Here is a 113258-nt window from a genome sequence, read left to right as displayed (position 1 = left end):
TCCGCCTCCTGGGGCCACCCGCCGTGCCCGAAGACCGCGGGACAGTAGGGCAGCAGGGTGGGGCTGGTGTACCCCTCCATCATGTGGACCTGACTGAAGGTCCAGTTGCCGGGCGCGGACTCCCAGCTGTGCAGGGGACTGTTGAGGTCACCGTCGGACGTGGCGGTGAAGGTGATCGTCTTCACCCGTCCGTCGGCGTATCCGTAGAGAGTGGCCAGGTCGTCGCGGCCGTCCCCGTTGTAGTCGCCGGTGACGATCTTCATGCGCGAACGATCGTACGAGCCGGCCGGGAGGGTCAGCATGTCCCGCCGGGCGCCGAACTTTCCGTCCGTGCCGAGACGGAAGCCGATCACCGCGTCGTGTCCGTCCGCGTAGTCGTACCAGGCGGCCAGTTCGTCACGGCCGTCACCGTCGAAGTCGCCCGCGTGCAGACTCGCCTGCCGGAACGTCCAGCCCGTGGACTCCCAGCCGTGCACCGGCTCGGCGAACCCGCCGTTGGTCCCCCCGGCCCAGTACATCAGCTTCACCTTGCCGTCGCGGTACCCGTACAGCGCCGCGAGGTCGTCACGTCCGTCCCCGTTGAAGTCGCCGGTGGCGAACTTCATGCGGTTGACGTACCAGCCGTCCCCAGGGGCCCGCTGGAAGGAGGAGAGGTGCGCGCCGAAACCGCCGTCCGGGCGGGCGAGCATCGTGAAGAGCTTGTCGCTGCCGTCTCCGTAGGCGTACCAGACGGCGACGTCGTCACGGCCGTCCCCGTTGAAGTCGCCGGCCTGGGCGGTCATGGCGTCGAAACTCCAGTTGCCCGGCGCCGCGGTCCAGGAATGGAGGGGAGTCGCGAACGTGCCGTCTCCGCGGCCCAGCCAGGTCAGCAGGGTGACCCGGCCGTCCTCGTAACCGTAGAAGGCCGCGAGGTCGCCCACACCGTCCCCGTTGAAGTCGCCGGTGAGGCGCTTCATGTTCTCGACCCAGTAGTGGCCCACGGGGGCCTCCCAGCCCACCCCGGGCGCGGCGAAAGCGCCGTTCGAGCCCGCGATGAAGGTGCGTACGGCGTCGTGCCCGTCCGCGTAGTCGTACCAGGCGGCCAGATCACTGCGGCCGTCGCCGTTGTAGTCGTGACGGGCACCGGTGCCGGCCGACCGGACACCGGTGACCGGTGCGGCCGCCTTCATGGTCGGCGCCTCCGCCAGGCCGTCGAACGCCGTGACCGACCCCGCCGGTCGCCCAGGCGCGGCGCTCGCGCTACCGGCGCCCGTGGACAGGCCGAGCAGAGCCAAGCACAGCACGGCCGAGCCCACTGCTATGGAAGGTCTTCTCATGCAGCTCTTCACATCCCTTGCCGTCGAACGAGAAAAATGCACCCCTCCACGGGGGTGCACGGGGAACGAGCCTCGCCCGGCCGGATCGTTCGTCCCGCCACGGGCATGGCAAAGACGACGACCGACACCTGCGGGGCCGTCGCGGATCAGATCATTCAAGATCCTTCTACGAGGCTGTCCGGGATCGTCGGGCGCCGGGCCAGCAGCGCCTTCACCTCGGCCCACTCCAGGTCCATCGGGCCATGGGACTCGCGCGCGGTGGCCGTGTCCTTGTAGCCGCTGGAGGTGACGACGCAGACGACGGGCCCCTCCGGCTCCCGTGGGCCGTGCGCGCGCAGGCTCGCCAGACCGGCCGCCGAGGAGATCTCGCACCACAGCCCCCGCGCGGCCAACTCCGCCCGTGCCGCGCCCATCTGGGCGTCCGTGACCGTACGGGCCGTTCCCCCGCTCGCGCGCAGGGCCACGACCCCGCGGTAGCCGCTGATCTCGCAGTCGATGGCGTACGCGGCGGTCGGCCCGACCGGCACGCGCGCGGTGTCCGCGCCGGTGCGCATCGCCTCGGTGAGCGCCCCCGCGGCGGCCGGCTCGGCCGCGTAGACGCGCGGGACGGATCCGGTCACGCCGAGCCGGGCGAGCTCCTGGAAGCCCTTGGTCACGCCGAAGAGCAACTCGCCGTATCCGGTGGGCAGATGGACGGCGGCCGGGGCTCGTCCCAGCTCCAGCGCGATCTCGTACGCGATCGTCTTGTAGCCCTCGGGGCCGAAGGGATGCCCGGTGTGCGCGCTGTCGGTGACGCTGCTCACCGACTGGTAGCCGAGCTCGTCCACGATCCGGCGCATGAGCGGGCGCACCGCGGGGCCCGGGACGGTGAGGACGGTCGCGCCGTAGGCACGCAGGTGGGAGGCGACGGCCGGCGGGGCGGAGGCCGAGGTGAACACCGCGCACGGCAGGCCCGCGCGGGCCGCGTAGGCGGCGGCTGCGGCGCCGTGGTTGCCGGAGGAGGACACGACGATCCCGCGCGCCCCGGACGCCACGGCGGCGCTGACCGCGACCCGGTTCAGCCGGTCCTTGTGGCTCCAGGTGGGGTTGCGCGACTCGTCCTTGATCCAGACGTCCTCGCCGAGCGGGACGAGCGGCGTGTTCCCCTCGCCGAGCCCGGGGGCGGCGAGCGGCGGCAGCAGCGGCGCCCAGCGCTCCAGGCCGTGTGCGGCGGGGCGGGCGAAGAGGTCGTCCGGGACGCGGTCGTACGCGTAGTCGATGTCCAGCGGGTAGGCGACCGCGTCCGTGGAGGTCGCCGGGCACCCGGCGGTCAGCGGCGGCCAGAGCGGGTGGCGCACGGAAGGATCGCGCAGGGCGCGCTGGGCGGTGGCGAGGGAGGTCACTGAGTCCTTTCGTACGGTACGGGCGGGAGTACGGGCCTCAGCCCAACCTCCGTTGCAGCGCGGCGAGGGCTCCGGCGCGCCGGCCGGGCACCTGGCGCCGCAGCTCGACGAGCGCCGGGCCGAGGGCGCGGGCCCTGGCCGGGTCCTTGATCTGTTCCCACTGGTGGTGGGCGCGGTCCACGGCGCCCTCGACGTCCGGCTCGTCCGGGCCCTGCCGGAGGCCGAGCCGGGACTGCGCGGCGGCGATCCACAGCTCGCAGCTGCGCGCCGGCTCCCCGGCGAGCCGCGCCAGGTCGGCCCGCACCTCCACCCAGTGCACCGCCTCCCCCGACCTCGGGCCGTGCCGGCGCAGTGCCTCGCTCTCCCACGCGGCGGCCATCGCGGCGGCCTCCCCGTGCCGCCCGGCCATGGCGGCCGACAGGATCGCGGGATGCGGATCGTCACCGCCGCCGGGCGCCGGCGGGACGGCCGGCTGCGACCGGGGCTGGGGCTGGGGTGACGGTGCCGGTGCGGCGACGGGCCGGGGCGGGACCGCCGGCACGGCGACGGCCTGCCGCACGGCGGACGGGGCGGGAGCCACCGGCACGGGTGCCGGGGCGGACGCCGGGGCCGAAACCGGAGCGGGAGCCTGGCCCGGCGCCGGAACCGAGCTCGCCGCGGAGACCGGGGCCGAGGACGGAACGGGTGCCGGGGCGGACGCCGGGGCCGAAACCGGAGCGGGAGCCTGGCCCGGCGCCGGAACCGAGCTCGCCGCGGAGACCGGGGCCGAGGACGGAACGGGTGCCGGGGCGGAAGCCGGGGCCGAAACCGGAGTGGACAGCGGGACCGAGACATCCGCAGCGCCCCGGGCCGAAGCCGGATCAGCGGCCGGGCCGGCAGGAGGAGCGACCACGGCGCGCCGCTCGGCCAGGGACCGGCCGCCCGTTCCTCCCAGCCGCCTGGTGGGCGGCGACGCGACGACGGCCTCCTCCGGCGGCACCGCGGCGGGATTCCCGGTCGGGCCCGCGGCGAGCGGCGGCCCGGCCGGTGCCGCCGCGCCCGTGGCCCGATACGGCTCGCCCGACACGGGCGCCAGCAGCACCGCCTCCGCCCCGCCCGCCGCCATCGCGGCCTCCGCGGCCTCCGCGTGGAGGGCCGGGAGCGGGGGCCGGGCGCCGGTGCGCCAGACCGTCGCGCAGTGGCGCAGGTACTCCGGGGTCGAGGGGGCGCCCCGCTTCGGGAAGGGGGTCAGATGGGCGAACAGCGCGACGGACGGGCCGAGTCCGAGCGCGTTCGGGTCGGCGGCGAGCAGCTGGAGGAGTTCGGGCTCGGCCGCCAGGTCGGCGACGACGGTCGTGGTGCCGGGGCGGCGCGGGGCGAGCTCGGCGGCCAGCCAGTGCCAGGGAAGTCCCGTGTAGCGCAGGGTCGTCGGAGTGCTGCGGGCGAGCGCCAGGTGCGGGAGCCGTTGGCGGCGGTCGAGTTGGAGCTGGCCCGCGAGGCAGAGGGTGAGCGGGCCGGGGGCCGCGGCGGCGGCGCGCAGGCGGGTCAGGACGGTCTGCGGATCGAGCGGGTCCGCCAGTTCGACGACCGTCGCCATGTCCGTACCCGTGAGGACTCCGGCCGGCACCGCCGCGAGCGCGGGCAGCACGGAGGCCGCGTCCATCGCCCGGCCTCGTCCGGCCGGCGCGGCCGCCAGCAGGAGGGCCGTACCCACCGTGTTCACCTCGTCGCTCACCACAGCAGCACCGTAACCCGAGTCGGTGTGGCCGAAATGCCCACGGGTACCGGTCGGTCACCTTGTGGGCCTTTGGCATATGTCAGAAGCACCACCGTATCGAGTGTTGCCAAATCCCTTACGAGGTGTCCCGGCCTGTGCGAAAGTCTTAGCCGGGCTTTCAACTTCTCGAACTGGCCGTGCCGTGTGGTCCCAGTCGCCTGTATCGGAGTACGACATGCCGTCCCATCTGTTCGCGGACCGTCCCGCACAGCCGCCCGAGCCGGGCACGGTGGACGCGCTGATCTCGCAGACGCGGCGTCTGCGGGGGGACGTGGACGCGGTGCGCCGGGACTCGGCCGTGGACGAGGACGACCCGCGCAACCGGTGGCAGCGCGCCCTGTGCGACCTGGCCGTCAACCAACTGGACGACCTCGACGAGCACTTGGGCCAGCTGAAGGCGGGCCTGCCGGCCGAGCAGCCGGAGGACTCGTCCGCCGCCTACGCGGCGCCGGCCCCCCGCGCCACCGGCTCGCTCCTCTCCCGGGTCGGCAGCGCCGAGTGGGACCTGCTCACCGACGAGGTGCACTGGTCCGAGGAGCTGTTCCAGATCTTCGGGCGCCCCCAGGAGAGCGGCCCGCTGTCGCTCGACGAGCTGCCCTCGCTGGTCTTCGCCGAGGACCAGCCGCTGCTCCAGGCGATGGTGACGGACTGCCTGATCGACGGGAAGCCCATCGACGGCGAGTTCCGGGTCGTCCGCAGCGACGGCCGGGTCCGCACGGTCCACATGACGGGCGAGCCCGTCCTCGACTCCGACGGGTGCACGGCCTCGATGTGGGCCGTCCTGCGGGACGTCAGCGAGCTGCGGCGCAGCGAGCGCGCGGTCCGCGAGAGCCGCGACAGCCTCCAGCGGCACCGGCAGATCGAGCACACCGAGCGCCGGGTCGCCGTCGAGCTCCAGGAGGCCGTGCTGCCGCCCTGGCGCGGTTCGCTCCGCTTCGCCCACGACGGGCCCGCCCCGCTCGACGTTGCCGGGCACTACCTGCCGGCCGCGTCCACCGGACTCATCGGCGGCGACTGGTACGACGCCCTCGCGCTCCCGGACGGCGACGCGCTGCTGACGGTCGGCGACCTGACCGGGCACGGCGTCGCCGCGACCTCCTCGATGGCCATGCTCCTCGGCGCGCTGCGCGGCATGGCGGTGGCCGGGATCCGGCCCGGTGCCCTGATGGGGCACCTGAACCAGCTCCTGGAGACCTCCGTCCAGCCCGCCCTCGGCAGCGCGATGTGCTGCCGCTACGACCCCGCGTCCCAGGTCCTCACCTGGGCCCAGGCCGGGCACCCCGCCCCGCTGCTGTTCCGCGGCGGGGCGGTGCGCACCCTGGCCCGGCCCGAGGGCGTGCTCCTCGGCGCGACGACCGGCGCGGCGTACGAGGAGGCCGAGACCCGGCTGCTCCCCGGCGACCTGCTGCTGCTGCACACCGACGGGCTGACCCGCACGGCCGGCGCCCTGGACGACGACGGCGGCACGCGGCGACTGCTCGCCCTCGCCCCCCGGCTGGCCGGGGCGCGCGACGCGCAGGACTGCGTCCGGGCGGTGGTGGAGGAGTTCGGCGAGGGGCCGCGCGAGGACGACGCCTGCGTGATGGTGGTCCGGGTCGGCGAGTAGCCGGAGCCGGCCGGCGGGGCCGTACGGCGGACCGTGCCGCCCCCGCCCCGGACGCACGCGCCCGTTCCCGCCCCTGAGGGCGCGCGCGGGCGTCAGGAGCAGGCCGTCGAGGTCCGGCGTGCTCCCTCCCCGTACTCCCGGAGTTCCCGGGCCGCCCCGCCTTCCCGGATCGTCCGGGCGTCCCGGCCGTCCCTGACGGTCCGGCCTTCCGTGATCGTCCGGGCGTCCCCGTGCTTCCGGGGCTCCCCCTCGGTCCGGCGCCTCACGCCTCCCCGGTCCGGGGGCGGTTCGACGGCGCCTTCGGCAGCGCGGTCTCGATCTCCTCGCGCAGGTCCTCGATCTTCGTGTACCCCGCGTACTGGCCGGTCAGCCGGTACATCTCGCGCAGCCGGTCCCAGGTGCGGTGCGAGGAGGTCTCCCCCATCGACACCAGGGCGAGACGGGCGTAGCGGTCCGCCTGCTCCGGGTCGTCGGCGATGAAGCAGGCCGAGGCGAGCGAGATGTGGTCGAAGAGCTTCGACCGGTCGTGGCCGTTGCGGCGCAGTTCGAGTGCCATCTTCGCGTGGCGCTGCGCCGGGACCGCGGCGGCCGGGTCGTGCTCGGCCAGGGTGCGGTAGGCGAGCGCCTGCATGCCGTGCAGATCGGCCTCGTCGAAGTTCTGCATCCAGCTCGGCTTCTCCTCGCCCCGGTCGGAGACGAAGAGGTCCTCGGCCTCGCCGAGGGTGCGGCGCATGGCCTGGCCGCGGCCCATCGACGCCTGCGCCCAGGCCTCGATGGTGTGGAACATGGCCTGCGTCCGGGGCAGCACCCGCTCCCCCGAACCCGACTTGGCCAGCTTCATCAGATCGAGGGCGTCGTCGGGACGGCCCAGGTGGACCATCTGCCGGGCGGCGCGGGAGAGCGCCTCGCCGGCCCGCGGCCGGTCGCCGCCCTCGCGGGCCGCGTGCGCGGCGATCACGAAGTACTTCTGGGCGGTGGGCTCCAGGCCCACGTCGTGGGACATCCAGCCGGCCAGGACGGCCAGGTTGGCGGCGACGCCCCACAGGCGCCGGTGGAGGTGGTCGGGGTGGCGGTAGGCGAGCATGCCGCCCACCTCGTTGAGCTGGCCCACCACCGCCTTGCGCTGGAGGCCGCCGCCCCGGGAGGCGTCCCAGGCGCGGAAGACCTCCACGGACCGCTCCAGCGCGTCGATCTCCTCCGACCCGATGGGGGCGGCCTCGTAGCGGTCGAACCCGGCGGGGTCGGCATGGAGCGGATCGATGGCGCGGGGGGTGGCGCCGGGTCGTGCGGGGTCGGTGTGGAGCCAGTCCTGCATGGCGTTGCTGAGTACGGAGCCGGCGGCGAGCGCGGCACCCGCGCCCACCAGGCCGCGTCGGTTGAGCATGAGGTCCATTCCCGTGAATTCGGTGAGGACCGCTGCCGTACGCTCGGGCGCCCAGGGCAGCCCGTCAGGGTTGTCGTCGTTCCTGACGTCCCGCCTCTTCCCGGCGCGCCCGTGTCGTACGAACCCGAGGTCCTCGATGGTCACGACACGGCCGAGTCGCTCGGTGAACAGCGCTGCCAGCACCCGGGGCACGGGATCGCGCGGGGTCTCCCCCATGTCGATCCAGCGCCGCACCCGCGAGGTGTCGGTCGACAGCTGGGGGTGGCCCATGGCCGCCGCCTGCCGGTTCACGAGTCTCGCGAGTTCGCCCTTGGACCAGCCGGCGAGGCCGAAGAGGTCCGCCAGGCGGGTGTTGGTCTGTCCGGTCACGTCTAAGCCCCCAGGTTCTCGGCTGAGTTGACAGTAACCCCCTGTCATAGGGCTGGCGACTATTCGCCAGGGTTCGCCAGGGTGCGCCCGATGTTCCGCCACCCGCGCCCGGGTGTCAGGTAGGAACGCGCCACCCCACCCCCTCGACCGGCCCACATTTTCCCCAGGGTGCGGACCGTTCGGGCGGGCGGGGCGACGCACGCAACTCGTCGGCGCACGAAGGGATCTGTCTCCTCCATGTACACAGCATCGTCCTCCGTGACCGCCCCGCCCCGGCCGCTCCACCGCACCGTCCCGGCCGGTTCCGGACCGTACCTCGCCCCCGTTCCGCAGGGAGCGGCGCGGCCGAGGCGCTGGGCGGGCAGCACCGTCCAGCAGCCCAGCGGGAGAATCGACCTGTCCGGCCCCCAGGGCGCGCAGCTCCGCATGGCGATCGCGTCCGTGCACCGGATCTGCCCCGAGTTCAACCCGGTCCAGGTGCTGCGCCGCAGCGGCCGTTCCGTGCTGATCGTCGGGACCACCGGGCGCGCCACGGCGGTCGCGAAGTGTTTACTGGACCACTCCCCCGCGTGGGTCGAGCGGTTCCGGCACGAGATAGCGGCCTACCGCACCTTCGTCCGGCACCGTCCCCCGGTGCGCGCGCCGCGGCTGATCGCCGCGGACCCGGAGAACTGCACGCTGGTGATCGAGCGGATGCCCGGACGGGCGGCGGCGCTGACCCGCCACCCCGCCGAGGCTCCGCCCCGCGCGGACGTACGGGCCGCGCTCGGAGCGGTCGCCCGGCTCAACGCCTGGCGTCCGCCGGCCGGGACCTTCGAGGCCCCGCTCGACTACGGGGCGCGGATCGCCCGCTTCCACGAACTGGGCCTCTTCACCGACCGTGACCGCGACGACCTGCAGAAGCTGTTGCACGGACTGGCCCAGGCGGGCGGCCGCCAGGGCATGGGGCAGTTCTGCCACGGCGACGCCCTGCTCTCCAACATCCTGCTCTCCCCCGCCGGACCGGTCTTCGTGGACTGGGAGCACGCGGGCTGGTACCTGCCCGGGTACGACCTGGCGACGCTGTGGGCGGTCCTCGGGGACGCCCCGCTGGCGCGGCGTCAGATCAGCCAGCTGGCGCAGCAGGCGGGCACGGCCTCCCGGGACGCCTTCCTGGTGAACCTGATGATCGTGCTGACCCGTGAGATCCGTACGTACGAGACGGCGGTGCAGCGCACGATCCGGGAGGCGCCGCCGGCCGGCTCGGTCCCGGTGCCCGCCGGGGCGGTCTCGCCGGGTGAGGAACAGCGGCTGCTGCTGCGGCGGCTGCACGACGACTGCGCCATGGCACGGCGGGCCGTGCGCGCGGCGGTCGGGACGCGCTGAGGGGTTCCGACGCGGGACGGGGGTGGCGCGCCGTGCGCCCGGTGCCGACACACCGGGCGGGCGGCGCGCTCCGGCGTCCGGGCGGTGGCGGAGGGCCGCTCATTGGTCCACTCCACTGACGCGCCGCAGGCGGGCGGGCCGCCCGCGCGAAACTCCGCCCCGCCGCCGCTCCAGCCGCTCTGACGTGGGAAATCGCCGTGGCTCACGGGTGATTGACGGATGCTCCGGAAGCCGCTACCCCTGTACGGGTTCGGTACCGCACGGCCCCTGTTCTCCCCCTCGTCGCTGGAGGCTGCCTTGCTCCGTTCCGCGTTCCTCAGACGTGCCGCTCCGGCCGTCCTGCTCCTTCCCCTGCTGTCCGCCGCGCCGTCCGCGACCGCCGAGGAGCCCGCGGCGGGTTCCCTGCAGCGCCAGTTCGCCGCGGCGGCCGAGCGGTACGGCGTGCCGCAGAGCGTGCTGCTCGGCGTGTCGTACCTCCAGTCGCGCTGGGACGCCCACGGCGGCGCGCCGAGCGTGACCGGCGGCTACGGCCCGATGCACCTGACGGACGCGGCGACCGCGCTGGCCGAGGCGCCGCACCACTCGGACGGCGCGGAGGACGCGCGCGGCGACGACGCGCGGGCACCCCGGGTCGGACCCGGGGCGCCGCCCCCGGCGGCGGCGGAGCTGCCGCCGAGGCTGCGGACCCTGGAGCGGGCGGCGGAGCTGTCCGGACGGTCCGCGGACGAGCTGCGGACCGTCACGGCGGCGAACATCGAGGGCGGTGCGGCCCTGCTGGCCGCGGCGCAGCGCGGGGCGGGCCTGCCGACGAGCGCCGATCCGGCCGACTGGTACGGGGCGGTGGCGCGCTACTCTGGCGCCGACGACTCGGCGACGGCGGCGACGTACGCGGACGACGTGTTCGAGGTGATCCGCACCGGCGAGTCGCGGACGACGGACAGCGGCCAGGTGGTGACCCTGGCGGCCGAGCCGTCGGTCGCACCGGCCACCGGTCAGGTCGCCGCGCTCGGGCTGCGCGCGCCCGCGCGGGGCCCGGTGGAGTGCCCGCGTTCGGTGGCGTGCGAGTGGATCCCGGCGCCGTACGCGGAGTTCGGGGACGGCGACTACGGCAACCACGACCTGGGGGACCGGCCGTCCTCGCAGTCGATCGACTACATCGTGATCCACGACACCGAGGCGAGCTGGGACACCACGCTGAAGCTGGTGCAGGACCCGACGTACGTCTCGTGGCAGTACTCGCTGCGTTCCTCGGACGGGCACGTGGCGCAGCACCTGGCGCTGAAGGACGTGGGCTGGCACGCGGGCAACTGGTTCGTGAACGCCAAGTCGGTGGGGCTGGAGCACGAGGGCTTCCTCACCTCGCCGGACTCCTGGTACACGGAGGCGATGTACCGCAGCTCCGCGCGGCTGGTGCGGTACCTGGCGAAGCGGTACGGCATCCCGCTGGACCGGCAGCACGTCCTGGGCCACGACACCGTGCCGGGCACGGTGACCTCGTCGATCCGCGGGATGCACACCGACCCCGGCCCCTACTGGGACTGGGCGCACTACTTCCGGCTGCTCGGCCGGCCGATCACGCCGAGCGCGGGCGCGGACGCGGGGGTGGTGACGATCCGTCCGGAGTACGCGGCGAACCAGCCGGTGTACACGGGGTGCGTGACGGCCGGGGTGGCGTGTGCGCCCCACGGGAGCGGGGCCGTGCGCCTGTACACCGCGCCGAGCGCCGACGCGCCGCTGGTGAAGGACATCGGTCTGCGGCCGGGTGGGCAGGACTCGACCGACGGGGTCAACGACACGGGTGCGCGGGCGTCGACGGGCCAGAGCTTCGCCGTCGCCGAGCGCCAGGGCGAGTGGACGGCGATCTGGTACCTGGGGCAGAAGGCGTGGTTCCACGATCCGAAGGAGCGGCGGACGGCGGTGAACGCGCGGGGCGTGGTGCTGACGCCGAAGGAGGGGCTGGCCTCGGTGCCGGTGTACGGGCGGGCCTATCCGGAGGCCTCGGCGTATCCGGCGGGCGTGCCGGTGCAGGCGGTGTCCCCGCTGCCGTACAGGCTGCTCGCCGGGCAGCGGTACGTGGTGGGCGGCCGCACCCCGGGCGAGTACTTCTTCGCTCCGACGTTCGATCCCACGGGGCACACGGTCGTGCGCGGCCAGGAGGAGTACTACGAGATCCAGTTCGGGCATCGGGTGGCCTTCGTGAAGGCCGCTGACGTGCGGATTTCCCGGGCCTGACGGCTCCGGGAGCGGCGCACCGCGGGGGTGCCGGCCGGGCGGCGGCCCGACCGGCACCCATTGCCGTTCATATGACTATTCCGGTGTTCGCGTGAACGCGGGGGCCGAGAGGGAATGCTCGGCCGGACGACAGCCCCCGCTCATCGAAAGGCCTCCCTGGCATGGCTCAGCCCTTCGTTCTGCCGGATTTCTATGTCCCGTATCCGGCGCGGCTCAATCCCCATCTGGAGGCGGCCCGCACCCACACGCGGGACTGGGCCCGGCGGATGGGGATGCTGGAGGGCTCCGGGGTCTGGGAGGAGGCGGACCTCCAGTCCCACGACTACGCGCTGCTGTGCTCCTACACCCATCCGGACTGCGACGAGGACGCGCTCTCCCTCGTCACCGACTGGTACACGTGGGTCTTCTTCTTCGACGACCACTTCCTGGAGCTCTTCAAGCGCTCCCCCGACCGGGCGGGCGCCAAGGCCTACCTCGACCGGCTCCCGTGGTTCATGCCGGCGGACCCCGCCACGGGCATGCCCTCGCCCTCCAACCCGGTCGAGGCCGGGCTCGCCGACCTGTGGCGGCGGACCGTCCCGGCGATGTCGGAGGCCTGGCGGGTGCGGTTCGCCGAGGCGACCGAGCACCTGCTGTACGAGTCCCTGTGGGAGCTCGACAACATCGACGAGGGGCGGATCGCCAACCCCGTCGAGTACATCGAGATGCGCCGCAAGGTGGGCGGCGCGCCCTGGTCGGCGGGGCTCGTCGAGTACGCGGCGGGCGCCGAGGTCCCGGCGCAGGTGGCGTACTCCCGGCCGCTGCGGGTGCTGCGGGACGCCTTCTCCGACGCGGTGCACCTGCGCAACGACCTCTTCTCGTACCAGCGCGAGGTGGAGGACGAGGGCGAGAACAGCAACGGCGTGCTCGTCCTGGAGAAGTTCCTCGGCTGCACGACGCAGGAGGCCGCGGACGCGGTCAACGACCTCCTGACCTCGCGGCTGCACCAGTTCGAGAACACGGCGCTCACCGAAGTGCCCGCGCTCTGCCTGGAGCAGGGGCTCGGCCCCGAGGAGGCCGCGGCCATCGGCGCGTACACCAAGGGGCTGCAGGACTGGCAGTCCGGCGGGCACGAGTGGCACCTGCGCTCCAGCCGGTACATGAACGAGGGCCTGGTGAGCGGCGGGCCGCCGGTGGCGGGCGGCGGGACCGGCGGCTCCGTCAGGGACGTCCGCACCCTGTTCGGCCGCCCGGCGGCGAGCCGGCTGCGCGCGCTCACCCATGCGCCGTACCAGCCGGTCGGGCCCTCGCTGCTGCCCGAGTTCGACCTGCCGTACCCGGTGACCGTCAACCCGCACCACCAGGAGGCCAAGCGGCGTTCGGAGGAGTGGGCGGAGCGGGTGGGGCTGCTGGACGGCCTGTGGGACCGGCCGATGATGGAGGGCTTCGACTTCGCGCTGTGCGCGGCCGGGCTCGACCCCGACGCCACGCCGGAGGAGCTGGAGACCAGCACCCGGTGGCTGACCTGGGGCACCTACGCCGACGACTACTACCCCCTCGTCTTCGGCCGCTCGCGCGACCTCGTCGCCGCCAAGGAGCAGACCGACCGCCTCAAGTCCCTGATGCCGCTGGAGGATCCGGGCGTCCGCGCGCTGCCGGTGTTCAACGCGCTGGAACGTTCGCTCGCCGGGCTGTGGGCCGACACCGCCGCCCCGATGGATCCGTCCGCGCGGGCCGAGCTGCGCGGCGCCCTCGACGCGATGCTGGACAGCTGGCTGTGGGAGCTGCACAACACGGTCCAGCACCGGGTGCCCGACCCGGTCGACTACATCGAGATGCGCCGGACCACCTTCGGCTCGGAGCTGACGATGCTGCTGGCCCGGCTGGGACACCGCCGGGCGCTGCCGCCGGAGGTCTTCCGGACCGGCACCGTGCGTGCGCTGGAGAACGCGGTCGCCGACTACGGGGCGCTCGTCAACGACCTCTTCTCCTACCAGAAGGAGATCGAGGTCGAGGGCGAGGTGCACAACCTGCTGCTGGTGGTGCAGAAGTTCTTCGACTGCGACTACCCGGCCGCGGTCACGATCGTCGACGACCTGATGCGCGGGCGGCTGCGCCAGTACGAGCACCTCAAGGAGCGCGAAGTACCGCTGCTCTACGCGGACTTCGGGCTCGACGCCGAGGGCCGGGCGGCCTTCGAGGCGTATCTGCGCGAGCTGGAGGACTGGCTGGGCCGGCGTGCTCCACTGGCACCGGAACGTACGGCGGTACGGAGCGGAGGACGTCCGCTCCGGCAGCGGGACCCCGCCGCTCCGCGGGCCGCGGGGGCTGGGCACCTCGGCCGCCCGGCTCTCCGCCGCCTTCGGCTCGCCGGTGGGCTGAGGCGGAGACGACGGGACCGCCCCCGGTGGTCCGGGGGCGGTCCCGTTCAGGTCACGGCCGCAGGCCGCGCAGCTGGTCGAGTTCGCGGCGGTCGCGCTTGGTGGGGCGGCCGGCCCCGCGGTCGCGGACGGCCGCGACGGCCACCTCCTCGCGCGGCGGCGGGGGCGGACTGTTGTCCACGTACGCCTCGGCGGCCGCCGGCGGGCCGACGCGCTTGGTGAGCAGCTGCTTCACCTCGACGATCCGCTGCCGGCCGCCGTGCACGAGCCGCACCTCGTCGCCCGGCTTCACCGGCTGGGCGGGCTTGGCCCGCTCCCCGTTGACCTTGACGTGTCCGGCCCGGCAGGCCGCGGCGGCCTGGGAGCGGGTCTTGGTGAGCCGGACCGCCCAGATCCAGCTGTCGACGCGTGCGCTCATCGGCCCCCGGCCTCTCCGTCAGCCCTGCTGGAACAGCTCGGCGGGCAGCGGCTTGAGCAGCGCGTACAGGTCGTCGGTGATGGGCCGGTCCCAACTGGCGATGGTCACCAGGACGTTGTCGCTGCGGTCGAACTGCACGCAGGAGATCCGGCTCTCGGAGAGCTTCAGACGGCGCACGATCAGCAGGTTGTCCCCCTGCATGACGGGGACGTCCTCGACGTCGAGGACGTCGACCGGCTCCTCGTTCTCCAGGGCGGCGAGCAGCTGGGCCACCTCGAAGGGGATCTGCCCGTCGGCGAGCTCGCGCGCCGGGGAGCCCTCCGGGAGGTTACCGATGATCATCGCGGGTCCGCGGCCGCCGAACAGGTCGTAGCGCAGGAACACGCCCTGGCAGGTGCCGTCGGGGGCCGGGAGCAGACCGGCGCCGAGATTGCCGGGCCAGTCCCCCGGGTCCATGGCGAGGACGTCGAAGTCCGGGCCAGCGGGTGTGGCGGCGCTGCGGCGGCGGAGGAAGGACATACCGCCATGGTACGTGTCCCGGCGCGCGGTGCGGCGCGCCGGGGCGGCCTCACGGTCTGCCACTGGTCAGGGCCTGGGCGAGGCCCGCGGGGTCGGTGCCGAGCTTGCGGTAGACGGCCGAGAGCAGCCGGGTGACGGTGGCCTGGTCCACGCCCAGGACGGCGGCCGGGTCCTCGCCGCGGGCGGTCAGCTCGGCGGCGGCGCGCTCGCGGACGGTCAGCGTGTCGGTGCCCGTGGGATGGAGCGTACGGGGGCGCAGCCCGGCGGCGGCGAGCTCGGCCCTGGCGTCGTCGACGAGGCCGTCGGCGCGGCGCAGCGCGGCCCCCAGGGCGACCAGGGAGCGGGCCAGCTCGTACGCGGCGGGCGAGCGCTCCAGCCAGTCGACGGACTCCTCCAGGAGCTTGACCCGGTCGGTGTCGGCGGAGACCTCGGCGGTGACGCGGAGCGCCTGGCCGATCGCGGAGGGCGCGCCGTACTGGCGGGCCCGGGCGACGGCCGCGAGGGCGGTCTCGCGGGCCCGCGCGGGGGTCTCGCAGGCCTCGGCGAGGGCGAGGTGCAGCTGCCAGGGGCACCAGGCCGGGTTGCGCATCCCGCGCGGGTCGAGGCGGCGGCCGACGGCTTCGAGCTCGGCGGCGGCCTCTTCGGTGCGGCCGGTGGCGAGGAGCAGTTCGGCGTGGACGGTCTGGGAGTCGGGGAAGGTGACGGCGGCGGGGAAGGGCTCCCCGAAGTCGTGGGCGCGGGCGACCCGCTCGGCCTCCTCGGTGCGGCCCCGGGCGAGCAGCACCTCGATCATCACGCCCACGGCGTACCACTCGGCCGGGGTGCGGGGGCCGACGCGCTCGGCGAGCCGCAGTCCGGCGCGGACGAAGTCCTCCGCCTCGACGAGCCGGCCGCGGCGGTAGCGGATGTAGCCGAGGAGCGTGTACGCGAAGGAAAGGTGGGCGCCGCGCCAGCCCTGGCGTTCGAACTCGGCGGTGCCGGCGGCGAACAGCTCCTCGGCACGGCCCGGGCGGTCGGCGTAGAGGAAGGTGAGGGCGACGAGGACCGGCACCTCGAAGCCGCGGCTCTCGTCCGCCCAGCTGAGGCCGCCCTCCAGGGCCCGCTCGGCGTGGCCGACGGCCGTGCCGGAGGGTTCGGCGCGCAGGGTGGCGTCCCAGGCGCGCAGGCCGATGACGTACCGCTCGGTGAGATCGCGCCCGGTGAGCCGGTCGGCGAGCCGGGCGAGGCGGCGGGAGCGGGCGGGCGAGTCCGGTTCGTCGGCGCGGAAGGCGTCCCACATGAACTTCTCGGACTGCATCCGCAGCCGGCTGCGGGCGTCGGTGGTGAGCCGGGACTCGCGGCCGAGGAGCTCGGAGGCCTCGACGAGCCGGTCGCTGTGGGCGAGGACCTGGGAGAGCCGGTAGACGATGCCGTGCCGCAGCGCCGAGTCGGCGACCGGCTCCTCCAGGGCGGCGCGCAGGTGGTTGACGGTGGTGGCGGGCTCGGTGAGCAGGGAGGCGCAGCCCAGTTCGAAGAGGACGGCGGCGCGCTCGTCGTGGTCCGGGGGTTCGCGCAGGGCCCGGGCGAGGTAGCGGCGTGCGGTGTCGGGGGCGCCGGCCCGCAGCGTCTCCTGGGCGGCGGCGCGCAGGTGCTGCACGACCCAGGGGTCGCTCTCGGGATGGGTCTCGACGAGGTGGCGGGCTGCCGCCGTCGAGCCGAGTCCCGCGTCGACGACGCACCAGGCGGCCTGGCCGTGCAGGGCGACGCGGGTGGCCGCGGGGATGGCGTCGTAGACGGCGGTGGCGATCAGGGGGTGGACGAACTCCAGGGTGTCGGGCGCGGGTTCGTCCTCGGCCACGGACTGGATGCGCGGGGCCCGCGGAGCCTGCGGACCCTCGGGGGCCGACGAGGCGGCCGCGGCGGCCGGGGCGAGTACGCGGGCCTGGCGGAGGCGTTCGGCGCAGCGGGCGACCTCCTCGCCGCCCAGGCCCGCCACGGCGCCCGCGAGTTGCGGGGAGATCTCGGTGCCGAGGACCGCACAGGCCCAGGCGAGGCGGACGGTGGAGGTGCCGAAGCTCTCGATCTGGGCGATGAGGCCGCTGCCCTTGACGGCCGCGGCGAGGTCCCGCAGGGCGTGGGCGCGGTCCGCGGTGGGCTCCAGGCCCCGGTCGCGGACCCTCGCGGCGAGCTCGACCGCCTCGAAGGGGTTGCCGTTGGTGACGGCCCAGCACTCCTGGCAGAAGGCGTCGTCGGCGTGGTCGCCGACCTGGGCGCGGACCAGGCTCGCGATGGCCTCGGAGGTCAGCGGCTCCAGGCCGAGGGGGCGCTGGCCGGAGCGGCGGCCGGTGAACTCGGCTCCCGACTCGGGGAGTTCGTCGGGTCGGTAGGCGACGACCAGCAGCATGGGGAGGTCTTCGGCGCGGGGCGCGAAGGCGGAGAGCCAGCCGAGGGACTCGGGGTCGGCCCAGTGGGCGTCGTCGAGGACGACGACGAGCGGGGCGCGGCGGATCGCGAGGTGGGTGAGGACCCAGTCGAGGCCGTCGCGCAGGCCCTGCGGGTCCGGCGGGGAGCCCTCGGCGGCGGTGCACAGGCCGAGGGCGGGGCCGACGATGTCGTACCAGCCGCCCAGACGCTCGGCCAGCTCCGTGCGGGAGGCGGCGGCGAGCTGTGGCTGGAGGAGCTGGCGGGCCACGTGGAAGGCGACCCGCTGTTCCTGGTCGCCGCCGCGGGCGGAGAGGACGGTGCAGCCCTTGGCGGCGGCGCGGCGGCGGACCTCGGCCAGGAGGGTGGTCTTGCCCAGGCCCGCGGGGGCCGCGTAGGCCAGGACGCCGCCTCGGCGGGGGTGCGTGGGCGGGGTGGGGCTGCCGGGCTGGGTGGTGTTGCCCGGGTGGGTGGGGTCGGGGGTCGACAGCGGGGTCCGGGGGCTCCGCGGGGGTGGAGGTGTCCGGACTGCGACCTTCACTTCGCTTCGCGCGTTACGGGCGCCCCCACGTCCGGACACCTCCACCCCCGCTCCGCCCCCGGACCCCTCCCCGCCGTCGCCGGCCGCAGGCCGTACGAGGCGCAGGGTTGCGCCCGTGGTGAGATCGCCCTGCCCGGTCAGCAGGTTCAGGGCCTCCTCTGCCGCCGCCAGTTCGGCCTCGCGCTCGAACATGCCGAAGCCGCGGGCCCCGGTCCTGCCGGTGTGTCCTGCCATCGTCCACCCCCACGCCGGGGGCGCATACCCGGCGCACGAGGGATGCGGCCTGGGCTGTGGCCCCGCGAAAGCCCCAGCGTACGCCCGGATGCACCCTCGGGGAAAAAGATTGTGCGGATCATGTGAACGCGCCGGACGCCCGCGCCGACAGGGCGTTCAGGGTGGCCAATGCCTGTTCCGCCCGGGCGTGTTCCACGAACAGGTGATCGTGGTGGAAGCCCGCCACCACGTTGCAGCTCAGACCGGCCCCGGCCAGCTCGCGCGCCACCGCCGCCGTCAGGCCGACCGCGTCCAGCGCCGAGTGGACGCGCAGGGTGATCCAGCCCGCCACGTAGTCGTACGCCAGCGAGGCCGCGTCGGCGTCCTCCTGGCGTACGACCATCGTCAGCCCCTCCCGTTCGGCGACGGTCGCGACCGGGGAGATGCCCTCGGGGACGGGGCCGTCGACGGTGGTGAAGACGTAGCGGCCGGGGTGGAGCTCCGGTCGCATCCCGGCGACGAGCCGGGTCAGGTCGCGCTCTGCACTCATGATCACCAGCCTAGGGCGGGGAGCGGAGTGCCTCGCGCCGGGCGCTCAGGTCGTGGGCGGCTCCGAGCCCACCAGCCACATCGCGAAGAACTGGGCGCCTCCTCCGTACGCGTGTCCCATGGCCGTGCGCGCCCCGTCGACCTGGTGTTCTCCGGCCTGGCCGCGGACCTGGAGGGCGGCCTCGGCGAAGCGGATCATGCCGGACGCGCCGATGGGGTTGGTGGAGAGGACTCCGCCGGACGGGTTCACCGGGAGGTCGCCGTCCAGTTCGGTGACGCCGGCCTCGGTGAGCTTCCAGCCCTCGCCCTCTTCGGCGAAGCCCAGGTTCTCCAGCCACATCGGCTCGTACCAGGAGAAGGGGACGTACATCTCGACCGCGTCGATCTGGCGGCGCGGGTCGGTGACGCCCGCCTGCCGGTAGACGTCGGCCGCGCAGTCCCGGCCGGCCTGCGGGGAGACGAAGTCCTTGCCCGCGAAGAGGGTCGGCTCGCTGCGCATGGCGCCGCCGTGCATCCAGGCCGGCGGGCGGGGCGAACGGGCCGCGCCCGCCCGGTCGGTGAGGACCATGGCGCAGGCGCCGTCGGAGGAGGGGCAGGTCTCCGAGTAGCGGATCGGGTCCCACAGCATGGGGGACGCCTGGACCTTCTCCAGGGTGATGTCGTGCTCGTGGAGGTGCGCGTACGGGTTCTTGAGCGCGTTGCGGCGGTCCTTGTACGCGACGAGGGAGCCGATCGCGTCGGGGGCGCCGGTGCGGCGCATGTAGGCGCGCACGTGCGGGGCGAAGAAGCCGCCCGCCCCGGCGAGCAGCGGCTGCTGGAAGGGGACGGGGAGGGAGAGGCCCCACATGGCGTTCGACTCGGACTGCTTCTCGAAGGCCAGGGTCAGGACGGTGCCGTGGACGCGGGCGGCCACCAGGTTGGCGGCGACGAGCGCGGTGGAGCCTCCTACCGAACCCGCGGTGTGCACGCGGATCATCGGCTTGCCGACGGCGCCGAGGGCGTCGGCGAGGTACAGCTCCGGCATCATCACGCCCTCGAAGAAGTCCGGGGCCTTGCCGATGACGACCGCGTCGATGTCGGCCCAGGTCAGCTCGGCGTCCTCCAGGGCGCGCAGGGCCGCCTCGCGGACCAGTCCGGCCATGGAGACGTCCTGGCGGGCGGCGACGTGCTTGGTCTGGCCGATGCCGACGATCGCGACGGGCTCTTTACTCATGCGAGTCCCCTTCCAGGACGGCGACCAGGTTCTGCTGGAGGCAGGGCCCGGAGGTGGCGTGGGCCAGGGCGCGGTCGGAGGTGCCGCGGTGGATGCGGGCGGCGGCCTCGCCGATCCGGATGAGCCCCGCGGCCATCACCGGGTTGGCGGCGAGCGCCCCGCCGGAGGGGTTGACCCGGACGTCGTCGCCGAGGCCGAGGGCCTTGCGCAGGACGACCTCCTGGGAGGTGAAGGGCGCGTGGAGCTCGGCGGTGTCGACGGGCCGCTCGAAGGCTCCCGCGCGTTCGGCGGCGAGCCGGGTGGAGGGCGAGTCCGTGAGGTCGCGCACCCCGAGGGAGTGGGCCTCGATGCGGTGGTCCATGCCGGTGATCCAGGCGGGCCGGGCACAGAGTTCGCGGGCCCGGTCGCCGGCGGCGAGGATCACGGCGGCGGCGCCGTCGCCGATGGGCGGGCAGTCGCCGGTGCGCAGCGGTGCGACGACGTGCTCGCCCTGGGGGCGGGCGCCGGGCAGCTGGGCGTGCGGGTTGGCGGCGGCGTCCTGGCGGCTGCGGGCGGCGATCCGGGCGAGCGCCGGCTCGTCGGTGTCGCCCGCGTCGATCAGGGCGCGTGCCTGGAGCGCGGCGAGGGCGACGGAGTCGGGCCACAGGGGCGCCACGTAGTAGGGGTCGAGCTGGCGGGTCAGGACGTCGCGGACGGAGCCGGGCGAGGACTTGCCGTAGGAGTAGACGAGTGCCGTGTCGGCCTCGCCGGTGAGCAGCTTCACCCAGGCCTCGTACAGGGCCCAGGCGCCGTCCATCTCGACGTGCGACTCGGAGATCGGGGGCCAGGCGCCGACGCCGTCCAGGGCCATGGTGAAGGAGAAGGCGCGGCCGGCGAGGTAGTCGGAGGAGCCGGAGCAGGTGAAGCCGATGTCGGAGGTCTTCAGTCCGGTCTGCCGCAGCACCTCGTGGAGGACCGGCATCACCATCTCGACCTCGGAGAGTTCGTCGGTGCGCCGGGTGTGGTCGGTCTGGGCGAAGGCGACGATCGCCACTTCTCGGCTCACAGCAGCTCCTTGTACGTGTCGTAGTCGGCGTCCGGCTCCCCGGTGGGGCGGTAGTGGTCGGGGTAGCGGCCGCCCTCGCTCCACACGGGTTCGACCCGCAGGCCCATCCGGACCTGGTCGTAGGGGATGCCGCCGATCCGGCCGTGCAGGGCGAGCCCGGCGCCGTCGAGCGCGATGTGGGCGTAGACGTAGGGGACCTCGATGTCGAGGTTCTTCGCCTTGATGTTGACGATGCAGTACGTGGTGACCGTGCCGCGCGGGCCGACCTCGACCCGGTCGGTGGTGGCGACGCCGCAGGTGGGGCAGGCGCCGCGGGGCGGGACGTACACCTTGGCGCAGGAGGGGCAGCGTTCGCCGACGGTGCGGCGTTCGGAGAGCCCCTGGAGGTAGCGGGTCTGGGCGCGGCCGGGGCTGTAGGTGTAGTCCAGGCGGGCGTGGGCGACGATGCCGGTGACGGGGTCGGCGAAGCCGCCGTCGTGGGGCGCGGCGGCTTCGGGGGCGTCCGTGGCCTCGTACGGTTCGAAGCAGGCGATGTCGGTGATCGCGCCGCCGCGTTCGGCGGCCCAGCGGATCCGGACCCGCATGCCGGTGCGCACGGCGTCCGGGCCGGGCGCGTCGAGGGCGTGCAGGAGGGCCGTGTCGGCGCCGTCGGGCCGGACGAGCACCCAGGCGAAGGGGGTCGCGAGGGGCTGTCCGGGGCGGGGCTCGGGGTTCCAGGCCCAGGTGGTGACGGTGCCGGTGGTGGGGAGTTCGACGAGTTCGCTCAGTTCGGCGGCGGTCTCGGGGTCGTACTCGACGGGCGGGACGAGGACCCGGCCCGCCTCGGTGCGCACGCCGAGCAGGGTGCGCTCGCGCAGCCCGGTGAGGAAGGCGGACTGGACGGGTCCGAGGGAGCGGGTGAAGGGGAACTCGACGACCAGGGGGGGCCGAGAGCGTCTCGGGGGCGGATGTCATGGGGCGGCTCCTTGGTGGGTGGGGGCGCGGGGTGGCTGCGGGACCGTGCTGCGGCGTCACTCCCGCCGGTACACCGGTGCGCGCTTCTCCGCGAAGGCCTTCGCCCCCTCCTTGGCGTCCGCGGTGGCGAAGATCGGCCAGCCGCGCTTCAGTTCGGCCGCGAGGCCCTCCTCCTCGGTCATCTCCGCGGTCTCGTAGACGGAGGCCTTGACCGCCTCGACGGCCAGCGGCCCGCAGGCGTTGATCCGCTCGGCGGTCTCCAGGGCCGCGTCGAGGGCCGTGCCGTCGGGGACGACGCGGCCCACCAGGCCGATCCGCTGGGCCTCGTCGGCCGTGTAGGGGCGGCCGGTGAGGAGCATCTCCAGGGCGTGGGTGCGCGGGATCTGGCGGGGCAGCCGGACGGTGGAGCCGCCGATCGGGAAGAGGCCGCGGCGGACCTCGAAGAGGCCGAAGGTCGCGGAGGCGCCGGCGACCCGGATGTCGGTGCCCTGCAGGATCTCGGTGCCGCCCGCGACGCAGGGTCCCTCGACGGCGGCGATCACGGGTTTGCGGGGGCGATGGTGGCGCAGCATCGCCTTCCAGTGCAGGTCGGGGTCCGCGGTCATGCGGTCCCGGTAGGCCTCGCCCGCCATGCCCTTGCCGGCCAGCGCCTTGAGGTCCATGCCGGCGCAGAAGCTGCCGCCGGCCCCGGTGAGGACGACGGAGCGGATCGTGTCGTCGGCGTCGGCCTCCAGCCAGCCGTCGTAGAGGCCGACCAGCATCGGCAGCGAGAGCGCGTTCCTGGCCTCGGGCCGATTGAGGGTGAGTACGAGCGTGGCGCCTTCGCGCCGCACGGTGAGGTGCTCGGTGCTGCCGCCCATGGGCGTCTCCCGTCTCCAGTTCTGGAACAGGTTGCAGGAGTGACGGGTCCAGTTCAATAGTTTTCTGACACTCAGTCAGATTCTTCTGCGCGACCCCTTCCCCCCTCCGCCCTTCGGTGCTCTGATGACCGACCAGTGACCGACGGGTCAGTCCGGGCCAGGATCAGGAGGAACGGTGGAGTACAACCTTGCCGACCTGTTCGAATCGGTCGTCGACGTGGTCCCGGACCGCGAGGCGCTGGTCTACGTCGACCACCCCGGCACCGGTGCCGAGCGCCGGCTGACCTACGCCGGGCTCGACGCCGCGGCCAACCGCATCGCCCACCACCTGATCGACGCGGGACTGCGCCCCGGCGAACAGCTCGGCATCCACCTGTACAACGGCATCGAGTACCTGCAGACCGTGCTCGCCTGCCTCAAGGCCCGGATCGTGCCGGTGAACGTCAACTACCGGTACGTGGAGGAGGAGCTGGTCTACCTCTACCGGGACGCCGACCTGGCCGCGCTCGTCTTCGACGCGGAGTTCACCGAGCGGGTGGCGGCCGCGCAGCCGCAGACGGAGAAGCTGCGGCACCTCGTGCGGGTGGGGACCCCGCCCGAGGGCGCGCCGGCGCTCGACTGCGTGGAGTTCGCGGAGGCGGAGGCGGCCGCCTCGCCGGAGCGCGGCTTCGGACCGCGCTCGGCCGACGACCTGTTCATCATCTACACCGGCGGCACCACCGGCATGCCCAAGGGCGTGATGTGGCGCCAGGAGGACCTGTTCTTCGCGGGGCTCTTCGGCGGCGACCCCTCGGGGGAGCCCGTCAAGCGCCCCGAGGAACTGGCCGAGCGGGTCGCCGCGGGCGGCGCCGGGATCACCTTCTTCCCGACTCCCCCGCTGATGCACGGCACCTCGACGCTCACCTCGTTCGTCGCCTTCAACTACGGGCAGCGGGTGGTGGTGCACCGCAAGTACGTGCCCGAGGAGGTGCTGCGGACCATCGAGAAGGAGAAGGTCTCCAGCGTCTCCCTGGTCGGCGACGCCATGCTGCGCCCGCTGATCGACGCCCTCAACGGACCGCTCAAGGGCACCGACCTGTCGGCGCTGTTCAGCCTCTCCTCCTCGGGCGCCATCATGTCCGACACGGTCCGCGCCCAGTTCCAGGCGCTCGCGCCGAACGTGCTGCTGCTCAACAACTTCGGCTCCTCGGAGTCCGGTTCCAATGGCCGGGCCACCGACGACTCGGGCCCCGAGAAGGGCTTCCGGCTGCACGTCAACGAGCGCACCCAGGTGGTCGACCCGGCCACCCACGAGCTGGTCGGCGTCGGCGAGATCGGCCGGCTCGCCCAGCGCGGCCACGTGCCGCTCGGCTATTACAACGACCCCGCCAAGACCGCCGAGACCTTCTTCCGGAGGGGCGAGGAGCGCTGGGTGCTCCTCGGCGACATGGCCACCGTCGACGAGGAGGGCATCGTCACCGTCCTCGGCCGCGGGTCGCAGTGCATCAACACCGGCGGCGAGAAGGTGTACCCGGAGGAGGTCGAGCAGGCGCTCAAGTCCCATCCGGACGTGTACGACGCGCTGGTCGCCGGAGTGCCCGACGCCCGGTGGGGCAACCACGTGGCCGCCGTGGTCCAGCTGCGCGCCGGGGCGGACCCGCTGGACCTGGCGGCAGTCCAGGCCCACTGCCGCACCCGCCTGGCCGGCTACAAGGTGCCGCGCCAGCTGGTGCTCGCCGACCGGATCCAGCGCTCGCCCAGCGGCAAGGCGGACTACCGCTGGGCACGGTCCGTGGCGGTGTCCGCGGACGCGGAGGCCGGCGCCTGAGCCGTGTCCGCGGACACGGAGGGCGGCGCCTGACGCCGGGCGGTCAGACGCCGAACTCCCTCAGGACGGCGAGGAACTCGCGGGGCCGGGCCTGGTGCACCAGGTGCCCGGCCCCGATCGTGACCAGCCGGGCGTCCGGGACCCGCTCCGCCATTCGAGGAAGGCCGCGACCGGGCGGAGGAAGGCGCCCGGGTCGTCGTGCCCGCCGGCGAGGACGAGGACCGGGGCGGTCACCGCGCGCAGGGCCTCCGGGTGGCCTCGGGGGTGAAGGCGCCGGGCCGAGGTGGACCGCGTCGCGCATGGGCCCGCCGGGCAGGACGACCAGGGGGGCGCCCTCGCCGTGCGTCCGGTAGGCGAGTTCGGTTCCGTCGTACGTCGTGAACGTGCGGGTGTGCCGGGCCATGCCGCCGATCATGACCACGCGGGTCCGGGCGCGGCAGCCGGGTTCGCCGACAGCGCGATACGGTGGGATGTCCGCCCCCACCAGCGAAGGAAGCCGTTTCACCGTGTCCCAGACCCGTCAGGCCGAGCTGCGCGGCGACTGCGCGAACTGCTTCGGGCTGTGCTGTGTGGCCCTGCCCTTCGCCAAGTCGGCCGACTTCGCTGTGAACAAGTCCTCGGGCGACCCGTGCCGCAACCTCCAGGAGGACTTCCGCTGCGGCATCCACACCCGGCTGCGCGACAGCGGCTTCCCCGGCTGCACGGTGTACGACTGCTTCGGCGCGGGGCAGCGGGTCTCCCAGGTGACCTTCGGCGGCGTCTCCTGGCGCGAGGCCCCGGACACCGCACGGCAGATGTACGAGGTCTTCCCGGTGATGCGCCAGCTGCACGAGCTGCTGCGCTACCTGACCGAGGCACGCGCCCTGGCCGCGACCCGCGGGCTCCACGCCGAGCTCGACCGGGCGCTCGCCCGGGTGACCGCGCTCACCGAGGGCACCCCCGCCGAGCTGGAGCGCCTGGACGTGGCCCCGGTGCGGGCCGAGGTGAACCCGCTCCTCCTGCGGAGCAGCTCCCTGGTGCGGGCTGCCGTCGGCGGCAAGCCGAAGAGCCGTCGCGGCGCCGACCTGATCGGCGCCCGGCTGCGCGGGGCGAAGCTGCGCGGCGCGGACCTGCGCGGGGCGCTGCTCATCGCCGCCGACCTGTCGGGGGCGGACCTGTCGCTGGCGGACCTCATCGGCGCCGACCTGCGGGGCGCCGACCTGTCGGGGGCGGACCTGACCGGCGCGCTCTTCCTCACCCAGCCGCAGCTGAACGCGGCCCGCGGCGACACCGCCACCCGTCTGCCCGAGGGCTTCGAGCGCCCGGCGCACTGGACGCGCTGACGGCCCCGGGGCCGCTCAGAGCTCGTACACGTACGGGGTCATCGTGGTCAGCTCGGCGAAGCCCAGGCGCTTGAGGATGGGCCGGCTGGTGGGCGCCGCGTCGACCTGGACGTAGCGGTAGCCGCGGGCGATCGCCGTGCGGGCGCGGTGGAAGACGAGGGCGCGGTAGAGGCCCTTGCCGCGCCACTCGGCGACGGTGCCGCCGCCGTACAGGCCCGCGAAGTCGCAGTCCTCGGGCAGGTCGAGGCGGCCGGAGCTGACGGGGACGCCGTCGGCGAGGGCGACGACCGCGGCCACGGAGTCGGGGGCGGCGGCGAGCTGGTCGAGCATCCGGCTGACGTAGCGCGAGCTGTCGGTGCCGAAGGCCTTCTCGTGGACCTCGGCCATCATCCGCACCCCGGCCTCGTCGGTGACGGAGTGCAGCTCCACGCCGTCCGGGAGGTCCACGGAGGCGGGCAGGGAGGCGGCCTCGGCGACCATCAGGGTCTCGGACTCCTCGGCGGTGAATCCGGCGGCGAGGAGCCGGTCGGCGAGGTCGGCCGGGCCGTCGTGGCCGTACACCGTCCATTCGAAGGAGTGGCCGGCGGCGCGGAAGTGGCCGATCTGGGCGGCGATCGCCGCGTCGGCGTCCTTCGGGCCGAGGCCGGACCACAGCACGCCGTTCCAGGCGTACTCCGGTCCGGCGTGGCGGACGACGAGGCCCTCGCGTTCGACGCGGCAGCCGGGGCCGTCGGGGCGGGCGCCGATGCGGCGCTGGCGGTCGTAGAGGGTGCGCAGTGCGGTGATGTCCATGGCCGCCACCTCAGCATCCGCCGGGGTCCGCACGCCACCGGATTACCAGGTCACGGGCAGGGTCACCGGTCCCCGGTTGACCGATCCGGCGCGCCAGGCGATCCGTTCGGGCGGGACGGCGAGGGCGAGGGAGGGGAACCGGGCGAGCAGGGTGCCGAGCATCACCTCGGCCTCCACGCGGGCCAGTTGGGCGCCCGCGCAGTAGTGCGCGCCGTGGCCGAAGGCGAGGTGCGGGGCCTCGTCCCGGTCGAGGTCGAGGCGGTCGGGGTCGGTGTACACGGCGGGGTCGCGGTTGGCGGCCGGGTAGAAGACGTGGACCGCCTCCCCCTCGGCGATGGTGACCCCGCCGACCTCGATGTCGGCGGTGGCGACCCGGGGCATGCCGACGCCGTGGCGCTGCGGGATGTAGCGGAGGAGTTCGTCGACGGCCCGGGCGAGACGGCCGGGAGCGCCGGGGTCGGCGCGGAGCTTCGCCGTCTGCCGGGGGTGCGTGAGGAGCACGTACACCATGGTGGAGACGATGTTCCGGACGGCGTCCAGCCCGTTGAGGGTGAGCATGACGGCCAGCGACACCAGTTCCGGGGTGCTGATCCCGCCGGCCCCGCGGGCGGCGGCGAGTTCGCTGACCACGTCGTCGCCGGGGTGCGCGGCCCGGTGCCGGGCGAGGTCGGCGAAGTAGCCGGCGATCTCCTTCTTGACCGCCTCGCCCTCGGCTGCGGTGGTGTCGTGGCGGAGGAGCCCGGCCCGCCAGGTCTGGACGCGGTCGAGGTCGGCGGCCGGGACGCCGAGGAGTTCGGCGATGACGGTGGCGGACAGCGGTCCGACGAAGCTCTCGGCGAGGTCGGCGGGCGGTCCGGTCTCCAGGGTGCGCAGGGCGAGGGTCTCGGCCATGTGCTCGGTGTGCTCGCGCAGGGCGGTCATCCGGCGGCGGCCGAAGGCGGGGGCGATCAGCCGGCGCAGCCGGGTGTGGTCGGGCGGGTCGGCCCGGCCGACGCCGCCGGGCGGGGCGAGGGTGTGCGGGGTCATGCTGGTGATCGGCCGGCCGACGGTCCGGGCGCGGCTCAACCGCGGGTCGGCGGCGACCAGTCTGACGTCCTCGTAGCGGGTGACGAGCCAGGCGTGCCCCTCGCCGTACGGGAGGCGCACCCGGGCGACCGGCTCCTCGCGCAGGAGCCGGTGCGGGAGCGGGTCGAAGGCCGTGCCGGGCAGCGGGGACGGGACCCAGTCGTGGACCGGCCCGGTAGGGCCCTCGGGTGGGTTCATGGCGCGGGGACCGCCTCCTGCGGCCGTCCGGCGTCGTGCCGGAGCGGGGTGATCTGGTCGATGTCGTAGCGGACCCGGAGCCGCTCGACGGCTTCGTGGTCGACCGGGCCGCCGGAGCCGAGGATCTCCATGAGCTGCTCGAAGTAGCGCTCGTGGTCGGGCGGGGGCGAGGCCTGGAACAGCATGCGCGCGGGCTCGCCGGTGGGGTTGGCGAAGGCGTGCGGGCAGCCGGGCGGCACCAGGATCAGGGTGCCGGCGGTGGCCCGGACGGCGCGCTGTCCGGAGGCGGACTCCCACTCCCGCCAGCTGTCGCGGGTGCGCACGAGCGGCTCGAAGGCGAGGACGTCGAGCTCTCCCTCCAGGAGGTAGAAGAGCTCCTCGCTGTGGCCGTGGGCGTGGGCGCCGACGTCGAAGCCGGGCGGGACGAGGACCTCGAAGGTGGAGGCGGTGGGGGTGTGTTCGCCGGTCACCTTGAAGGTGACGTGCTGGGCGGCTGTGGTCAGGGTCCGGCCGTGGCCGGGCGGCACGATGAGGCCGCCGGCCCGTCCGATGGCGGTCGCGGTCATGGGGCGGCGGTTCCTCTCACCAGGTCACGGGCAGGGTCTCGGGGCCGCGGATCAGGGCGCCGCGCTGCCAGCGGATCCGGTCCTCGGGGACGGCGAGCCGCAGGTCGGGGAAGCGGGTCCACAGGGAGTCGAGGAGGATCTCGGACTCGATGCGGGCGAGCGCGGAGCCCGGGCAGTAGTGCGGGCCGTGACCGAAGGCGACGTGCGGGTTGTAGCCGCGGTCGAAGTCCAGCTTCTCCGGGTCGGGGAAGACCGAGGGGTCGCGGTTGGCGGTGAGGTACGAGACGTAGACGGGGTCGCCCTCGGCGATGCGGACGCCGCCGACCTCGACGTCCTCCAGGGCGATCCGGGAGAGGCCGACCGCGTTGCGGTGCGGGATGTAGCGCAGGAGTTCGTCGACGGCCCGCGGGAGCAGGGCGGGTTCGGCGCGCAGCCGGGCCAGGTGCTCGGGGTGGGTGAGCAGGGCGTAGACCATGTTGGCGCTGTTGTTGCGGACGGCGTGGGCGCCGCCGATCTGGATGAGGACGGCGAGGCCGACGGCCTCGTGCTCCTCCAGGGTGCCCTCGTCGACGGCGTCGGCGAGGACGGCGGCGAGGGTCTCCTTGCCGGTGCCGTGGCTGCGGCCGACGAGTTCGGTGAAGTAGCGGGCCATGTCGGCCTTGGCGCGCTCGCTGGCCTCGCGGCCCGCGCCGGCGGAGATGATGGCGTCGGACCAGGTGGCCATCAGGGGCTGGTCGCCGTCGGGGACGCCCATGAGTTCGCTGACCATGGCGAGCGGGAAGGGCCGGTTGACCAGCTCCATCAGGTCGGCGGGCGGGCCGTGCCGTTCGAGGCGGTCGAGCAGGCCGTCCATGACGTCCTGGGCGTGTTCGCGCAGGGAGCGCAGGGCCCGGGCGCTGAAGGCGCGGGCGACGACCCGGCGCATGCGGGTGTGGTCCGGCGGGTCGGCGAAGCCGACGGCGCCCTCCATGGGGATGAAGTGGGGGGCGAGGCGGGTGATGGAGCGTCCGTAGACGGCCTGACGGCTGAACCGGGGGTCCACGGAGACGAACTTGACGTCCTCGTAGCGGGTGACGAGCCAGGCGTGGCCCTCGCCGTGCGGCAGGCGCACCCGGGTGACGGGGTCCTCGTGGAGGACCTTGGCGAGGAGCGGGTCGAACTCCAGGCCGGTGAGGTCGGGGACGGCCCAGAAGTGCACGTGGGGCGTGCCGCTGCTCTCGGCGGTCCCGGTGCTCCCGGCGTTCTCGGGGTTCGGGGAGGTCGTGGTCGTGGTCATCGGGCCACCGCCGCTGTCGAGGTGAGTGAGGAGTGCAGGGGGGTCTGAGGGCTGAGGGGGGTGCGAGGGGCGTCGTCGGTCCAGCTGCCAAGGGAGATCTCGGCCGTGATGCCGGGGCCGAAGCCGGCGATGAGCCCGCGGGCGCCGGGGGCGGTCCCGCCCTCGTCGAAGAGGCGGCGCAGGGCGTCGAGGACGACGGCGCTGGCGATGTTGCCGTGCTCGGTGAGGGTGGCCCGGCTGAAGCGGAACATGTCGGGGACGACGTCCAGGTGTTTGCAGAGGTCGTCGAGGATGCGGGGGCCGCCGGCGTGGATGATGTAGAAGTCCTGGCGGCCGGCGTCCCGGCCGTGCCGGTCGGCGAGGCCGACGAGGGCGGGCGCGAGCTGCTCCATGGTGCCGGGCACGCGCTTGTCGAGCATGAAGTGGAAGCCGGTCTCGCGGACCTGGTAGGCGATCCAGTCCTCGGTGCCGGGGACCAGGTGGCAGCCATTGTGCTCCAGGAGGACGCCGGTGCCGCCGGAGCCGCGGACCACGGCGGCGGCGACGGCGTCGCCGAAGAGGCCGTTGGAGAGCAGGTTGCCGACGGTGAGGTCGGTGGGCTGGTAGCACAGCGAGCAGAACTCGCAGGCGACGATCAGCGCGTTGGCGCCGGGGTAGGCCGCGCAGAAGTCGTGCGCCCGGTTGATCGCGGCGCCGCCCGCCGCGCAGCCGAGCTGGGCGATGGGCAGCTGGCGGGTGTCGCTGCGGAAGCCCAGCTCGTTGATCATCCAGGCCGTGAGCGAGGGCATCATGAACCCGGTGCACGAGACGTACACGATGAGGTCGATGTCGCGGGCCTGGAGCCCCGCGTTGCCGAGGGCCTCGGCCACGACGGCGGGGACGCGCGCCTTGGCCTCGGTCTCGTACGTCGTGTTGCGCGCCTCGAAGCCGGGGTGGGCGAGGGTGCGCTCGATGGGCTGCACGAGCTGCCGTGTGGCGACGCCGGTGTTCTCGATCAGGCGCAGCACGAGCGGCAGCTGCTCGTGTCCCGCGTGCAGGGTGCGGGCCAGGTCGAGGGTGTCCTCCAGGGTGATCGTGTGCTCGGGCACGGCCACGGCGGGACGGCACAGGACAGGCATGGTGGTCCATTTCGTCCGGGGGTGGGGAGGGGGAGCCGGACGGGATCATCTTCCGGTCCGCTCGGCCCGGCGCAGCACCGTTCCTGCGCTCACGCGGACAATCACACCCGAATGTGTGATCTTCGCCAGACCTCCGTGACCTGCGGGAAGACGCCCCCGACGAGGCCCCGCGGGCGAGGCTGCGGGGCGGCCCGGGGGCGCGCCGCGACCGGCCGGACACCTGCGCGAAGAAAACCCGCCCCGACCCCTTGCCAAGCCCCGGGGGCCGCCGGATTTACTGAACCCGGAAGATCGACCGAATGATCGGTCGTCCGTTTTACGACGGACGGCGGCCGGTACGCGAGGCGAGGGAGTGGCGCACATGGGCGAGCTGGGCGAGCTGCTGGACGCGGGCGAGCGACTCGGACGCGACGAGCTGGAGGCGCTCCAGCTGGAACGGCTGCGCGCGACCCTGCGGCACGCCTACGAGAACGTGGCGTTCTACCGGCATGCATTCGACGGGGCCGGGGTGCGGCCCGAGGACTGCCGGAGCCTCGCCGACCTGGCCCGCTTCCCGTTCACCGCCAAGACCGACCTGCGCGAGCACTACCCCTTCGGCATGTTCGCCGTCGGCCAGTCGGAGATCCGCCGCATCCACGCCTCCAGCGGGACGACCGGCCGGCCCACCGTGGTCGGCTACACCGAGCGGGACCTGGACACCTGGGCGGACGTCGTCGCCCGCTCCCTCCGCGCGGCCGGCGCCCGCCCGGGCCACAAGGTCCACGTGGCCTACGGATACGGGCTGTTCACCGGCGGTCTCGGCGCCCACTACGGGGCCGAGCGGCTCGGCTGCACGGTGATCCCCGCCTCCGGCGGCATGACGGCCCGCCAGGTCCAGCTCATCCAGGACTTCCGGCCCGAGGTCATCATGGTGACGCCCTCGTACATGCTCACCCTGCTCGACGAGTTCGAGCGCCAGGGGATCGACCCGCGCACCACCTCGCTGAAGGTCGGCGTCTTCGGCGCGGAGCCCTGGACCGAGGAGATGCGCCGGGAGATCGAGGAGCGCTTCGACCTCGACGCCGTCGACATCTACGGGCTCTCCGAGGTGATGGGCCCGGGCGTGGCGCAGGAGTGCGTGGAGACCAAGGACGGCCTGCACATCTGGGAGGACCACTTCTACCCGGAGATCGTCGACCCGATCACCGGCGAGGTGCTGCCGGACGGGGAGGAGGGCGAGCTGGTCTTCACCTCCCTGACCAAGGAGGCCATGCCGGTGATCCGCTACCGCACCCGGGACCTCACCCGGCTGCTGCCGGGCACCGCGCGGGTCTTCCGGCGGATGGAGAAGGTCACCGGCCGCAGCGACGACATGGTGATCCTGCGCGGGGTGAACCTCTTCCCCACCCAGATCGAGGAGATCGTCCTGCGCACCCCGGCCGTCGCCCCCCACTTCCAGCTCCGGCTCACCCGCGAGGGCCGGCTGGACGCGCTGACCGTACGGGCCGAGGCGCGGCCCGGCGCGAGCCCCGGGCAGCGCCGGGAGGCGGCCCTCTCGATCGCCGCGGCGGTGAAGGACGGGATCGGGGTCTCGGTGGGCGTCGAGGTCGTCGACCCGGAGACGCTGGAGCGCTCGGTGGGGAAGATCAAGCGGATCGTGGACCTCCGGGACGGCGCGTAGCCTGGAGGGAGGAGGTGGTTGCGATGCTGGCGGACTCCCCCATAGCCGCGATCATTCCGGTCAACGACATGGCCCGCGCGAAGCGCTACTACACCGAGACCCTGGGCCTGACGCTCGTCAAGGAATCGCCCCAGGACGTGATGTTCGAGACCGGTGGATCCATGATCGGTCTGTACGAGACCCCCTACGGCGGCCAGGCGCAGCACACGCTGGCCAGCTGGAAGGTCGCCGACCTCGATGCCGAGATGAAGGAGCTGCGCTCCAAGGGCGTGGCCTTCGAGGACTACGACCTGCCCGGCCTCAAGACGGTCGACGGCGTGGTCGAGTCGGACGACATGAGGGGGGCCTGGTTCAAGGACAGCGAGGGCAACATCCTCTGCGTGCTGGAGGAGCGCCAGGGCTGAACCCGCCCCCTCGTCGTCCCGTCGTCACGCGGCCCCGAAGCGGTCGCGCAGCTCTCGCTTGAGGATCTTCCCGCTGGCGTTGCGGGGCAGCTCGTCCACGAACAGGACCCTCTTGGGGGCCTTGAAGTGGGCGAGCTTCTCCCGCGCGTGCGCGAGGAGTTCGGCCTCGGTGACCTGGCCGCGCGGGACGACGACGGCGGTGACGGCCTCGATCCAGCGCTCGTCCGGGAGACCGACGACGGCGGCCTCGGCCACCGCCGGATGGGTGTAGAGGGCGTCCTCGACCTGCCGGGAGGCGACGAGGACGCCCCCGGAGTTGATGACGTCCTTCACCCGGTCGACGACGGTGAGGTAGCCCTCCTCGTCCCGCACGGCCAGGTCGCCCGAGTGGAACCAGCCGCCGCGGAAGGCGGCCGCGGTCTCCTCCGGCTTGTCCCAGTAGCCGGAGCACAACTGCGGTGAGCGGTAGACGACTTCACCGGGGGTGCCGGGGGGCACGTCCGCGCCGTCCTCGTCGACGACCCGGGCCTCGACGTGCCGGACCGGGCGGCCGCAGGACTCCATCCGCCCCTCGTGCTCGTCGGGACCGAGGACGGTGGCGAGCGGGCCGATCTCGGACTGGCCGAAGCAGTTGTAGAAGCGCAGGCCGGGCAGGCGTGCGCGCAGCCGCTCCAGGACCGGTACGGGCATGATCGAGGCGCCGTAGTAGGCCTTGCCCAGGGCGGCGAGGTCGCGGGTGGCGAAATCGGGGTGGTTGGCGAGCCCGATCCAGACGGTCGGCGGGGCGAACAGGCTGTCGCAGCGGCCGGACGCGACCAGGTCGAAGAGGACCGCCGGCTCGGGCCCGTCGACGATGGTGTTCTCGGCGCCCACGGCCAGGTAGGGCAGCAGGAACACGTGCATCTGCGCCGAGTGGTAGAGCGGCAGCGAGTGCACCGGCCGGTCGTCCTCGCCCAGGTCGAGCGCGTCGATGGCGCTCGCGTACGCGTGGACCAGGGCCCGGTGGGTCATCATCGCGCCCTTGGGCAGGGCGGTGGTGCCCGAGGTGTAGAGCAGCTGCACCAGGTCGCCGGGGTCGCGGTCGGCGTCGTACGGCCGCGGGGCGGCGAGCGCCGCGAGGAGCGAGTCCGGGGCGTCCCGGAGGGGCCGTACGGGGAAGTCCTCCGGGACCCGGCCGGCGAGCGCCGGGTCGGCGAGCACCAGCGAACTGCCCGACTGGTGCAGGACGTAGTCCAGGTCCTCGCCGGTGAGGTGGTGGTTGACCGGCACGTGGACCAGCCCGGCCCGGGCGCAGGCGAGGAACGCGATCAGATAGGCGTCCGAGTTGTGGGCGTAGGTCGCGACCCGGTCGCCCGCCGCGAGCCCGGCGCCTTCGGGGTCCCGCAGGACGGCGGCGGCCGTCGAGACGGCGGCGTCCAGTTCGGCGTAGCTCCACGTCCGGTCCGCGTAGCGCACGGCGGTGCGGTCCGGGACGCGCTGGGCGGTCCGGCGCAGCACGCCGTCGACGGTACGGGTGAGCAGGCCGCGCTCCGGGCCTCGTTCCAGTCCTCGGTCCATGGACGCCGATCTTGGGCGGGGCGGAGCGGCGGGTCAAGTACCCCGGATACCGAACGGGATGTTGACAAAGCAAGCGCTCAGCTGAGTGCATGGCCCAACCCGTATGCACAGCACGCCCGTTGGGAGGAACCTTGCACGTCCGCACCTTGCTCCCCGCCCGGTTCAGACGGCTGGCGCTGGTCGGCGCGGCTCTGGCCACCGTCACCGCCTCACTGCCCGCCGCGGCCGTCGCCGACGCCGGCGACCGGGGCCACCGTCCCTCCGACCGGGGCCTGTCGGCCGTCATCCGGTACACCGAGTACGGCATCCCGCACATCGTGGCCAAGGACTACGCGAACCTCGGCTTCGGCACCGGCTGGGCGCAGGCCGCGGACCAGGTCTGCGTCCTGGCCGACGGCTTCGTGACCGTGGACGGCGAGCGCTCCCGCCACTTCGGCGCCGACGGCGCCCCGGACGGGTCCCTGTCCTCGGCGACGAGGAACCTCTCCAGCGACCTGTTCTTCCGCGGGGTGAAGGACGCCGGCACGGTCGAGGCGCTGCTCGCCGCGCCCGCGCCCGCCGGTCCCAGCCGGCAGTCCAGGGAGCTGATGCGCGGCTGGGCGGCCGGGTACAACGCGTGGCTGCGGAAGAACCGGATCACCGACCCGGCCTGCGCCGGAGCGGCGTGGGTCCGGCCGGTCACGGAGCTCGACGTGGCGCGGCGCGGCTGGGCGGTCTCCGTCCTCGGCGGCCAGGGCCGCGGCGCGGACGGCATCACCGCCGCCCGGCCGCCCGCCGTCGCCCCCGGGGCGGCGGGCGCCTCCCGGCCCGCCGCCTCCGAGGGCCCGGATCCGGACCGTACGGCCGAGGCGGCGCGGGCCCTGTTCGCGGCCGAGAACGCCACCATGGGCTCCAACGCCGTCGCGTTCCGGGGTTCGGCCACGGCGGGCGGGCGCGGGCTGCTGCTCGGCAATCCGCACTACCCGTGGCAGGGCGGCCGGCGCTTCTGGCAGTCCCAGCAGACCATCCCGGGCGAGCTGAACGTCTCCGGCGCCTCCCTGCTCGGCACGGTCCCGGTCAGCATCGGCTTCAACGACAGGGTGGCCTGGAGCCACACCGTCGCCACGGGCGTGCCGCTCAGCCTGCACCAGCTCGCCCTCGACCCGGCCGACCCCACCGCGTACCTGGTGGACGGCAGGCCGGAGCGGATGACGCCGCGCACGGTCACGGTCGCGGTCAAGGACGGCGCCCCGGTCACCCGTACCCAGTGGTGGACGCGGTACGGGCCGGTCGTCTCCGGGCTCGGACCGCAGCTGCCGCTGCCCTGGACCACGACGACGACCTTCGCCCTGAACGACCCGAACGCCGCCAACCTGCGGGCCTCCGACACCGCGCTCGGCTTCGCCCGCTCCCGCTCCACGCAGGGTCTGGTCGACGCGCTGCGGCGCACCCAGGGCCTGCCGTGGGTGAACACGATCGCCGCCGACTCCTCCGGCCACACCCTGTTCACCCAGTCGCAGGTGCTGCCGAGGATCACCGACGAGCTGGCCCAGCGCTGCTCCACCCCGCTCGGCCGCGCCACCTACCCGGCCTCCGGCGTGGCCGTGCTGGACGGTTCGCGCGGCGACTGCGCGCTCGGCTCGGACCCGGACGCGGTGCAGCCGGGGGTCTTCGGGCCCGCGCGGATGCCGGTGCTGCGGGACGCCCCGTACGTGGAGAACTCCAACGACAGCGCCTGGCTGGCCAACGCGGAGCGTCCGGTCACCGGCTACGAGCGGATCTTCGGCACGATCGGCACCCCGCGCTCGCTGCGCACCCGCGGCGCCGTGGAGGACGTGGCGGCGATGGCCGGGCGCGGCGGTCTGACCGTGGCCGATCTGCAGCGCCAGCAGTTCGCGAACCGCGCGCCCGCCGGCGATCTGGCGGCGGCCGACACGGCCCGGGCCTGCGCGGCGGTCCTCGCCGACGACCCGGAGGCCTGCCGGGTGATCGGCGCCTGGGACCGCACGATGGAGACCGGCAGCCGGGGCGCGCTGCTCTTCGACCGGTTCTGGCGGCGCTTCACCGCCGGGACGCCGCTCGCCGAGCAGTGGCAGGTGCCGTTCTCGGCGGCCGACCCGGTGCGCACGCCGCACACCCTGAACACGGACGCCCCCGGCTTCGGCAAGGCCCTCAGGGACGCGGTGGCGGAGCTGCGCGGGGCGGGGATCGCCCTGGACGCGCCGCTCGGGCGGCACCAGTTCGTGGTGCGGAACGGGGCGCGCGTCCCGGTGGGCGGCGGCACCGAGGCGCTGGGCGTCTGGAACAAGACGGAGCCGGTGTGGAACCCGGCGGGCGGCGGCTACACGGAGGTCGCGCACGGCACCAGCCACGTCCAGGCGGTGGGCTGGGACGGCGGGCGGTGCCCGGTGGCCCGCACGCTGCTGACCTACTCCCAGTCCTCGAACCCGCTCTCGCCGCACTACGCCGACCAGACGGCGCTGTACTCCGGCGAGCGCTGGGTGACCTCCCGGTTCTGCGAGAAGGACATCCTGCGCTCGCCGGAGCTGCGGATCGTGGTCGTCAGGGGCTGAACGACAGGAACACGAAGGCGGCGAAGATCGAGAGGTGGACGCCGCCCTGGAGGAGCGTGGCCCGTCCGGGCACCACGGTCAGGGCGCTCACCACGGCGGTGAGCACGAGCAGCACCATGTGGAGGGGGCCCAGACCGAGGACGAGGGGGCCGGAGAGCCAGATGGAGGCCAGCGCGATGGACGGGATGGTCAGGCCGATGCTGGCGATGGCGGAGCCGTAGGCCAGGTTCATGCTGGTCTGCATCCGGTCCCGGCGGGCCGCGCGCACGGCGGCGAGGGTCTCGGGGAGCAGCACCATGAGGGCGATGACGACACCCACGACGGCCTTCGGCAGGCCGGCGGACTCGACGCCGTCCTCGATGGTGGGCGAGACCAGCTTGGCCAGGCCGACGACGGCGACGAGGGCGACCATGAGCAGCCCGAGGCTGATCCACATCTGTCGGGAGGTGGGCGGGTCGGCGTGGTCGTCCTCGGACTCCTTGCCGTCCGCGCCGGGGCGCGGCACCGGCAGGAAGTAGTCGCGGTGCCGGACCGTCTGCACGGCGACGAAGACGCCGTACAGGCAGAGGGAGGCGACGGCGGCGAAGGCCAGCTGGGCGCTGGAGAACTCGGGGCCGGGGTGGCTCGTGGTGAAGGTGGGCAGGACCAGCGTCATGGCCGCCAGGGTGCAGACGGTGGCGAGTGCGCCGCCGGAGCCCTCCGCGTTGAAGACGGCGACGCGGTTGCGCAGCGCGCCGACCAGCAGCGACAGGCCGACGATGCCGTTGCAGGTGATCATGACGGCGGCGAAGACCGTGTCCCGGGCGTACGTGGAGGTCTTGTCGCCGCCGCCGGCCATCAGGGTGACGATCAGTCCGACCTCGATGACGGTGACGGCGACCGCGAGGACGAGCGAGCCGTAGGGCTCGCCGATCCGGTGGGCGATCACCTCCGCGTGGTGCACGGCGGCGAGCACCGCGGCGATGAGGCAGGCCGCGATGGCGATCACCGCGAGGCCGGCCAGGTCGCGCCCCCAGCCGAGGCCGAGGCCGACCCCGGCGACGATCGGCCCCCAGGTGGTCCATTGTCGTGTCAGTGGTGTCGCGCTCGAACTCATGCCCTGAATCCTGCCATAAGGGGAGGATCGTCCTCCGTGGCGCCGCGTGCTCGCGCAGCTGACAGGAGGTCAGGACCCGTCACAGCGCCCGGTCGTGGCCTTCCCAGTACGGATCGCGGAGCCGGCGCTTGTACAGCTTGCCGTTGGGATCGCGGGGCATGACCGTGATGAAGTCCACGGACTTGGGACGTTTATATCCGGCGAGACGGGTTTCGCAGTGGGCCAGGATCGCGGCGGCGAGCTCGGGCCCCGGCTCGTGGCCCTCGGCCGCCTCGACGACCGCCTTGACCTCCTCGCCCCAGTCGGCGTGCGGGATGCCGAAGGCGGCGGCGTCGGCGACGGCGGGGTGGGCCAGGAGCGCGGCCTCGATCTCGGCGGGGTAGATGTTCACGCCGCCCGAGATGATCATGTCGATCTTGCGGTCGCGGAGGAAGAGGTAGCCGTCCTCGTCGAGGACGCCGAGGTCGCCGACGGTGAAGAAGTCCCCGATGCGGCTCGACTTCGTCTTGGCCTCGTCCCCGTGGTAACGGAAGGCGCCGGTGCTCATCTTCATGTACACGGTGCCGAGCTGTCCGGGCGGCAGCCGCTCGCCGTCGTCGTCGAAGACGGCGAGCTCGCTGATGGGCCAGGCGCGGCCGACGGTGCCGGGCTTCTTCAGCCAGTCCTCGGCGGTGGCGAAGGCGCCGCCGCCCTCACTGGCGGCGTAGTACTCCTCGACGCAGTGGCCCCACCATTCGATCATCGCGCGCTTGACGTGGTCGGGACAGGGCGCGGCGCCGTGGATCGCGTGCCGCATGGAGGAGACGTCGTAGCGGTCCCTGGTGGCCGCGGGCAGGGCGAGGAGCCGGTGGAACTGGGTGGGCACCATGTGGGTGTGGGTGCAGCGGTGGGTGTCGATGAGCCGCAGCATCTCCTCGGGGGTCCACTTGTCCATGAGGACGAGGGGGTGCCCGATGTGCAGGGCGGCGCCCGCGAACTGGAGCACGGCCGTGTGGTAGAGCGGCGAGCAGACCAGGTGGACGTTCCCGTCGAAGGGCCGGATGCCGAAGATCCCGAGGAAGCCGCCGAGGTAGGTCTCCTCGGGCAGCTTGCCGGGCAGCGGGCGGCGGATACCGCGGGGCCGTCCGGTGGTGCCCGAGGTGTAGTTCATCACCCAGCCGAGGGTGCGGTCGGCGGGCGCCGACTCGGGCTGTCCGTCGAGGAGTTCGGCGTACGGGCGGAAGCCGGGGAGCGCGCCGACGGCGTACCGGTGGCTCGCGGGCAGCCCCGCCTCGTCGGCGGCCTGGGCGGCGGCCTCGGCGAAGCGCTCGTGGGCGACGAGGACCTTGGCGCCGGAGTCCGAGACGATCCAGGCGATCTCGGGGCCGACCAGGTGGTGGTTGACCGGGACGAGGTAGAAGCCCGCCTGGGCGGCGGCGAGGTAGGCGGTGAGGAAGGCGACCCCGTTGGGCAGCACGACGGCGAAGGCGTCGCCGCGCTCCATCCCGGCGGCGCGCAGGCCGTGGACGAGCCGGTTGGCGTCGGCGTGCAGGCGTCCCGCGGTCCACTCCTCGCCGTCGGGCGCGATCAGGACCGTACGTCCGGGGTCGGCGGCGGCCTGGGACCAGAATCCGTTCGGCGGCGCGGCGTCCGTCACTGCGTGCTCCTTCCGGCGATGCGGTTGATCCGGTCGATGGCCTTCTCGAAGCCGCTGGTCAGCTCGTCGAAGACCTGCTGGACGCTGCGCTCGGAGTTCATCCGGCCGACGATCTGGCCGACCGGCGTGCCGAGCAGCGGCGCCACCTCGTACTTCTGGATCCGGGAGACGGCCTCGGCGACCAGGAGGCCCTGGAGCGGCATGGGCAGCGTGCCGGGTCCTGCGGGGTCGTCCCAGGCGTCGGTCCATTCGGTACGGAGCTGACGCGCGGGCTTGCCGGTGAGGGCGCGGGAGCGGACGGTGTCGCCGGAGCCCGCGGCGAGCAGCTTGGCGGTGAGGGCGCGGGAGTGCATCTCGGCCTCGGTGGTGGTGAGCCAGAGGGAGCCGAGCCAGACGCCCTGGGCGCCGAGGGCGAGCCCGGCGGCGATCTGCTCGCCGCTGCCGATGCCGCCGGCGGCGAGCACCGGGAGCGGGGCGACGGCCTCGACGACCTCGGGGGTGAGCACCATGGAGGCGATCTCGCCGGTGTGGCCGCCGGCCTCGTAGCCCTGGGCGACGACGACGTCGATCCCGGCGTCGGCGTGGTGGCGGGCGTGCCGGGCGCTGCCGGCCAGGGCGGCGACCAGGACGCCGTGCGCGTGGGCGCGCTCGACGACGTCGGCGGGCGGTGAGCCGAGGGCGTTGGCCAGCAGTTTGATGGGGTAGTCGAAGGCGACGTCGAGCTGGCTGCGGGCGACCTGTTCCATCCAGCCGGTGATCCGCCAGCCGGAGGCCTCGCCCGCGGCGAGTTCGGGGACGCCGTGCTTGGCGAGGGTGTCGCGGACGAACGCGCGGTGCCCCTCGGGGATCATGGCCTCCACGTCGGCCTCGCTGACCCCGTCGACCTTCTTCGCGGGCATGACGACGTCGAGGCCGTAGGGCAGCCCGTCGGTGTGCTCCTGCATCCAGTCGAGGTCGCGGGCGAGGTCGTCGGGGGCGGTGTAGCGGACCGCGCCGAGGACGCCGAATCCGCCGGCTCTGGTGATGGCGGCGGCCACCGCGGGGAAGGGCGTGAAGCCGAAGATGGCGTGCTCGATCCCCAGTGTGCGACTCAGCTCCGTCTTCATGGGCGGCAGGATGCCGCAGCGGTCCTGCCGAGGGAAGAGATTTTCTGATGCAGTGTCAGATTTCTTGGCGTGTGCCGTGCTTCCCGGGCCCGCCCCCGTTCCGGTAGAAATTTTCAGAGCCCGCCGGAGCGGCCGGAGTTTTCTTTCAGAGGGTGGTGGGAGAGGGTGGGCGGGACGGAAGAGTCGAGGAGCGGGAGCCGGGGCCCGAGCCGCCGCGCGTTCGGCGGTCGCGTCCTGGCCCTGGGAGGTGCGCTGATGATCGGTACGGTGCCGGGGGCCTCGGCCGCGCCCGAACCGGGGCCCGGTGCCGCGGGCCCCGCGGCCCACGCGCCCGGCGGGGCCCGTCGCACCACCCTGCGCCACGGCTCCGCCGCCCGCGCCGGGCTCCTCCCCGAGCACCTGGACCGCCTGGTCGCCGACGCCGAATCCTTCCTCCTCCCCCCGCCCGGCGCCCGGCACCCGTGGTACGCGGGGGCCGTGCTGCTCGCCGGGCGCGGCGGGACGGTCGCGCTGCACCGGCCGATCGGCATGGCCGTGCGTTACGCGGCCTACGACGAGAAGACCGACAGCGGCGTCGAGCTGCCGGCCGACCGCCAGATCCCGATGACCGGGGACACCGTCTTCGACCTGGCCTCGGTGTCCAAGCTCTTCACCTCGATCCTGGCGGTGCAGCAGATCGAGCGCGGCGCGCTGGAGCTCTCGGAGCGGGTCACGGCGTACCTCCCCGAGTTCGGGGGCGGCGGCAAGGGGGACATCACGGTCCGCCAGCTGCTGACCCACACCTCGGGCTTCCGCGCGTGGATCCCGCTCTACGAGGAGCCGACGCGCGAGGGGCGGCTGCGCCGGCTCTGGAACGAGGTGCCGGCGCACCCCCCGGGCACGGCGTACCTCTACTCCGACCTCAACCTGATCACGCTCCAGCTGATCCTGGAGGGGATCACCGGCCGCCCCCTGGACGAGCTGCTCCGGACCGAGATCACCGCTCCGCTCGGGATGCGCCGCACGCGTTTCAATCCGCCGCCCTCCTGGCGCCCCTCGATCGCCGCCACCGAGGACGCCCGCGCGCCGTGGTCGGGGCTCGACCGCGGGATGGTGTGGGGCGAGGTCCACGACGAGAACGCGTACGGCATGGGCGGCGTGGCCGGTCACGCCGGGGTGTTCTCGACCGCCTGGGACCTCGCGGTCCTCGCCCGCACCCTGCTCAACGGCGGCGCCTACGGTGACGCCCGCATCCTCTCCCCCGCGTCGGTGGAGCTGATGTTCACCGACTTCAACACCGCCTTCCCCGGCGACGAGCACGGCCTGGGCTTCGAGCTCTACCAGCACTGGTACATGGGCGCCCTGGCCACCCCGCGCACCGCGGGCCACACCGGCTTCACCGGCACCAGCGTGGTCCTGGACCCCACCACGGACGCCTTCCTCGTCGTCCTCGGCAACTCCGTGCACCCGGTCCGCTCCTGGCGCTCGGGTTCCGCCCCGCGCGTCGCCGCCGCCGACCACCTGGCCCGCGCCGTGCCGGTCCGCCCGGCGCACGGGCGCACCGCGTGGTTCTCCGGCATGGCGAACGACACGACGGCCACCCTCACGCTGCCCGCCGTCCCGCACACCGCCCGCCTCAGCTGCGCGCTCTGGTGGGACACGGAACCCGGCACCGACGCCGCCCACCTGGAGTCCTCCCCGGACGGCGGCACGACCTGGCACCCGCTCCCCTTCACCACCGCCGGCGACACCCCGGGCCCCCATCCCACCGGCACGGTGACCGGCTGGTCCGGACGCACCTGGCACACCGTCACGGCGGACCTGCCCGAGGCGGGCCCGTCCGGCACCCGCCTCCGCTGGCGCTGCACGACCGACCGCCGCTACGTCGGCCGCGGCGTGTACGTGGACGCGCTGCGCGTGCTGGACCCCACGGGCCGCCCGGTGTTCGACGAGGCCCGGCCCGCCGACGGGGCCCGGATCGAGGCCTCGGGGTGGGTACGGGCGGAGGACTAGGCGCCACGCCCTCCCGATCAGGACCGCACCGGTGAAGGCCGTCGACGCCGCCGGGGACGTCTCCGGGGCGGGCAACGCCGTCACCGCCTCCACCGGCGACGGCATCGACGGCGACCACGCCGACGGGGCCGGAGCGACGCTTCTGGACCAGCGGGGCCCGGAGTTCCTACGGACGCCTCGCCGCCTCCTGCAGGGCGGCGAGGACCGGCAGGATCAACGGGTGGTCCTCCGCGCCGCGGCGGACCGCGGCGAAGACACGGCGGGTGGGGGCGACGCCGTCGACCGGGCGGACGACGACACCCGTGAGGTCGGTGCCCCGCAGGGCCGAACGGGGGACCAGGGCCACGCCCGCGCCCGCCGCGGCGAGGGCCACGACCGCGCGGAAGTCGTCGGAGACGTGCGCGAAGGCCGGCGCGAAGCCCGCGTATTCGCAGGCCAGGACGGTGACGTCGTGGCAGGGGTTGCCGGCGGACTGACCGATCCAGGGGTCCTTGGCCAGGTCGTCGAGGGAGATCCGGTCGCGGTCCGCGAACGGGTGGCCGGGCGGGAGCACGACGTCGAACGGCTCCGCGTAGAGCGGCACGCGGGTGAGGCGGGCGTCGTCCTCGCCGGGCGCGCCGCGGTACTCGACGGCCACCGCGACGTCCACCTGCCGGTCCAGGACCATCAGCAGGCTCTCGTCGCCCTCCGCGTCCTGCACCCGGACCCGGATGCCGGGCGAGGTGCGGGCGAGGGAGCCGATGGCGGGGGCCACGACCAGGCCGATGCCGGTGGCGAACGCGGCCACCGTGACCGTACCGGCCTCGCCCGAGCCGTACGCGGCGAGCTCGGCCTCGGCCCGCTCCAGCTGGGCCAGGACGGCGTTGGCGTGGCTCAGCAGGATCTCGCCGGCCGGGGTGAGCCGGGCGCCCCGGGCGTTGCGGTCGACCAGCCGGTGGCCGGTCTCCTGCTCCAGGGCGGCCAGCTGCTGGGAGACCGCGGAGGGGGTGAGGTAGAGCGCGGCGGCAGCCGCCGTGACGGTACGGTGGTCGGCCACCGCCCGGAGGATGTGCAGCCGCCGCGCTTCGATCATGCCCCTAGTTTCGCAGGGCGTCCCGGGCCTCGACGAACGCGTCCACCGCGCGGTGCACGTCGTCCGTGGAGTGGGCCGCCGAGAGCTGCACGCGGATGCGGGCGGCGCCCTGCGGGACGACCGGGTACGAGAAGCCGATCACGTACACGCCGCGCTCCAGGAGGAGCTCGGCCATCCGGCCCGCCTCGGCGGCGTCGCCGATCATGACGGGGGCGATGGCGTGGTCGCCGGGGAGGATGTCGAAGCCCGCCTCGGTCATGCGGGAGCGGAACAGCGCCGTGTTGGCGTTGAGGCGCTCGCGCAGGTCGCCGGCGGACTCCAGCAGGTCGAGGACCTTGAGGGAGGCGGCGGCGATGACCGGGGCGAGGGTGTTGGAGAACAGGTACGGGCGCGAGCGCTGGCGCAGCAGGGCGACGATCTCGGCACGGGCCGCGACGTAGCCGCCGGAGGCGCCGCCGAGGGCCTTGCCGAGGGTGCCGGTGATGATGTCGACGCGGTCCATCACGCCGTGCAGCTCGGGGGTGCCGCGGCCGCCGGGGCCGACGAAGCCGACGGCGTGCGAGTCGTCGACCATGACCATGGCGTCGTAGCGCTCGGCCAGGTCGCAGATCTCGTCGAGCGGGGCCACGTAGCCGTCCATGGAGAACACGCCGTCGGTGACGATCAGCTTGCGCCGGGCGCCGCCCTCGTCGGCCGCCTTGAGCTGCTGCTCCAGGTCGGCCATGTCGCGGTTGGCGTAGCGGAAGCGGCGGGCCTTGGAGAGGCGGATGCCGTCGATGATCGAGGCGTGGTTGAGGGCGTCGGAGATGACGGCGTCCTCGGGGCCGAGGATCGTCTCGAAGACGCCGCCGTTGGCGTCGAAGCAGGAGGAGTAGAGGATCGTGTCCTCCTGGCCGAGGAAGGAGGACAGGCGCGCCTCCAGCTCCTTGTGGACCTCCTGGGTGCCGCAGATGAAGCGGACGGAGGCCATGCCGTAGCCCCAGCGGTCGAGCGCCTCGTGGGCGGCGGCGACCACCTCGGGGTGGTCGGCGAGGCCCAGGTAGTTGTTGGCGCAGAAGTTCAGCACCTCGCCGGGGCGGCCGCCGGAGGTGACCTCGACGGTCGCGGACTGGGGCGTGCCGATGACCCGCTCGGGCTTGTGGAGGCCGGCCTGCTTGATCTCTTCGAGGGTGGTGCGCAGGTCGTCGCGTACGGAATCGAACATGGGGAGTGCAGCTCCTGAAGGTCTTCGTACGGGGTCAGGCGGTTCAGACGGTCCAGTCGAGGATGATCTTGCCGCCCTTGCCGGAGGCGGCGTCGTCGAAGGCGGCCTCGAAGTCGCTGTAGGCGTAGCGGCCGGTGATCACGGGGGCGAGGTCGAGACCGCCCTCCAGGAGCACGGACATGGCGTACCAGGTCTCGAACATCTCGCGGCCGTAGATCCCCTTGATGGTGATCATGGACGTGACGATCTTCGCCCAGTCGACGGCGAAGTCCTCGCTGGGCAGGCCGAGCATGGCGATCTTTCCGCCGTTGGTCATGTTGGCGACCATGTCGCGCATCGCGCGCGGGTTGCCGGACATCTCCAGACCGACGTCGAAGCCCTCCTTCAGGCCGAGGGTGCGCTGGCCGTCGGCGATGGTCTGCTCGGCGACGTTCAGGGCGAGCGAGACGCCGGCCTTGCGGGCCAGGGCGAGGCGCTCCTCGCTGACGTCGGTGATCATCACGTGGCGCGCGCCGGCGTGCTTGGCGACCGCGGCGGCCATGATGCCGATCGGGCCCGCGCCGGTGACCAGGACGTCCTCGCCGACGAGCGGGAAGGACAGCGCGGTGTGCACGGCGTTGCCGAAGGGGTCGAAGATCGCGGCGACGTCGAGGTCCACCTCGACGCGGTGCACCCACACGTTGGACGCGGGCAGCGCGACGTACTCGGCGAAGGCGCCGTCGCGGCCGACGCCGAGGCCGACGGTGGCGCGGCAGAGGTGGCGGCGGCCGGCCAGACAGTTGCGGCACTTGCCGCAGACCAGGTGGCCCTCGCCGCTGACCAGGTCGCCGACGGCGATGTCGACGACGTCGCGGCCGGTCTCGACGACCTCGCCGACGAACTCGTGCCCGAGGGTCAGCGGCGTGGCGATCGTCTTCTGCGCCCAGCCGTCCCAGGAACGGATGTGCAGGTCGGTCCCGCAGATTCCGGTCCGCTTGACCTTGATCAGCACGTCACCGGGACCGATCTCGGGCTCGGGAACGTCCATGAGCCAGAGTCCCGGCTCTGCCTTGTGCTTGACCAGCGCCTTCAAAGTAACGGCTCCCGACGTACGCGTCCTGTGATGTGCAGGTTCCGGACGCGGCGAAGCGCCCAAGATCCCTGGAAGAGAATCTTCCGTACCTGGGGCCCATGGTCCATCGAGGATTTCTTAAGCGCACTCGCAGATCAGCTTCACGCCGCCGGTGGGGGCGGCCCCCGCGTCACCCCGTGGCACCCGCGCGTCAGCCTCCCGCCCCTTCCAGCACCGCCATCGCCGCGTTGTGGCCCGGCACCCCGCTCACCCCGCCACCGCGGACCGCGCCCGCGCCGCAGAGCAGCACGTTGGCGTACGGCGTCTCCACGCCCCAGCGGCCGGCGCCCTCCGCCGCGTACGGGAAGGAGAGGTCGCGGTGGAAGATGTGCCCGCCCGGCAGCCGCAGCTCGCGCTCCAGGTCGAGCGGGCTCTTCGCCTCGACGCAGGGGCGGCCGTCGGCGTCGCGGGCCAGGCAGTCGGCGATCGGCTCGTCGAGACAGGCGTCGAGCTGGTCGAGGGTGGCCTTCAGGAGCGCCTCGCGGGCGCCCTCGGGGTCCGCCGCGAACAGCCGGGCGGGGGCGTGGAGTCCGAACAGGGTGAGGGTCTGGTAGCCGCGTGCGGCGGCCTCCGGACCGAGGATGCTCGGGTCCGTCAGGGTGTGGCAGTAGATCTCCGACGGCGGGGCGGACGGCAGCCGGCCGGACGCGGCCTCGGCGTGGGCGGTCGCCAACTGCCGGTAGCCCTCGGCGATGTGGAAGGTGCCGGAGAAGGCCTCGCGCGGGTCGACGGAGCGGTCACGGAGCCGCGGCAGCCGGGTGAGCACCATGTTCACCTTGAGCTGGGCGCCCTCGGCGGGTGGCGCGGGCGGGTCGCCGAGGAGGCCGGCGAGCGCCTGCGGGGAGGCGTTCACGAGGACCCTCCCGGCCGCGACGACGCCTTCGCCGTCGGCGGCGCGGTAGCCGACCTCGGCGCGGATGCCGTCGGTGTCGATCCGGGTGGCCTCGTGGCCGGTGAGGATCGTCGCCCCGGCCGAACGGGCCGCGTCGGCCAGGGCGTCGGTGAGGGCGCCCATGCCGCCGACGGGCACGTCCCAGTCGCCGGTGCCGCCGCCGATGACGTGGTAGAGGAAGCAGCGGTTCTGCAGCAGCGAGGGGTCGTGGGCGTCCGCGAAGGTGCCGATCAGGGCGTCGGTGAGGACCACCCCGCGCACGAGGTCGTCGGCGAACTCCCGCTCCACCGCGACGCCGATGGGCTGCTCGAAGAGCATGTCCCAGGTCGCGTCGTCGTCGACCCGGGCGCGCAGCCCGGCCCGGTCGGGCAGCGGCTCGGTGAGCGTGGGGAAGATCCGGCGCGCGGCCCGCTCGGTGCGGCCGTAGAAGGCGCGCCAGGCCTCGTACTCCCGGTCCGAGCCGGTGAGCGCCGCGAAGGAGGCCCGGGTGCGCTCCCGGTCGCCGCCGACGAGCAGGCCGGAGTCGCCGTACGGGGTGTACGAGGAGACGGACCGCTTGCGGACGGCGAAGCGCAGCCCGAGCTCGCGGACGATCTTCTCCGGGAGGAGCGAGACGAGGTACGAATAGCGGGACAGCCGGACGTCGACGCCGGCGAAGGGCCGGGTGGACACGGCGGCCCCGCCGGTGGAGCCGAGCCGTTCGAGGACGAGGACGCTGCGTCCCGCGCGGGCGAGGTAGGCGGCGGCGACGAGGCCGTTGTGCCCACCGCCGACGATGACGGCGTCGTAGGAGCGCTGTGCGGTCATGCCCCTTGCTAGCACCTCGCGGGCGCCGCGAACAGGGGGCGGCGGCCGTGGCCACGACCTGGGTCGTGGCCGGCACCCGGCTCAGGTTCCGGGGAGGATGCGGCGCGTCTCGTAGGCCCACATCGCGATCTCGACCCGGTTGCGGGCGCCGAGTTTGGCCATGAGGCTGGCCAGGTGCGTCTTCACGGTGCTGAGGCTGATGTGCAGTGCGTCGGCGATCTCGGTGTTGGTCAGCCCGCGGGCGACGGCGAGGAGCACCTGCTCCTCGCGGGCGGTGACCGGAGCGACCGGCTGGGCCACGGGCCGTCCGGCGGGCAGGTCCGCGAACGCCCGGAGCAGGCGGACGGTGACGCTGGGGGCGATGAGCGCCTCACCGTCGGAGGCCGACCGTACGGCCTGCGCCAGGAGGTCCGGTCCCGTGTCCTTGAGGAGGAATCCGCGGGCGCCGGCACGCAGGGAGCCGTAGACGTACTCGTCGAGGTCGAACGTGGTGATGACGACCACGGCCAGCGGATCGGCGACGCCCGGCCCGGCGAGCAGCCGGGTGGCCTCGAGCCCGTCGAGTACGGGCATGCGGATGTCGAACAGGCATACGTCGGGGCGTAGTGCGCGGGCCAGTCGTACCGCTTCCCGCCCGTCGGCGGCCTCGCCGACCACCTCGATGCCGGGCTGGGCGTTCAGCATGATCCGCAACCCGGTGCGGATGATCGTCTGGTCGTCAGCGACGAGGACGCGAATGGGCACTCCCGCTCCTCGCTCTCGGCAGTTCCGCTTCGACATGCCAGCCCCGGTCGGTGCCCGGGCCGGCTCGTAGCGTGCCGCCGAGCAGGGTCGCGCGCTCGCGCAGTCCGGTGAGTCCGTAGCCGTCGCGTCCCCGGCCGGTGCGCCGGCCGTCGTCGCGCACGCTCACCCGTACCGTGTGCCGTTCCGCGGCGACCCGGACGACGAGCTCGGTCGCGTCGAGCGCATGGCGCAGCGCGTTGGTCACCGACTCCTGCACGATCCGGTAGACGGCCGCGTCCACGGCCGGTGGCAGCGCGTCCAGTTCGCCGTCGAGCCCCAGGTCGACCCTGAGGCGACCACCCGGGGTGCGCACCAGGCGCTCCAGATCCGCGACTCCGGCGGGGGGCGCGAGCTCGGCTCCGACCTCGCGGTCGCGCAGCGCGGCGACCATGGCGCGCATCTCCTCCAGCGTGCGCGCCCCTTCCTCCTCGACGCCCTCCAGCGCCTCGACGGCGGCGGACGGGTCGGCGCCCGCGAGCACCCGGCCCGCCTGGGCGATGATCACCATGGCCGACACGTGGTGGGCCACCGTGTCGTGCAGCTCCCGGGCGAGCTGCTCGCGCTCGCGGGAGCGCACCTGCTCCAACTGCCGTTCGCGAGCGGTCACCCAGAACCTCACGGCAGCGCCGACCACGCCGGGCAGCAGCAGGAAGGCGATGCCCACGAGGTTCTCCACGGCCGGGGTCGCGTCCGTGACGGAACACAGCGTTCCGGCCGCGAGGACCACCGCGCCGCCCAGCACGATCTCGCGCCCCGATCCCCACCGGGGCAGCGCGTACACCAGCACGAGCACGACCGCGTCGGCGTACAGGCCGACGGGCTCGCGCGGCGGGGCGACGAGCGAGGCCAGCGGAGGCAGGACCACCGAGCCGAAGGCCAGCGTCACCACCGCCAGGGGGCGGGTCCGGCGCCACAGGGGCAGCAGGCACAGCCACAGGGCGAGCACCACCGCCACCGGCCGCCACACGACGTCCTCGCGCAGGGTGGCCTCCAGCGCCACACCGGCGAGGCCCGCGGCGAGCAGCACCCAGTCCCGCCCCACCCGGGCGGGCGCGTCGGGCGGCCGGGGTTCGGTCCACAGGGTTCGCAGGTCGTCTCGGAGCACGGTTCTCAGCCTAGGGGCCGCGGCGTGCCGCGCATCGGCCGAAAGGACGGGTCGTCACTCCGCCCCGGGGCCGACGGATCCGCGGCCCCGGGGCCGATGCCGCGGAGCGCCGTGGCGGCGAGCCTCGGCATCGGCGGCCGTACAAGGACGGCCGACGAGGTGGTTGGAGGACCCGATGCTCTCGAAAGCCCTGTTGCGCCTGGGCACAAGCGCCGCCCGTCATCCCTGGCGGGTGATCGCGGCTTGGCTGGTCGCCGCCACGCTCGTCGTGCTCGCCGCCGTCGCCTTCGGCGGGCGGACCACGGACTCGATGACCGCTCCGGGACTGGACTCGCGCCGGGCCGCGGAACTGATCGAGCGGGCGGGCACCGGCCAGGAGGGGATGACCGCCCACGTGGTCGTCACCCCCCTCGACGACCGCGCGACGTTCTTCGCGGACGACGCCGCGCGCACCGCTCTCGCGCGGCTGCGGGCCGAGGTGACCGGGCTGCCGCACGTGCTCGGCACGAGCGACCCGGCGGGGGCGCTCGACGCGGGCGGGGGCTCCGCCGTGCGCGGCGGCCTCGTCTCGGCCGACGGACGGATCGCGGTCGTCCGGGTGCAGTACCCCGACCAGAGCCGGCTGTCGGCCGAGGACCTCGACGCCCTCGTCGAACTCGGCGACCGGCTGCGCGCCGAGCTGCCGTTGCGCATCGAGATGGGCGGGAACCTCTTCTACGCCTTCTCCGATCCCGACGGCGGCGCGAGCGAGCTGATCGGCCTCCTCGCCGCGGCCGCGATCCTGTTCCTGGCGTTCGGTTCGCTCGTCGCCGCCGCGCTGCCGATCGGCATGGCGGTCTTCGGGCTGACCGTCGGCGTCGCCACGATGACGGTCCTGGCGGGGGTGACGGAGGTCCCCGCCTTCGCACCGGTCCTGGGCAGCATGGTCGGGCTCGGCGTGGGCATCGACTACGCCCTGTTCGTGCTCGCCAGGCACCGGGAGCACCTCGCGTACGGGCTCGATCCGCAGACGGCGGCCGGACGCGCGGTGGCGACGGCGGGGCGGCCGGTGGTCTTCGCCGGCGGCACCGTCGTCGTGTCGATCCTCGGCCTGGCGGTCGCGAACGTGCCGTTCATGACCGTGGGCGGGGTCGCCGTCTCGATCGTCGTCCTGATGATGGTGCTCGCGTCGGTGACGCTGCTGCCGGCCTTCCTCGGCGCCGCGGGCCCGCGCCTGGCGCGGGCCGGCCGGCTCGGCCGGGCGTGGCGGAGCCGGGGGCCGGGCCGGCTCGCAGGGCGGCGGGGCCCTGCGACGGACGCCGCCCACGCCACCGGGTGGCGTCGCTGGATCGGGCACGTCGGCCGGCACCCGGTGGCGTACGCGGTCGGCGCGGCGGGGCTGTTGCTCACCGCGACGCTGCCCGTGCTCGGCCTGCGCGTCGGCCTGCCCGACGACGGCTCACTGCCCCCCGGCCGCACCGAGCGCCGCGCCTACGACCTCGTCGCCGAGGGGTTCGGCCCGGGCGCCAACGGTCCCCTCGTCATCGCCGCGGACCCCGCCGGTGATCGGGGAGCGGTGGACCGGCTCGCGGCGGCGGTCGGGGCGGATCCGGGCGTCGCGTCCGTCGCGCCGACGCACGTCGACCGGGCCACCGGCATCGCGACCCTGGTGGTCTTCCCGACCACCAGCCCCCAGGACGAGGCCACGACCGACACCATCGCCCGGCTGCGCACCGACGTGCTGCCCACGGCGATCGGGCACGGCCCGGCCAGGGCCCACGTCGGCGGCGCCGCCGCGAGCCTGTCCGATGTGGGCCGGCGCACCAGCCAACGTCTGCCGGTGCTCGTCGCCACCGTGCTGGCGATGTCGTTCCTGCTGCTGATGCTGGTCTTCCGCTCGGTCCTCGTACCGCTCAAGGCGGTGCTGCTAAACCTGCTGAGCATCGGCGCGGCCTACGGCATCATGGTCGCGGTCTTCCAGTGGGGCTGGGGAGGCGCGCTCATCGGACTGGAAGCGACGGTTCCGATCGTCTCGTTCATCCCGATGTTCCTCTTCGCCATCCTGTTCGGCCTGTCGATGGACTACGAGGTGTTCCTCCTCTCCCGCGTCCGCGAGGAGTACCTGCGCACCGGCGACAACGGCACGGCGATCGTCGAGGGCCTCTCGCGCACCGCCCGGATCATCACCTCGGCCGCCCTCATCATGGTGGCGGTGTTCCTGTCCTTCGCCGTCGCCGAGGACCCCTCCACCAAGATGTTCGGGCTCGGCCTGGCCACCGCGGTCTTCGTGGACGCCACGGTCGTCCGCATGGTGCTGGTGCCGGCGACCATGACCCTCCTCGGACGGACCAACTGGTGGCTGCCGAAGTGGCTGGACCGGGTGCTTCCCCGCGGCCCGGTCGGCTCCGCCGCCACCGATGACACCGATATCACCGACGACACCGGCGCGGAATCCACGGGTGGGGCCCCGCGTCCACGGCCTGCTGCCCTCTGACGGTCTCCTGCCGACCCTAGGTCGTGCGGTGGTCCCGGCGTCCCAGGCGCTCCCGGCGTTCGGTGCAGTGCGCCTCGTCCGCGCGGGCGGCGAGCGTGTCGGGGTGGGCGGCGCCCAGGGTGCGGGTGCGGGTCCTCGGCGACGCGCCGGTACTCGTCCAGGGCCTCGTCGTGGCGGCCGAGCCAGCCGAGGCCGATGGCGATCTCGCGGCGGCTGACGAGCGTGTCGGGGTGGTCCGCGCCGAGCACGCGGGTGCGCAGCCCGCACACCGCGCGGGCCTCGGCCAGGGCGTCCCTCCCAGCGGCCGAGCCGGCCCAGGCTCACGCCGAGGCCGTGCCGCGCCCGCAGCGTCTCGGGGTGCTCGGGCCCGACGGTGCGGGTGCGGGCCCCGGCGAGCTCCCGGTAGAGCGCGGCGGCCTCCTCGGCGCGGCCGAGCCGGCCGAGACAGATGCCCGCCTCGTACCGGGCGGCCAGCGTGTCGGCGTGGTCCGCGCCGAGGGCGGCGGCGCGCGCCTCGGCCACCTCGCGGTACTGGGGTCAGCGCGTCCGCCCAGCGGCCGAGCCGGCCCAGGAGGTGCGCCACCTCGTGGCGGGTGGCGAGCGTGTCGGCGTGGTCGGCGCCCAGCAGCCGGGCGCGGGCGTCGGCCACCTCGCGGGCCGTCGCGTACGCCTCCGCGAGGCGCCCCAGCCGCCCCGAGGGTGAAGGCCAGGTTGTGCCGGCCAGCGCAGGGTGTCGGGGTGCTCCGCGCCCATGCTCCGCTCGCGCGCGGCGAGCACCGCGGCGTACACCGAGTGCGCCTCGGCGTGCCGGCCGAGCCCGCCGAGGACGTACGCGGTCTCCTGGCGCGCCGCGAGGGTGTCCGCGTGGTCGGTGCCGAGGGTGCGGGCGCGTCCCTCGGAGACCCCGCCGAACTCCCGCAGCGCGTCGGCGTGGCGGTCCGAGCGGGCGAGGGCGAAGGCCAGCTCGTAGCGGCTGGCCAGCGTGTCGGGATGGTCCGCGCCGAGGACCCGGCCCCGGTCCCGGACGACCGTCCGGTGCACCTCGGCCGCCTCCTCCCAGCGCCCGAGCCGCCCGAGGCCGAGCCCGGCCCGGTGCCGCCCGGCGAGGACGGCGAGCAGCTCGGAGGTGGGGGCGGACACGGATGCGGCCACGGACGCGGAAGCCGGTGCGGGCAGGGGGATCGACCCCGTCCCCGGCAGGGTGCTGTGGTCGTGGCCCGGGGCGGAGGTCTGCGCGGAGACCGGGGGCCGCCGGGGACGGGACCTCCGGCGCGTGCGGCGCGTACGGGTACGCGACGGTGCCGGTCGCCCGGCCGTCCGCGGGCCGGGGCGGCAGCGCGGTCGCCCGGGTCCACTCCCCCGTCAGCGCCGTCGCCGGGTCGTACGGGGCCGTGAGCGGGCCGACGAACGTGGTCGCCGCCGGGCGGCCGGTGGTCATGCGGCCGGCCCAGCCGGGAAGGGCGCGGGGCGGGGCCGACGAGGCCGTGGCCGGGCCCGTGGCGAGCCGGGGGCGGATCTCGCCGGCGTCCGCCGGGCGCGCCTCCGGGGCCTTGGCCAGCAGGTCGAGGACGAGCAGGTCGAGGGCGGCCGGGAGCTCGGGGGCGGTGGCTGCGCAGGGGCGCCGGCACGGTGTCCCGGTGGCCGACCAGCACCGCCCAGGTGTCCTCCAGGTCGAAGGGCGGGACGCCGGTGGCGATCTCGTACAGCACGCAGCCCAGTGAGTACAGGTCGCTGCGGTGGTCGATCTCCCCACCGCCGCCGATCTGCTCGGGGGACATGTAGTGCGGCGTGCCCATGGCGATGCCGGTGCCGGTGAGGCGCGAGGTGATGCCGTTGTCGGCGGCGAATCGCGCTATCCCGAAGTCGCAGATCTTCACGGCCCCGTCGCCGAGCCGCACGATGTTGGCGGGCTTCAGGTCGCGGTGCACGACGCCCTGCCGGTGGGTGTAGGCGAGCGCGTCGGCGACCTGCCCGGCGATGTCGACGACCTGGTCGACCGGGAGCGGGGCCTTGCCGTTGTCACCGAGCAGCTGGCTCAGGTTGCGCCCGTCGAGCAGTTCCATGACGAGGAAGAGCACGCCGTCGGACTCGCCGAAGTCGTGCACGACGGTGATCCCGCGGTGCTGGAGCGCGGCGGCGACCCGCGCCTCGCGGCGGAAGCGCTCGCGCAGCACGGTGAGCGAGGCCGGGTCGCGCTGCGGGCCGAGCGGCCGGAGGCACTTGACGGCGACGCGCCGGCCGAGCGCCTCGTCCGTCGCCCGCCACACCTCGCCCATGCCGCCGCGACCGATCACCTCGTGCAGCCGGTACCGGCCCTGGATCAGCCTGGTGTCCGCCATCGCGTGCTGTCGCCCCCCGTTTGCCCCGTGGCCGTGCCCTTCCCGGCCCGGCCGGTCCAGTATGGCGGCCCTCGCGCGCAGACTGTACGGCGCGGGTCGGGTGTCCTCGCCGAGCCGCTCCATCGCCCGCAGGATGTGCCGCGGGGGCAGCCGCCAGCGGAGCTCGTCCGGCAGGCACCGGAGCAGATTGGCCGTCGCGGTCAGCCGGCGCGTCACGGTATCCGGCGGCGGCGCGGGCCGCCCGTACAGCGCGTGGGCGTACGGGGGCAGGGTGTCGTACGCGAGTGCCGCCACGCGCCGCCAGACCGCCTCGCGCGCGGGCACGAGCGCCCGGGGTACGGGCGGCGCGCGCAGGAAGTCGTCGACGACCCGGGCGTCCTCGCCGGCGGCCAGCTCGGGGCGGACGCCGTCGAAGTAGCACCGCAGCCCGTCGGCCGTGCCGGGCACCCGGTCCGGGTCGAGCCCGACCAGCCGGGCGGCGACGCGCTGCTCGTCCACGTACCGGTCGGCCTGCGCGTCCGTCAGCGGGATGCCGGAGCGGCGCACGACGTGGAGGTACGAGTCGATCTCGGCGCAGTGCACCCAGAGCAGCAGCCCGGGGTCGTCCACGCCGAGCAGCCGGTGGATCTTCCGCACCCGGGCCCCGGCGGCCTCGGCCGCCTCCGTGGTGCCGTACGTGAGCGTGCCGACGAAACTCGCGGTCCGCAGGAGACGGCCCCAGGCGTCCTTGCGGAAGTCGCTGTTGACCATGACGCCGCGGATGGCGGCGGGGTGCAGGGCCTGCAGGTACAGGGCGCGCACCCCGCCGATCCACATCACGGGGTCGCCGTGCAGCGCCCAGGTCACGGAGCCGGGGCCGAAGAGCCCCGGCTCCCCTGTCCCGGTCCCACGTGCGGCTCGTATGCCTCGCATGGACTCAGGCTAGGCGCGGCGGCACCCCGGGTCGACGGGTCAGCGCCAGATCGCCTGGACCGAGTCGAACTGGACCCACGTGATCGGGTTGCCCGTGTTGCCTCCGTAGACCGTGACGGAGCCCGCCGGGTTGACCTCGAAGCGGCAGGCGTTGATGCCCTGGCTGTTGTTGCGGGGGGCGGTGGCGCGCACGTACCAGGTCGGGCGGGCGAAGGCGGGCGGCAGGTTGGCGATCTTCGTGTCGGCGGTGAAGGAGCCGGTGACCTGGCCGCGGGCCTGGAGGAAGGCGGTGCCCGCGATCGTGACGAGGCGGACCTGCGGGGTCGCCCCGGCGGTCGCGGCGATGCCGGGCTCCAGGACGAGGTCGGCCCACTCGCCGGCCTCGACGCCACCGGGGGCGGCGGCCGCGGGGGCGGCCGTGGCGAGTCCGCCGACGGTGAGCGCGGCGGGCAGGGCGAGGGCGGTGCCGAGGATGCTGCGGCGGCTACGGGAGCCCCGGGGCGTCCGGGAGGGCTGGGGGTTGCGGGAAGTCTGGGACATGTGGGAGTGCTCCTCTGCGGGGGCGGGCGGTCGGTCGGGAAGGCGGGGGCGGCACGGGCCGGGCCGGGCGTGGCCGCGGGTCCGGTCCGGACACGACCTAGCGCCAGGCGGCGCTGAAGCTGTCGAGCTGCGCCCAGGTGATGACGTTGGTCGAGCGCCCGCCGAACAGGCGCAGCTCGCGGTCGGGGCCGGCCTCGACGCGGGCGACGGAGTAGCCCCCGTTGTTGTTGCGCGGCACGTTGGCGCGGGCGGTCACGCTCGGGGTGAGCGAGTCCGGCAGGTACCCGAGGACCGTGTCGGCGTCGAAGCTGCCCTTGACGCCGCCGCTCAGCTGGAGCGTGGTGGTGCCGGCGAGACTGATCAGGCGTCCCTGGGGGGCGTTCTGATCGACGCTCACCCCCGCGGCGAGCGTGATCGGCTGCCAGTCGGTGAGGACCTTGACGCCGTCGGTCTCGGGCGCCCCGGAGAGCGACACGACGGTGCAGGTGCGCGGGCCGGGGTCCTCGCAGGCGAAGCCGAAGTGGAGGTGCGGGACGCCGCCGCGCACGGAGACGGCCATGCCCTCGGGCTCGCGGTACTCCAGGCCGGGCGCCGCCGCGCTGAACTGCCGGTCGAGGAGATTGCCGGTGGCCCACTCGATGGCGGTGAGGTAGGTGTTGCCCGGCAGCGGGTTGGCGGCCGAATAGGCCTCGCCCTGGAGGGTGTAGAGGATGCCCGCGTGGGAGGCGTACCCCTGGAACACGGCGGACGGGAGGGCCGGGGTGATCCGCTGGACCGGCTCCCACACGCCGTTCGCCGCCTTGGCGAGGTCGTAGCGCTCCCAGTGCGTTCCGTTCAGAGAGAAACGAAGGACGAGCTCGTTCGTGGCCCGGTCGATGGTCGGCGTGATGAAGCGGGCCGCCGGGTCGGGCGTGTACGGCTGCGTGTGCCGCGTGGTGCCGTAGGTGACGACGTCGCCGGCCGCGTACGGGAAGCTGGTGACGGCGGAGCCGTAGCCCTCGTTCTTCGAGTTGGGCTTCGACGCGGTCTCGGTCCACAGCCAGATCGTCCCGGCGCGGTTCTCCACGCCCAGGCTGACGCCGTGTCCGAAGCCGCGGAGGTACATGTACCCGGTCTTCACCCCGGCCTCGGTGAGGCGGGTCAGGCACAGGTCGCCGTCGGCCTTGCGGGTGTCGTAGCTGACCGGCGCCGTCTCGCCGGCCAGCTGGATCCCGTCCTCCATGACCTGGAGCACGAAGACGTCGCCGGACACCGGGTCGATGCCGAACGACTGCATGACCGTGGCGTTGTGCAGCCGGCGGCGGTGGAGCAGTTTGCCCACCGGGCCGGCGATGTCTATCTGTCCTTCAATGGTGACGCTCAACGACGCCGCTCCTCGGGATGGTTGGGGGTGTCCCTCGTGATCGGAACCGCGTCAGTCTGTCAAACCCCTCCCCGGCCGTGCGGATCCGGCCCGCTTCAGAGCGGGGCGTTCTCGTCGGCCGCGAACGGGGCGCCGTGGCCGGGGACGATCACGTCGGCGGCGGCCAGGACCCGCAGGCGGGAGGTGCGCTGCAGGGCGTGGTCGGGGGCGACCGGGTCCTCGACGGGGCCGTTGGGCCGCCACCACAGGTCGCCCACGAAGGCCACGACGCCTTCGGCGGTGCCCGCGAGGAGGGTGATGTCCTCGGGGCTGTGGCCGGGGGTGCGGATCAGCCGGAGGGAGGGGGTGAGTTCGTGGCCCTCGGCGTCCCGGTCGGTCCACTGGTCTGCCTCGTACACCGCCTTGTGGTCGTGCACCCGGGCACGCCCGAAGAGGCCCACGTTCATGGTGTTGTCCGGGTGGTGGTGGCTGAGCACGACGTCGGTGATGTCGTCCGGTCCGAGGCCGAGTTCGGCGAGCGGGCCGAGGATGCGGTCCCGGCTCGCGACCATGCCCGGGTCGACGACCACGTGCCGGTCGCCGTCGGAGACGTAGGACACGGTGGCGGCGACGCCGGGTCCGGTGGACAGCGTGTAGCCGGTGGTCAGGACCGTGTACACGGCGGTGCGGGCGAGCGTGGCGCTCTCGTTCGCGGCGGCGGTGGCGGTGGCGGTGGCGCGGTCTTCGGCAGTCGTGGGGGTGGCGGTGGCGGTGGGGAGCGCTGCGGGCGTCGTGTTCGTCATGGACAAGATCATGCCGAGGCGGCCGGGCCCCCACGAGTGGCACTGATGCCACTGATCGCAGGAAACGTGCCAGCCTCCCCGGCCCCTGTGCCAGACTGCGCGGATGCCCCCCTTCCGTACCGTCGCCGCCTACGCCCCGCCCGGCGTCGGCATGTTGGCCGTCGGGATCGTCGCCGAGGTGTTCGGTCCGCACGGGAAGGAATTCCCCGGCTTCGACCTCACCCTCTGCACGGACCGCCCGGACCGGCCCGTCCCCACCGACTGCGGAGTGCCGCTGGCCGTGGAGGGCGGCCTGGACCGGCTGGCCGCCGCGGACCTCGTGATCGCGCTGCCGGGGGCCGGGTTCCGCACGCCGCCGGGCCCCGCCGTCCTGGAGGCGCTGACGGCCGCCCACGCGCGCGGCGCCCTGGTGGCGGCCCACTGCGTGGGGACCTTCGCGCTGGCCGCCGCAGGGCTCCTGGACGGCCACCGGGCCACCACCCACTGGCGGTTCGCCGACCTGCTGGCGAGCCGCCACCCGCTGGTCGACGTCGAACCCGACGCCCTCTACGTGGACCAGGGGCGGATCGTCACGGGCGCGGGGGCGGCGGCCGGCTTCGACCTGTGCCTGCACCTGTTGCGGCGGGAGCACGGCGCGGCCCTCGCCAACGCGGTGTCCCGGGACATGGTGCTGCCCTCGCACCGCGACGGCGGGCAGGCCCAGTACCTGGCCGCACCCGTCCCCGAGGACGGGCAGGACGAGCGTCTCGCCGAGGTGCTCGGCTGGGCCCGGGCCCACCTGCACGAGCCCATGCCCGTCGCGGACCTGGCCCGGCGCGCGATGATGAGCAAGCGCTCCTTCGCCCGCCGCTTCACCGCCGCCACGGGCACGACCCCGCACGCCTGGCTGCGGGAACTGCGGCTGAGCGGCGCCGAGGAGCTCCTGGAGACCACGGACCTGCCGGTGGAGGAGATCGCCCGCCGGGTCGGCTACGGCTCCGCGGCCGTGCTGCGCGAGCAGTTCGTGCGCCGCCGCGGGGTCCCGCCGCGCACGTACCGCCGCTCCTTCAGCCGCACCCCGTCGTCCTCGGACGCGGCCGGCTGATCCGGTCTGATCCGAAAGACAGGGCCTACGTTGGCCCTCCGAGGACACGCACGTTTCTTCCGCTGAGAAAGGAAGTACCCCATGCGGTACCGCAAGCTGGGCGACTCGGACCTGGAGGTCTCGGAGATCTCGCTCGGCTCCTGGCTCACCTACTCCGGCGGCGTCGAGGCCGACGCGACCCGTGCCTGCACGGAGGCCGCCTTCGACGCGGGCATCAACTTCTTCGACACGGCCAACGTGTACGGGCGCGGGGCGGCCGAGGCGGCCTGGGGCGAGGTGCTGTCCGCGCACCCGCGCGACTCGTACGTCCTGGCCACCAAGGTCTGGGGCCGCATGTCGGACGACCCGGCCGACGCCGGACTGTCCGCCGACCAGATCGCCCGTCAGATCGACGCCTCCCTGACCCGCCTCCGGACCGATCACGTCGACCTCTACCAGGCCCACCGCTTCGACCCGTCCGTGCCGATCGAGGAGACGATCGAGGCGTTCCAGAAGGTCGTCGAGCAGGGCAAGGCCCGCTACCTCGGCTTCAGCGAGTGGACGGACGAGCAGGTCCGGGCGGCGATCGACCTCGCCGGTCCGGAGCTCTTCGTCTCCTCCCAGCCTCAGTACTCCATGCTCTGGCAGGCGCCCGAGGCCGGGCTCTTCGACCTCACCGAGGCGCACGGCATCTCCAACATCGTCTGGTCCCCGCTCGCCCAGGGCGTCCTGACCGGCAAGTACCGCCCGGGCCGGCCCGTCCCCGAGGGCAGCCGCTTCGCGAGCGACGCGATGGCCGGCGCCCGGGACCTCGTCTACACGGAGGCGAACCTGGAGGCCGTCCAGCGGCTGGTGCCGGTCGCCGAGGAGGCCGGCCTCTCCCTGCCCACCCTCGCCCTGGCCTGGGTGCTGCGCCGGCCGGAGGTCGCCTCGGCCATCACCGGAGCCTCCCGCCCGGAGCAGGTGCACGCCAACGCCGCCGCCTCCGGGGTGGAGCTCTCCCCCGACCTGCTGGCCGCCGTGGACCGGGCCCTCGGCGACGCCCCGCTCACCGAGCCCGTCCTGGCCCCGAACGCCCAGCCGGGGATCCGGCGCCGCTGAGCGGAGGAACTGGGACAATCGAGGCATGACCGAGGCGCCGCCCGAGACCGTCACCCGCGTCTTCCTCGTGGACGACCACGAGGTCGTCCGCCGGGGACTGCGCGACCTGCTCGACGACGAGGCCGACATGGAGGTGGTCGGCGAGGCCTCGACGGCGGACCAGGCGCTGGCCAGGGGACCGGCCCTGCGGCCGGACGTGGCCGTGCTGGACGTGCGGCTGCCCGACGGGGACGGGATCTCCGTGTGCCGGGAGCTCCGCTCCCGGCTGCCCGGGCTGGCCTGTCTGATGCTGACCTCGTTCGACGACGAGGACGCCCTCATCGACGCGATCATGGCGGGGGCGGCCGGTTACGTGCTCAAGCAGATCAACGGCTCGGACCTGGTGGCCGCGGTACGGACCGTGGCCACCGGGCAGTCGATGCTCGACCCCGCGACCACCGCCCGCCTGATGCGCTCGCTGCGCGATCCCGAGGCCCCGAAGCCCCCGGAGGACGAGCGGCTGGCGGTGCTCTCCGAGCGGGAGCGTTCCGTGCTGGAACTCATCGGCGAGGGGCTCACCAACCGGCAGATCGCCAAACGGCTCTACCTGTCGGAGAAGACGGTCAAGAACCACATCTCACGGCTGCTGGGCAAGCTGGGCGTGGAGCGCCGGGTGCAGGCGGCCGTGATCGCGGCCCAGGCCCACGAGCACGACCGGCACGAGGACGGGCAGCGGGAGCACGAGGAGCGGCGGGATCACGGGGACGGACGGGATCACGGGGACGGCGGCGGGCACGGGGACGGCGGCGGGCACGGGGACGGCGGCGGGCGCGGGGACGGTCACGACCACCCGCCCGGGGCCCCCTGATCAGGGCTCCGGCTCCCGCTCCCCGTCCGGGGTCAGCGGGATCCGCCATTCCAGCAGCGTGCCGCCGGGCGGCTCCGGGCGGGCGAGGACCGACAGGTCGCCGCCCAGCCGCTCGGCCCGCTCGGCCAGGTTCCGCAGTCCGCTGCGGGCCCCGCCGGGCCCGATGCCCACGCCGTCGTCGCTCACCGCCACCGCCAGGACGCCGTCCTCGGCGACCACCGCCACCTCCGCGCGGCGGGCCCCCGCGTGCCGGGCCACGTTGGTGAGCGCCTCGCCGAGGACCGCGACGACCTCGTCCGCCGCCTCGGGCGGCACGTCCGTGTCGAGCAGGCCCTCCATGCGCAGGGCGGGGGTGAAGCCGAGCGTGGACGCGGCCGAGTCGACCGCCTTGACGATGCGGTTCCTGAGCTTGGGCGCCGTCCCGGGCGGCGGATGCTCGCGGAGGCCGAAGATGGTCGCCCGGATGATCTTGATGGTGGCGTCCAGGTCGTCGATCGCCCGGTTCAGCCGGTCCGAGGCCTCCGGGTGCTCGACGAACCGGCGGGCGCTCTGCAGCGTCATCCCGGTCGCGAACAGCCGCTGGATCGCCAGGTCGTGCAGGTCGCGGGCGATGCGGTCGCGGTCCTCCAGGAGGCTCACCTGCTCGGAGTCGCGGCGGCGGTCGGCCAGTTCGAGGGCGAGGGCCGCCTGGTCCGCGAAGCCGGGGAGGGCGGCGATCTCGGCCCCGGTGAAGGGCGCCCGGCCCCTGCTCCGGGCCAGGATCAGCACACCGCTCAGGCGCTCCTTCGTGCCGACCGTGACGGCCACCGCGGGGCCGAAGCCCGTCCACCGTTCCGGCTGCACGGTGACCCGCCCGTCGTGCTCGACGTCCGCGACCGTGACCAGCCCGTCCTGGGCGAGGGCCGCCGCGGCGAGGGTGCCCTCGCTGCTCGGCAGCACGACGCCCCGGTGCTCGTCGGCTCCCTCGCCGCGGGCCAGCGAGCCGCGCAGCTCGCCGCCCGGCCCGACGAGGTAGAACACGCCCATGTCGGCGCCGGCGATGTCCACGGCCTGCTCCAGCATGCCGTCGAGGACCTCGCTCTCCGCCGTACCGGAGAGCAGGGCACTGGTCAGCGCGGAGCTCGCCGCCAGCCAGCGCTGGCGCAGCCGCCCCTCCTCGTAGAGGCGGGCGTTCTCGATGGCGATGCCGGCGGCGACGGCGAGCGTGGTGACGACGGCCTCGTCCTCCGCGTCGAAGTCGGCGCCGCCGCGCTTCTCCGTGAGATAGAGGTTGCCGAACACCTCGTCGCGGACGCGCACGGGCACGCCGAGGAACGAGTGCATCGGCGGATGGTGGGCGGGGAACCCGTACGAGGCGGGATGCCCGGAGAGCTCGGCGAGGCGCAGCGGCTTGGGGTTGCGGATCAGTTCGCCGAGCAGGCCGTGCCCGGACGGGAGGGCGCCGATGCGTTCGCGCAGCTCGTCGTCGATGCCGACGGGCAGGAACTCCGAGAGCCGCCGGTCGTCGCCGATCACGCCCAGGGCGCCGTACTCGGCGTCCACCAGGGTCACGGCCGCCTCCACGATGCCGCGCAGCACCTGGGGCAGGTCCAGTTCCCGGCCGACGGACATGACGGCTTCGAGCAGCCCGTTGAGCCGGTCCCGGGTGCCGCGCACCTCGTCGATGCGCACCTGGAGCTCGTCGAGCAGCTCGTCGAGTCGTAGGCGCGGGATCCCGCTGTGGGCCCGCTCCGGGTCGTCACGCCCCATCGCCACCTCCGGCCTCGGGCCGTACCGAGCGCGTGGCGGCTCGCGGTGCCGGCCCCCTCTCACGGTATCCGCGCGGCCCGCTCCGCGCCCCCGCTCAGGCGGTGCTCCCGTGTCCCGGCCCGCGTCGCGGGATCAGCTCGACGGGGCAGTGGGCGTGCTGGAGCAGGCCGAGCGTCGTGCGCCCGAGGGTCGGTCCGAGGTAGCCGGGCGCCCGCCGGCCCCCGACGACCAGGAGGTCGGCGTGGTGGGAGGCGTCGACGAGGGCGCCGGGCACGCTGTGGTGCTTCTCGCCGTCGGCGAGCAGGGTGACGTCCGGGAACTCCTCGTGCAGCCGCTCGGCGACCTCGTTCGGCACCCGCACGTGCGCGCGGGCCGCCTCCCGCGTTCCGTCGCGCAGCGCCGTCCGGACGCCCTCGTACGAGGCCACGGCCCAGACGTGCAGGAGCCGGAGCGGCACCTTGCGCAGCCGGGCCTCGCGGGCCGCCTCCCGGGCGCAGCCCAGGTCGTTGCCGTCGCGGACGGCGACGAGTACGGCCCCGGCCTCGGCCGGGTCGGCGCCCCCGCGCACGACGACCGCCGGCGTGGTGGCGCCCGCGGCGACGTCGAGTCCGACCGAGCCGAGCAGGAGCGCGGAGAACCCGCCGACGCCCCGGTGCCCGACGACGATCGTGCCGGTCAGGCCCGCGGCCGTGCGCAGGCTCGCGGCCGGCGGCCCGGTGCCGAGCTCCGTGACGACCGCGAGGGCGGGGTGGTGCGCGGCCACCGTCTCGGCGGCGCGGTCGAGCAGGTCCCGGCCCGCGCGCCCGCAGCGCTCGCTCTCCGCGCGGGAGAGGAAGCCGGACGCGGCGTCGGTGTCCGTCGCGTGCACCAGGCAGAGGCCGCTGCCCCGCAGGACCGCCTCCGCGGCGGCCCAGCGCACGGCCGCACGCGAGGAGGGCGAGCCGTCGACGCCGACCACGACCCTGCCGGGGGCGTGCCGCCCCGGGCCCGGGCCGCTTCTCCCGTCGTTCCCGTCCGTGGTGCCCATGGCTCCTCCTCGTACGGTCCGCCCCCGCTGCGCTGCCCGGGCTTCGCCCTGCTCCCACCGTGACATCCGGGCGCCGGGCGGCCGGAGGGCCGCAGGGGGCAAGCGCGGGGCCAAAGGTCCCGGTCGTTCCGGGCGGGTCCGGCCGGGTCCGTGCCGGGTCCGGTCGGGCCCGGCACGGGACCGTTCGGCCCCTCGCGCTCCCCCCGGTGGCCGGTGGACGGTGGTGGGGCGGGGACGGCCGGCAGACGGCACGGACGGGAGGCTCGGTGATGAAGCACATGAAGGTCGGCGGCCTGATGTCCGACGACGTGGTCTCCGCCGTCCCCTCGACGCCCTTCAAGCAGCTCGCGAAGCTGCTCGCCGAGCACGAGATCAGCGGGCTGCCCGTCGTCGACGAGGACGAGCACGTCCTCGGCGTCGTCTCCGAGTCCGACCTGCTGGCCCGCCGCCGGACGAGCGCGCGGGAGCTGATGACCGCCCCGGCCGTGACCGTGTACGCCGAGGAGGCGGTCGCGGACGCGGCGCGCCTGATGGTGCGCCGCGGAGTGGAGCGCCTCCCCGTCGTCGACGAGGAGGAACGGCTGGTGGGGATCGTGACCCGTCGCGACCTGCTGTGCGTGTTCCTCCGCCCGGACGCGGAGATCCGGCAACGCATCCGGGAGGACGTCCTGTCCGAGGCCATGGGCCTGCCCCGTGACGCGGTGGACGTCCACGTCCTGGACGGCGTGGTGACGCTCGAAGGACGGGTGCGGCGCCGGAGCCGGGCCCGGGTGCTGCTGAGGCTCGCCGAGCGGGTGGACGGCGTCGTCGCCGTCGTGGACCGGCTCTCCGCCGCCGAGGACGACACGTTCCCCGCCGCCACCTCCGCCGCGCGCACCGCGCAGAACACCCCGTGGTGACCCCCGCACCGGGGGCACCCCTCCGACAGGACGGACGCACCGTGCCCACCCTCACCCCCCTGACCCGGACCCTCGTGACGGCCCTCGTCGAGGACGCCGTCACCGCGCCCTCCATGCACAACGCGCAGCCCTGGAGGTTCGTCCACCGGTCCGGGACGGACACCGTCGAGCTGTACGGGGACCCGGCGCGGGCCATGCCCCGCGAGGACCCCGACCACCGCGCCCTCCATCTGGGCTGCGGCGCCGCCCTGTTCGGCCTGCGGGTCGCCGCCGCGGACCGGGGACTGCACGCCGTGACCCGGCTGCTGCCGGACCCCGGCGCGCCCTGGCACCTGGCCGACGTGCACCTGCGGGGGCCCGCTGAGGAGCACCGGGAGGAGGACGAGCTGGCCGTCTTCCGGACCGCGCTGCGGGAGCGGCACACCAGCCGATTCCCGTTCACCGAGGAGCGGATCCCCGCCGAGATCCTGGACGGACTGAGCGCCGAGGCCGTCCGCGAGGGCTGCCGCCTCGTCGTGCCGGGTGCCTGGCACACCGACACGGTGCTGGGCCTGGTGCACGCCTCCGAGCTGTTCGAGGCGGCGAGCGACTCGGTCCGCGCGGAGATCGCCGCCTGGACCCGTACGGGTACGGCGGGCGAGGGCACCGCGACGGAGGGGGCGGGCGGGAGCGGGACCGAGGGCATCCCCTCGTACGCCTTCGGGCCGCGCCAGTACGACGTGACCTCCCCGGTCCGGGACTTCGACGCCCGGCGGCGGGTCGCCGCCCGCGCCACGGCCGCCTTCGAGAAGAGGCCCCAGATCGCCCTGCTCGGCACGACCGGCGACACCCCGCGGGAGTGGCTGACGGCCGGTCAGGCGATGCAGCGGATCCTGCTCCGGGCCACCCTCGACGGACTGTCCGCCTCGCTCATGTCGCAGCCTCTGGAGTGGCCCGAACTGCGGTCCCTCGCCAGGGATCCGGGTTCGACGATGGGCTTCGTCCACATGGTGCTGCGCCTGGGGTACGGGCCGCGCGGCCGGGCGACGCCCCGACGGCCCGTCTCGGAGGTGCTCGACATCGACTGAGGGGAGAGCCGGCGCACCCGAACGAGACCCGAACGACGCACCCCGAGGAGGGCGATCATGTCCGAGGCAGTCCCGTACCCCGCCGTCACCCCGCGGCCGGCCCTGCTCAGCTTCCTGGGCGGCGTGGGGACGGTCACCGGGAGCAAGTTCCTCGTCGAGGGCGACCGGTCCCGGATCCTCGTCGACTGCGGTCTGTTCCAGGGCTTCGCCCGGCTGCGGCGGCGCAACTGGGAACGGTTCGGCCGGGACGCCGCCGACATCGACGCCGTGGTCGTCACCCACGCGCACCTGGACCACTGCGGCTATCTGCCGCGCCTGGTGCGGCAGGGCTTCCGGGGCCCGATCCTCACCAGCGCCGCGACCGCCCGGCTGGCCTCGATCGTGCTGCGCGACAGCGCCCGGCTCCAGATGGAGGCGGCCCGGCACGCCGACGAGCACGGCTGGTCCAAGCACCGCCCGGCCCGGCCGCTCTACGACGACTCCGACGTGGAGAAGACGCTGGCGTTCCTCGATCCGGTCCCGGTCGGACCGGAGGTGGAGATCGTGAACGGCACGCGGCTGACGCTCCACCACGGCGGGCACATCCTCGGGTCGGCCTGGGCCCGTCTCACCCTGGAGGACGGGCACACGCTGGCCGTCTCCGGGGACCTGGGCCGGCCCGGGCACCCGCTGCTGCTGCCGCCCGAGCCGTTCTCCGGAGCGGACGTGCTGCTCCTGGAGTCGACGTACGGCGACCGGCGCCACGACCAGGAGTCCGGGCGCTCCGCGTTCGCCGACGTCGTCGGGCGGACCCTCGCCCGGGGCGGCACCGTCGTCATCCCGGCCTTCGCGATCGACCGCACCGAGGTCGTGCTGCACGAACTGACCCGGCTGCGCGGGACGGACGTCCTGCCCCGGTCGGTCCCGGTGTACGTGGACAGCCCGATGGCCCTGGCCGCCCTGGACGTCTACCGGGACGCCGTACGCGAACGGTCGGCGGAGCTGCGGCCCGAGATCCTGGCCCGGGGGGGAGGCCGCGCTCAGCCCCGAGCCGTTCCTCGCCGCCCGCACCGTCCAGGAGTCCATCGACATCAACAGCACGCACGGCCCCGCCGTCATCGTCTCCTCGGCCGGCATGGCCACCGGCGGCCGGGTCCTGCACCACCTGCGCCGGCTGCTCCCCGACCCGCGCAACGCGGTGGTCGTGGTCGGCTTCGCCGCCGCCGGCACCCGGGCGCGGGACCTGGTCGACGGGGCCCGGACGCTCAAGATGTTCGGCGCGTACGTGCCCGTGCGCGCCGAGGTCGCCGACGTCCCGCACTTCTCGGCGCACGCCGACGCGGGGCAGATCGTGGACTGGCTGCGCGGCGCTCCCCGCCCGCACACCACCTACCTCGTCCACGGCGAGCCGGGTGCGTCCCAGGCCCTGCGCGACCGCGTCGACCGGGAGTTGGGCTGGACGGCCGTCGTCCCCCGCTCCGGCGAGGCCGTTCTGGTCCGCTGACCGGGCGGCAGGCAGCCCCGGTGAGGAGAGGGCCATGACCTCGAAGCCGTACACCGTCGCCGACGTGATGACCCGGAGGGTCGTCGCCGTCCTTCCCGGCGCGGACTTCAAGGAGATCGTCACCACCATGCGGAGGTGGCGGGTGACGGCCGTGCCCGTCGTGGAGGGCGAGGGGCGGGTCGTCGGGGTCGTCTCCGAGGCGGACCTGCTCCTCAAGGAGGAGTTCCACGACCACCGCCTGGGCCTCGTCGAGCAGATGCGGCACCTCGACGCCACCGCCAAGGCCGGCTCCCGTCGCGCCCGGGAGCTGATGACCTCGCCGGCGGTGACCGTCTCCCCCGGGGCCTCCCTGCCCGCCGCCGCCCGCCTCATGACGGTCCGCGGCGTCAAGCGCCTCCCGGTCGTCGACGCGGGCGGTGTCCTCCGGGGCGTCGTGAGCCGCTCCGACCTGCTCAAGGTGTTCCTGCGCCCGGACGAGGACCTGGCGGCCGAGGTGCGCCACGACGTCGTCGAGCCCCTGTTCCCGCTCTCCCGGCACCAGGTCGACGTGCGGGTCGAGGCCGGTGTCGTGACCCTGTCCGGCACCGGCCTCGACCCGCACGTCGACCTGGTGCCCGTCGCCGCGCGGCTTGCCCGTGCGGTCGAGGGCGTGGTGGACGTGCGCTGCGAACTCGCGGCGCGGACGGGGGCGTAGGGCTCGCGCCGGGCCCTGTGCGGGCGCGCCGGTCACTGTGCGGCGCGCCGGTCACTCCGTCGGTGGGGCGGTCACTCCGTCCGTCGGGGTGTCGGTCCCGGTTCCGGTGTAGCCGCGGGCCCGGACGAGGTCGTGGGCGAGGCGGACGAAGGCGCGGGCGGCGGCGCTCCGGTAGGCGCCCTGCCGGTGCAGGAGGGTCACGGTGCGGGCGGGCAGGGGCGGGTCGAGGGGGACGGGGACGAGGTGGGGGTGCTCGTGGGTGATGGCGTCGGGCAGCACGGTGGCCAGCGGGCCGCGCCGGACGATCTCGGTGAGGGCCTGGATGGAGTTGGCCTCCACCGCGATGCGCGGCGCGACGCGGTGGGCCGCGAGGTAGGCGTCGATGTGCGCCCGCGTCGCGAAGTCGCCGCTGAGGAGCGCCAGTCGACGATCCGCCAGGGCCCGGACCGGCAGCGGTCCGGGGGGAGGCGGGACGGCTCCGTCGGCGGTGACGAGGCCGAGTGTCTCGGTGAACAGCGGCGAGGCGGCGATGCCGGGCGGGTGCGGGCCGGCGAAGGCGATGCCGATGTCGAGTTCGTCGGCGAGCAGGGCGGCCTCGACGCGGTCCTGGGTCGTCTCGGTCAGGGTCAGGCCGATCCCGGGGTGACGGGCGTGCAGCTCGGCGGCGAGCGGGCCGACGAGGTACGCGGTGAAGGTGGGGGTGACGCCCAGCCGCAGGTGGCCGCCGGCGAGGTCCTGGACGTCGTGGACGGCGCGTTCGGCGGCGGCCAGGTCGCGGAGCGCGCGCCGGGCGTGCTCCGCGTACACGGCACCGGCGTCGGTGAGCCGGACCGTGCGCCCGGTGCGGTCGAGGAGCTGCACGCCGAGGGTGCGCTCCAGCTGTCTGACCTGCTGGGAGAGCGTGGGCTGGGAGATGTGCAGGGCCTCGGCGGCGCGGGTGAAGTTGCCGTGTTCGGCGACGGCGAGCAGGTAGCGCAGATGACGCAGTTCCGGAGAGGCGGCCATGCGCACCACTATAGGCGCAGCCATAGATGGCATCACTAGCTCTGATCGCCAGCAAGTCTTGGACGCTATAGGCACAGGTCGTGCAGGGTGGATCTCGCCGGCACCGAGGGGCCGGCCGCCACAGAAGGGAGCGACCCCATGCAGGACCTCGCCGAAGGCATCGCCCGTTTCCAGCGGGACGTCTTCCCCGCCAAGGCGGAGCTCTTCGCCCGCCTGGCCACCCAGCACAGCCCGCACACCCTGTTCATCGGCTGCTCCGACGCCCGTGTGGTCCCCGAGCTGATCACCGGCACCGAGCCGGGCGACCTGTTCGTCATCCGCACCGCGGGAAACCTGGTGCCCGCCCACACGCCCGGCGCGGACGGGGTCGCGGCGAGCATCGAGTACGCCGTCTCCGCGCTGGGCGTCCGGGACATCGTCGTCTGCGGCCACTCGGCCTGCGGCGCGATGACCGCGCTCGCCCAGGGGCACGACCTGAGCGGCGCCCCGGCGGTCGCCGCCTGGCTGCGGCACGCCGACGCCTCCCGGGCCCGCACCGCCGCCGGTGACGTGCCCGCCCTCGTGCGGCAGAACGTGCTGGCCCAGCTGGCGAACCTGGCCACCCACCCGTCGGTCGCCCGCGCCCTGGCCGGGCGGCGGGTCACCCTGCGCGGCTGGGTCTACGACATCGGCAGCGGCCACGTGGAGGAACTGACCGCCGCCGGCTCGCCCGTCGCGGCCTGACCCCCGGCCGGCCCGACCGCCCCGACCGCCCCGACCGCCTCAGCCACTCCCTCTTCTCCGTCCACCCCCGTCAGACAAGGAACCCCATCATGGTGCACGCCCAGTTCGACCCCACCGCCCGCCAGACCCTGGCCATCGCCGCCGTCGAGGCCAAGACGCGCAAGGACCTCTCCTGGCAGCAGGTCGCCGACGCCGCCGGCCTGTCCGTCGCGTTCGTCACCGCCGCCGTCCTCGGCCAGCACGCGCTGCCGGAGCACTCGGCGAAGGCGGTCGCCGAGCTGCTGGGCCTGGACGAGGACGCGGTGGTGCTGCTGCAGACCATCCCGACGCGCGGCTCGATCCCCGGCGGCATCCCCACCGACCCGACCGTCTACCGCTTCTACGAGATGCTCCAGGTCTACGGCACCACCCTCAAGGCCCTGGTGCACGAGCAGTTCGGGGACGGCATCATCTCCGCGATCAACTTCAGGCTCGACGTCAAGAAGGTCGCCGACCCCGAGGGCGGCGAGCGCGCCGTCATCACCCTGGACGGCAAGTACCTGCCGACCAAGCCCTTCTGATCCGGCAGGTCGGGCCGGTCCGGCACCGCCCCGCGGGCGGCCGCCCTGGTGCGGCCGCCCGCTCCGGCGCGCATGCTCGAAGCATGTCCCAGGTCACCACCACCGACCTGTACGAGGTCACGATGGCGCTCTCGTACCTGCGGGAGGACATGCGGGCACCGGCCACCTTTGGCCTCTTCGTCCGCGATCTCCCGCCGGAGCGCGGATTCCTCGTCGCCGCCGGGCTCGAACCGGCCCTGGACCACCTCTCCCGCTTCCGGGTGGGACGCTCCGACGTCGAGGAGTTCGCCGAGGCGCTGCGACGGCCCGCCGAGGACCTCGGACCGCTCCTCGGCCTGTCCTTCGACGGCGAGGTGCGCGCGGTGCCCGAGGGCCGGCTCGTCCTCGCGGGCGAGCCGCTCCTGGAGGTCACCGCGCCGCTGCCGCAGGCGCAGCTCGTCGAGACGTACCTGCTGTCCCTGCTGTGCCACCAGACGGTGGTCGCCGCCAAGGCGGCGCGGTGCGTGCTCGCCGCCGCGGGGCGGCCCCTGGTCGACTTCTCGCTGCGCCGCGCCCACGGCCCCGAGGCCGGTACGACGGCGGCGCGGCTCTGCGCCCTGGTCGGCTTCGCCGCCACCAGCAACGTCGCCGCCGCGGCCCGCTACGGCATCCCGGCCGCCGGCACGATGGCCCACTCGTACGTCGAGGCCTTCGGCTCGGAGGAGCAGGCGTTCCGGGCCTTCGCCCGCACCCATCCGGGGCCGGTGACCTTCCTGGTCGACACGTTCGACACCGACCGCGGCGTCGCCACGGCCGCCCGGGTGTTCAGGGACCTCGGACTCGGTCCCGGCTGCGGGATCCGGCTCGACAGCGGCGACCTGGGCGCGCTGGCCCGCCGGGCCCGCGGCGCCCTCGACGCGGCGGGGCTGCCGGACGTCCAGATCATCGCGAGCGGCGGCCTCGACGAGTACGGCGTCGACCGGCTCGTCCGGGAGGGGGCGCCGATCGACGTGTACGCGGTGGGGAGCAGGGTCGGCGTGGCCGCCGACGCCCCGTACCCGGACGCGGCCTACAAACTGGTCGAGTACGACGGGCGGCCCGTCATGAAGCTGTCCCCGGGGAAGGTCACGGCGCCCGGCCGCAAGCAGGTCTTCCGCGGGCCCGGCCTGCGCGACGTCATCGGCCTGGCGAACGAGGAACCCCCCGAGGGCACGGAGCCGCTGCTGCGGACGGTGATGCGCGGCGGACTCCGCACGGAACCACCGGACACCCTGGCCGCCGCCCGCCTCCGCTTCGAGGCCGACCTCGCGCACCTTCCGGAGGAGGCCCGGCGGATCCGCTCCCCCGTGGCGCCGCTCCCGACGGTGTCGACCCGGCTCACCGCCCTGACGACCGTCGTACGGCACCGGATCGAGGTGCGGACGGGCTCCGGGCGGTAGGGGCACACACCTGCCTCGGTCGTACCCGGTCGCCCTCGGCCCTGCCCCGCCGCCCCGAGCCGTACTCCCTCGCCCTCGGCCCTGCCCCGCCGCCCTCAGCCGTACTCCTCGCCCTCGGCCGTCCTCAGTCGTCCTCCGTCCCCTGCCCGCTGCCCCGCCGGAGCCGGCCCGACCACACCGGCTCCACCTGCTCCCACTCGCGTTCCCAGGCCGCCAGCCCGCGGGCCTGGACCGTCCGCCGTACGAGGAGGAGGACACCCGCCCCGACCCCGCCGACGGCGAACGCCGTGGCCGTTCCGCCGGAGAGCGAGAGCAGCGCGCGGTCCGCCGCGCTGCCCGGGGGCCGGGCCTGGGCGCCCGCGTCGTCCACCCAGATCACGACCGTGCGGCCGCGCGGCGAACCGGGCGGTACGGCGACGCTGCCGGTCCTGCGCACGTCATCGGGGTAGCCCCAGACCGCCGGCGCGACGGCCTGCGGATGCGCGCCGTAGCGGGTGGCGACGGGCAGCTCCTTGGCCGGCCCGGTCGTGGTCGCCGTCACCTGGTGGCGGTGCGCGGCGAGGGCGCGGTCGGCCCTGGCGCCGGCCGTCCAGAGCGCCCCGGCGGTGATCGCACCGCCGATCAGGGCCAGCAGGAGGACGAGGACCAGGGCGGTGCGGCCGCCGGGGAACGGCTCGTGGTCGACCATGGCGCACCTCCGGTGGGAGCGGCTCGCCGGGCGTACGGGGGGGGAGGCGGTCAGCTCCGGGTGCTGCTTTCGGAGCCTTCGGTGCCGGGTTCGGTGCCGAGGTCGGTGCCGGGTTCGGCGCCGAGCTCGGTCCCGATGTGGTGCGCCCAGGCCTGGATCCGGGCGTGGTCGCGGAAGTCCCCGCCCTGGCCGTGGCGGACCATGGCCCGGCCGAGCGGACCGGCCGTGTCCGCGGTCAGGGCGCCGCCGAAGGTGGCGTGCTCCCGGGCGCCGAGCCGTTTCATCCGGCGCGCGACCCCGCGTACGGGCGGGATGTCGTGCGGGGCGGCCGAACTCCGGGAGCCGTCGAGCGGACCGCTGCTGAAGAGCCAGACGGGCCGGTGGCGGAGCTGCTCGGCGTTGCGCCGGGCGCACCGGCGGGCCTTGGCGTTCCAGTGTCCGGCGTAGAGGGCCCCGCCGAGGACGACTCCGTCGTAGCCGCTGACGTCGGTGACGGTGTCGGCCGGCAGGACGACCGCGTCGAAGCCGTCGGCCCGCAGCGTCCGGCCGATCTCGTCGGCGATGCCCGCCGTGGCGCCGTGTCCGCTGCCGTACGCGACCAGGACGCGCCGCGGGTTCATGACCGACCGCCCCCGGAGCCGGCCCGCCGCACCGGAATGCTGCGCACGGTCCCGCTCTCCGCTTCGGGCATCGGGACCCTGATGGTGAGGATGCCGTCCGCGTACGAGGCGTCGACCTCGCCGACGGGGATCGCGCCGGGCAGCCGCACGGTCCTGCGGAACGCTCCGTAACGGAACTCCGAGTGCTCCTTGTCCTGCTCGCCCTCGGCGTGCTCGGCGCTCACCGTGATCAGGTCGTCGTCGACCGTGACGGCGATGTCGTCCGGGTCCATGCCGGGCAGCTCGGCCCGCAGCACGTACGCGCCGTCGGCGCTCGTCGTCTCCACCGGGATGGAGTGGGCGGCCGTGGCGGGGCGCCAGCCGGGCAGCCCCGGGAACTCGCGGTCGAACCAGTCGTTGAAGTCGGGGAACCGGCGGCGCCTGCGTTCCCCTTTGTCTCCGGTCATCGTTCTGCTCCTGCTCTGGGGAGTTCGGCCCCCGTGTCCCACTCTTCCGCCCGCCCCCCGCCCGGCGAAGTGCCCCACGGGGCCGCTCCGGGGGGCCGAACGGACCGTCCCGGGGAGGGACCGACCGGCCCAAGCGCACCCCGCGCGGCGGGGCCGGAACGGTGTCACCGGGTGAGGTCGCGGCGGCGCAGCAGCACCTGGGCGGCGAGCAGGCCGGCCACGCCCGCCCCGGCCAGCACGGCGACGCGCGGCCAGAGGACCGCGCCCCGCGCGAGGGCGTCGCCCGGCGTGTAGTAGTGGAACGGGCTGAGGTACCGCAGGGGCGCGGCGGGCTCCCAGGCCAGGGCGACGAAGTTGACGGCGAATCCCACCGCCCCGATCGCGACGACCGCGCCGAGGACCAGCGCCCGCCGCCCCACCGCGGCGGACACGGCGAGCGCGGGTCCCGTGACGCAGAGGGTGAAGGCGTAGCCCATGACCCCGGCGGCGAACACGCCGCCGAGGCCGACCTGCGCGTGGATCTTCGGGGAGAGTGCCACGCCCGCCGCGACGGTGAGCGTGGCGGCGGCGGTCACGGCGGCGGAGGCGAGCAGGAGGGCGGCGGCGCGTTCGGCGAGCAGGCGGCTGCGGGTGACCGGCCGGACCATGACGAGCTCGATGGTGCCGGACTCCACGTCCGCCGCGACGGCGGCGGCCGCCAGGGAGCCGATCACGGTCAGCTGGAGCGCAATCCAGAACGGGTGGGTCAGCCCCGCGCCCAGCAGTCCCGGGTAGCTGGCGATCGAGACGTCCCCGCTGGAACCGCTGAACGCCCGGTACGCGGAGGGCGGCGACCGGCCGCCGGAGAACAGCTGCTCCGGCGGGATCGTGTTCGTCACGACGACGATGAGCGCCTCGAAGGCCACCATGCCGACCAGTACGGCGGTGAGCATGCGCCGTCTGCGGTGGAGGGCCAGCCGGAGCAGGGGCGGGAGGGTGTTCACGGCGCGTTCCCGGGCGCGGTGCCGTCGGGCGGCGCGGGGTCGCGGTAGAGGTCCAGGAACGCCTCGTCGAGGCCGGCCTCCTCCACCGTGATGTCGGCGACGGGGAGGGTGAGCAGGGCGCGCAGGGTGGCCGTGATGTCGCTCGGCGGGACCAGCAGCTCGGCCCGGTCGCCCTGCCAGCGCGGGTTCCAGCGGTCCGCGTCCCCGAGGCTGCGGGGACGGCCGGGGCGCAGGCCGCCGAGTGTGACGCGGATCCGGCGGGCCCGGGCCTCGCGCAGCGAGGCGACGCGCTCGACGGTGACGAGCCGGCCCTCGCGGATGATGGCGACCCGCCCGCAGGCGCGCTGGACCTCCGGCAGCACGTGGCTGGACAGCAGGACGGTGCGTCCGGCTCCGGCCGCCTCGGCCATCAGCGCGAAGAAGGTCTCCTGCACGAGCGGGTCCAGTCCCTCCGTGGGCTCGTCGAGCACCACGAGGCGCGGCTCGTGCTGGAGCGCCTGGACGAGCCCCAGCTTCTGCTTCATGCCGCGGGAGTAGCCGAGGACGGGCCGCCGCAGGTCGCGGTCGGAGAGGTCGAGGCGCTCGCACAGCTCCCGGCGGCGGGGCGAGGGGGCGCGCTGGAGCGCGGTGAGCAGGTCGAGCGTCTGCGCGCCGGTGAGCTCGGGGTAGAGCCGCAGTTCGCCCGGCAGGTAGCCGAGCCTGGGGGCCAGTCGGGCGTGGTCCGCGAGGGGGTCGAGACCGAGCACCCGCGCGTGGCCGGACGTGGGTCCGAGCAGCCCGACGAGGCAGCGCAGCGTGGTCGTCTTCCCGGCACCGTTGGGGCCGAGGAAACCGAAGACCTCGCCCGCCTCCACCGCCAGGGACAGGGACTCCACGCCGACGACCGGCCCGTACCGCTTCGACAGCCGGGTGAGCTCGATGGCGGGTGTCTCGCCCATGGGGTCAGTGTGTGCCCGGACCGGCCGGAGTGCCCGAGCCACCGGAACCGCCGGAAGGGTCTCGAGTGCCCGAAGTGTCGTGAGCCGCCGGGGTGTCCGGAGTGGTCGGTGGGTACGTGAAGCCGCGCGGGACGATCTCCACCGGGCAGTACGCGTGGTGGATCAGGCTGTGCGCGACGCGACCGAGGGACGGCCCGACGCCGAGCGGGCGGCGGCCCCGCCCCATCACGACGAGGTCGGTGCGGGCGCTCGCCTCGACGAGGATCCCGGCGGAGCTCGTCCCGGCCTCCACGTGGTGGGCGACGACCAGTTGGGGGTGGAGCCGCCGCATGCGCTCGGCGAGCGCCTGGGTCTCGCGCACGCGCTCCCGGGCGATGCCGTCCAGGTCGTCGAGCATGGTCGCGACGCTGCCGACCTGGGCCAGCACGTTCCAGACGCTGACGATCCGCAGCGCCGCCTTGCGGGCCTCCGCCTCGGCGGCCGCGAGCGGCAGCCAGTCCAGGTCCGCGACGCCGCGCACGGCCGCGGTCACCGTTCCCGTGCCGGGGCGCGTCGGCTCCCCTCGTACGACGATCACGGGCACCTCGGCGCGGGCCGCCACGCCCAGTCCCACCGATCCGAGCAGGAGCGTGCCGAAGCCGCCCAGGCCGCGGTGGCCGACCACGATCGTGCCCCGCGCACCGGCGGCCGCCCGGAGGCCGGAGACCGGTTCCTGGCGGCCGAGTTCCCTGGTCACGGCGAGGTCCGGGAAGCGCTCCCCCACCAGTGCCGCGGCCCTGGCCAGCAGGTCGCGGCCGGCCTCCCGTACCGCCTGGATCGTCTCGGCGTCGGCGAAGAGGGCGCGCCGGTCGGTGTCGGCGGCGTGCACGAGGTGGAGGCGGCGGCCGCGGCGGTCCGCCTCCGCGGCGGCCCACAGGACGGCGGTCCGCGCGGAGGGGGAGCCGTCGACTCCCACGACGACGTCGCCGAGTTCCGCTCGGCCGGGGATCTCGCCGGTCATGGTTCCTCCCACGGGAGACGTGTCGGGGCTCCGGTCGGGGCGGGCGTCGGGTCCGGGCCCGGTGGCCCGGGACGCGTGGCCCGGGGCCGGGCGTCGGGGGGGACGCCGCCTCACCCCTCACGCTGGCATCGCGGCCGGTCCCCGGGGAGGGGCCGTTCGGTCCCGATCGAGACCTGCCCGGCCCCTCCTGGGCAGGGCGCGCGGGCGCGAGCACCGAGGCCGGCCAGGAGCGGAGGCGGGTCGTGACGGCCCGGGTCACCGTCGGTGGCTCCGGGGAAAGCCTCGCCGCCGTCCGCTGGGCGGCGCGGGAGGCGGTGTTGCGGGAGGTGGTGGTGCGGGAGGTGCCGCTGCGGCTCGTGCGGGTGGCGGAGTGGCCCGGGGGCGGTGGTCCCTCACGCCTCCCCCTCCTGAGGTGCCGGGGGCCGCTGGGGTACGACGGCGACCGGGCAGGAGGCGTGGTGCAGCGCCCGGTGGGCGACCCTGCCGAGTTCGAGGCCGACGAGGCCGTCCCGGCGGAGCGCGCCGACGACGAGCAGGTCGGCGGCGGCGGAGCGCTCGGTCAGCACCCGGTGGGCGGGACCCTCGACGGTGCTCCTGAGGAGCCGTACCCCGGGATGTTCGCGTGCCACGGCGTCCAGCGCCTCGTCGAGCCGTTCGGACGCCCGCCCCTCCCCCTCCGCGTCCGTCCCGCCGGCCGGGAGGACGGTGTGCGACGGCCGTCTCCAGGCGCGTACGGCGTCGAGTTCCGCGCCCCGGGCCGCCGCCTCGCGGAAGGCGAACCGCACGGCGGGCCCGTCCACGTCGTGCTCGCCGACGCCCAGCAGGACGCGGCCGTGGCGGGACTCCAGGGCCTGGGCGTCGCCCCGGACGACGACGACCGGGCAGGAGGCCCGGGCGGCCACACCGAGGCTCACGGATCCGAGCAGCAGGTCGGCGACCTTCCCGCGCCCCCGGCATCCGAGGACCAGGAGGGCGGCGTCGGCGCCTTCCCTGAGCAGGGCGCCGGAGGGGTCCTCGGGGAGGACGTCCGTGGTGAGGGGGAGACCGGGGGCGCGCAGCCGGGCCCGGTCGGCGGCGGCGCGGACGAGGCGGTCGGCGTCGGTGTCCGGGACGGTTCCTTCGTACCGCTCCCACAGCGATGCGTGCACGATCCGCAGCGGGAGTGCGTGCCGTACGGCTTCGTCGGCACCCCAGTCCACGGCGGCGAGGCTCGCGTCGGATCCGTCCACTCCCACCACCAGGGGTGATTCCATCGTGCCCACCTTCCGGGTCGTGGGACGGCACCCCTGCCGCCGCCACGCCCGCGACACGGGCGACGGCGGGAGAGGCGGGAGGAGGGGCCCATCCGCTTCTCGCGGATCCTGATTGCGCGGTGCGCGGCACGAGTCCGCTTCCCCGCGTCTCCGGGTGGGTCCCCTCCTCCTCTTCAGGAGAACACCGGTGGGCGCTCCGCGCCAGGGCTGCCCGGGGCGCGGCCTGCCCCGTTCGGCCCTTGCCGCGGGGCCGGGGCCGCGGGCGATGGTGGGGGAGAAACCGGCCGCCCCGGGAGGGAGTGCGTGATGCGTCATCGCAGGATCGGAGAGCTGATGACCCGCGAGGTGGTGAGCGTCCGCGGCGACGCGCCGTTCAAGGAGCTGACCCGCGTGCTCACCCGCCACCGGGTGACGGCCGTGCCCGTCGTGGACGGGGCGGACCGGGTGATCGGGGTGGTCTCGGAGGGGGATCTGCTCCGCAAGGCCGCCGACCGGGCCGTCGTACCGGGAGACCGGCCGCCCGTGCCGGGCCTGGAGGCGTGGGAGCGGGCGAAGGCCGAGGGGACCCGGGCCGAGGAGCTGATGTCGGCGCCCGCCGTGTGCGCCCGCCCGGAGTGGACCGTGGTGGAGGCCGCCCGGCTGATGGAGGTGCAGGGCGTCAGACGCCTCGTCGTGGTGGACGCCGACGACCGGCTGCTGGGCCTGGTGAGCCGCCGCGACCTGCTGGCGGTCTTCCTCCGCGAGGACGAGGACATCCGCCGGGAGATCGTGGACGAGGTGCTCGGCTCCACCTTGCGCCTCGCCGCGGGGGCGCTGACGGTGGAGGTACGGGACGGACGGGTGGAACTGGCCGGCAGGCTGCCGCTCCGGGACTTGGCGCCGGTGGTGGAGCGCATGTGCGCGATGGTCGACGGCGTGGTCTCGGTCTCGACGACCAGGCTGGAGTGCGGGGCGGACGGCACGCGCGGGGCGGACGGCGCTCACAGCACTCACAGCACTCACAGCACTCACGAAGAGACTTCCACGGGCGACGAGAGGAAGTGAACGGTCATGACGCAGGGCATCGTCGTCGGTCTGGACGGCACGGAGCAGGCGCACGCCGCCGCCGAGTGGGCGGCCGAGGAGGCGGTTCTGCGGGGCACCGGGGTACGTCTGGTGCACGTGCTGGAGCCTTCGCCCGACGCGCTCGTGCCGCTCGTGTCGCGGGAGCCCGTGGAGTCCTGGGCCCAGGATCTGCTCGCGCGGACGGCGGCCGGGCTGCGCGAGCGCCGGCCGGGGCTCGCCGTGACCACCGGGGTCCTGCCCTCGGCCCCGGTGACGAGCCTCGTCGCCGCGGGCGAGGAGGGCGAACTGCTGGTCCTGGGTTCGCGCGCGCTGGGCGGTGTGGCCGGGTACCTCGTCGGTTCCGTGGGCATGACCGTCGCCGGCCGGATCGAGCGGCCCGTCGTCCTGGTACGGGCCGGGGACGCGGCCCGGCACGGCCCGGTGGTGGCCGGGGTCGACGTACGGCAACCGGCGGACGGCATCCTGGGGTTCGCCTTCGAGGAGGCGGCGTTGCGCGGCGGCCGCCTGGAGGTCGTGTACGTCCAGCAGCTGCCCTTCTACGCGGGCCTGGGCCCGGCCATGGTGCCGGACGTCCGGCCCGCGGTGACCCCGGCGATCCGGCACTCGCTGGACGAGCTCCTGGAGTCGTGGCGCGCGAAGTTCCCGGACGTGGTGGCGGACGGGCGGGTGCTGATCGGTTCGGCCGGCCAGGAACTCGTACGCGGGGCGGGGGACGCGGCGCTGGTCGTGGTCGGCCGGCGCACCCGCAGGTCGGTGCTGGGCGGTCACCTCGGCAGCGTGGCCCACGCGGTCATGCACCACAGCCCGGCGCCGGTGGCGCTGGTCCCGCACGACTGACCGGCCGCCCCGCCCCTCCCCGACAGCCCCCTCCTGAGCAGCGGAAAATCGCTTGAACCCCCCTGCTACGGTGGCCGAATGGCAAAGATCCAGAAGTTCCAGGTCACCATCGACTGCGCGGACCCGGTGCGGCTCGCCCGGTTCTGGTCCGAGGTGATGGGGTACGTCCCGGAGCCCCCGCCGGAGGGCTTCGCCACCTGGGACGAGTACCACCGCGCGAACCCGTCCGAGAACCCGCCGAAGTGGTTCTCCTGCAGCGACCCCTCCGGCGTGGCCCCGCGACTGCTCTTCCAGCGCGTCCCCGAGGGCAAGGTCGTCAAGAACCGGGTGCACCTCTGCGTGAAGGCCGGATTCGGGCTCGTGGGCGAGGAGCGCCTCGCCACGCTGCAGGCCGAATCCGCACGCCTGGTCGCGCTCGGCGCGGTGCAGCAGCGGGTCATGCTGGCCGACGAGGAGAACGAGTCCTGCATCGTGATGCAGGACATCGAGGGCAACGAGTTCTGCCTCGACTGACAGCTGGGTCGGACGACTCCGAGGCACGGAGCGTGGGACCGGTCCAGGTGGTCCGCGCGTTCCGCTGACGCCGACGGGGGCGGCGGCTCACGCGCTGTCGGCTCGTGGGCCCGCCGCCCAGGCCAGGGGCGGGGCCATCGCCCGTACGTCGGCGCCTTCCCCCACCCACAGGCCGATGTACAGCGCGGCGGTCGCCTCCAGGAGACCGGCGCGGTCGAGGCCGCCGCCGTCCGCCGGTTCGCAGCCCGTGTCCCGTACCAGTTCACGGGCGCGCGCGAGGGCCGCCGCGTCGTCACCGCAGACCGGGACGACCAGGGGCAGGCCGTCGAAGGCCGGCGGGGTCATCCGCCACACGTCCTCGTGGCAGAGGTTGAACGCCTTCACGACGTGCGCGCCGGGTGCCGCCGCGGCCAGCCGGTGGGCGGCCGAGGGGCCGCCTTCCGTGAGCAGCCGGAAGCCGGGCCCGACCGGGTTCGCGCAGTCGAGCAGCGCCGTCCCCTCCAACTCCGCCCGCAGTTCCCCGACGACGTCCGCGCCCGCGCCGTACGGCAGCGCGGCCAGCACCACCTCGCCGAATCGGGCCGCCGCCCGCAGGCTTCCGTAGCCGGCACCGTTCCCGATGCCGTCCGCGAGCCGCCGGGCCTTGTGTCCGTCCCGGCCGCCGACGCGCACCTGGTGCCCGGCCCGCGCCCAGTGCGTGGCCAGCGCGTCCGCCATGTTCCCCGTACCCAGCACACCGATCCTCATGGATCCGCCCCTCTCCGCGTCCGACACGGCACTCCGGCCGTTTCGGGGACGACACTAGGAAACCCGTCAGGCACCATCTGGTACGTGACGACCGACTCCTACCTCGCCGACTGCCGCGCCCGCCTCGCCTTCGACCTCCTCTCCCACACCTGGAACCCGGTGCTGATCTGGGTCCTGCGGGACGGTCCGCGGCGCCCGGGCGAGCTGCGCGAGCGCATCGGCGGGATCAGCCCCAAGGTCCTGACCGAGACGCTGCGGCGCCTGGAGTTCAACGGGCTGGTGACACGGACCGCCTACGCCGAGGCGCCGCCCCGGGTGGAGTACGGACTCACGGAGCTGGGGCGGACGTTGCTCGAACCGATCGAGGCGTTCGGGGCGTGGGCCTTCGAGCACGGCGACGAGGTGATGGCGGCCCAGGAGCGCACGGAGGGCATGGCGGGCGGGTGAGGGGTGCGGGGCGGTCCGCGCCGCCGAAATCGGCGTGCCGGGCGGGCCGTTGCCTTGTGATACTCCTGAGATGACTCCCCTGCCTCCCGCCGCGGTCGACTCGTTGTCCGGTCTCGCCTTCGGTGACGCCTTCGGCGACCGCTGGTTCGGCATCCTGCGGCGTGAGGGCCCGGGGGCCCTGGAGGCGCGGGTGCCGCCCGCGGAGCCGTCGTGGCTGTGGAGCGACGACACGGCGCAGGCGCTCGTGCTCGTCCGGGAGCTCGCCGAGGGCGGCGGCGTCGTCGACCAGGACCGTCTGGCGCTGCGCCTGGCCGAGGCCTATGCCGAGGACCCGCACCGCGGTTACGGGGCCTCGATGCACGACGTGCTCCGCCGGATCGGCGCGGGCGAGCCGTGGCGGGAGGTGGTCGCCGGACAGTTCGGCGGCCAGGGCTCCTGGGGCAACGGGGCGGCGATGCGCGTCGCCCCGCTCGGCGCCTGGCTCGCCGAGGACCTCGACGCCGTCGCCGAGCAGGCGGCCCGGCAGAGCACGGTCTCGCACCACCACCCGGAGGCCGTCGCAGGGGCGGTGGCGGTGGCCCTCGCCGCGGCGCTCGCGACGCGCAGCCGGGGCGGTCCCGCGCCGGCCCGCGCCGCCTTCCTCGGCGCCGTCGCCGCACGGCTTCCGGACGGCGACGTCCGGTCGGGCCTGCGGATCGCGGCCCGGATGCCGGCCCGCACCTCGGTGCGGCACGCGGCGGAGGTGCTGGGCTCCGGCTACCGGATGTCCGGGCCCGACACCGTCCCGTACGCCCTGTGGTGCGCCGCGGGGAACCTGGACGACCTGGAGGAGGGCCTGTGGACCACGGTCGGCGGGCGCGGCGACATCGACACGACGTGCGCCGTCGCGGGCGGGGTGATCGCCGCGCGGACGGGCGTCGCCGCCCTCCCGCCCACCTGGCACGCCGCCCGCGAGCGGCTGCCGGGGGTCACGGCGCAGGGCACCGAGACGTGACCCCCGGCAGCGGAGACGACGCCGGCCACGGCGACCGAGGTTCCCCGCGCGCCGAGGCGCGCCCTCCCGCACGGGCGATGTCCCTGGAGCGTTCCGCTGCCGACCGGGGCGAACCGACGGTCATCCGACCGGCGGCGCCCGGACGGCATGCGTCAGCGGCGGACGCGGGGCATGCCCAGGCCGATCCAGGAGATGATCTCGCGCTGGATCTCGTTGTTGCCGCCGCCGAAGGTGAAGATGACGGCCGAGCGGTAGCCGCGTTCGAGTTCGCCGTGGAGGACGGCGCCGGCCGAGCCCTCCTTCAGGGCGCCGGCCGCGCCGGTGACCTCCATGAGCGAGGCGTACGCGTCGCGGCGGGCCTCGGAGCCGTAGACCTTGACGGCGGAGGCGTCCTGGGGGGTGAGGGTGCCGTTCTGGACGGCGTTCACCATCTGCCAGTTGAGGAGCTTCATCGCGTCCAGGCGGGTGTGGGTGCGGGCGAGGGTGCGGCGGACCCAGCCGAGGTCGAGGACGCGGCGGCCGTCGGCGAGCTTGGTGTCGGCGGCCCAGCGCTGGACGTCGTGGAGGGCGCGGATCGCCATCGTGCCGTGCGCGGCGAGGGTGACCCGCTCGTGGTTGAGCTGGTTGGTGATCAGGCGCCAGCCCTTGTTCTCCTCGCCGACGCGGTGGGAGCAGGGGACGCGGACGTCCTCGTAGTAGCTCGCCGTGGTGTCGTGCGAGGCGAGGGTGTTGATCAGGGTGCAGGAGTAGCCGGGGTCGCTCGTCGGCACCAGCAGCATGGTGATGCCCTTGTGCGGCGGGGCCGCCGGGTCGGTGCGGACCGCGAGCCAGACCCAGTCGGCGGTGTCGCCGTTCGTGGTCCAGATCTTCTGGCCGTTCACCGTGTACGAGCCGGTCGTCTCGTCGCCCTCGCGCACCGCCCGCGTCTTCAGTGCGGCGAGGTCGGTGCCGGCGTCCGGCTCGCTGTAGCCGATCGCGAAGTCGATCTCGCCGGAGAGGATCTTCGGCAGGAAGTACGCCTTCTGCTCGTCGGTGCCGAACTGCATGATCGTCGGACCGACGGTGTTCAGCGCCATCAGCGGCAGCGGTACGCCCGCCTGCGCGGCCTCGTCGAAGAAGATGAACTGCTCCATCGGGCTCAGCCCGCGCCCGCCGTACTCCGTCGGCCAGCCGACGCCCAGCCAGCCGTCCGTACCCAGCCGGCGCACCGTCTCCCGGTAGAAGCGCTTCTGCGCGGCGGGGTCGGCGTAGCGGGCGTGGACGTCCTCGGGGACGAGCTCGGCGAAGTACGCGCGCAGCTCGGCGCGCAGGCGGTGCTGGGCGGGCGTGTACTCGAGGTGCATGGCGTCGTCTCCCCTGGATCGGTCTCCGCGCGGTGCGGCGCCACGGTAGAACGTGTTCCATAAATGGGGAAGGGCCGTGCACGATGCGTAGGCACGGATGTGGGCCGGGGCGCCGCCCCGCCACCTCACCGGGTGGCGGCCGACCGCGGCGGCCCGGCTACCGCACTTCGCTCAGGGGAGCAGCTCGTCGAGTGAGGCGCGCCCCTTCTCGGCCATGCGCCGTTCGGCCCAGGCGAGGTTCTTCGGTGTCACGTCCCGGCCGGACGCGAGGCACACGTCCTCCGCCGAGAACTCGCCCTCCGACCCGGCGTGCAGCAGCCTGTCGGGCGTCGGGATGTCCCCCCGGGACGTCTTGTCGGTCTCACCGTTCATGCCGCCTCCTCATGTTCTGCAGGCACTCGCCATTCTCGTGTCCGGGTCCCGCTCCCGCATCCGGGCGGGCCGGGGACCGGGGACCGGGCGGGCCCGGCGGACCGGCGGACCGGGCGGACCGGCGAACCGGCGGACCGGGCGGACCGGCGAACCGGCGGCCCGGCGGCCCTGGCGGAACCCGTGTCGGCGGCGCGTCGGTGCCGTGTCGACGGAGACGGCGAGGGTGGTGCCCCGGACACGGCACGACAGACACCAGGAGCCCCCCACGATGACCACGCCCCCAGAGTCACCTGAGTCCCCTAAGTCCCTTGAGTCCCTCGAATCCCGTGGAGCCGCTCCGGCCGCTGTGTCCGCGGGGTCCCCCACGGCCTCTTCCCGCCCCTCGGGCCCCGCCCTCCCCCTGCGGCGCGTCACGGTCGTCGCCGTCCGCGCGGTCACCCCGCGGATGGTCCGGGTCACCCTCGGCGACCCCTCCCTGGCCGGGGTCCCGCTCGCCGGGCCCGACCGGCAGGTCAAGCTCTACTTCCCGCGGCCGGGGCAGTCCGAGCCCGTCCTGCCCGTCCCGGATCCCGACGGCGACTTCATGCGCTGGTACGCCGCGTACGGCGCGATCCCGGAGGACGAGCGCCCCTGGATGCGCAGCTACACGTTGCGGTCCCACGACCCGGCCGCCGCCACGGTCGACGTCGACTTCCTCCTCCACGGCGAAGGCGGCGAAGGCGGAGCGGGCGACGGCCCCGCCACCCGCTGGGCGCGGGGCGCCCGCGCGGGGGACGTCCTCGGCTTGTTCGGGCCCTCCGACCACTTCGCCCCGCCCGTGGACCCCGGCACGGGCGACTGGGCCCTCCTGGTGGCCGACGCGTGCGCCCTGCCCGCCCTGGCCACGCTCGCCGCCGCCCTGCCGCCCGGGCACCGGGCCCTCGCGTTCGTCCAGGTCGCCGACGCCGCCGAGGAACAGCCGCTGCCGACGGAGGGGCGGCTCACGGTCCACTGGCTGCACGGCGACGCCTCCGTCGAGGACGCCGTACGGGCCGCCGCCTTCCCCGCCGGACGGCCGTACGCCTGGCTGGCCGGCGAGGCCGGAACGGTACGGGCCCTGCGCCGGCACCTCGTGGAGGAGCGGGGCGTCGACCGGCGGGCCGTCGACTTCGCCGGGTACTGGCGGCGGAAGCTCACCCAGGACGACGCCCCGACGGACGAGGACCTGGCGGAGGCGCGGGAGCGGGTCGCCTTGTGGGCGGAGGGCGAGGGCGAGGGGTGAGGGGTGAGGGGTGAGGGGAGGAGGGTGAGGGGAGGAGGAGGGGGAGGGCGCGGGAGCCTGGGGGGGACCCGCGGCCCGCTACACGAACTCCGCCGCCTCCCGCACCGACAGCCCCGCCCCCTCCTCGTACAGCACCCGGTACTCCCCCGTGCCGAGCGCCTCCCACAGGGCGGCCTCCGCGTGCTCGCGCATCGCCGCCTCCGTCTGGGCCGTGTACGGGCGGAAGCCCGCGCCGCTCCGGGTGCCGCGGTGGGCGTCGTACGCGCCGAGCAGGCGGGCGCCCGCCTCGGGGGCGCCGCTCCCCGCGCGGGCCCAGGCGGCCGGCGCGAACTGGGCGACGACGAGGTAGGGGGCGACGAGGTACGCGAGGACCTCCATGTCCCGTACCGCGCCGCCGAGATGGGCGGTGGCCTGCTCGTACGCGCCGTCCACGCAGGCCAGCCAACCGCGCACCCCGCCGAGCATCCCCCGGAAGAGGCTCGGCGTGTCCTCGCCGAACTCACCTTCCATCACGTCGAGTTGGGTGCGGGCGAGTGCGGTGCGGCCGGTGTTCCCGTAGTGCTGGGCGAGGAGCAGCCGGGCGGTGCTCACGGCCTCGGCGCCCGACTCGCCCGACTCGTCGGCCGCCTCGGCGAGCGTCCGTTCCGCCTCCGCCCATGCCACGGGGTCGTCCGCGACGGCCCGGGTGCGGAGCCGGACGGCGGCGAGGAGCGCCTTGAAGACGGGCACCTGGGAGTGCGCGCCGAGCTGCGTGGCGGCGTCCATGGCGCGGGCGAAGTCGGCGGCGGCCTCCGCGGAGCGGCCGGCCCGCTCGTACGTCTCGCCGCGCGCGGCGAGCGATTCGGCGATGCCCCAGGAGTCGCGGGCGGCCTCGAACAGCCCCAGGGCCTCTTCGGCGTCGCCGGGCTGCTCGCCGAGCAGTTTGGCCCGCAGGAGCAGGCTGAAGGCCACGTCCCAGTCCTCGCCGTGTTCGCGGGCCGCGGCGAGGAGCGCGGCGAGGGTCTCGTCGAGGCCGGCGAAGCCGCCGGTCATGAGGCGGGCGAAGTACCACATCGCCCCGGGCTGGCGGCAGGTCTGCGGCAGCCCGGGACGGTACGCGGCGACGACGGCGTCCAGGCGGGCGCGGGTCTCGGGGTGCTCGAACGCGGCAGCGCCCTCGCCGCCCTCGGTGGCGAGGACGAGGAGCCGGCCGCCGCGCCGCGCCTCCCAGAGCCGCTCCCCCGTCCACGGCGGCGGCACGTCCACGCACCGTCCGGCGAAGGGCTCGGCGGGGCGCAGCGGCGGCAGGAACGGGTCGGGCCCCAGGCCGGCGGCCGCCCTGGCCCAGGTCCGTGAGTCGAGCTGATGGTTGCGCAGCTGCCAGAACCAGCTCATGGCGTGCACGAGGCACAGGGCCTCCTGCTCGTCGCCGAGCCCGACGGCCGTGCGCAGCGCGGCCCTGATGTTGTCGTGTTCGGACTCGAAGCGGGTGAGGGCGGCGGTCTGGCGTCCGGTGCGCAGTTCGGGGTCGGTCAGGCGCGCGAGTTCCCGGTAGTAGGTCAGATGACGCCGCTCGACCGCCGCCCGCTCCCCTGCCTCGTCCAGCCGCTCCCCCGCGTACTCGGCCACCGTCTCCAGCAACCGGTACCGCATCCCGCCCTCCGCCTCGGCCGCCACCACCAACGACTTGTCCACCAACGACCCCAGCAGCTCCAGCACGTCCCCGGCCGCACCCGGCCCCCCGCACACCGCCTCCGCCGCCTCCAGATCACACCCGCCCGCGAACACCGACAACCGGCGCAACACCCCCCGCTCCGCACCACCCAGCAGATCCCACGACCAGTCCACCACCGCCCGCAAGGTCTGCTGCCGCGGCAACACCGTCCGCGCCCCCGACGTCAACAACCGGAAACGATCATCCAACCGCTCCGCGATCTGCCCCGCCGTCAGCATCCGCAACCGCGCCGCCGCCAGCTCCACCGCCAACGGCAGACCGTCCAGCCGCCGCACGATCTCCGCAGCCGCCCCCGCCTCCTCCTCCACCCGGAACCCCGGCCGCACCGCCGCACCCCGCTCACCGAACAACCGCACCGCCACCCCCAACGGCAACGGCCCCAACGGCCGCACCACCTCCCCCGGCACCCCCAACGGCTCCCGACTCGTCGCCAGCACCGTCACCCCCGGACACCGCGCCAACAACACCTCCACCAACCCCGCCACCGCACCCACCACATGCTCACAGTTGTCCAGCAACAACAGCATCCGACGCCGCGCACAGTGCTCCACGAGGGTGGCGAGGGGGTCGCGGCTCTTCCCCTCGGCGAGGGCGGGGCCGCTCCAGAGCTGGGTCTCGCGGGCGCCGAGGGCCGTGAGGACGGCCGCCAGGACGGCGGATTCCTCGCGTACGGGGGCGAGTTCCGCGACCCAGACCTCCCCGTGCCCGTCCGGCGGGGCCGCCTCGACGCCCCGGGCGGCCTCCATGGCGAGGCGGGTCTTGCCGACGCCACCGGGACCGAGCAGCGTGACGAGCCGCGATCCGTTCAACTCGGCTGCCAGTTCCTCCAGTTCGGTGTCACGGCCGAGGAATGAGGTCAGCGGGAGGGGCAGGGTGGGACGGGGCGGGGCCGGCTCGGCCGGAGCGGCTGCCGAGCCCGTCAACAACTCCTCGTAGAGCGCCTTGAGTTCCGGGCCGGGGTCGGTGCCGAGGCGGTCGGCGAGGGCGGTGCGCACGGTCTCGTAGGCGGCGAGGGCCTCGGCGGGGCGCCCGGCGGCGCGCAGGGCGCGCAGGTGGAGGGCGTGCAGGGGCTCGTCGAGGGGGTGCTCGGCGACGAGGTCGGCCAGGGGGGCCAGGGCGTCCTGGGCGTGCCCGAGGGCCACGGCGGCGGCGAGCCGGTCGCGCCGGGCACGGGTGCGGCGGCGTTCGGCCCGAACGGCGAGGGGGTCCGCGTCATGGCCGGGGAGGTCGGCGAGCGCGCTGCCCCGCCACAGGTCCAGGGCCTCGTCGAGGAGCTCCGCCGCGCGCAGGGGGCGGCCCGCGGCGAGCTCGCGGGCGGCGGCGTCGGACTTCCGCTCGAAGCGGAAGCAATCGATGTCCTCGGGCGCGGTCACGACGAGCCGGTAGCCGCCGGGCTCCGAGGCGACCGCGTCCGGGCCGAGGGCGCGGCGCAGCCGTCCGACGAGGGCCTGGAGGGCGGCCACGCGGTCGCCGGGCGTTCCGGCGCCGGCGCGCGGGTGCGGCCCAGCGCCGCCCCCGTGCGCCGGGGCGGCGTCGGCCTCGCCCCACACCTGCGCGATCAGCGCGTCCGTGCGCACGGGGCGTCCGGCCGCCGCGGCCAGGGCGGTGAGCAGGGCGCGGAGCCGTGCCCCGTTCAGGACGGCCTCCCGGCCGTCGGTACGGAGGGCCTGGGCGGGTCCGAGGATGCGATAGAGCGGCTGCACCGGCCCATTCTGCCGAATCGCCGCGGAATCACCGCCGGGGGGATTCGCCCGAGCGGCGGTGTCGCCGCCATGGCGTCCGGGGGGTGCCGGTTCGACAATGAGGAGGATGACCGAAGACGAGCGGAGCACGCACGGCGGCGAGATCGGGCCGACCGAGCGCCTCGCCATGAACCGTACCGGCAGCTTCGACTGGGATCTCGACACGGGCACCATCGATGTCGACGACGCGGGGCTGCTGGTCTTCGGTGTGGCCGCGGACGGGTTCGACGGGCGGCCGGCGACGCTGGTGCGCGGGCTCGACCCGGAGGAGCGGGCCCGGCTGGACGCGGTGATCCGGCGGGCGATCACCAGCGGGGAGTCCTCGTACACGGCGCACGTCCGGCTGGAGCGGGCCGACGGTACACCCCAATGGACGCACGTGCAGGCCAGGATCCTGCGCCGGGACGGGCGCATGGCGTACCGGATCGTGGGGATCGTCCGGGACGCCACGGCCGAGGTGACGCACTCGGCGTTCCTGCAGGAGCTGGAGAAGCGCCGCGAGGTGCAGACGACGATCGTGGAGCGGACGACGCACGCGCTGTCGCGGGCGGTCACGGTGGACGACGTGACGGCGGCGCTCACCGGCCCCGGGGGGCTGGCGCGGCTGGGCGCGGAGGGGCTGGCGCTGGGGCTGGTGGAGAACGACTCCCTGAACATCATCGCGCTGTCCGGGGAGTCGCTGGACGTCTTCGACGACTTCCGGATCCGGCGGCTCGACCAGGGGCTGCCGATGGCGGAGACGGTGCTGAGCGGACGGCCGCGGTTCGTCCCCTCCTTCTCCTCGCTGGGGCGCGACTATCCCGAGCTGGCGCCGTACGTGAACCGGATGCCGTTCAAGTCGGCCTGCTACCTGCCGCTGATCGCGCAGGCCCGCAAGCTGGGCGGTCTCGCGCTGTTCTACCGGCGGCGGAGCAGCTTCAGCGCCGACGAGCGCAACCTGCTGCTGGGTCTGGCGGCGATCGTGTCGCAGTCGCTCCAGCGGGCCATCCTCTTCGACGAGGAGCGGGAGCTGGCCACCGGGCTCCAGGCGACCATGCTGCCGCGCCGGATCCCGACGATCACCGGCGGCGAGATCGCGGTGCGCTACCACGCGGCGTGGAGCGGCCGGCAGGTCGGCGGCGACTGGTACGACGTGATCCCGCTGCCGCGCGGGCGGGTGGGCATCGTCGTGGGCGACGTCCAGGGGCACGACACGCACGCCGCCGCGATCATGGGGCAGCTGCGGATCGCGCTGCGGGCGTACGCGGGCGAGGGCCACGCCCCGTCCACGGTCCTCGCCCGGGCCTCCCGCTTCCTCGCCGAGCTGGACACGAACCGCTTCGCGACCTGTACGTACGCCCAGGTGGACCTGGCCGGCGGGACGGTACGCGGGGTGCGGGCGGGGCACCTGGGGCCGCTGATCCGGCACACGGACGGGCGGGTGGGCCGGCCGAAGCTGCGCGGCGGGCTGCCGCTGGGCCTGGCGACGGTCTTCGAGGACGAGGAGTTCCCGGAGACCCGGCTCGACCTGGTGCCGGGCGAGACGCTGGTGCTGTGCACGGACGGCCTTGTCGAGCAGCCGGGCACGGACATCGAGGCGGGTCTCGCGGCGCTCGCCGAGGCGGTCGGCAGCGGCCCGCCGCAGGCGGAGGCGCTCGCCGACCACCTGTCCGAGCAGCTGTGGGAGCGCTGGGGCTCCGGCGACGACGTGGCGCTGCTCGTGCTGCGGCGCAGCCCCGACCCGGGCACGCCGCGGGCGCCGCGCATCCACCAGTACATCCACCAGGCCGACCCGCAGGGCCTGTCGGACGCGCGGGCCGCGGTGGGTCAGGCGCTGGTGGACTGGGGCATGCCCGAACTCTCCGACGACGCCGAGCTGTTGACGGGGGAGCTGCTGGTGAACGTGCTGCTGCACACCGAGGGCGGCGCGGTCCTCACCCTGGAGGTGCTGCCGGAGCCGGTGCGGCGGGTGCGCCTGTCGGTGCAGGACCGGTCGAGCGCGTGGCCGCGGCGGCGCACCCCCGGCGAGGCGGCGACCTCGGGCCGCGGCCTGCTGATGATGGACGCGCTGGCCTCGCGCTGGGGCGTGGAGCCGCGCGGCGAGGGCAAGGCGGTGTGGTGCGAGATCGGGCCCTCCCCCGCGGCGGGCCCGGCGAGCTGACCGGAGGAGGGTGCGGCCGATGGACCCGGTGGCGGCGCTGGAGCGGATCGCGTTCCTGCTGGAGCGCGGGCAGGCACCCACGTACCGCGTCCGCGCCTTCCGTACGGCGTCGGCGGCGGTGACGGCGCTCGGCGCGGAGGAGGTGGCGCGGCGGGCGGCGGCGGGGACCCTGGAGTCGGTGAAGGGCATCGGGCCGAAGACGGCGGCCGTCGTGCGCGAGGCGCTCGACGGGCGGGTGCCGGACTACCTGGAGCGCCTGGAGCGGGAGATCACGCTGCCGGAGGTGCGGGGCGGCGAGGCGCTGCGGGCGGCGCTGCGCGGCGACTGCCACCTCCACTCGGACTGGTCGGACGGCGGCAGCACCGTCGAGGACATGGGGCGCACCGCGGCCCGGATCGGGCACGCGTGGGCGGTCCTGACGGACCATTCGCCCAGCCTGAAGGTGGCCCGCGGGCTCTCCCCCGAGCGGCTGCGCGAGCAACTGGAGCTGGTGGCGGAGCTGAACGAGCGGTGGGCGCCGTTCCGGCTGCTCACCGGGATCGAGTGCGACATCCTGGAGGACGGCTCCCTCGACCAGGAGCCCGCCCTCCTGGACCGGCTCGACCTGGTGGTCGGTTCGGTGCACTCGAAGCTGCGGATGGACGCGCGGGCGATGACCCGCCGGATGGAGCGGGCGGTCCGCGATCCGCTGATGGACGTGCTCGGGCACTGCACCGGGCGGCTGGTGAGCGGCGGGCGGCTGCGGCCCGAGTCGGAGTTCGACGCGGAACGGGTCTTCGCCGCCTGCGCCGAGGCGGGCACCGCGGTGGAGATCAACAGCCGCCCCGAGCGCCTCGACCCGCCGCGCCGGCTGCTGCGGCTCGCGGTGGACGCCGGGGTCGACTTCGCCGTGGACACGGACGCCCACGCGCCGGGCCAGCTGGAGTGGCAGATCCTCGGCTGCGCACGGGCGGAGGAGTGCGGGGTGCCCGCGGAGCGCGTGATCAACACCTGGCCGGCGGAGCGACTCCTGGAGTGGACCCGGGCCTGACGAGGGCGCGGCGGCCCTCGGAGGGGCGGCACGGTGGTGGCCCGCGCGGTCAGCCGCGCTGCCAGACCGTCGTCACGTTGCAGAACTCCTTGATGCCGTGGCCGGAGAGCTCGCGGCCGTAACCGGAGCGCTTCACGCCGCCGAAGGGCAGTGCGGGATGGGAGGCGGTCATGCCGTTGACGAAGACGCCGCCGGCCTCCAGGTCGCGGACGAAGAAGGCGATGTCCTCGTCGTCGCGGGTCCACACGTTGGAACTGAGGCCGAAGGGCGAGTCGTTGGCGACGGCGACGGCCTCCTCGATGTCGGCGACCGGGTAGAGGGTGGCGACGGGGCCGAAGGTCTCCTCGCGGTGGATGCGCATCTCCGGGGTGATGCCGGTGAGCACGGTCGGCCGGTAGAACCAGCCGCGCGGCAGCTCCTCGGGGCGGCCCGCCCCGCACAACACGGTGACCCCCCGGCGTACGGCGTCGTCGACGAGGACCTCCAGGTCGGCCCGTCCCTGCTCGGTGGCGAGCGGGCCGACGTCGGTGTCCTCGTCGAGGGGGTCGCCGACGGTGAGGGCGTTCATGGCGGCGGTGAAGCGTTCGGCGAAGTCGTCGTAGACGTTCCGGTGGACGATGAACCGCTTGGCGGCGATGCAGGACTGCCCGTTGTTCTGGACCCGCGCGGTGACGGCGGTCTTCACGGCGCGCGGGATGTCGGCGGAGGGCATGACGATGTACGGGTCGCTGCCGCCCAGTTCGAGGACGGTCTTCTTGACCTCGTCGCCGGCGATCGCGGCGACGGAGCGGCCGGCCGGTTCGCTGCCGGTGAGGGTCGCGGCGACGACCCGCGGGTCGCGCAGGACGCCCTCGACGGCGCCCGAGCCGATCAGCAGGGTCTGGAAGCAGCCCTCGGGGAAGCCGGCCCGGCGGAACAGCTCGCCGAGGTAGAGGGCGGTCTGGGGGACGTTCGAGGCGTGCTTGAGGAGCCCGGTGTTGCCCGCCATCAGCGCGGGCGCGGCGAAGCGGATCACCTGCCAGAGCGGGAAGTTCCACGGCATGACGGCGAGGACCGGGCCGAGCGGCCGGTAGTGGACCCGGGCCCGGTCGGCCCCGGCGTCCTGGACGTCGTGCTCGTCGGGGTGCTCGTCGGCGAGCAGGGCCTCGGCGTGTTCGGCGTACCAGCGCATCGTCCTGGCGCACTTGGCTGCCTCGGCGCGGGCGGCCGCGATCGGCTTGCCCATCTCGACGGTCATCGTGCGGGCGATGTCGTCGGTGTCCTCGTCGAGGAGGGTCGCGGCGGCCCGCATCAGCCGGGCGCGCTCGGCGAAGGGGGTGGTGCGGTACTGGCGGTACGCCTCGTGGGCGGCGTCGATCCGGCGTTCGACCTCGGCGGGCCCGTGGGCCTCGTAGGTGCGCAGCGTCTCGCCGGTCGCCGGGTTCACGGTGGCGATGCCCATGTCGTCTCCTCCTGGCCTGCGCCCCCTCCGGAAACCTTTCGTGCCCGGGCGCCGGGCGCAATCGGGGCGGGGCGGAGGGGTGACGCGCCGGGGCGGCCGGCGGGGCGGCCGGCGGGGCGGAGGGGTGACGCGCCGGGGCGGCCGGCGGGGCGGAGGGGTGACGCGCCGGGGCGGCCGGCGGGGGCCGTGCGGTCAGCCGCCGGCCACCCACCGCAGGGCGCCCGCCAGGTGGGCGCGGAAGGCGGGGTCCGCGTACGCCTCCGCGGCGTGGCCGAGGGCGGTGAACAGGAAGCGGCCGCCGCCCGGGCCGGTCTCGCGGGACCAGACCAGGGGGTGGTCGGCGCCGAGGGTGCCGCCCCGGTAGGCCGTCTCGTCGGCGCGGGCGAGGACGCGGACGCCGGTGTCCCGGGGGTTGGCGGTGAAGTTGTACCACTCGTCGGTCCACTCCCAGCGGGCCGGCAGGCAGGTCGTCGCCGGGTGCCCGGGGGCGTCCACGCACACGGCGCCCGGCTGGATCTCGGGGTGGCCGTCGAAGCGGGTGCCGAGCAGCTCGCCGTAGAACGGCCACTCGGGTTCGGCGTTGGCCGCCGCGTGCACGGCGAGCAGCCCGCCGCCACCCCGTACGTACGCTTCGAGGGCGGCGCGGCCCGCGTCCGTGAGCACGGTCCCGGTGGTCGACAGGAGGACGACGGCGGCGCAGCGGGCGAGGCGGGCGGGGGTGAAGGCGCCGGGGTCCTCGGTGGTCTCGGCGGGGCGGCCCGCCGCGGCGGCGAGTGCGGTGAGCGCCGCGGCTCCGGCGGGGATGGAGTCGTGGCGGTATCCGGTGGTGCGGGTGTAGACGAGGACGTCCCGGGTGTCGCTCACGCTGCTCCTGGTGTGTGCCGCTGCGCGCGCCGCATAGCAAGCGCTTTCTGACTGCCGGGTGCGACCGTAGCCAGCGAGCTCCCCGCACCGCAAGGGCGATCCGCCGCCGGCGTCTCCCGGCTGAGCGGTGGAGTCATTGTCGTATCGGATACACCTCTGTATCTTCTGGCCCGCCCGCCGCGCCCACCGCACCTCCGGGGAGGAACCATGAGCACCCTGCCGCCCGCGCTCGCCGCCGCCGTCGGCCCGCTTCCGGACGGGGTCACCCTTCCGCTGCCACCGCGCTTCGACTCCGTCGAGGAGGAGCGCCGGTACCGCAAGGAGCAACTGGCCGCCGGATTCCGGATCTTCGGGCGCTTCGGGTTCTCCGAGGGCGTCGCCGGGCACCTCACCGTGCGCGACCCGGGGGAACCGGACACGTTCTGGGTCAACCCCTTCGGCATGAGCTTCCTCCAGATCAAGGCCTCCGACCTGATCCGGGTGGACCACGAGGGCCGGGTCCTCGACGGCCGCCGCCCGGTCAACCGGGCCGCGTTCGTCATCCATGCGCAGGTGCACGCGGCCCGGCCCGACGCGATCGCCGCCGCGCACGCGCACTCCCTGCACGGAAAGGCCTTCTCCAGCCTGGGCGTCCCGCTCGACCCGATCACCCAGGACGCCTGCGCGTTCTTCGAGGACCACGGGATCTACGACGACTACCGGGGCGTCGTCAACGAGCTGGAGGAGGGCCGGCGGGTCGCGAAGGCGCTCGCCGGGTACAAGGCGGTCGTCCTGAGGAACCACGGGCTGCTCACCGTCGGGCAGTCGGTCGCCGAGGCGGTGTGGTGGTTCGTCACCATGGAACGCTCCTGCCAGGCCCAGCTGCTGGCGATGGCCGCGGGCACGCCCCGGCTCATCGACCGGGAGACCGCGCTGCTCACCCGGGGGCAGCTGGGCACACCGTTGGCCGGCTGGTTCCAGGCCCGGCCGCTGTGGGACCAGATCACGGCCTCGGACCCGGACCTGTTCGACTGAGGCCGCCGCCCGGCCCGGGGCCGCGCTCCGGGCCGGGGGCGGCACACTCCGGGCCAGGGCGGCACTGCGGCCCAGGGGCGGTACTCCGGGCCCGGGGCGGTACTGCCGCCCAAGAGCGGCACTTCGGCCCGGGGGCGGCACTCCGGCCCGGGCCGTGCGCCGGCGCGGAGGCGGCGCTCCGGCGCCTCACACCGGGCGGGTGCAGGACTCCAGCAGCGGGGCGAGGAAGTCCCGTTCGAGCGTTCCCGGCGGCAGCGCGGCCGGTTCGACGTAGCTCTGCGCGAGACCGCCCTCGCGCAGGGCCACGACCATCCGGGCGAACCGGTCGGCGTCCACGGTGAGTTCGCGGCCGGCCCGGCGGAGCACCAGCGCGATGCCACGGGCGATCTCGGCCCGCAGCGCCGCGTCGTGCCGGGCGAGCACCCAGGCCGCCTGCGGGTCGCGGATGGCGTGCAGGGTGAACTCCGTGCTGACCAGGTACCAGTCCCGCTCGTCCGGCTCCACCCGGGAGGCCAGCTCCGCGATCCGCTCCAGCGTGCACTCCTCGGGCCCGAGGGCGTCGACGGACTCGGCGAGGCGGCGCACGATCCGCTCGCCGTGCTCGTCGAAGAGGGCGAGGAAGAGCTCTTCCTTGCTGGCGAAGTTCGAGTAGTAGGCGCCGCGCGTGAATCCGGCGCGGTCGCAGATCTGCTCGATCGAGGCGGCGTGGAAACCGTGCTCGGCGAAGGTCTCCAGGGCCGCCTCGAGCAGGGCCGCGCGGGTACGCGGCCGGCGCCTGGTGACACCCTTCGGCACGGTCTCTCCTCCTCGTTCCCGCACGTCCTCCGCCCTGCCCGGCGGGGGCGGGCGGGGCGACCACCATACCGGCGCCTCTCCCGGGCAGGGACCGGCGTCCGACGTTAAGATGCCGACATGGGAGAGCGGCCCGTCGCGCCCGCCGCGCCCGAGCTGGTCCTGGAGATCGGCGGGGACGCGACCCTGATGAACCCGAGCCGCGTCTATCGCATCGGACGCGACCCCACCAGCGACTTCGTCCTGGCCGATGCCCGGACGTCATGGCACCACGCCGTGCTGCGAGCGGCCGGCGGCCAGTGGACCGTCGAGGACGAGGGCAGCACGAACGGCACCTTCACCGACGACCGACGGGTGCACCTGAGCGCGGTCGGCCCGGGCACGGTCATCCGCTTCGGCCACCCCTCGGACGGTCCGGTGGCGGTCCTGTCGGCACCGGCGCGGGCGCAGGCTCCCGCCCCTCCGCCTCCGCCACCCGCGCCTTCACCCCCGCCCGCACCTACGCCGGAGCCGGCGCCGGCATCGTACGATCCGGTTCCCGAGCCGGCGTCCTACGAGCCGGCCCCCTACGAGCCCGCGCCCCGCGAGCCCGCGCCCGCCCCGTACGAGCCCCCGCCCCGCGAGCCCGACGCCGTCGCCGATCCCGCTCCCCTGCCGTACGAGCCGGCACCGGCGCCGTACGAGCCCGCGCCCGCCCCGCCCCCCGTGGCCCCGCGCCCGTCCTCCGTCTCGTACCCCGCCCGCACCGGCACCTTCCGGCAGCCGACCTCCGTCCGGCCGCTGCCCGCGCGCAGCGTCCGGATCGGGCGGGCGCCCGACAACGACCTGGTCGTCGACGATCTGACGGTCTCGCGGCGGCACGCCGAGCTGCGGGCGGCGCCCGACGGCACGTACTGGATCCACGACCTCGGCAGCCACAACGGAACCTTCCTCAACGGCAGCCCCGTCGACCACGCCCGGGTGACCGCGGAGGACATCGTCGGCATCGGGCACTGCGCGTTCTGCCTGATCGGCGGCAACCTCGTCGAGTTCACCGACACCGGCGAGGTCTCGCTCGACGTGCAGGAGCTCGACGTCACCGTGGACCACGGCCGCAAGACCCTGCTCGACGGCGTGTCCTTCCCCGTCGGGCAGAAGTGCCTGCTCGCCGTCGTCGGCCCGTCCGGCGCGGGCAAGTCGACGCTGCTGGGCGCGCTGACCGGGCAGCGGCCCGCCGACCGGGGCACGGTGCTCTACGACGGCCGCGACCTCTACCGGGACTACGCGGAACTGCGCCAGCGCATCGGCCTCGTCCCGCAGGACGACATCCTGCACCTCCAGCTCACCGTGCGCCGGGCCCTCTCGTACGCCGCCGAGCTGCGCTTCCCGGAGGACACGGCCGCGGCCGAGCGGCGCGCCCGGGTGGACGAGGTGATCGGGGAGCTCGGCCTGGTGGAACGGGCCGGGCAGCCCATCCACAGCCTCTCCGGCGGGCAGCGCAAGCGGGTCAGCGTGGCCCTCGAACTGCTCACCAAGCCCTCGCTGCTCTTCCTCGACGAGCCGACCTCCGGGCTCGACCCGGGCATGGACCGCTCGGTGATGCACATGCTGCGCGGACTCGCCGACGACGGGCGCACCGTCATCGTCGTCACCCACAGCGTGCTGAGCCTGGACGTCTGCGACCGGCTGCTGGTCCTCGCGCCGGGCGGCCGGGTCGCCTACTACGGGCCGCCCGACGAGACCCTCGGCTTCTTCGGCTTCGACCAGTGGCCGGAGGCGTTCGAGGCCTTCGAGAACGACAAGGCCCGCGACTGGGCCGGCCAGTACCGCGCCTCCCGCTTCCACCGGCAGTACATCGCCGAGGCCATGGTGCGGCAGCCGGCGCCCGGGGCCTTCGGCGCTCCGCCCGCCGCCGCACCGCCGCCGCCGAAGCCGCAGAGCTGGTGGTCGCAGCTGCGGACGCTCGTCCGGCGGTACACGGCCGCCCTGGCCGCCGACCGGACCTTCCTGGTCATCATGATCGCGCTGCCCTTCGTGATGGGGGCGATGGCGCGGGCGCTCTCCGAGGGCAGTCTCGGCCCCGAGTCGACGCTGAACGTGCTGCTGATCCTGTGCGTGGGCGGTGTCCTCACCGGGGCCGCGAACGCGGTGCGGGAACTGGTCAAGGAACGCACGATCTACCGCCGGGAGAGAGCCGTCGGCCTCTCGCGCTCGGCGTACCTCATGTCCAAGGTCGTGGTCCTCGGGGTGATCACGATCGTGCAGGCGGTGGTCCTGACCCTGGTCGCGCTGATCGGCGTGCCGCTGAACGTGCCGGACGGCCAGGGGGTGCTGATGCCCGCGCTGGTGGAGCTCACGCTGGCCGTCGCCCTGCTCGCCTTCACCGCGATGATGCTCGGCCTCTTCGTGTCCGCGCTGGTGCGCAAGGAGGAGGTGACGATGCCGCTGCTCGTCCTCCTGGCCATCGTGCAGGTGGTGTTCTGCGGGGCCCTGCTGAACGTGCGAGGGACGCCGGTCCTGGAGCAGCTGGCCTGGCTGGTGCCGTCCCGCTGGGCGTTCGCGGCGATGGGCGCGACCATCGACATCGGGGCCGTCGCGCCGAGCGAGAAGACGGCGGACCCGCTGATGGACCACACCGTCGGCGCCTGGCTCTTCGACATGGGGATGCTGGTGGTGCTCTGTGTGGTCCTCGGCTTCGTCGTCGCCCGGCTGCTGCGCCGGCACGAGCCGGTCGTGATGCGGAGGTAGCGTGCCGTGAACACCGTCGTACCGGATTCCGGTTCCTCGTACGTGCCCGACTTCCGGCCCACGCACATCGTGCCCCGCGAGGGTCTGTCCGCCTGGGAGTCGCCCGACCCGTCGCTGCCGACCGCGCCGCTCGACGCGTTCCTGCCGGTGCGGCTCGTGGACCGGGCCGGCGACTGGGGGCGGATCCTCTGCTCCAACGGCTGGTCGGCCTGGGTCGACGCCCGCCTGCTCGTCTCCGTGCCCGACGACCCGCCCGCCGCGGGCGGCCCGCTCACCCGCACCGCCGACCCCCGGCCGCTGATCGCCCGCGCGGAGGACGCCCTGGGCCGCTACCGGCGGGCCGCGGAGGAGCTGGCCGGCGGCAGGGCGGACGGCGAGACGTTCCGGCGGCGCACGCGCGGGCTGCGGGTGGGCATGGTCGTCGACGGCGAGTCGCTGTGGCTGTACGACGCCGAGCACGAGCGGTGGCTGTACTGCGACGGCACCGGCCTGAGCACGTACGCGGCCTCCTCGGCGCCGTCGGCGGGCGGGCCGGTGCCGGGCGCGTCACACGAGCCGACGCAGATCGTGCCCCAGCTGGACTCCGAGCCGCCCGGCGCGCCGCGTACGCGGGTGGTGGGCCCGGACGGAACGGGTGAGGGCCGATGACGGGCCAGGACCTGCCACCGGATCCGGCCGCGGGCGGGCCGACGGCCCCGCCCCCGCACGCGCCTCCCGGCCCGCCCCCGAACCCGTCCCCGGCCGTGCCCACGGACACCGCCCCCGGTACGGCCCCGGACACGGAGTTCGCCCCGCTGCCGGTCGGCCGCGACTCGGGGCTCATCGGCAAGCGGATCGCGGGCTACCGGGTCGAGGAGGAGATCGGGCGCGGCGGCATGGCGGTGGTCTACCGGGCCCACGACCTGAACCTCGACCGGACCGTCGCGCTGAAGCTGCTCGCGCCCGAGCTGGCCCGCGACGACACCTTCCGCAGGCGCTTCGCGCACGAGTCGCGGGTGGCCGCGTCGATCGACCACCCGCACATCGTGCCGGTCTTCGAGGCGAGCGAGACGGAGGGGATGCTGTACATCGCGATGCGGTACGTGCCGGGGCAGGACCTGCGGGCCCTGGAGGACCGCGAGGGCGCGCTCGACCCGGTGACGACGGGGCGGATCGCCATCCAGGTGGCGTCCGCCCTGGACGCGGCGCACGCCCACGACCTGGTGCACCGGGACGTGAAGCCGGGCAACATCCTGGTGGCCGAGGGCACCGACCGGGACCATCCGGAGCACGTGTACCTGACCGACTTCGGCCTGACGAAGAAGTCGCTCTCGCTGACCGGTTTCACGACGGTGGGGCAGTTCGTCGGCACGCTGGACTACGTGGCGCCCGAGCAGATCTCGGGCAAACCGGTGGACGGCCGCTGCGACGTCTACAGCCTGGGCTGCGTGGTCTTCGAGATGCTCACCGGGGTGGTGCCGTTCCGCAGGGACGACGACATCGCGGTGCTGTGGGCGCAGCAGTACGATCCGCCGCCCCCTCTGTCGGAGGTGCGGGCCGGGCTGCCGGACGCGGCGGACACGGTGCTCGGGAAGGCGCTGGCGAAGGCGCCCGAGGAGCGCTACGGGACCTGCCTGGAGTTCGTCATGGAGCTGCGGGCGGCGCTGGAACGGGGGACCCGGGCGAAGGAGCCGCCGCGCGACACCGACGGCGGCGGCCGGCCGCAGGGGCCGCCGCCGGAGCCGCCGGCGTGGGCGCGGCCGGTGTTCCGGCGGATCGGGGAGGACGGGGCGGACCGGTTCGACCGGTGAAGGGACCGGTTCGACGGGTGAAGGGACCGGTTGGACCGGTGAGGGTGTGGGGCGGGGTGACGAGCGTGGTCCGTGACGGCCTCACCCGGCCGGCGGCCCCGGCGGCACGGGCGGCGTGGGCGGTACCGGCGGTGTCGGCGGCTCGGACGGGGGCGCCGCGTCCTTCGGCCGCCCGGCGTCGACCTCGCCGCGGCGGCGGACGGGGGTGGCGAGCAGTCCGCCGAGGAAGCCGGCCACCAGGCCCCAGAGCAGGGCGAGGCCGACGGTCTTCCAGACGTCCGGGCGGAGCACGACCTCGCCGCCGAGCGACTCCAGTTCGCCGATGCCGAGGATCGAGAGGCCGAACCGCGCCTCGACGAGGGTGAGCGGGGTGACGACGAGCATCGCGAGGGCGAAGGCGATCCCGAGGTGGAGGGAGTGCTGCCAGAGCCGCGTGCGGGCCGGGGAGCGGACGGCCGCCACGAAGGCGGCGGCGAGCACCAGGACGGCCGCGACCGGCAGCAGCCACCAGGCGCGCGCGTCGTAGGAGGCGAGGGAGGACAGGTCGAGGGTGGACAGGTCCTTGCCGCCGTTCCCGCCGCGCAGCACGTCGTCGAGGATCTGCGGCATGGGCAGCCCGAACGGGCCGTCGACCCGGCCCTGCCAGGAACCGCCGATGCCGACGCCGAGGGCGAGCCAGCTGACGTTGGGCAGGCCGAGCAGGAGCACGGCGAGGGTCTGCGCCGCGTGGCCCTTGGTCGCGGCGACGACGATCCCGATCACGAGGCCGATCACCACGTACGCGAGGACGAGCAGCAGCATCGCGGAGGCGGCCGGGCGGACGGCCTGGTGGTGGCGGACGAGGCGGGCGGGCAGCGGGGTCCGGCGGGAGACGAGCAGGGCGACGACGAGGACGCCGAGGATCCACAGCAGGCCGTAGAAGAGCGTGGGGCCGAGGTCGGTGCGGAAGCCCACGGAGGGGTTCACCGCGTCCAGGAGCTCGCTGAACAGGTCGCCGAGGTCGCCGCCGCCCTGGGAGGTGTCGCCGCCGAGGGTGATCGGGAAGTCGTGCCGGGCCAGCGCGGAGAGGCCCGCGAGCGCGGCCAGCCAGATCAGGACGGTCGGCACGGCGAGGGACAGCAGGTCGCGGCTGCGGGCGACGGCGTGGTGGCGCAGCGGGCGCAGGAAGCAGAAGCCGGTGACGAGTGCGCCCACCAGGGTGACGGTGAGCGGCATGGCGGTGATCTCGGCCTGGGTGCCGGCGAGGTCGCCGGCGTCACCGGCGAGGCCGACCTGGCCGCCCGCGGCCATGACGACGACCGCGGCGAGGACGGCGACGAAGGCGCCCGCGCCGCCGGGGAGGTCCGCGGCGCCCGCGGCCCACAGTCCGAGGCCGGCGACGACGCCCATCGCCACGAGTCCGGCGGCGACCGCGAGCAGCGCCAGCGCCGCGTCACGGACGAGGTGCCCCGGGGGGCGGGGGCCCGGGGGCGGGCCGGCTGGGGTGGAGAGCGGGGTGCTCACCCCGCCCACGCTAGTACCGGAGGGCGCGGTCCGCTTGCGGGCGGGACCCGGTTGGCGCACACAATGGGCGCGGAACGGAAGAAAGGGAAAAACGTGACTTCCCACCCGCCGTCCGGCACCCCCTCGGTCCCCCCTGCCGGCCCTCCCTCGGGACCCCTCTCGGGCCCGACCACGCGCCCCGGCCAGGCCACGCCCCCACCGCCTTCAGGGCCGCCGTACGACGGTTCCGGCGGCGGATCCGGCGGAAGCTCCGGCGGGAGCGGTTCCGGCGGGAGCGGTTCCGGCGGGGGCGGCGGTCCGGGAGGCTCCGGCGGCGCTCCGGGCGGAGGCCAGGGCGGCGGCGGATCCGGTGCCGGCGGTACGGGCGGAGGCGCGGCGGGCGGTGGCGGCGGGGGCCCGTGGTGGCGTTCGGTGCCGAAGGTCGCCTCGCTCACCGCCGTCCTGGTGGCGGCGATCGCGCTCGTCGTGGTCCTCACCCGGGGCGACGGCGGGGGCGGCGGGAACGAGGCGGGCGCCGGCGGCGGCGAGGTCTTCCTGCAGAACACCTCCGCCGCCGGCCCCCACCCCTTCACCCGCTCGACGGCCCTCGCGCCCGGCGCCTCCATGTCACCCGTCCCGCTGCCCCCCGAGACCGGCACCGACACCAACGCCACGCGCAGCGTGTCGGGTTCGGCCCCGGGTCTGTACGGCGGCACCCACCGCACGTCGAGCTGCGACGTCGAGCAGCAGATCCGCTTCCTGGCCGCCGAGCCCCCGAAGAACGCGGCCTTCGCCCAGGTCCTCGGCATCTCGGCCGCCGAGGTCCCGGGCTATCTGCGCTCCCTGACCTCGCTCCAGCTGCGCGTCGACACCCGGGTCACCAACCACGGCTTCCAGAACGGCGCCCCGACCCGGTTCCAGTCCGTGCTCCAGGCCGGCACCGCCGTCCTGGTGGACGACCACGGGGTGCCCCGGGTGCGGTGCGCCTGCGGCAACCCGCTGACGCCGCCGGTCGCGCAGTCGGCGCCGAAGCCGGTCGGCGCGGCCTGGCCCGGCTACCGGCCGAGCAACACGGTGGTCGTGCAGCCCTCGGTGACGGTCATCAACATCTTCGTGATCTACGACCCGCACGACGACCGCTGGATCGCCAGGAAGCCGGGCGACACCGGCCGTCACGACCAGCACACGACGCCTCCGCCGCCCCCGACCTCCCCCTCCACGTCACCGTCGACGTCCACCTCGACCTCCCCGTCCACCTCCCCGTCCACCTCGCCGATCAGCCCGCCGCCGTGCGTGACGATCACGGGGACGGAGACCCCGACGCCGGTCGGCGGCATCACGCCCTCGCCCTGCCCGTCGACGTCCTCGTCGAGCTCGTCGCCCTCCACGTCGTCCTCGTCCCCGTCGGCACCGTCCTCCTCGTCGTCGTCCCCGTCGTCCTCGTCGGCGCCCGCCTCGGATTCCTCGGGTCCGCAGTCGCAGCCGGCGAACCTGACGACGACGGGATCCTCGTCCTCGGCGGCGTCGTCGTCCTCGGCGAGCGAGAGCGCGACCAGGTCCGGGACGGCTTCGGCCGCGACCTCGGCGTCGACCTCTCCCTCGACCTCCGCGTCGACCTCGCCGCCCGCGCCGGGCGCGCCGGGCGCCCCCGGTCCTCAGCCGGTCGTCTGAGCGGGCGCCGGGTACTCCCCCGGCGCCACGACGGCGGCACGGGCGTGCCGCCGCAGGACCCGGGCCTCGCCCCGGCGCAGCACCGGTCCCGGCACCACGAGGACGGGTCCCCCGGCCCGCGCCGTGACGGCCCGCAGCACCGGCCGTCGGCGCGGTCCGCCGAGGCGGCCGCGGCCCGTGGTCGTGCCGAGGACGAGCAGGTCACCGGGGCGGTCGGCCGCCCGGCAGAGGGCGGCGGCCGGAGCGTCGCGCACGAGGCGCCGCTCCACGACGAGCCCCTCGGGGGCGGCGCCCAGGGCGTCCTCGAAGGCCCGTGTCAGCCCGGCCCGGGCGTGCTCGGCCCACATGCCCGCCCAGGCCCGGTCGGGGGTGCGGGCGTACGCCGCCTCCCCTTCCGGCGGCCCCCAGGCCAGGACGGCGAGCAGTTCGGCGCGCTCGCGGCGGGCGAGGGCGGTGGCGTGGCGCAGGGCGGCGAGCGAGGCGAGCGAGCCGCTCACGCCGACGACGATCCTGCTCATGCCGGCTCGCAGGAGCGGGGCCGGGCGACGGGCGCGGCGGGAACGGTGACGGTGGCCGTCGCCGACGGGGAGGCCGTCTCCGCGCGGGCGGCCCGGTGGAGCACCACGCGCCGGAGTGATTGGATCCACGATCCGATGTCCAAGGGCACGGCGACCTGCTGCTCCGCCCGCCGCTGCCACGCCCTCTCGTCCTGGTCGGTGAAGTGTCCGGACATGGTGTGCTCCTCTCCCCCTGCTGCTCCTCTTGCCCTGGCCCGCAGGCCACTTGACGGGAGTCTGTAGCCTTATTGGCCTGGACAGCAGAGCCAATGAGGAGTGATTGGCATGGCACAGGGTCGAGTGGTCCGTACCGTGGTCACCGTCGCGGACCGCATGCTGAGCGGCCGCCAGCTCGCGGCGCTGCTCACCCCGCCGCCCGAGGGCCGCTTCGGCTACCGGGAACTGGCCCGGGCGGTGCGCGAGACGCTGCTCGACGGACGGGTGGCGCTGCGGATGCGGCTGCCCGCCGAGCGCGAGCTCGCCACGGCCCTCGGCGTCAGCCGGACCACCGTCACCTCCGCGTACGACCTGCTCAGGGAGAGCGGTTACGCGCACAGCCGCCAGGGCGCGGGGACCTGGACGGCGCTCCCCGAGGGGCAGTCGCCGATCGGTCCCGCCGCGATCCACGGCGACACCGGGTCCGTGATCGATCTCGCGCTCGCCGCGCCCGAGGCCCCGGCGGGCGTGCTCGCCGAGGCGCTGGCCGCCGCCTCCGCCGAACTGCCCCGCTACGCGACCACCCAGGGCTACCACCCGTACGGCCTGCCGGAACTGCGCGCCGCCATCGCCGACCGGTACTCCGCCCGGGGACTGCCGACCCGGCCGGAGCAGATCCTGGTGACGACCGGCGCCCAGCAGGCGCTGGCGCTGGCCCTCGCGCTGCTCGGCGGGCCCGGCGACCGGGTGCTGGCGGAGAACCCCTCGTACACCAACGCCCTGGACGCCATGCGCAACCACCGGCTGCGGATCACCCCCGTGCCGGTCACCGAGACGGGCTGGGACAGCGGCCTGATCGAGGCGGCGCTGCGGCAGACCGCGCCCCGGCTCGCCTACCTGATCCCCGACTTCCACAACCCGACCGGCCGCCTGATGCCGGAAGAGCAGCGGCGGGAGGTGGCCGGCGCGGCCCGGTCCACCCGGACCTGGCTGGTCGTGGACGAGACGCTCTCCGACATCGCCCTGGACGTCCCGGCGCCCCGCCCGTTCGCGGCCTCGGCCGGGCCCGGGACGGCGGAGCAGATCATCAGCGTCGGCTCGCTCAGCAAGAGCTGCTGGGGCGGGCTGCGGGTGGGCTGGGCGCGGGCCTCCTCCCGGATGGTGACGGAGCTGGCCCGGGTGCGGATCACCCACGACCTGTCGGGTTCGGTCCTCGACCAGCTGGTCGCCGTGGCCCTGATGGACCGGATCGACCCCCTCCTCCCGGACCGCGCCCGGGAGCTGCGGCGGCGCAGGGAGGCACTGGTGTCGGCGCTCGCCCGGCACGTGCCGGAATGGCGGTGGACGCTGCCGCCGGGCGGGCTGTGCCTCTGGATCGACCTGGGCCGCCCGATCGCCTCCCCGCTCGCGGCGCGGACCCTCGGGCACGGGGTGCGGGTCGAGGGCGGAGCCCGGTTCGGGGTGGACCCCGGTACCCACGAACACCGGCTGCGCATCCCGTACACGCTGCCCGGCGAGGTGTACGAGACGGCGGCCGAGCGGCTCGCGGCGGCCCTGGCGGGCGCCCCGGCGCGCATCGCCGACCCCGGGCTGCCGGAGTGGGTGGCCTGAGCCGTCCGGCGCGCCCCGCGCGCCCCGGCAGCCCGATAATCGGATGCCCGGGGCGACGGACCGTGTGTACGGTCCCAGGGTGGAACCTCTGACCGACAAACAGATCCGTGCGTCCTTCGTGAACTGCACGAAGGGCGACGCGGCCCGGATGAAGACGCCGCTCGACTTCGCCGAGCTCCCCTGGTCCGACCTCGACTTCCTCGGCTGGGTCGACCCGGGCGCGCCGCTGCGCGCCCATCTCGTCGTCCCGCGTCCGGAGGGCCCGGTCGGCGTCACCCTGCGGGTGCCGGCGGTGGGCCGCACGAGCGCCGTGAAGTCCAGCATGTGCCAGATCTGCCTGACCGCGCACGCCTCGTCCGGCGTCACCCTGCTGGCCGCACCGCTCGCGGGCACCCGGGGTCGCGAGGGCAACACGATCGGCACCTACGTCTGCGCCGACCTCGCCTGCCCCCTCTACGTGCGCGGCAAGCGCGAGCCCCGGCTGCGCGGCCTCCGGCACGAGGAGTCCCTGAGCGTGCCGGAGCGGCTCGACCGGATGATGGGCAACCTGCACGCCTTCGTGGACCGCGTGACGGCCGGCTAGGCCGCGTCTTCCGGATCGGGCGGGCCTCCGGTCCGCGGGTCCGGCCGACCGTCGGTCCTCGGGTCCCGCGGACCGGCGGTCGGCCCTGCCGCACGGCACCGGGCGGCCCGGGACCGAGACCGTGCCGGGTCAGGAACGCTCGACGGCGGCCTTGATCCGGCGGGCGAAGTCGGGAGCGTCCTTGCGAGCCGCGCGAAGCGCCGGGCCGAGCAGGATGCGACCGAGACCGTGGCCTTCGAGCACGTTGAAGATCCGGACCCGGGTGCGGCCGTCCGGCAGCGGTTCGAGGTCGTAGCCGCCCTCGGCCGTGATGAGGTTCTTGCTCTGCTCGCTCCAGCGGATCGTGCGCGGCGCTCCCAGAGCGGTGATGCGGAACTCGCGGGAGGTCTTCACCCCGGCGTCCTTCACGGTGCTGCGGAACACCGTCCCGACCGTGGTCGGGCCGTCCGGAGTCTTCGTGATCTCCAGGACCCGGGGGCTGAACTCGGGGTCGTTGCGGCCGTCGGCGAGGTAGGCGAAGACCTCCTCCACCGGGCGGTCGACCTCGACGCTGGCCTCGAACTCTCCGGACATTGCGGCTCCTCGCTCTGTGCCCGGCCTGGGCTCCACGGCAACGATCCCAGAGAGTCGAGACCGCCGCCTCCCGGCCGTGAGGCAGCGGGGTGCTACAAGGAGAGGGCCTGCCCCCGGAGCATCTCCGGCATGGGCGACGGCGACGGGATCAGGCCCGGCAGCAGCCAGGGCTGGAAGAGGCTCAGTACCGCGAGCACGAGGAAGGCCGCCCCGACGACCTGGGCGAAGACGGGGCCCAGCCGCCAGAGCTTCTCGACGAAGACGACCACGGCCACCGCGGCCATCGCCAGGACGTTCATGACGCCCAGCGGGACGAGCACGGCCATCAGCCCCCAGCAGCAGCCGACGCAGTACGCCCCGTGGTGCGCCCCGACCCGCAGATCGCGGGCGCGGGGCCGGAAGCCCGCGTAGCGCACGAGCTGGCCCATCGGGCTCCGGCAGTGGCGCAGGCAGAGGTCCTTCCACGGGCCGAACTGGTACAGCCCGGCGACCAGGAACGCCCCGGCACCGATCCAGCGCCCGGCGCCCGGGTGCGCGTCCACCAGGGCCCCCGTTCCGGCGAGCAGCCCGTAGGCGACCAGGCCGAAGGCCGTCCAGGCCAGCAGGTAGCCGCTGACGAACTGGGCGGTACGGGCCGCCCGCACGGCCCGCGTGGGCGCCTGGCGCCCGATGGCCCGCGCCCAGGTGAGGGCCACCGGGGCCACCGACGGGAACATCATGGCGATCATCATGACCAGCCACAGCAGCAGGAACGGCGCGACGCCCATGCCCATGGTGCCCGGCTCGACCCCCATGTCACGGGCCTGCTCGACCACCAGCACCCAGGCCAGGACCGCGATCGCCGCCATCAGCGACCAGGCGAGGGCGAGCTGCCGGGCCGACAGCAGATTCGCCGGACGCAGAGGGGGTGACAGGGCCTTCCGGTCGAGGCGCACCCTTCCAGCACATCACGGCCCGTCCACCTCTGCGCGGGGGGGCGGGCGGGGGCGCAGGGGGGACGCGTGTACGCGGCAGGCATCGTCTCCGGGCGGGCCCCGCGGTGGGACAATCGGAGTGGATACCCCGTACGACCCGGGCGTGGGCCGGCGATGGTTCCCGGGGGTTGTGCCGTCCTCCCGAGACCGACGTCCCGGCACGGTCACGAGGAGGCAGGGAGATGTCCGAGACGACGGCGGCCGTTCCCCGGTGGCACGCGGCGGGCGACTGGTTCGACACCTGCAAGTGCAACGTGCCCTGCCCCTGCTCCTTCGCCCAGCTCCCCACCCACGGCGACTGCGACGGCATCCTGGCCTGGCACATCCGCGAGGGCCGGTACGGCGACGTGTCGCTGGACGGGCTGAACGTGCTGATGCTGGGCTCGTTCGTCGGCAACATCTGGGCCGAGCACACGGACACGTACGCCGCGGTCTTCGTCGACGAACGCGCCGACGACCCCCAGCGCGAGGCGCTTCAGATGATCTTCAGCGGGCAGGCGGGCAGCTGGCCCGCCGAGATGGTGAGCATGATGGGCGCCGAGATGCGCGGCATGGAGTTCGCCCCCGTCGAGATCGAGGTCGCCGACGACCTCGCGAGCTGGCGGGCCGTGGTGCCGGGCCGGGTCGAGGCGAGCGCGGTCGCGCTCACGGGACCCACGACCCCGGAGGGCGCGCGCGTCCAGTCGACCAACCTGCCGGGCGCCGAGACCGGCCCCGGCCAGGTCGCGACCTGGGGCCGCTCGACGGCGGACCGCGCCGACGCCCACGGCTTCCTCTGGAGCCGCGAAGGGCGCTCCAGCAAGCACATCACCTTCGACTGGACCGGTCCCGACCAGCGGTGAGACGGACGTCCCACGCCGAGTCGGGGGGCCCGTCGGATCAGGCCCCGCCGGGCCGGCCGGTGATCAGCGGAAGGCCTGCTCGCCGGTGAGCGCCTTGCCGATGACCAGGGCGTGCACCTCGCTGGTGCCCTCGTAGGTGAGGACCGACTCCAGGTTGTTGGCGTGGCGCAGCACCGGGTACTCCAGGGTGATGCCGTTGGCGCCCAGGATGGTGCGGCACTCGCGGGCGACGGCGATGGCCTCGCGGACGTTGTTGAGCTTGCCGACGCTGATCTGCTCGGGGGTCAGTTCGCCCGCGTCCTTCAGGCGGCCGAGGTGCAGGGCGAGCAGCATGCCCTTGCCGAGCTCCAGGGACATGTCGGCGAGCTTCGCCTGGGTCAGCTGGTACGAGGAGAGCGGGCGGGCGAAGACGGTGCGGTCCGCGGCGTAGGAGATCGCGGTCTCCAGGCAGTCGCGGGCCGCGCCGAGCGCGCCGAAGACGATGCCGAAGCGGGCCTCGTTGAGGCAGCCGAGCGGGCCGGACAGGCCGCGGGCCTCCGGCAGGACCGCGTCGGCGGGCAGCCGGACGTCGTCCATGACGAGCTCGCTGGTGACGCTGGCGCGCAGGGACAGCTTCTGCTTGATCTCGGGGGCGCTGAAGCCGGGGGTGTCCGTGGGGACGACGAAGCCGCGGACGCCCTCCTCGGTCCGGGCCCACACCACGGCGACGTCGGCGACGGAGCCGTTGGTGATCCACATCTTGGTGCCGTTCAGCACCCAGTCCGAGCCGTCCCGCTTGGCGTTGGTGCGCATGGCGCCGGGGTCGGAGCCGGCGTCGGGCTCGGTGAGGCCGAAGCAGCCGATGTACTCGCCGGCCGCCATCCCGGGCAGCCAGCGCTGCTTCTGCTCCTCGGAGCCGTACTTCCAGATCGCGTACATGGCGAGCGAGCCCTGGACGGAGACGAGGGAACGCAGGCCCGAGTCGACGGCCTCCAGCTCCATGCAGGCCAGGCCGTACGCGACGGAGTTCGTGCCCGCGCAGCCGTAGCCCTCCAGGTGCATGCCGAGGACGCCGAGGCCGCCGAGGGTGCGGGCGAGCTCGCGGGCCGGGATCGCGCCCTGCTCGAACCAGCCGGCCACGTGCGGGCGCAGCTCGCGGTCCGCCGCGGCCCGTACGGTGCGGCGGATCTCGCGCTCCTCGTCGGTCAGCAGCCCGTCGATCGCGAGCAGATCGAGCGGGTGGACGGGCGAGGACTGGGACGAACGCGACGGCTTCGGCGACGACTTCACGGACGGCCTCCTGGCGACTGTGGCAACTCGGCGTGCGGCAGCCTAGCCCCAGATTGGATATTGGATCCAGTCTTGAATATCGCCTGTCCGCTGCGTACGGTCCGGGGACATCCCGATCACCGACGATCGCCGCCGATCGCCCGACGGAGGAGAGCGGAGTGCCCATGGGTCCCACGGAAGCACCGGACGCGCCGGAGACTCCGGATTCACCGCACGCGCCGGAGCCGTTTCCTCCCGGCGCCCTTTCCGGGATCGTCGTCGCCGACTTCGGCCGGGTGCTCGCCGGGCCGTACATGACGATGCTGCTCGCGGACCTCGGCGCCGAGGTCGTGAAGATCGAGCGGCCGGGCTCCGGCGACGACACCCGCGCGTGGGGTCCTCCGTTCGCCGACGGGCAGGCCACGTACTTCCTCGGCGTGAACCGCAACAAGCGGTCCGTCACCCTCGATCTGACCGACCCGGCCGACCTCGCGACGGCCCGCGCGATCGTCGACCGCGCGGACGTCCTCGTGGAGAACTTCCGCCCCGGCACGATGGACCGGCTCGGCCTCGGCTACGAGCGGGTGCGGGCCTCCAACCCGGGGCTCGTCTACTGCTCGGTGACCGGCTTCGGCGCGGCGGAGGGCGCCCGCCTGCCCGGCTACGACCTGCTCGTGCAGGCCATGGGCGGCCTCATGAGCGTCACCGGCGAACCCGGCGGCGCCGGCACCAAGGCCGGGGTCGCCCTGGTCGACGTGATCACCGGCCTGCACGCCGGCCTCGGCGTCCTCGCCGCCCTGCGCCACCGCGAGCGCACCGGCGAGGGCCAGCGGGTGGAGGTCTCGCTGCTCACCTCGCTGCTGTCCGCGCTCACCAACCAGGCCGCCGCCCATCTCGCCACCGGGGCCGTCCCGCGCGCCATGGGCAACCGGCACCCGAGCATCGCCCCGTACGAGGTGTTCGAGGCGAGCGACCGGCCGCTGGTCCTGGCCGTCGGCAACGACCGGCAGTTCCGCGTGCTCTGCGAGCGGATCGGGGATCCCGGGCTCGCCGACGACCCCCGGTTCGCCGCCAACACCGCCCGGGTCGCCCACCGCGAGGAGCTGGTCGAGGCGCTCTCCGGGCCGCTGGCGGGGCGCACCGCCGACGCCTGGTTCGAGGTGCTCACCGAGGCCGGAGTGCCCTGCGGCCCGATCAACGACCTCGCGGGGGCCTTCGCCCTCGCCGACCGCCTGGGACTCGCCCCGCGCGTCCCCGCCTCCGCCGCGGGCCCGGGGCAGGTCGCCCACCCGATCACGCTCGGGGCGACCCCCGCCGCCTACCGCACCGCTCCCCCGCGCCTGGGCGAGCACACCGACGAGCTCCTGGCCGAACTGGGGCGCCCCGAGGCCTGACCGGCACCGGAGCACGGCCGCCCCGGTCGTCCACAGGCCGTCGTCCACAGGCTCGACACCGCGTCCCGGGGCCCGTAGCAAGATGGAGCGCACACCCCCGAGCGAAAGGTCACCGGCGATGAGCAGCGCGGTGGAGAGACGGCGGCCACCGACCGCCCAGCAGTTCGTCCTGGCGGAGCTGCGACGTGCCATCACCTCCGGGGAGTTGCGGCCGGGCGGAGCGATCCGGCAGGAGACCCTGGCGGCGCGGCTCGACGTGAGCCGGGTCCCGCTGCGCGAGGCCCTGAAGGCGCTGGAGGCCGAGGGGCTGGTCGTGCACCACGTCCACCGGGGCTATTTCGTGGCCGAGTTGTCCCTGGAGGACCTGGAGGAGATCTACCGGATCCGGCGGCTCCTGGAGACGGAGGCCGTGCGCGAGGCCGCCCACCGGCTGCCCGACGGCCTGCCCGACGCCCTGGAGGAGGCCCAGCGCGAGGTGGAGCGCGCCGCGGAGGCCGGGGACGTGGCCGCGATGGCGGAGGCCAACCGGCGCTTCCACTTCACGCTGATCGAGGCCTCCGGAATGCCCCGCCTGGTGCGTCTGATCGCCACCCTGTGGGACGCGACCGACGCGTACCGCTCGCTCTACTACGTCGAGGACGCGCACCGGGACGTGGCCGTCCACGAGCACCGGGCGGTCATCTCGGCGCTGGCCGGGGGCGACACGGACGCGACGGTGCGATGGCTGGACGAGCACCGGGGACCACGCGGTCGCCGCGCTGGCGCGAGGTGCTCCTCCGGGAGTGAGCCGGCGCCACGGCCCGAGGGCGGCTCGGGTGCCTGCTCCGCCGCGGGTGCGGCGGCGCGGGTGCGGCGGCGCGGGTGCGGCGTCCGGTCGGGCACCGGACGATGGTGGAGGGGCCCGGGTCAGGAGGCGCCGACGATGCGCAGCGACAGTGACACCCTCAGTGGCCGGTCCCGGCCGGTGCGGACGGCCGTGGCGTCCTGGACGTCCTTGTCGTCGGGGCGGGCCCGGTCGGGCTCACCGCGGCCCGCCGAGCTGCGCCGGCGCGGCGCCGGCGTGCGGATCGTCGAGCGGCTGCCCGCCCGCCTCCCGTACGCCAAGGCGGTCGGCATCCAGCCGCGCACCCTGGAGGTCTGGGACCGGGATGGGCTGCGCGCGGGCCGCGTGGGAGGCGGCCGTCCCGATGCGCGGGCAGCTCCTGTACGTCGACGGGGTCGAGCGGTCCCGCCTGGAGCTGGTGCTGCCGCCCGAGGTCCCGTACCGCTTCGCCGCGCTCCCGGCAGTACGAGACGGAGCGGATCCTGGAGGAGTTCCTGGCCGGCTTCGGGACCCGGATCGAACGGGGCACGGAACTCGTGTCGTTCGGGCAGGACGCGGACGGGGTGACCGCCCGGCTCCTCGCGACCCGGACTGGCGGGCCGCCGGCCGAGGAGGAGCTCCGCTGCCGGTACCTGGTCGGCTGCGACGGCGCGCACAGCACGGTGCGCAAGCAGCTCGGTCTCGGTTTCGAGGGCGGGCCTTCCCCGAGGAGTACATGCTGGGCGACGTGGAGGTCGACTGGGACCTGCCGCCCGGCTACGGGGTGCGGTCGACACGGCGGGGCCCTGACGGCCCAGACGGACGGACGGCCCGGACGACGACGTCCTGGTGGTGCATCCCGCTGCGAGGGAAACGGCCGTTACCGCGTGTCGATGAAACGTCCCGCCCGAACTCTCCCGCCGCGCAGCGGGCGGGGGACCGGAGGCCGGGGACGG

The 113258-nt window shown here is 74.7% G+C and carries 90 protein-coding genes and 7 pseudogenes (1 of these 97 running past the window's edge); 41 read left to right on the top strand and 56 right to left on the bottom strand.

Annotation, left to right across the window (positions count from 1 at the left end; translation table 11 throughout):
- The 3 genes from ABD981_RS06400 to ABD981_RS06390 form a co-directional block, all read right to left on the bottom strand.
- On the bottom strand, positions 1 to 1169 hold the 5' portion of the coding sequence (locus tag ABD981_RS06400) for an FG-GAP-like repeat-containing protein (RefSeq protein WP_240495086.1). Its footprint begins 670 nt before the window's first position; 1169 of the gene's 1839 nt are visible here — the first part of the coding sequence; it begins with the start codon at positions 1167 to 1169; its stop codon lies beyond the left edge, outside the window.
- A 302-nt stretch (positions 1170 to 1471) separates the two neighbouring features.
- Positions 1472 to 2698, bottom strand: coding sequence for a threonine synthase (locus ABD981_RS06395; RefSeq protein ID WP_046905846.1), 1227 nt, complete (start codon positions 2696 to 2698; stop codon positions 1472 to 1474).
- Positions 2699 to 2735: 37 nt separating this feature from the next.
- Positions 2736 to 4412 carry a hypothetical protein gene (locus ABD981_RS06390; RefSeq protein WP_240495087.1) on the bottom strand — a complete coding sequence of 559 codons (1677 nt, stop codon included), beginning with the start codon at positions 4410 to 4412 and terminating at the stop codon, positions 2736 to 2738.
- Positions 4413 to 4629: 217 nt separating this feature from the next.
- Between ABD981_RS06390 and ABD981_RS06385 the strand changes: the two genes are divergently transcribed.
- On the top strand, positions 4630 to 6060 hold the full coding sequence (locus ABD981_RS06385) for a PP2C family protein-serine/threonine phosphatase (RefSeq protein WP_046905848.1): 1431 nt from the start codon (positions 4630 to 4632) through the stop codon (positions 6058 to 6060).
- Between the two features lie 262 nt (positions 6061 to 6322).
- Here ABD981_RS06385 and ABD981_RS06380 read toward each other — a convergent pair whose 3' ends face one another.
- Complete coding sequence (locus ABD981_RS06380) at positions 6323 to 7813, bottom strand: DNA-binding protein NsdB (RefSeq protein WP_046905849.1); 1491 nt, start codon at positions 7811 to 7813, stop codon at positions 6323 to 6325.
- 237 nt (positions 7814 to 8050) lie between these two features.
- Between ABD981_RS06380 and ABD981_RS06375 the strand changes: the two genes are divergently transcribed.
- The 3 genes and pseudogenes from ABD981_RS06375 (at position 8051) to ABD981_RS06365 (ending at position 13771) form a co-directional block, all read left to right on the top strand.
- On the top strand, positions 8051 to 9178 hold the full coding sequence (locus ABD981_RS06375; protein ID WP_046905850.1) for an aminoglycoside phosphotransferase family protein: 1128 nt from the start codon (positions 8051 to 8053) through the stop codon (positions 9176 to 9178).
- Positions 9179 to 9397: 219 nt separating this feature from the next.
- Positions 9398 to 11410, top strand: coding sequence for an N-acetylmuramoyl-L-alanine amidase (locus ABD981_RS06370; protein ID WP_123954147.1), 2013 nt, complete (start codon positions 9398 to 9400; stop codon positions 11408 to 11410).
- 161 nt (positions 11411 to 11571) lie between these two features.
- Positions 11572 to 13771, top strand: a pseudogene (locus ABD981_RS06365) (terpene synthase family protein).
- A gap of 51 nt (positions 13772 to 13822) precedes the next feature.
- On the opposite strand, the gene ABD981_RS06360 reads toward ABD981_RS06365, so the two are convergent.
- The 8 genes from ABD981_RS06360 to ABD981_RS06325 all read right to left on the bottom strand — a co-directional run bounded on the left by ABD981_RS06360 (position 13823) and on the right by ABD981_RS06325 (position 22482).
- Positions 13823 to 14188 (bottom strand): RNA-binding S4 domain-containing protein, encoded by a 366-nt coding sequence (locus ABD981_RS06360; RefSeq protein WP_046905852.1) that lies wholly within the window; start codon positions 14186 to 14188, stop codon positions 13823 to 13825.
- 18 nt (positions 14189 to 14206) lie between these two features.
- Entirely contained in the window at positions 14207 to 14707 is a 501-nt protein-coding gene (locus tag ABD981_RS06355) for a hypothetical protein (RefSeq protein ID WP_046905853.1), read from the bottom strand.
- Positions 14708 to 14756: 49 nt separating this feature from the next.
- The gene (locus tag ABD981_RS06350; protein WP_345528275.1) at positions 14757 to 17882 is read right to left on the bottom strand and encodes an ATP-binding protein; all 3126 of its coding nucleotides are present in this window, start codon (positions 17880 to 17882) and stop codon (positions 14757 to 14759) included.
- A 118-nt stretch (positions 17883 to 18000) separates the two neighbouring features.
- Complete coding sequence (locus ABD981_RS06345) at positions 18001 to 18411, bottom strand: ACT domain-containing protein (RefSeq protein ID WP_046905939.1); 411 nt, start codon at positions 18409 to 18411, stop codon at positions 18001 to 18003.
- Between the two features lie 45 nt (positions 18412 to 18456).
- A complete protein-coding gene (locus tag ABD981_RS06340; protein WP_046905854.1) occupies positions 18457 to 19623 on the bottom strand; it encodes a thiolase domain-containing protein in 1167 nt (388 codons plus the stop codon).
- Positions 19616 to 20668, bottom strand: a complete 1053-nt coding sequence (locus ABD981_RS06335) for a thiolase domain-containing protein (protein WP_046905855.1) — start codon at positions 20666 to 20668, stop codon at positions 19616 to 19618. Before ABD981_RS06335 ends, ABD981_RS06340 begins: the two co-directional genes overlap by 8 nt.
- Positions 20665 to 21588, bottom strand: coding sequence for a Zn-ribbon domain-containing OB-fold protein (locus tag ABD981_RS06330; RefSeq protein WP_345528320.1), 924 nt, complete (start codon positions 21586 to 21588; stop codon positions 20665 to 20667). Before ABD981_RS06330 ends, ABD981_RS06335 begins: the two co-directional genes overlap by 4 nt.
- A gap of 90 nt (positions 21589 to 21678) precedes the next feature.
- On the bottom strand, positions 21679 to 22482 hold the full coding sequence (locus ABD981_RS06325; RefSeq protein ID WP_046905857.1) for a crotonase/enoyl-CoA hydratase family protein: 804 nt from the start codon (positions 22480 to 22482) through the stop codon (positions 21679 to 21681).
- A 175-nt stretch (positions 22483 to 22657) separates the two neighbouring features.
- On the opposite strand from ABD981_RS06325, the gene ABD981_RS06320 reads away from it, so the two are divergent.
- On the top strand, positions 22658 to 24289 hold the full coding sequence (locus tag ABD981_RS06320) for an acyl-CoA synthetase (protein WP_046905858.1): 1632 nt from the start codon (positions 22658 to 22660) through the stop codon (positions 24287 to 24289).
- Positions 24290 to 24332: 43 nt separating this feature from the next.
- Here ABD981_RS06320 and ABD981_RS38770 read toward each other — a convergent pair whose 3' ends face one another.
- Positions 24333 to 24443: an alpha/beta fold hydrolase gene (locus tag ABD981_RS38770; protein ID WP_382747585.1), complete on the bottom strand. Its 111-nt coding sequence runs from the start codon at positions 24441 to 24443 to the stop codon at positions 24333 to 24335.
- Between the two features lie 316 nt (positions 24444 to 24759).
- Between ABD981_RS38770 and ABD981_RS06310 the strand changes: the two genes are divergently transcribed.
- Complete coding sequence (locus ABD981_RS06310; protein ID WP_046905859.1) at positions 24760 to 25611, top strand: pentapeptide repeat-containing protein; 852 nt, start codon at positions 24760 to 24762, stop codon at positions 25609 to 25611.
- A gap of 15 nt (positions 25612 to 25626) precedes the next feature.
- On the opposite strand, the gene ABD981_RS06305 is transcribed toward ABD981_RS06310, so the two are convergent.
- From ABD981_RS06305 to ABD981_RS06285, 5 genes are read right to left on the bottom strand one after another with little or no spacing between them, the layout of a single operon-like run.
- Positions 25627 to 26403 (bottom strand): GNAT family N-acetyltransferase, encoded by a 777-nt coding sequence (locus ABD981_RS06305; protein WP_046905860.1) that lies wholly within the window; start codon positions 26401 to 26403, stop codon positions 25627 to 25629.
- A 42-nt stretch (positions 26404 to 26445) separates the two neighbouring features.
- On the bottom strand, positions 26446 to 27666 hold the full coding sequence (locus ABD981_RS06300) for a cytochrome P450 (RefSeq protein WP_046905861.1): 1221 nt from the start codon (positions 27664 to 27666) through the stop codon (positions 26446 to 26448).
- Entirely contained in the window at positions 27663 to 28232 is a 570-nt protein-coding gene (locus ABD981_RS06295) for a cupin domain-containing protein (protein ID WP_046905862.1), read from the bottom strand. Before ABD981_RS06295 ends, ABD981_RS06300 begins: the two co-directional genes overlap by 4 nt.
- Before the next feature lie 16 nt (positions 28233 to 28248).
- On the bottom strand, positions 28249 to 29508 hold the full coding sequence (locus ABD981_RS06290; protein WP_240495090.1) for a cytochrome P450: 1260 nt from the start codon (positions 29506 to 29508) through the stop codon (positions 28249 to 28251).
- A complete protein-coding gene (locus ABD981_RS06285; protein ID WP_046905863.1) occupies positions 29505 to 30626 on the bottom strand; it encodes a type III polyketide synthase in 1122 nt (373 codons plus the stop codon). Before ABD981_RS06285 ends, ABD981_RS06290 begins: the two co-directional genes overlap by 4 nt.
- A gap of 370 nt (positions 30627 to 30996) precedes the next feature.
- Here ABD981_RS06285 and paaK point away from each other — a divergent pair, with 370 nt between their 5' ends.
- Together paaK and ABD981_RS06275 are read left to right on the top strand one after the other, a co-directional pair.
- Positions 30997 to 32286: a phenylacetate--CoA ligase PaaK gene (gene paaK, locus ABD981_RS06280; RefSeq protein WP_123954162.1), complete on the top strand. Its 1290-nt coding sequence runs from the start codon at positions 30997 to 30999 to the stop codon at positions 32284 to 32286.
- A 23-nt stretch (positions 32287 to 32309) separates the two neighbouring features.
- Positions 32310 to 32690: a VOC family protein gene (locus ABD981_RS06275; RefSeq protein ID WP_046905865.1), complete on the top strand. Its 381-nt coding sequence runs from the start codon at positions 32310 to 32312 to the stop codon at positions 32688 to 32690.
- 24 nt (positions 32691 to 32714) lie between these two features.
- Here the strand turns inward: ABD981_RS06275 and ABD981_RS06270 are convergent, their stop codons facing one another.
- Positions 32715 to 34247: a fatty acyl-CoA synthetase gene (locus ABD981_RS06270; protein ID WP_046905866.1), complete on the bottom strand. Its 1533-nt coding sequence runs from the start codon at positions 34245 to 34247 to the stop codon at positions 32715 to 32717.
- 131 nt (positions 34248 to 34378) lie between these two features.
- Between ABD981_RS06270 and ABD981_RS06265 the strand changes: the two genes are divergently transcribed.
- Positions 34379 to 36799 carry a penicillin acylase family protein gene (locus ABD981_RS06265; protein WP_046905867.1) on the top strand — a complete coding sequence of 807 codons (2421 nt, stop codon included), beginning with the start codon at positions 34379 to 34381 and terminating at the stop codon, positions 36797 to 36799.
- Here ABD981_RS06265 and ABD981_RS06260 read toward each other — a convergent pair.
- The 3 genes from ABD981_RS06260 to ABD981_RS06250 form a co-directional block, all read right to left on the bottom strand.
- Positions 36789 to 37895 (bottom strand): calcium:cation antiporter, encoded by a 1107-nt coding sequence (locus ABD981_RS06260; protein WP_046905868.1) that lies wholly within the window; start codon positions 37893 to 37895, stop codon positions 36789 to 36791. The two genes, ABD981_RS06265 and ABD981_RS06260, sit on opposite strands and share 11 nt — an antisense overlap.
- Positions 37896 to 37974: 79 nt before the next feature.
- A complete protein-coding gene (locus ABD981_RS06255) occupies positions 37975 to 39531 on the bottom strand; it encodes an acyl-CoA synthetase (RefSeq protein WP_046905869.1) in 1557 nt (518 codons plus the stop codon).
- A complete protein-coding gene (locus ABD981_RS06250; protein WP_046905870.1) occupies positions 39528 to 40637 on the bottom strand; it encodes an NAD(P)H-dependent flavin oxidoreductase in 1110 nt (369 codons plus the stop codon). The genes ABD981_RS06255 and ABD981_RS06250 overlap by 4 nt, the downstream gene beginning before the upstream one ends.
- A gap of 255 nt (positions 40638 to 40892) precedes the next feature.
- Here ABD981_RS06250 and ABD981_RS06245 point away from each other — a divergent pair, with 255 nt between their 5' ends.
- Positions 40893 to 42629 carry a serine hydrolase domain-containing protein gene (locus tag ABD981_RS06245; RefSeq protein ID WP_123954149.1) on the top strand — a complete coding sequence of 579 codons (1737 nt, stop codon included), beginning with the start codon at positions 40893 to 40895 and terminating at the stop codon, positions 42627 to 42629.
- 166 nt (positions 42630 to 42795) lie between these two features.
- On the opposite strand, the gene ABD981_RS06240 is transcribed toward ABD981_RS06245, so the two are convergent.
- The 6 genes from ABD981_RS06240 to ABD981_RS06215 all read right to left on the bottom strand — a co-directional run bounded on the left by ABD981_RS06240 (position 42796) and on the right by ABD981_RS06215 (position 49603).
- Complete coding sequence (locus tag ABD981_RS06240) at positions 42796 to 43701, bottom strand: LysR family transcriptional regulator (protein WP_046905872.1); 906 nt, start codon at positions 43699 to 43701, stop codon at positions 42796 to 42798.
- 4 nt (positions 43702 to 43705) lie between these two features.
- On the bottom strand, positions 43706 to 44905 hold the full coding sequence (locus tag ABD981_RS06235; RefSeq protein WP_046905873.1) for a glycine C-acetyltransferase: 1200 nt from the start codon (positions 44903 to 44905) through the stop codon (positions 43706 to 43708).
- 43 nt (positions 44906 to 44948) lie between these two features.
- Positions 44949 to 45977: an L-threonine 3-dehydrogenase gene (gene tdh, locus ABD981_RS06230; protein ID WP_046905874.1), complete on the bottom strand. Its 1029-nt coding sequence runs from the start codon at positions 45975 to 45977 to the stop codon at positions 44949 to 44951.
- 190 nt (positions 45978 to 46167) lie between these two features.
- Positions 46168 to 47715, bottom strand: coding sequence for a phytoene desaturase family protein (locus ABD981_RS06225; RefSeq protein ID WP_046905875.1), 1548 nt, complete (start codon positions 47713 to 47715; stop codon positions 46168 to 46170).
- Positions 47716 to 47796: 81 nt separating this feature from the next.
- On the bottom strand, positions 47797 to 48459 hold the full coding sequence (locus ABD981_RS06220) for a response regulator (protein ID WP_046905876.1): 663 nt from the start codon (positions 48457 to 48459) through the stop codon (positions 47797 to 47799).
- Complete coding sequence (locus ABD981_RS06215; protein ID WP_046905877.1) at positions 48434 to 49603, bottom strand: sensor histidine kinase; 1170 nt, start codon at positions 49601 to 49603, stop codon at positions 48434 to 48436. The genes ABD981_RS06220 and ABD981_RS06215 overlap by 26 nt, the downstream gene beginning before the upstream one ends.
- A 232-nt stretch (positions 49604 to 49835) precedes the next feature.
- On the opposite strand from ABD981_RS06215, the gene ABD981_RS06210 reads away from it, so the two are divergent.
- A complete protein-coding gene (locus ABD981_RS06210) occupies positions 49836 to 52076 on the top strand; it encodes an MMPL family transporter (protein WP_240495091.1) in 2241 nt (746 codons plus the stop codon).
- 16 nt (positions 52077 to 52092) lie between these two features.
- Here ABD981_RS06210 and ABD981_RS06205 read toward each other — a convergent pair.
- The 5 genes and pseudogenes from ABD981_RS06205 to ABD981_RS06185 form a co-directional block, all read right to left on the bottom strand.
- Positions 52093 to 54415, bottom strand: a pseudogene (locus tag ABD981_RS06205) (serine/threonine-protein kinase).
- A 42-nt stretch (positions 54416 to 54457) separates the two neighbouring features.
- A pseudogene (locus ABD981_RS06200) lies at positions 54458 to 55327 on the bottom strand (oxygenase MpaB family protein); the annotation flags it as partial.
- A 39-nt stretch (positions 55328 to 55366) separates the two neighbouring features.
- The gene (locus tag ABD981_RS06195) at positions 55367 to 55867 is read right to left on the bottom strand and encodes a hypothetical protein (RefSeq protein ID WP_046905881.1); all 501 of its coding nucleotides are present in this window, start codon (positions 55865 to 55867) and stop codon (positions 55367 to 55369) included.
- 97 nt (positions 55868 to 55964) lie between these two features.
- Entirely contained in the window at positions 55965 to 57230 is a 1266-nt protein-coding gene (locus ABD981_RS06190; protein WP_131723816.1) for a phage baseplate protein, read from the bottom strand.
- 95 nt (positions 57231 to 57325) lie between these two features.
- A complete protein-coding gene (locus ABD981_RS06185; protein ID WP_123954151.1) occupies positions 57326 to 58012 on the bottom strand; it encodes an MBL fold metallo-hydrolase in 687 nt (228 codons plus the stop codon).
- 103 nt (positions 58013 to 58115) lie between these two features.
- Between ABD981_RS06185 and ABD981_RS06180 the strand changes: the two genes are divergently transcribed.
- The 3 genes and pseudogenes from ABD981_RS06180 to ABD981_RS06170 all read left to right on the top strand — a co-directional run.
- Positions 58116 to 59096: a GlxA family transcriptional regulator gene (locus ABD981_RS06180; RefSeq protein ID WP_046905882.1), complete on the top strand. Its 981-nt coding sequence runs from the start codon at positions 58116 to 58118 to the stop codon at positions 59094 to 59096.
- Between the two features lie 81 nt (positions 59097 to 59177).
- Entirely contained in the window at positions 59178 to 60176 is a 999-nt protein-coding gene (locus tag ABD981_RS06175) for an aldo/keto reductase family protein (protein WP_046905883.1), read from the top strand.
- A 25-nt stretch (positions 60177 to 60201) separates the two neighbouring features.
- Positions 60202 to 60876: pseudogene (locus tag ABD981_RS06170) on the top strand (response regulator); the annotation flags it as partial.
- A gap of 147 nt (positions 60877 to 61023) precedes the next feature.
- On the opposite strand, the gene ABD981_RS06165 reads toward ABD981_RS06170, so the two are convergent.
- Positions 61024 to 62772: a sensor histidine kinase gene (locus ABD981_RS06165; RefSeq protein ID WP_046905884.1), complete on the bottom strand. Its 1749-nt coding sequence runs from the start codon at positions 62770 to 62772 to the stop codon at positions 61024 to 61026.
- A gap of 94 nt (positions 62773 to 62866) precedes the next feature.
- Positions 62867 to 63799: a universal stress protein gene (locus tag ABD981_RS06160; RefSeq protein WP_046905885.1), complete on the bottom strand. Its 933-nt coding sequence runs from the start codon at positions 63797 to 63799 to the stop codon at positions 62867 to 62869.
- A gap of 269 nt (positions 63800 to 64068) precedes the next feature.
- On the opposite strand from ABD981_RS06160, the gene ABD981_RS06155 reads away from it, so the two are divergent.
- The 5 genes and pseudogenes from ABD981_RS06155 to ABD981_RS06135 all read left to right on the top strand — a co-directional run bounded on the left by ABD981_RS06155 (position 64069) and on the right by ABD981_RS06135 (position 67942).
- On the top strand, positions 64069 to 64698 hold the full coding sequence (locus tag ABD981_RS06155) for a CBS domain-containing protein (RefSeq protein ID WP_046905886.1): 630 nt from the start codon (positions 64069 to 64071) through the stop codon (positions 64696 to 64698).
- A gap of 41 nt (positions 64699 to 64739) precedes the next feature.
- Positions 64740 to 65765 carry an Acg family FMN-binding oxidoreductase gene (locus tag ABD981_RS06150; protein WP_046905887.1) on the top strand — a complete coding sequence of 342 codons (1026 nt, stop codon included), beginning with the start codon at positions 64740 to 64742 and terminating at the stop codon, positions 65763 to 65765.
- Between the two features lie 57 nt (positions 65766 to 65822).
- Positions 65823 to 66446: pseudogene (locus ABD981_RS06145) on the top strand (MBL fold metallo-hydrolase); the annotation flags it as partial.
- 382 nt (positions 66447 to 66828) lie between these two features.
- A complete protein-coding gene (locus ABD981_RS06140) occupies positions 66829 to 67248 on the top strand; it encodes an MBL fold metallo-hydrolase RNA specificity domain-containing protein (protein WP_345528318.1) in 420 nt (139 codons plus the stop codon).
- A 34-nt stretch (positions 67249 to 67282) separates the two neighbouring features.
- Positions 67283 to 67942, top strand: a complete 660-nt coding sequence (locus ABD981_RS06135; protein WP_345528245.1) for a CBS domain-containing protein — start codon at positions 67283 to 67285, stop codon at positions 67940 to 67942.
- A gap of 51 nt (positions 67943 to 67993) precedes the next feature.
- Here ABD981_RS06135 and cynR read toward each other — a convergent pair whose 3' ends face one another.
- Positions 67994 to 68947 (bottom strand): transcriptional regulator CynR, encoded by a 954-nt coding sequence (gene cynR / locus ABD981_RS06130; RefSeq protein ID WP_205628106.1) that lies wholly within the window; start codon positions 68945 to 68947, stop codon positions 67994 to 67996.
- A 138-nt stretch (positions 68948 to 69085) separates the two neighbouring features.
- Here cynR and ABD981_RS06125 point away from each other — a divergent pair, with 138 nt between their 5' ends.
- The 3 genes from ABD981_RS06125 to ABD981_RS06115 all read left to right on the top strand — a co-directional run bounded on the left by ABD981_RS06125 (position 69086) and on the right by ABD981_RS06115 (position 71648).
- On the top strand, positions 69086 to 69670 hold the full coding sequence (locus ABD981_RS06125; RefSeq protein WP_046905890.1) for a carbonic anhydrase: 585 nt from the start codon (positions 69086 to 69088) through the stop codon (positions 69668 to 69670).
- 89 nt (positions 69671 to 69759) lie between these two features.
- A complete protein-coding gene (gene cynS / locus ABD981_RS06120; RefSeq protein ID WP_046905891.1) occupies positions 69760 to 70230 on the top strand; it encodes a cyanase in 471 nt (156 codons plus the stop codon).
- Positions 70231 to 70313: 83 nt separating this feature from the next.
- Positions 70314 to 71648 (top strand): nicotinate phosphoribosyltransferase, encoded by a 1335-nt coding sequence (locus ABD981_RS06115; RefSeq protein WP_046905892.1) that lies wholly within the window; start codon positions 70314 to 70316, stop codon positions 71646 to 71648.
- A gap of 124 nt (positions 71649 to 71772) precedes the next feature.
- Here the strand turns inward: ABD981_RS06115 and ABD981_RS06110 are convergent, their stop codons facing one another.
- From ABD981_RS06110 to ABD981_RS06080, 7 genes are all read right to left on the bottom strand, one after another.
- Positions 71773 to 72336, bottom strand: coding sequence for an Rv1733c family protein (locus ABD981_RS06110; protein ID WP_046905893.1), 564 nt, complete (start codon positions 72334 to 72336; stop codon positions 71773 to 71775).
- Positions 72337 to 72386: 50 nt separating this feature from the next.
- On the bottom strand, positions 72387 to 72956 hold the full coding sequence (locus ABD981_RS06105) for a flavodoxin domain-containing protein (protein WP_123954153.1): 570 nt from the start codon (positions 72954 to 72956) through the stop codon (positions 72387 to 72389).
- Entirely contained in the window at positions 72953 to 73402 is a 450-nt protein-coding gene (locus ABD981_RS06100; protein WP_046905894.1) for an Hsp20/alpha crystallin family protein, read from the bottom strand. Before ABD981_RS06100 ends, ABD981_RS06105 begins: the two co-directional genes overlap by 4 nt.
- 164 nt (positions 73403 to 73566) lie before the next feature.
- Entirely contained in the window at positions 73567 to 74385 is an 819-nt protein-coding gene (locus ABD981_RS06095) for an ABC transporter permease subunit (RefSeq protein WP_046905895.1), read from the bottom strand.
- The gene (locus ABD981_RS06090; protein ID WP_046905896.1) at positions 74382 to 75323 is read right to left on the bottom strand and encodes an ABC transporter ATP-binding protein; all 942 of its coding nucleotides are present in this window, start codon (positions 75321 to 75323) and stop codon (positions 74382 to 74384) included. The genes ABD981_RS06095 and ABD981_RS06090 overlap by 4 nt, the downstream gene beginning before the upstream one ends.
- 4 nt (positions 75324 to 75327) lie before the next feature.
- Complete coding sequence (locus ABD981_RS06085) at positions 75328 to 76323, bottom strand: universal stress protein (RefSeq protein WP_123954154.1); 996 nt, start codon at positions 76321 to 76323, stop codon at positions 75328 to 75330.
- Positions 76324 to 76715: 392 nt separating this feature from the next.
- Positions 76716 to 77576: a universal stress protein gene (locus ABD981_RS06080; protein WP_046905897.1), complete on the bottom strand. Its 861-nt coding sequence runs from the start codon at positions 77574 to 77576 to the stop codon at positions 76716 to 76718.
- Positions 77577 to 77882: 306 nt separating this feature from the next.
- Between ABD981_RS06080 and ABD981_RS06075 the strand changes: the two genes are divergently transcribed.
- The 3 genes from ABD981_RS06075 to ABD981_RS06065 all read left to right on the top strand — a co-directional run bounded on the left by ABD981_RS06075 (position 77883) and on the right by ABD981_RS06065 (position 79991).
- Positions 77883 to 78620 (top strand): CBS domain-containing protein, encoded by a 738-nt coding sequence (locus tag ABD981_RS06075; protein ID WP_046905898.1) that lies wholly within the window; start codon positions 77883 to 77885, stop codon positions 78618 to 78620.
- A gap of 6 nt (positions 78621 to 78626) precedes the next feature.
- Positions 78627 to 79478: a universal stress protein gene (locus tag ABD981_RS06070; RefSeq protein WP_046905899.1), complete on the top strand. Its 852-nt coding sequence runs from the start codon at positions 78627 to 78629 to the stop codon at positions 79476 to 79478.
- 78 nt (positions 79479 to 79556) lie between these two features.
- Entirely contained in the window at positions 79557 to 79991 is a 435-nt protein-coding gene (locus tag ABD981_RS06065) for a VOC family protein (protein WP_046905900.1), read from the top strand.
- A gap of 87 nt (positions 79992 to 80078) precedes the next feature.
- Here ABD981_RS06065 and ABD981_RS06060 read toward each other — a convergent pair whose 3' ends face one another.
- Positions 80079 to 80738, bottom strand: coding sequence for an NADPH-dependent F420 reductase (locus ABD981_RS06060; RefSeq protein ID WP_046905901.1), 660 nt, complete (start codon positions 80736 to 80738; stop codon positions 80079 to 80081).
- Positions 80739 to 80822: 84 nt separating this feature from the next.
- On the opposite strand from ABD981_RS06060, the gene ABD981_RS06055 reads away from it, so the two are divergent.
- Positions 80823 to 81185: a winged helix-turn-helix transcriptional regulator gene (locus ABD981_RS06055; RefSeq protein ID WP_046905902.1), complete on the top strand. Its 363-nt coding sequence runs from the start codon at positions 80823 to 80825 to the stop codon at positions 81183 to 81185.
- Positions 81186 to 81255: 70 nt separating this feature from the next.
- The gene (locus ABD981_RS06050) at positions 81256 to 82179 is read left to right on the top strand and encodes an ADP-ribosylglycohydrolase family protein (protein ID WP_046905903.1); all 924 of its coding nucleotides are present in this window, start codon (positions 81256 to 81258) and stop codon (positions 82177 to 82179) included.
- A 152-nt stretch (positions 82180 to 82331) separates the two neighbouring features.
- On the opposite strand, the gene ABD981_RS06045 is transcribed toward ABD981_RS06050, so the two are convergent.
- Positions 82332 to 83522, bottom strand: a complete 1191-nt coding sequence (locus tag ABD981_RS06045; RefSeq protein WP_046905904.1) for an acyl-CoA dehydrogenase family protein — start codon at positions 83520 to 83522, stop codon at positions 82332 to 82334.
- A gap of 171 nt (positions 83523 to 83693) precedes the next feature.
- A complete protein-coding gene (locus tag ABD981_RS06040; RefSeq protein ID WP_046905905.1) occupies positions 83694 to 83894 on the bottom strand; it encodes a hypothetical protein in 201 nt (66 codons plus the stop codon).
- A 346-nt stretch (positions 83895 to 84240) separates the two neighbouring features.
- On the opposite strand from ABD981_RS06040, the gene ABD981_RS06035 reads away from it, so the two are divergent.
- Positions 84241 to 85155, top strand: coding sequence for a siderophore-interacting protein (locus tag ABD981_RS06035; RefSeq protein ID WP_046905906.1), 915 nt, complete (start codon positions 84241 to 84243; stop codon positions 85153 to 85155).
- A gap of 78 nt (positions 85156 to 85233) precedes the next feature.
- On the opposite strand, the gene ABD981_RS06030 is transcribed toward ABD981_RS06035, so the two are convergent.
- Positions 85234 to 88572 (bottom strand): ATP-binding protein, encoded by a 3339-nt coding sequence (locus ABD981_RS06030; protein WP_345528229.1) that lies wholly within the window; start codon positions 88570 to 88572, stop codon positions 85234 to 85236.
- 106 nt (positions 88573 to 88678) lie between these two features.
- On the opposite strand from ABD981_RS06030, the gene ABD981_RS06025 reads away from it, so the two are divergent.
- Both ABD981_RS06025 and ABD981_RS06020 read left to right on the top strand, forming a co-directional pair.
- Positions 88679 to 90751: a SpoIIE family protein phosphatase gene (locus tag ABD981_RS06025; RefSeq protein ID WP_046911175.1), complete on the top strand. Its 2073-nt coding sequence runs from the start codon at positions 88679 to 88681 to the stop codon at positions 90749 to 90751.
- Between the two features lie 19 nt (positions 90752 to 90770).
- Entirely contained in the window at positions 90771 to 91781 is a 1011-nt protein-coding gene (locus ABD981_RS06020) for a PHP domain-containing protein (RefSeq protein ID WP_046911174.1), read from the top strand.
- 49 nt (positions 91782 to 91830) lie between these two features.
- On the opposite strand, the gene ABD981_RS06015 is transcribed toward ABD981_RS06020, so the two are convergent.
- The gene (locus ABD981_RS06015; protein WP_046911173.1) at positions 91831 to 93222 is read right to left on the bottom strand and encodes an NADP-dependent succinic semialdehyde dehydrogenase; all 1392 of its coding nucleotides are present in this window, start codon (positions 93220 to 93222) and stop codon (positions 91831 to 91833) included.
- Positions 93223 to 93414: 192 nt separating this feature from the next.
- Positions 93415 to 94086 carry a ThuA domain-containing protein gene (locus ABD981_RS06010; RefSeq protein ID WP_046911172.1) on the bottom strand — a complete coding sequence of 224 codons (672 nt, stop codon included), beginning with the start codon at positions 94084 to 94086 and terminating at the stop codon, positions 93415 to 93417.
- A gap of 207 nt (positions 94087 to 94293) precedes the next feature.
- Between ABD981_RS06010 and ABD981_RS06005 the strand changes: the two genes are divergently transcribed.
- Entirely contained in the window at positions 94294 to 95100 is an 807-nt protein-coding gene (locus ABD981_RS06005; RefSeq protein ID WP_046911171.1) for a class II aldolase/adducin family protein, read from the top strand.
- Positions 95101 to 95286: 186 nt separating this feature from the next.
- On the opposite strand, the gene ABD981_RS06000 is transcribed toward ABD981_RS06005, so the two are convergent.
- Entirely contained in the window at positions 95287 to 95895 is a 609-nt protein-coding gene (locus ABD981_RS06000; protein ID WP_046911170.1) for a TetR/AcrR family transcriptional regulator, read from the bottom strand.
- A 117-nt stretch (positions 95896 to 96012) separates the two neighbouring features.
- Between ABD981_RS06000 and ABD981_RS05995 the strand changes: the two genes are divergently transcribed.
- From ABD981_RS05995 to ABD981_RS05985, 3 genes are read left to right on the top strand one after another with little or no spacing between them, the layout of a single operon-like run.
- Positions 96013 to 98619, top strand: a complete 2607-nt coding sequence (locus tag ABD981_RS05995) for an ABC transporter ATP-binding protein/permease (RefSeq protein WP_046911169.1) — start codon at positions 96013 to 96015, stop codon at positions 98617 to 98619.
- 6 nt (positions 98620 to 98625) lie between these two features.
- Complete coding sequence (locus ABD981_RS05990) at positions 98626 to 99267, top strand: hypothetical protein (protein WP_046911168.1); 642 nt, start codon at positions 98626 to 98628, stop codon at positions 99265 to 99267.
- Positions 99264 to 100409, top strand: coding sequence for a protein kinase domain-containing protein (locus ABD981_RS05985; RefSeq protein ID WP_123955079.1), 1146 nt, complete (start codon positions 99264 to 99266; stop codon positions 100407 to 100409). The genes ABD981_RS05990 and ABD981_RS05985 overlap by 4 nt, the downstream gene beginning before the upstream one ends.
- A gap of 81 nt (positions 100410 to 100490) precedes the next feature.
- Here the strand turns inward: ABD981_RS05985 and ABD981_RS05980 are convergent, their stop codons facing one another.
- Complete coding sequence (locus tag ABD981_RS05980) at positions 100491 to 101912, bottom strand: streptophobe family protein (RefSeq protein WP_382748383.1); 1422 nt, start codon at positions 101910 to 101912, stop codon at positions 100491 to 100493.
- A 93-nt stretch (positions 101913 to 102005) separates the two neighbouring features.
- Here ABD981_RS05980 and ABD981_RS05975 point away from each other — a divergent pair, with 93 nt between their 5' ends.
- Positions 102006 to 103562, top strand: coding sequence for a DUF6777 domain-containing protein (locus ABD981_RS05975; protein WP_382748382.1), 1557 nt, complete (start codon positions 102006 to 102008; stop codon positions 103560 to 103562).
- Here ABD981_RS05975 and ABD981_RS05970 read toward each other — a convergent pair.
- Both ABD981_RS05970 and ABD981_RS05965 read right to left on the bottom strand, forming a co-directional pair.
- Positions 103547 to 104080, bottom strand: coding sequence for a universal stress protein (locus tag ABD981_RS05970; protein WP_046911166.1), 534 nt, complete (start codon positions 104078 to 104080; stop codon positions 103547 to 103549). The two genes, ABD981_RS05975 and ABD981_RS05970, sit on opposite strands and share 16 nt — an antisense overlap.
- Complete coding sequence (locus ABD981_RS05965; RefSeq protein WP_046911165.1) at positions 104077 to 104295, bottom strand: hypothetical protein; 219 nt, start codon at positions 104293 to 104295, stop codon at positions 104077 to 104079. Before ABD981_RS05965 ends, ABD981_RS05970 begins: the two co-directional genes overlap by 4 nt.
- Positions 104296 to 104404: 109 nt before the next feature.
- Here ABD981_RS05965 and yczR point away from each other — a divergent pair, with 109 nt between their 5' ends.
- Both yczR and ABD981_RS05955 read left to right on the top strand, forming a co-directional pair.
- A complete protein-coding gene (yczR, locus tag ABD981_RS05960; RefSeq protein ID WP_046911164.1) occupies positions 104405 to 105886 on the top strand; it encodes a MocR-like transcription factor YczR in 1482 nt (493 codons plus the stop codon).
- 79 nt (positions 105887 to 105965) lie between these two features.
- Positions 105966 to 106469 (top strand): FBP domain-containing protein, encoded by a 504-nt coding sequence (locus tag ABD981_RS05955; protein WP_046911163.1) that lies wholly within the window; start codon positions 105966 to 105968, stop codon positions 106467 to 106469.
- A 129-nt stretch (positions 106470 to 106598) separates the two neighbouring features.
- Here ABD981_RS05955 and ABD981_RS05950 read toward each other — a convergent pair whose 3' ends face one another.
- Both ABD981_RS05950 and ABD981_RS05945 read right to left on the bottom strand, forming a co-directional pair.
- Complete coding sequence (locus ABD981_RS05950; RefSeq protein WP_046911162.1) at positions 106599 to 107042, bottom strand: SRPBCC family protein; 444 nt, start codon at positions 107040 to 107042, stop codon at positions 106599 to 106601.
- A gap of 92 nt (positions 107043 to 107134) precedes the next feature.
- Positions 107135 to 107977 (bottom strand): DUF2182 domain-containing protein, encoded by an 843-nt coding sequence (locus ABD981_RS05945; protein ID WP_046911161.1) that lies wholly within the window; start codon positions 107975 to 107977, stop codon positions 107135 to 107137.
- Positions 107978 to 108198: 221 nt separating this feature from the next.
- Here ABD981_RS05945 and ABD981_RS05940 point away from each other — a divergent pair, with 221 nt between their 5' ends.
- Positions 108199 to 108858, top strand: a complete 660-nt coding sequence (locus ABD981_RS05940; protein WP_046911160.1) for a DUF1326 domain-containing protein — start codon at positions 108199 to 108201, stop codon at positions 108856 to 108858.
- Between the two features lie 63 nt (positions 108859 to 108921).
- On the opposite strand, the gene ABD981_RS05935 is transcribed toward ABD981_RS05940, so the two are convergent.
- Positions 108922 to 110127, bottom strand: coding sequence for an acyl-CoA dehydrogenase family protein (locus ABD981_RS05935; RefSeq protein ID WP_046911159.1), 1206 nt, complete (start codon positions 110125 to 110127; stop codon positions 108922 to 108924).
- A gap of 164 nt (positions 110128 to 110291) precedes the next feature.
- On the opposite strand from ABD981_RS05935, the gene ABD981_RS05930 reads away from it, so the two are divergent.
- From ABD981_RS05930 to ABD981_RS05920, 3 genes and pseudogenes are all read left to right on the top strand, one after another.
- Complete coding sequence (locus tag ABD981_RS05930) at positions 110292 to 111500, top strand: CaiB/BaiF CoA transferase family protein (RefSeq protein WP_123955077.1); 1209 nt, start codon at positions 110292 to 110294, stop codon at positions 111498 to 111500.
- 82 nt (positions 111501 to 111582) lie between these two features.
- A pseudogene (locus tag ABD981_RS05925) lies at positions 111583 to 112176 on the top strand (GntR family transcriptional regulator); the annotation flags it as partial.
- A gap of 308 nt (positions 112177 to 112484) precedes the next feature.
- Positions 112485 to 113258: pseudogene (locus ABD981_RS05920) on the top strand (FAD-dependent monooxygenase); the annotation flags it as partial.

It is taken from the genome of Streptomyces showdoensis, from assembly GCF_039535475.1.
GTDB classification, from domain to species: domain Bacteria; phylum Actinomycetota; class Actinomycetes; order Streptomycetales; family Streptomycetaceae; genus Streptomyces; species Streptomyces showdoensis.
Note: the sequence above shows the minus strand (reverse complement) of the source record. Positions and strands in the feature narration are given on the sequence as shown.

What these genes read in the sequence shown, in the direction of transcription:
- ABD981_RS06385 (WP_046905848.1), top strand. Translation starts at nt 4,630, where the DNA reads ATGCCGTCCCATCTGTTCGCGGACCGTCCCGCACAGCCGCCCGAGCCG.
- ABD981_RS06375 (WP_046905850.1), top strand. Translation starts at nt 8,051, where the DNA reads ATGTACACAGCATCGTCCTCCGTGACCGCCCCGCCCCGGCCGCTCCAC.
- ABD981_RS06370 (WP_123954147.1), top strand. Translation starts at nt 9,398, where the DNA reads ATGCTCCGGAAGCCGCTACCCCTGTACGGGTTCGGTACCGCACGGCCC.
- ABD981_RS06360 (WP_046905852.1), bottom strand. Translation starts at nt 14,188, where the DNA reads ATGAGCGCACGCGTCGACAGCTGGATCTGGGCGGTCCGGCTCACCAAG.
- ABD981_RS06355 (WP_046905853.1), bottom strand. Translation starts at nt 14,707, where the DNA reads ATGTCCTTCCTCCGCCGCCGCAGCGCCGCCACACCCGCTGGCCCGGAC.
- ABD981_RS06350 (WP_345528275.1), bottom strand. Translation starts at nt 17,882, where the DNA reads ATGGCAGGACACACCGGCAGGACCGGGGCCCGCGGCTTCGGCATGTTC.
- ABD981_RS06345 (WP_046905939.1), bottom strand. Translation starts at nt 18,411, where the DNA reads ATGAGTGCAGAGCGCGACCTGACCCGGCTCGTCGCCGGGATGCGACCG.
- ABD981_RS06340 (WP_046905854.1), bottom strand. Translation starts at nt 19,623, where the DNA reads ATGAGTAAAGAGCCCGTCGCGATCGTCGGCATCGGCCAGACCAAGCAC.
- ABD981_RS06325 (WP_046905857.1), bottom strand. Translation starts at nt 22,482, where the DNA reads ATGGGCGGCAGCACCGAGCACCTCACCGTGCGGCGCGAAGGCGCCACG.
- ABD981_RS38770 (WP_382747585.1), bottom strand. Translation starts at nt 24,443, where the DNA reads ATGGCGGAGCGGGTCCCGGACGCCCGGCTGGTCACGATCGGGGCCGGG.
- ABD981_RS06310 (WP_046905859.1), top strand. Translation starts at nt 24,760, where the DNA reads ATGTCCGCCCCCACCAGCGAAGGAAGCCGTTTCACCGTGTCCCAGACC.
- ABD981_RS06305 (WP_046905860.1), bottom strand. Translation starts at nt 26,403, where the DNA reads ATGGACATCACCGCACTGCGCACCCTCTACGACCGCCAGCGCCGCATC.
- ABD981_RS06300 (WP_046905861.1), bottom strand. Translation starts at nt 27,666, where the DNA reads ATGAACCCACCCGAGGGCCCTACCGGGCCGGTCCACGACTGGGTCCCG.
- ABD981_RS06295 (WP_046905862.1), bottom strand. Translation starts at nt 28,232, where the DNA reads ATGACCGCGACCGCCATCGGACGGGCCGGCGGCCTCATCGTGCCGCCC.
- ABD981_RS06290 (WP_240495090.1), bottom strand. Translation starts at nt 29,508, where the DNA reads ATGACCACGACCACGACCTCCCCGAACCCCGAGAACGCCGGGAGCACC.
- ABD981_RS06285 (WP_046905863.1), bottom strand. Translation starts at nt 30,626, where the DNA reads ATGCCTGTCCTGTGCCGTCCCGCCGTGGCCGTGCCCGAGCACACGATC.
- ABD981_RS06275 (WP_046905865.1), top strand. Translation starts at nt 32,310, where the DNA reads ATGCTGGCGGACTCCCCCATAGCCGCGATCATTCCGGTCAACGACATG.
- ABD981_RS06270 (WP_046905866.1), bottom strand. Translation starts at nt 34,247, where the DNA reads ATGGACCGAGGACTGGAACGAGGCCCGGAGCGCGGCCTGCTCACCCGT.
- ABD981_RS06260 (WP_046905868.1), bottom strand. Translation starts at nt 37,895, where the DNA reads ATGAGTTCGAGCGCGACACCACTGACACGACAATGGACCACCTGGGGG.
- ABD981_RS06250 (WP_046905870.1), bottom strand. Translation starts at nt 40,637, where the DNA reads ATGAAGACGGAGCTGAGTCGCACACTGGGGATCGAGCACGCCATCTTC.
- ABD981_RS06245 (WP_123954149.1), top strand. Translation starts at nt 40,893, where the DNA reads ATGATCGGTACGGTGCCGGGGGCCTCGGCCGCGCCCGAACCGGGGCCC.
- ABD981_RS06240 (WP_046905872.1), bottom strand. Translation starts at nt 43,701, where the DNA reads ATGATCGAAGCGCGGCGGCTGCACATCCTCCGGGCGGTGGCCGACCAC.
- ABD981_RS06235 (WP_046905873.1), bottom strand. Translation starts at nt 44,905, where the DNA reads ATGTTCGATTCCGTACGCGACGACCTGCGCACCACCCTCGAAGAGATC.
- ABD981_RS06225 (WP_046905875.1), bottom strand. Translation starts at nt 47,715, where the DNA reads ATGACCGCACAGCGCTCCTACGACGCCGTCATCGTCGGCGGTGGGCAC.
- ABD981_RS06195 (WP_046905881.1), bottom strand. Translation starts at nt 55,867, where the DNA reads ATGTCCCAGACTTCCCGCAACCCCCAGCCCTCCCGGACGCCCCGGGGC.
- ABD981_RS06185 (WP_123954151.1), bottom strand. Translation starts at nt 58,012, where the DNA reads ATGACGAACACGACGCCCGCAGCGCTCCCCACCGCCACCGCCACCCCC.
- ABD981_RS06180 (WP_046905882.1), top strand. Translation starts at nt 58,116, where the DNA reads ATGCCCCCCTTCCGTACCGTCGCCGCCTACGCCCCGCCCGGCGTCGGC.
- ABD981_RS06175 (WP_046905883.1), top strand. Translation starts at nt 59,178, where the DNA reads ATGCGGTACCGCAAGCTGGGCGACTCGGACCTGGAGGTCTCGGAGATC.
- ABD981_RS06165 (WP_046905884.1), bottom strand. Translation starts at nt 62,772, where the DNA reads ATGGGGCGTGACGACCCGGAGCGGGCCCACAGCGGGATCCCGCGCCTA.
- ABD981_RS06160 (WP_046905885.1), bottom strand. Translation starts at nt 63,799, where the DNA reads ATGGGCACCACGGACGGGAACGACGGGAGAAGCGGCCCGGGCCCGGGG.
- ABD981_RS06155 (WP_046905886.1), top strand. Translation starts at nt 64,069, where the DNA reads ATGAAGCACATGAAGGTCGGCGGCCTGATGTCCGACGACGTGGTCTCC.
- ABD981_RS06135 (WP_345528245.1), top strand. Translation starts at nt 67,283, where the DNA reads ATGACCTCGAAGCCGTACACCGTCGCCGACGTGATGACCCGGAGGGTC.
- cynR (WP_205628106.1), bottom strand. Translation starts at nt 68,947, where the DNA reads ATGGCCGCCTCTCCGGAACTGCGTCATCTGCGCTACCTGCTCGCCGTC.
- ABD981_RS06125 (WP_046905890.1), top strand. Translation starts at nt 69,086, where the DNA reads ATGCAGGACCTCGCCGAAGGCATCGCCCGTTTCCAGCGGGACGTCTTC.
- cynS (WP_046905891.1), top strand. Translation starts at nt 69,760, where the DNA reads ATGGTGCACGCCCAGTTCGACCCCACCGCCCGCCAGACCCTGGCCATC.
- ABD981_RS06115 (WP_046905892.1), top strand. Translation starts at nt 70,314, where the DNA reads ATGTCCCAGGTCACCACCACCGACCTGTACGAGGTCACGATGGCGCTC.
- ABD981_RS06110 (WP_046905893.1), bottom strand. Translation starts at nt 72,336, where the DNA reads ATGGTCGACCACGAGCCGTTCCCCGGCGGCCGCACCGCCCTGGTCCTC.
- ABD981_RS06105 (WP_123954153.1), bottom strand. Translation starts at nt 72,956, where the DNA reads ATGAACCCGCGGCGCGTCCTGGTCGCGTACGGCAGCGGACACGGCGCC.
- ABD981_RS06100 (WP_046905894.1), bottom strand. Translation starts at nt 73,402, where the DNA reads ATGACCGGAGACAAAGGGGAACGCAGGCGCCGCCGGTTCCCCGACTTC.
- ABD981_RS06090 (WP_046905896.1), bottom strand. Translation starts at nt 75,323, where the DNA reads ATGGGCGAGACACCCGCCATCGAGCTCACCCGGCTGTCGAAGCGGTAC.
- ABD981_RS06085 (WP_123954154.1), bottom strand. Translation starts at nt 76,323, where the DNA reads ATGACCGGCGAGATCCCCGGCCGAGCGGAACTCGGCGACGTCGTCGTG.
- ABD981_RS06080 (WP_046905897.1), bottom strand. Translation starts at nt 77,576, where the DNA reads ATGGAATCACCCCTGGTGGTGGGAGTGGACGGATCCGACGCGAGCCTC.
- ABD981_RS06075 (WP_046905898.1), top strand. Translation starts at nt 77,883, where the DNA reads ATGCGTCATCGCAGGATCGGAGAGCTGATGACCCGCGAGGTGGTGAGC.
- ABD981_RS06070 (WP_046905899.1), top strand. Translation starts at nt 78,627, where the DNA reads ATGACGCAGGGCATCGTCGTCGGTCTGGACGGCACGGAGCAGGCGCAC.
- ABD981_RS06065 (WP_046905900.1), top strand. Translation starts at nt 79,557, where the DNA reads ATGGCAAAGATCCAGAAGTTCCAGGTCACCATCGACTGCGCGGACCCG.
- ABD981_RS06060 (WP_046905901.1), bottom strand. Translation starts at nt 80,738, where the DNA reads ATGAGGATCGGTGTGCTGGGTACGGGGAACATGGCGGACGCGCTGGCC.
- ABD981_RS06050 (WP_046905903.1), top strand. Translation starts at nt 81,256, where the DNA reads ATGACTCCCCTGCCTCCCGCCGCGGTCGACTCGTTGTCCGGTCTCGCC.
- ABD981_RS06045 (WP_046905904.1), bottom strand. Translation starts at nt 83,522, where the DNA reads ATGCACCTCGAGTACACGCCCGCCCAGCACCGCCTGCGCGCCGAGCTG.
- ABD981_RS06040 (WP_046905905.1), bottom strand. Translation starts at nt 83,894, where the DNA reads ATGAACGGTGAGACCGACAAGACGTCCCGGGGGGACATCCCGACGCCC.
- ABD981_RS06025 (WP_046911175.1), top strand. Translation starts at nt 88,679, where the DNA reads ATGACCGAAGACGAGCGGAGCACGCACGGCGGCGAGATCGGGCCGACC.
- ABD981_RS06020 (WP_046911174.1), top strand. Translation starts at nt 90,771, where the DNA reads ATGGACCCGGTGGCGGCGCTGGAGCGGATCGCGTTCCTGCTGGAGCGC.
- ABD981_RS06015 (WP_046911173.1), bottom strand. Translation starts at nt 93,222, where the DNA reads ATGGGCATCGCCACCGTGAACCCGGCGACCGGCGAGACGCTGCGCACC.
- ABD981_RS06005 (WP_046911171.1), top strand. Translation starts at nt 94,294, where the DNA reads ATGAGCACCCTGCCGCCCGCGCTCGCCGCCGCCGTCGGCCCGCTTCCG.
- ABD981_RS05995 (WP_046911169.1), top strand. Translation starts at nt 96,013, where the DNA reads ATGGGAGAGCGGCCCGTCGCGCCCGCCGCGCCCGAGCTGGTCCTGGAG.
- ABD981_RS05985 (WP_123955079.1), top strand. Translation starts at nt 99,264, where the DNA reads ATGACGGGCCAGGACCTGCCACCGGATCCGGCCGCGGGCGGGCCGACG.
- ABD981_RS05970 (WP_046911166.1), bottom strand. Translation starts at nt 104,080, where the DNA reads ATGAGCAGGATCGTCGTCGGCGTGAGCGGCTCGCTCGCCTCGCTCGCC.
- ABD981_RS05965 (WP_046911165.1), bottom strand. Translation starts at nt 104,295, where the DNA reads ATGTCCGGACACTTCACCGACCAGGACGAGAGGGCGTGGCAGCGGCGG.
- yczR (WP_046911164.1), top strand. Translation starts at nt 104,405, where the DNA reads ATGGCACAGGGTCGAGTGGTCCGTACCGTGGTCACCGTCGCGGACCGC.
- ABD981_RS05950 (WP_046911162.1), bottom strand. Translation starts at nt 107,042, where the DNA reads ATGTCCGGAGAGTTCGAGGCCAGCGTCGAGGTCGACCGCCCGGTGGAG.
- ABD981_RS05940 (WP_046911160.1), top strand. Translation starts at nt 108,199, where the DNA reads ATGTCCGAGACGACGGCGGCCGTTCCCCGGTGGCACGCGGCGGGCGAC.
- ABD981_RS05930 (WP_123955077.1), top strand. Translation starts at nt 110,292, where the DNA reads ATGGGTCCCACGGAAGCACCGGACGCGCCGGAGACTCCGGATTCACCG.